This window comes from Streptomyces sp. NPDC090021 (assembly GCF_044748225.1).
GTDB lineage: Bacteria > Actinomycetota > Actinomycetes > Streptomycetales > Streptomycetaceae > Streptomyces.
Genome location: NZ_JBIVFO010000020.1, coordinates 1 through 113,221 on the forward strand (window position 1 = coordinate 1; position 113,221 = coordinate 113,221).

The following is a 113,221-nucleotide window of genomic DNA, read 5'->3' on the forward strand; positions in this document are numbered from 1 at the left end:
CTCGGACACGGCTCCGACGAACGTGGTCTTGCCCACGCCGAAGCCGCCCGCCACCACGATCTTCGCGGAGGTGGTGGAGCGGGGAGCCGCTCCGCTAGATGTTCCGAAGGCCACTGAGCACCCTTTCGAGCAGTGTTACATCTGGCGTGCCGCCGGCCTCTCCGTTGCCCGGCTGGTGGATGGCCACCATGCCGGCCTCCGCCAGGTCGGCGACGAGGATGCGCGCCACACCGAGCGGCATGGACAGCAGCGCGGAGACCTCGGCGACCGACTTGACCTCGCGGCACAGGGTGCAGATGCGCTGGTGCTCGGGGAGCAGGCCGGACAGGTGCATCGGATCGGCGGTGGTGCTGACCAGCGCCTCGATGGCGAGCTGGTAGCGGGGCCGGGTCCGGCCGCCGGTCATCGCGTAGGGACGCACCAACGGCTGATCGCCTTCCGAGTACGAATCTCCGTACGCATCGGGGTAGGCGGGGGGCGGGGTCATGGATCCTCCGGGCTGGACAGCAGTGGTCAGCGTGCCGTCTGACGGGGCGGCCGGTGGGGGGAGCGGTATGACGGCCTGGCGGTGGTACTGGATTCCGGGGCGGGGCCCCGGTCTCCCGGCCGGTAGTACCGTCCGGCCGGGAGAGGGGAAGTCAGCCGAGCAGGCTTCCCTGCAGTTCGGCGCGCAGGTCCGGAGTGAGGACACTGCCCGCGCGATCCACCAGAAGAGCCATCTCGTAGCCCACGAGGCCGATGTCGCACTCCGGGTGCGCCAGTACGGCCAGCGAGGATCCGTCGGAGACGGACATGAGGAACAGGAATCCCCGGTCCATCTCGACCACGGTCTGGTTGACGGCGCCACCCTCGAAGATGCGGGAGGCACCGGCGGTCAGCGAGGTCAGTCCGGAGGCCACGGCCGCCAGCTGATCGGCGCGGTCGCGGGGGAATCCGTCGGACATCGCCAGAAGGAGGCCGTCGGCGGAGACCACCACCGTGTGCGACACCCCGGGGGTGTTGTCCACGAAGTTGGTGATCAACCAGTTCAGGTTCTGTGCCGCCTGGCTCATCGAACTCAACTAACGCTCCTGCTGGTAAGTGGGGTCGATGTGGTAACTGCCGGTCGTCTGGCTGTTGTTGCCAGCCTGACGGCCCTGCTGGATACCGCGTCGGAGGTTGGTCAGACGGCCGCGGACGTCGTCCGGCGCCCGGGAGACCTGCGGACCCGCCTGCGCCTCGGCCTGCTGCTGCGCGGTGCCGGCCACGAGGTTCGCCCGTGGGACCCGGCGGGGCAGCCCCGAGGTCGTGATTCCGCCGGCGGCGGGCTGGCGCACGCGCTCGGCCTGCCGCATCAGCTCGTCGTTCGGCGAGGACTTCCAGCTGACGGTCGGCATCGCGCCGGTCGCCGTCTGGGAGGACTCGGCCGCCGGCTCCTGGCCGCGCTGCGGCAGCTGCTGCTGCGGTGCGGAGGCCGACGGAGCGGACTGCTGCGGCTGCTGGGGTACGGCCGGGACCTGCGCGGGGGGCTGCTGCCCCTCCTCGCGGAACCAGTTCGACTCCAGCGTGTCGAAGATCGGGCTGCGGGCGTCGCCGGTGCTCTGGGCCGGGGGCAGGGCCTCCGGCCGGTGCGCCTGCGGCAGCCGCGGCGCCTCGGGCCGCGCGGGCGGTACGGGTGCGTACTCGCCGCCCTGCTGCGGGGCCTGCGGCTGGCGGCCGAACCCGCCCACACCGGGGCCGCCCGGCCGCTGGGGCTGGTAGCCCGGGCGCTCGAACTGGCCGGTGGAGGACGGGTCGACGGGGCTCCGTACGTCCGGACGCTCGAACTGGCCGGTGGTGCTGCCCATGCCGTCGCCCTGGGGCATCGGCGCGTTGAAGTCCGGGCGCGCGAACTCGGCCGTCGAGCCGGGGCCCGAGAGCTCGTCGTGGCCACGGGCCTGGTCGGAACCCCAGCTGGTGGTCTGCGGGCCCGGCAGCTCCGCACGGGCGTCGGCGGCGCCACCGCGCGGCGGCAGCTGCGGCCGCTGACCGCCCGGGGCCGCAGCTCCGGGACCGGGCTGCTGGGCCTGCTGCTGCTGGGGCTGCTGCGGCTGGGCCTGCTGCGGACGCTCGAAGCCGCTGCCCTGCTGGAAGGCGGAAGCACCGGAGGGCGCCGGACGGCCCTGGGAGCCGCTGCCGAAGCCGACGCTGGGCACCGGACCGCGGGTCGGCAGCGGCGCACCGGAGCCGAAGGCACCCTGGCCCTGGCCGGCGGTGGTCGGACCGCCCTGCTGGGGACGGGCCCCGGGAGCACCGGGACCGCCCTGCGGCCGTCCGCCCTGCGGACGCTGGCCGGCACCGTCGCGGCCGGGGAGCGCGGCACGCTGACCGCCGCCGACCTGACCGCGCTGCGGGCCCTGGCTCACGGAGGGGCGTCCGCCCGGACCGGGCACGGAGGCCTGGGCACCGGAGCCGCCCTGGGCGCCGCCCTGGCCGCCCTGGCCCGGCGTCGGGCCCGGCTTCTTGCCGCCCTGGGCGACGTCCACCGGGAGCATGACCAGGGCCGTCGTACCACCCGAGTCGGAGGGGCGCAGCTGGATGCGGATGCCGTGTCGCAGGGACAGGCGGCCGACCACGAACAGACCCATGCGCCGGGAGACGGAGACGTCCACGGTGGGCGGCGACGCGAGTCGCTCGTTGATCGCGGCGAGGTCCTCGGGGGACAGACCGATACCGGTGTCGTGGATCTCGACGAGCACGCGGCCGTCGGGCAGGGCGTGGCCGGTGACCTTGACCTTGGTCTGCGGGGAGGAGAACGAGGTGGCGTTCTCCAGCAGCTCTGCGAGCACGTGCACGAGGTCGTTGACGACGCGGCCGGCGACGTCGGTGCCGGGCACCGAGGCCAGCTCGACGCGCTCGTACTGCTCCACCTCGGACGCGGCGGCGCGCAGGACGTCGACCAGCGGGACGGGGCGGGTCCACCGGCGGCCCGGCTCCTCGCCCGCGAGGACGAGGAGGTTTTCGCCGTTACGGCGCATGCGGGTCGCGAGGTGGTCGAGCTTGAAGAGGGAGGACAGCTGGTCCGGGTCGGCCTCGCGTGACTCCAGTTCGGAGATGAGCGAGAGCTGACGCTGGATGAGGCCCTGCGAGCGGCGCGAGAGGTTGGTGAACATCGCGTTGACGTTGCCCCGCAGGAGGGCCTGCTCGGCGGCGAGGCGGACGGCCTCGCGGTGCACGTCGTCGAAGGCCGCGGCCACCTGGCCGATCTCGTCGCGGGTGTGCAGACCGACCGACTCCACGGACGTGTCCACGTCCTGCGGGTCGGATTCGGACAGCTGCTTGACGAGCTCGGGCAGACGGTCCTGGGCGACACGCGTCGCGGTGTCCTGCAGGCGGCGCAGTGAGCGGATCATCGAGCGGGCCATGACGAAGGCGCCGACGAGGGAGACACCGAGGACGAGGAGGATCAGGGCACCGTTGATGATGGCGTCCTGCTGGGCCTCGTTCTTCAGCTCACGGGCCTTCTGCTCCATCTCCTCGAGCAGGGTCAGCTCGATGACCTTCATCGCCTGGAGCTTGGTGCCGTCCGCGTCGTACCAGTCCAGCCAGGACCGGTTCTTCTCACGGAGGAAGGCGTCCTGGCTGGCCAGCACGCGGCGTGCGTAGTGGTCGGCGCCGGAGATCTCGGAGTTGCTGTCGCCAAGGCCCGCGAGGAGTTCCTCGGTGCGGCCCTGGTAGACGAGCTCGAAGGTGGTCTTCGACTGCTGCTCGCCCTTCTGCGCGGAGAGGGCGTAGAGGCGGTCGTTCTCCTCCAGCTTGCCCTGCTTGTCCGAGGTCTCGGGCAGCGAGGCGGCGATGATCGCACGCTGGATGGATGCGTATTCCTTGGCGGCGGAGAACGCGGCCAGGGCACGCGTACGCTTGATCATCTCCGGGTTGGAGGTGGCCTGCGCCATGTCCTGGGAGAGCGAGAGCAGCGAGACGATCATCGCGTTGTACTCGCTGACGGTCTGCTGGGCGCCGTTGACGTACGCCTTGTCGCGGATCGTTTTGAGGTTCGCGACCTGACGGCCGATCTGCAGCACGTTGTTGCGGATCGACTTGAGGGTGTCGTCCCTCTCGCCCGTGCTCTCGATCCTGTCGGTCGCGGCGGCGAAGGCTTCGACGGCGGTGTCGGTCTGCACGCGGGCACCGTCGACGCTGCTGTTGCTCTTGCCCTTGGAGAGCGAGAGCGGACCCGCGGAGAGGTCGCGCTCCTCCTGGAGCATGGCGGCCAGGTTGGTGGCCTGCCGCGTCATCGTCGTCAGCAGCTGCATGTGCTCGAGCTGCGCGATGTCATTGAGCGAGTCGTTGATACGGAAGCCACCGAGCGTGGTGGCGGCGACGACCGGCAGGGTCAGCAGCGACACGAGTCGCGTGCTGATGCGCCAGTTCTGCATGGCGAGGCGGGAGCCGGGCCCACTGGGGGCCTTCGGTATCGCCGCGTCCTGCTCGGCCGGCCCGGCCTTGTCCTTGGACTTGGCCTTCAGGCTCTTCACGCGGCCCTTCGCCTTCACCGCTGCGGAAGCGTCGGGGCTCACGCCTTCGACAGCCGGCCCGCGGTTCTGGGCGTGCTGGGGCGAGGAGCCACGGTCGGTCCCGCCGCGCGGGTCCTGCTCCGCCGCAGCGTCCCCACGGCCCTGGCGGGCCTGGGGAGACCCCTTGTCATCCCTCTTGAATCGTCCCTGCACTAGCGTCGCAACCTCTGGACCAGGCGTCCCGCCGGGCGACCGGCGGAACGGTGTCGAGTCGTGGGGCACTTTCGGCCCCATGGTGGTCGTCGGTGACCGGCGCGTGTCCCTTTCTCTCCGCCGCTCGGCGCTGAGTCGCGCCACCTGCGCGCCGGACTGAGTCCCGCGGCGGTCCCGCGAATTCCAGCACAGTGGCGGATCTCCAACAAGGTGCGCGTGTCGGCCCGGAGAGTCGGTCACGGCTCGTAATGGACGCACTACGCGATGTGCGACCACATTCGGTTGAAATCGGACTTACGTCATCCAAACAACGCGGCTGGCAAGGTGTCCCAGTCGCGATGATCAGGAGCGGAATGGCGCATTCAGTGGCGCAATGTCCGTTTCGGTGGGCGTGATCGACTGTCCATTTTGGAATTAATGTCCGGTCGCGGGTGAGGAAACTCACATAGCCGTGGCCATTACTTCCCGGTTCGCCAGGGGATTCAGATGTTTAGCCTTGCCCCTTGAAGGGTTGGGCCAGGGCTGGTGCCCGCGCCGGCCGACATCCACAGATCGAACCGAGGACCCCGAACTCCGATGAAGACGACGATGTTCCGCAACATAGCCAACCCCCGCCGCACCACCCTCGCGCACCTCAAGGACGCCGAGGAGCTGCAGGCGGCCCCGGCCACTCCGGAGCACGCCGTCGAGCTGCCGACGCAGACCGCCAACCCCCGGCGCACGGTCCTGATGGACGCGCCGGTCGCTGCCGCCGCGCAGTAAGCCGCCCCGCACGGAACGTGAAGCGCCGCTGCCCGCCGCGTTAGCCTGGGGACCGCAGACTCCAGCCAGCGGAAATACAGAGGGGCAGACGCAACACGTGCGCATCGCCAGGTTCTCGATCGACGGCAATGTCGCGTTCGGCGCGGTCGAGGGCGACGCCGCCCCCGGCAACGAAGCGTCGCTCGTGCTCGACATCATCAAGGGCATCCCGTTCGCGGACTTCGAGCTCTCGGGCACGAAGGTCCCGCTGAGCAAGGTCCGCCTGCTGCCGCCCGTGCTCCCGAACAAGGTCGTGGCCATCGGCCGCAACTACGCGGAGCACGCGGCGGAGCTCGGCAACGCCATCTTTGACGATCAAGGCCGTCCGGACGCCCCCATCACCTTCTTCAAGCCGTCCACCTCCGTGGTCGGCCCGGGTGACCCGATCACCTACCCCTCCTTCTCCCAGGACCTCCACCACGAGGCGGAACTCGCCGTGGTCATCGGCCGCATGTGCCGAGAGGTCCCCAGGGAGCGCGTCAAGGACGTCATCCTCGGCTACACCTGCGCCAACGACGTCACGGCGCGCGACGTGCAGCAGCGCGAGAAGCAGTGGGCCCGGGCCAAGGGCTTCGACAGCTCCTGCCCCCTCGGCCCCTGGATCGAGACCGACCTGGACCCGGGTGACCTGGCCATCCAGTGCACCGTCAACGGCCGGCAGCGCCAGCTCGGCCGCACCAGCGACATGGTCCGCTCCATCGAGGACCTGGTCGTCCACATCACCGAGGCCATGACGCTGCTCCCCGGCGACGTCATCCTCACGGGGACCCCGGCCGGAGTCGGCCCCCTCAACGTCGGCGACGAGGTCGCCGTCACCATCGAAGGCATCGGCACTCTCACCAACAAGGTGATCAAGCGTGGTTAACGGACCTGTCCGCGTACGTTTCTGTCCCTCCCCGACCGGCAACCCCCACGTGGGTCTGGTCCGCACCGCCCTGTTCAACTGGGCGTTCGCGCGCCACCACGGCGGCACGTTCGTCTTCCGTATCGAGGACACCGACGCGGCCCGCGACTCCGAGGAGTCCTACGACCAGCTGCTCGACTCGCTGCGGTGGCTCGGTTTCACCTGGGACGAGGGACCGGAGGTCGGCGGTCCGCACGCGCCGTACCGCCAGTCCGAGCGCATGGACATCTACGCGGACGTCGCGAAGAAGCTGCTCGACGGCGGCTACGCGTACCACTGCTACTGCACCACCGAGGAGCTCGACGCGCGCCGGGCCGCAGCCCGCGCGGCCGGCCGGCCCTCCGGCTACGACGGCCACTGCCGCGAGCTCACCACCGTGCAGATCGAGGCCTACCAGGGCGAGCACCGGCCCGCGATCGTCCGCTTCCGGATGCCCGACGAGCCCATCACCTTCACCGACCTGGTCCGCGGCGAGCTGACCTTCACCCCGGAGAACGTGCCGGACTTCGGCATCGTCCGGGCCAACGGCGCCCCGCTCTACACCCTGGTCAACCCGGTGGACGACGCGCTGATGGAGATCACGCACGTCCTGCGCGGCGAGGACCTGCTCTCCTCCACCCCCCGCCAGATCGCCCTCTACAAGGCGCTGATCGAGCTGGGCGTCGCCAAGGGCACCCCCGCCTTCGGCCACCTGCCGTACGTGATGGGCGAGGGCAACAAGAAGCTCTCCAAGCGTGACCCCGAGGCCTCGCTCAACCTGTACCGCGAGCGCGGCTTCCTCCCCGAGGGCCTGCTGAACTACCTCTCGCTCCTCGGCTGGTCCTTCTCCAAGGACCAGGACGTCTTCTCCATCGAGCAGATGGTCGAGAAGTTCGACATCGACGGCGTGAACGCCAACCCGGCGCGCTTCGACCTGAAGAAGGCCGAGTCGATCAACGGCGACCACATCCGCCTGCTCGACCCGAAGGTGTTCGCGGACCGCTGCGCCCCGTGGCTGCAGGCCCCGCACGCCAACTGGGAGCCGGAGGACTTCGACACCGAGGCCTGGGAGCGCATCGCGCCGTACGCCCAGACGCGCGTGGGGGTCCTGTCGGAGATCACCGCCAACGTGGACTTCCTGTTCCGCAAGGAGCCCGCCTTGGACCAGGCCTCCTGGGACAAGGCGATGAAGGGTGAGCCGGCGGCCCTGCTGACCACCGCCCGCGAGAAGCTGGCCGACGCCGACTGGTCGGACCCCGAGTCCCTCAAGCAGGCCGTCCTGACCGCCGGCGAGGCCCACGGCCTCAAGCTCGGCAAGGCCCAGGCCCCGGTCCGGGTGGCCGTCACGGGCCGCACGGTCGGCCTGCCGCTCTTCGAGTCGCTGGAGATCCTGGGCAAGGAGCGCTCGCTGTCCCGCATCGACGCGGCCCTGGCCAAGCTGGCCGGCTGATCCGCAGCAGCACCGTCACGTCCCGCAGGGGGCGGCGCCCGCACCCGGGCCGCCGCCCCCTGCGGCGTTGCCGCGGGGGCGTTGCCCCGGGCGGGTCCGCGGGGCCGTTCGCACGTGTCGCCGGCTCCGGTGACGGACTTCCTGATCGTGCCCACCTCGCAGGTGCCCGCGGCGTAGGCTCGGGCACATGCCGATCCGCGCTGTGCTGTGGGACATCGACGACACCCTCTTCGACTACACGGGGGCCGACGCGGCCGGTCTCACGGCCCAGCTGGCGGCGGCCCGGCTCGCGGGGCGGTACGGGACCCCCGTGCAGGCGCTCGCGCGCTGGCGGGAGATCACAGACCGCCACTGGGCGCGCTTCGCCGCCGGTGTGGGCACCTTCCAGGGGCAGCGGCAGGAGCGGGTGCGGGAGTTCCTCGACGAGCCCGGCATGACCGCGGCCGAGGCCGACGCGTGGTTCGACCAGTACGTGGAGCACTACAAGGCCGCCTGGACCCTCTTCCCCGACGTCGTGCCGGCGCTCGACGCCCTGGCCGCCGACTACCGGCACGGCGTGCTCTCCAACTCCTCCACGGCCAACCAGGACCCCAAGCTGCGCCGGCTCGGGCTGCGCGAGCGCTTCGAGGTGCTGGTCTGCGCCGTCGAGCTCGGCGTCAGCAAGCCCGAGGCGAAGGCGTTCCTCGCCGCGTGCGAGGCGCTCGGACTGCCGCCGGAGGATGTGGCGTACGTGGGGGACCAGCCCGAGATCGACGCGCGCGGGGCCCGCGACGCCGGGCTGCTGGCCGTCTGGATCGACCGGGACGGCCGCAGAGGGCCCGGCCCCGAGGGGGCGCACCGGATCGAAGGCCTTGACCGGCTGCCCGGGCTGCTGGCACGGGATACCCGTTTTGGAGCACGGTCAGGCATCCGGTAATGTTCTTTCTGCGCCGCCGGAGCGGGCCGAAAGGCCGGACGGAGGCGCCACTCGAAAGAAAATCCCCCAAGGGGTTGACTTTCGGTGGGGTATAGTGTAATTGGCAACACGAGGGTTTCTGGTTCCCTTATTCTAGGTTCGAGTCCTGGTACCCCAGCGCAGTGCAGCAGTAACGCAGTGCTTAGCCCCCGTTGTGTAGCGGCCTAGCACGCCGCCCTCTCAAGGCGGTAGCGCCGGTTCGAATCCGGTCGGGGGTACAGATCCTTCCCGCAAGATCTCCTTTGGGTAGCTCCCGGACGTCTTGATGCAGGATCGCTAGGGCCCCCGTTGTGTAGCGGCCTAGCACGCCGCCCTCTCAAGGCGGTAGCGCCGGTTCGAATCCGGTCGGGGGTACTGGTCTGGTATAGACCACATTGGGCTATGGTGTAATTGGCAACACGAAGGTTTCTGGTTCCTTTGTTCTAGGTTCGAGTCCTGGTAGCCCAGCGCAGTACAAGCAAGCCCCCGTTGTGTAGCGGCCTAGCACGCCGCCCTCTCAAGGCGGTAGCGCCGGTTCGAATCCGGTCGGGGGTACGCACAGGAGAGGCCCTCCGCGTTCATCGCGGAGGGCCTCTTCGCTGTCCGCCGGTTCCTGCCGACGCGCCAGACAAGTGCGGGCCCGGAAGCGCGTGTTCGGACGTGTGCGGCGTCGTACGCGCCCCCGGGCCCGGAGGTGAGCAGGGGTGGGGTCGGGGCGTCAGCCGGAGCGGCGCAGCGCCTCCGTGAGGCGGGCGGCCGCATCGATGACCGCCTGGGCGTGCATCCGGCCGGGGTGGCGGGTCAGGCGTTCGATCGGCCCGGAGACCGACACGGAGGCCACCACGCGGTTCGACGGCCCGCGTACCGGCGCCGAGACGGACGCCACGCCCGGCTCCCGCTCGCCGATCGACTGCGCCCAGCCGCGGCGCCGTACGCCCGAGAGCGCCGTCGCCGTGAAACGCGCGCCCTGCAGGCCGCGGTGGAGCCGCTCGGGCTCCTCCCAGGCCATCAGGATCTGCGCGGCCGAGCCGGCCTTCATCGGCAGGGTCGAGCCCACCGGGACGGTGTCCCGCAGGCCCGACAGCCGTTCCGCCGCCGCCACGCAGATGCGCATGTCTCCCTGACGGCGGTAGAGCTGCGCGCTCTCGCCCGTCACGTCACGGAGGTGGGTGAGTACCGGTCCCGCCGTGGCCAGCAGGCGGTCCTCGCCGGCCGCGGCGGCGAGTTCCGCCAGCCGCGGACCGAGGATGAACCGGCCCTGCATGTCCCTCGCCACCATCCGGTGGTGTTCCAGTGCCACGGCAAGGCGATGTGCCGTGGGTCGTGCGAGCCCTGTCGCCGCGACCAGCCCGGCGAGGGTGGCCGGACCGGACTCCAGTGCGCTCAATACCAGAGCTGCCTTGTCGAGAACGCCGACGCCGCTAGAGTTGTCCATGAAACGATATTCGCGTCTCACACTGTGAAACGCAAGTTCAATTTTTCCAAGAACCAGCGAGTCTGTATGTGCGGGTCCACGAACCACTGGGTCCGAGCCGTCGTCCGGGACGTGGGGTACGGGCGTCTGGCGCACGAATCTCTATGAAGCGCCGGCACAACCCGCCGGCCGGAGGGAAAGCGATGGGTAGGACACTCGCGGAGAAGGTCTGGGACGACCATGTCGTCCGGCGCGCCGAAGGCGAGCCCGACCTCCTCTTCATCGATCTGCACCTGCTGCACGAGGTGACCAGCCCGCAGGCCTTCGACGGACTGCGCCAGGCCGGCCGCAAGGTCCGACGCCTCGACCTCACCATCGCGACCGAGGACCACAACACCCCCACCCTCGACATCGACAAGCCGATCGCGGACCCGGTCTCCCGGGCGCAGCTGGAGACGCTGCGCGCGAACTGCGCCGAGTTCGGTGTCCGCCTGCACTCGCTGGGCGACGTGGAACAGGGTGTGGTCCACGTCGTGGGACCGCAGCTGGGCCTGACCCAGCCCGGCACCACCGTGGTCTGCGGCGACTCGCACACCTCCACGCACGGCGCCTTCGGCGCGCTGGCCTTCGGCATCGGCACGAGCCAGGTCGAACACGTGCTGGCCACCCAGACGCTGCCGCTGGCCCGCCCGAAGACGATGGCGATCACCGTCACCGGCGCGCTGGCCGAGGGGGTCACCGCCAAGGACCTGATCCTGGCGATCATCGCGAAGATCGGCACCGGCGGCGGCCAGGGCTACATCCTGGAGTACCGCGGCGAGGCCATCGAGAAGCTCTCGATGGAAGCCCGCATGACCATCTGCAACATGTCGATCGAGGCCGGCGCCCGCGCGGGCATGATCGCCCCCGACCGGACCACCTTCGACTACCTGCAGGGCCGCGACCACGCCCCCGTGGGCGAGGACTGGGACGCGGCGGTCGCGTACTGGAAGACCCTGCGCACCGACGAGGACGCGGTCTTCGACGCGGAGGTCGTCATCGACGGCGCCGCGCTCTCCCCGTTCGTCACCTGGGGCACCAACCCCGGCCAGGGCGCGCCGCTGTCGGCCAACGTCCCCGACCCGGCTTCGTACGAGGACGCTTCGGAGCGCCTCGCGGCCGAAAAGGCCCTGGAGTACATGGGGTTGACCGCCGGGCAGCCGCTGCGCGACATCAGGGTCGACACCGTCTTCGTAGGTTCCTGCACCAACGGCCGCATCGAGGACCTGCGCGCCGTCGCCGGGATCATCGAGGGCCGCAAAGTCGCCGACGGCGTACGGATGCTGGTCGTACCGGGCTCGGTCCGCGTCGCCCTCCAGGCGGTGGAAGAGGGCCTGGACAAGGTCTTCAAGGAGGCCGGCGCCGAGTGGCGGCACGCGGGCTGTTCGATGTGCCTGGGCATGAACCCGGACCAACTGGCGCCCGGTGAGCGCTCCGCGTCCACCTCCAACCGCAACTTCGAGGGCCGGCAGGGCAAGGGCGGGCGTACGCACCTGGTCTCCCCGCAGGTGGCCGCCGCCACCGCCGTGCTGGGCCATCTGGCCTCGCCCGCCGACCTGTCCGCCGCCGACGCGACCGCCGGAGTCTGAACCATGGAAGCCTTCACCGTCCACACCGGCCGGGCCGTCCCGCTGCGCCGCAGCAATGTCGACACCGACCAGATCATCCCGGCCCACTGGCTCAAGAAGATCACCCGCGACGGCTTCGAGGACGGACTCTTCGAGGCCTGGCGCAAGGACCCGGAGTTCGTCACGAACCGCCCGGAGCGCGCCGGCGCGACCGTGCTCGTCGCCGGCCCCGACTTCGGCACCGGCTCCTCCCGTGAGCACGCCGTCTGGGCCCTGCAGAACTTCGGCTTCAAGACGGTCATCTCCTCCCGCTTCGCCGACATCTTCCGCGGGAACTCGCTGAAGAACGGTCTGCTGACCGTCGTGCTCCCGCAGGAGACCGTCGACCGGCTGTGGGAGCTGACGGAGGCCGACCCCGCCGCCGAGATCACGGTCGACCTGGTCGACCGCCAGGTGAGCGCGGAAGGCATCGTGGCCGAGTTCGAACTCGACGACAACGCCCGCTGGCGTCTGCTGGAAGGCCTGGACGACATCTCGCTCACCCTTCAGAACGAAGCGGACATCGCCACCTACGAAAGCGCCCGTCCGGCCTTCAAGCCGCGCACCATTCAGGCCTGATTCCTGCCTGATCAGCGGTTATTCACCTCCGGGTGATCACAACGACAACGCTGTGCCCCCCGCCCTCCGGCGGGGGGCACAGCCGTTTGTTGAGGCCCCGTGAGGCGACAACTCGCCCCAGATGGCACAATCTGTGCATGGAACGCGACAGTCAACTCGAGCTCTACGAGTTCGTCGCGGACCGGCTGAAAGAAGCACACACACGGGTGCGCTCACTGCAAGTCCCGGAGGGCGTAAGGATGGCGCTGTCCCGGAAGCTGTTGGTCGTCACGGCCGCGGCGAAGCATGATCTCGCCGATGCGGCAAGGCGCCTGGACAGGTTGATGAAGGACCTCGACGAGGGTCGATTCCCTGAAGGCGACTGATGCGAAGGAACTCCGTAACCGCCTCCGGCGTTGCGGCACTAGGGTGATTAGCCCGTTTCGTGTTTGATTTGCGGTATATATCCGCCTAACGTGCGAAATAAGCTTGAACACATTCGTTCTGGCGAAGTCTCCGAAGGGGAAGACGTGAACAAGGCGCAGCTCGTAGAAGCGATTGCCGACAAGCTGGGCGGCCGCCAGCAGGCCGCGGACGCTGTCGACGCGGTACTGGACGCCATCGTCCGCGCTACCGTCGCGGGCGACCGGGTCTCGGTCACGGGCTTCGGCTCGTTCGAGAAGGTCGACCGTCCGGCCCGTTACGCCCGCAACCCGCAGACGGGTGAGCGCGTCCGGGTCAAGAAGACCTCGGTGCCCCGATTCCGTGCCGGCCAGGGCTTCAAGGACCTGGTCAGCGGCACCAAGAAGCTGCCCAAGGGCGGCGAGGTGTCGGTGAAGAAGGCTCCGAAGGGCAGCCTCACCGGCGGTGCCTCCGCGACGGTCAAGAAGGCCGCGGCGAAGAAGGCCACCACCGCGAAGAAGGCCGCTGCGAAGACCACGGTCGCAAAGAAGGCCGCCGCGAAGAAGACCACGGCGACCGCCAAGAAGACCGCCGTGAAGAGCACCGCCACGGCGAAGAAGACCACCGCCGCCGCCAAGAAGGCCACCACCGCGAAGAAGACCACGGCCGCGGCGAAGAAGACCACCGCAGCCGCGAAGAAGACCGCCCCGGCGGCGAAGAAGACCACCGCAGCGACGAAGGCGCCGGCCAAGAAGACGGCGACCCGCAAGGCCACCGCGAAGAAGACCACCGCCCGCAAGAAGTAGGGGCACGAGTCACACACGCCGGGCCGGCTTCCCTCCGCTGGGGAAGCCGGCCCGCGGTGCGTTGCGGGGCCCGCCGGCCGCCCCGTGGACGTCCCGGCGGACCGGTTCAGAAGGTCTGGAGCGTGATCAGGGTGATCCGCAGGTCCGCGCCCCTGCCGTCCGTCTCGATCCGGACCCGCTGCCCGGGCCGCAGCAGTCGCAGGCCGCCCGCGTCGAACGCCGGGGCCTCGAAGGGCACCGGGGTGCCGTCGTCCAGCAGCACACTGCCGCTGCGGGTCTGGGAGTCGTACGTGTACGCGGTCGCCTGCATGCCCGCACTGTATCGGGCCGTGTGGCGCCCCACGCCGAGAGCGAGCGCCGTACGCAGGTCCGCCGCCGTGTCCACGTCGCGGCGCACGCTGTCCACGTCCGCCAGTGCGATTTCCACCGCCCCCGAGGCGGAATGCCTGGCCCGCGACGCACCCCCGAAGGAAGGGGCCAATTCCACGCCGGGCGCGGCGGAAAGCAGGGTCGTACCGATTCCGGCCGCATCCGCCAGAAATGCCCGCGGAAATGCCGACGCGTTTTCGAGCACGCGTAGCAATTCGTAGGGCCGCAGCGCCGGCAGGTCCGCGTTCATCGCCGCGACCGGGGCGGCGGGCCGGGCCCGACGGGCCGCCCGCGCGCCGTGCGCCAGTGCCGCGTTGAGTCCGGCCAAGGGGGCGTCCGGGACGATCCGCGCCCCCAGCCCGGCCAGTTCCGCACCGGCCGCGGCGTCGTCCGTGACGACCACCACATCCGAGACCGCGGTGCAGGCCAGCGCCCCCGCGACGGTGTCCAGGGCGAAAGCCAGGGCCAATCCCGGACGTGAGGCCCCCACGGCCGCGGCGAGACGGCTCTTGGCCACCGACAGGGGCTTCAGCGGGACCACCAGGCTCCAGACGGCGTTCGTGACGGACCCCTTCCCTCCGGTACGCTCCGGCCCCTCCCCGGGCCAAGGCCGGGTCATGACCCGGTCATGTGTCGGCCCATTGTCGCCCCCGCCGGGCAGCCCGGGGGTCCGGCGGGGTGAGCGGGGCGTACGGTGTTCTCGACAGAGACCGGGCCCGGGGTGACACTTGTCCGGCCGACGACGAGGTGCCCCGGCCGCGACCGGTCCTAGAGGAAGGTGTCCGAGTGTCCCGCCGCAGAATCGGCTTCTGGTACCGCCTGGCGGCGGTCATCGCAAAACCGCCGCTGGTAGTGCTCTTCAAGCGGGACTGGCGGGGAATGGAGCACATTCCGGCCGAGGGCGGCTTTATCACCGCCGTCAATCACAACTCGTATCTGGACCCGCTCTCCTACGCGCACTTCCAGTACAACACCGGCCGGGCGCCCCGATTGCTGGCCAAGGCCGCCCTCTTCAAGGTCCCCTTTGTCGGGTCGATCCTCCGCGGCAGCGGGCAGATCCCCGTCTACCGGGAGAGCACCAACGCCCTGGACGCATTCCGGGCCGCCGTCGATGCCATCGGGCGCGGCGAATGCGTCGCCTTTTACCCCGAGGGCACCCTGACCCGGGATCCCGACATGTGGCCGATGGCCGGCAAGACCGGCGTCGCCCGGGTGGCGCTGATCACCAGGGCGCCCGTCATTCCGGTGGCCCAGTGGGGCGCGAACCTCGCCATGCCGCCGTACGCCAAGGAGAACAAGGTCCGGCTCTTTCCGCGCAAGACCCTCCAGGTGCTCGCCGGACCGCCCGTGGACCTCTCGGCCTACTACGACCGGGAACCCACCCCGGAGGTCCTCAAGGAGGCCACCGAGGCCATCATGGCGGCCGTCACCCGGCTCCTGGAGGAGGTGCGGGGGGAGACGGCGCCCGAGCAGCCGTACGACCATCGCAACGCCAGGGCGGAACAGCGGCGCAAGGCCGCAGGGGAGGGCAAGAAGTGACACGTCCCATGAAGGCGACCGTCTTCGGAACAGGCTCCTGGGGCACGGCCTTCGCGATCGTGCTCGCCGACGCCGGCTGCGAGGTCACCCTGTGGGGCCGCCGCAGCGAGGTCGTCGACGCCATCAACACCGGCCGGACCAACCCGGACTACTTCCCCGACGTCGAACTCCCCGCGAACATCCGGGCCACGGGCGACCCGGCCGAGGCAGCCGCGGGCGCCGACTTCACCGTCCTGGCCGTCCCCTCGCAGACCCTGCGCGACAACCTCGCCGTCTGGGCCCCGCTGCTGGCCCCCGACACGGTGCTCGTCTCCCTGATGAAGGGCATCGAACTCGGCACCGCCAAGCGGATGAGCGAGGTCATCGAAGAGGTCGCCAAGATCCCCGCCGAGCGGATCGCCGTCGTCACCGGCCCCAATCTGGCCGCCGAGATCGCCGCCCGCCAGCCCGCGGCCTCCGTCGTCGCCTGCGTGGACGAGGCCGTCGCCCAGCGCCTCCAGGCCGCCTGCCACACCGCGTACTTCCGCCCGTACACCAGCACCGACGTCATCGGCTGCGAACTCGGCGGCGCTGTCAAGAACGTCATCGGCCTCGCCGTCGGCATCGCGGACGGCATGGGCCTCGGCGACAACACCAAGGGCTCGCTCATCACCCGCGGACTCGCCGAAGCGACCCGTCTGGGCGTGGCCATGGGCGCCGACCCGCTCACCTTCTCCGGCCTCGCGGGCCTCGGCGACCTGGTCGCCACCTGCTCCTCGCCGCTCTCCCGGAACCACACCTTCGGCACCAACCTCGGCCGCGGCATGACCCTGGAGGAGACCATCGCGGTCACCAGGCAGACCGCCGAAGGAGTCAAGTCCTGCCAGTCGGTGGCCGATCTGGCGAGCCGCCACGGGGTGGACATGCCGATCACCGAGACGGTGGTGGACATCGTCCACCACGGCAAGCCGACCCTGGTGGCCCTGAAGGAACTGATGGGCCGCAGCGCCAAACCGGAACGTCGCTGACTCCGATCCGGACGCATGAGCGGGTACGCTCATGCCGATATGAGCAGCGAGAACCTCCCCCAGACCCCTGAGCAGCAGGGCCGCAAGCCCCGCGTGGCCGTCGTGTTCGGCGGCCGCAGCTCGGAACACGCCATCTCGGTCGTCACGGCGGGCGCCGTCCTGCGCTCCATCGACCGGTCCAAGTACGAGGTGCTGCCCATCGGCATCACCACGGACGGCCGGTGGGCGCTGACCGCCGACGAGCCCTCGCGGATGGCCATCGCAGACCGCAGGCTCCCGAGTGTCGAGGAGCTCGCCGAGTCCGAGGACGGCGCCGTCGTGCTCTCGGTCGACCCGGCCAGCCGCCAGGTCGTCTACACCGAGCCGGGCGCCGTCCCGAAGGCTCTGGGCGAGGTCGACGTCGTCTTCCCCGTGCTGCACGGCCCCTACGGCGAGGACGGCACCCTCCAGGGCCTCCTGGAGCTCGCCGGCATCCCGTACGTCGGTTCGGGCGTCCTCGCCTCGGCCGTCGGGCAGGACAAGGACTACATGAAGCGGGTGTTCACCTCCTTCGGGCTGAGCGTCGGCCCGTACGTGACCATCCGCCCCCGTGAGTGGGAGGCCGACCGGGACGCCGCCACGGCCCGGATCCTGGACTTCGCCGCCGAGCACGGCTGGCCGCTCTTCGTGAAGCCCGCCCGGGCCGGCTCCTCGATCGGCATCACCAAGGTCGACGACGCCTCCGGCCTGGAGGCCGCCGTCAAGGAGGCCCGCCGCCACGACCCGAAGATCATCGTGGAGGCGCTGCTGCGCGGCCGCGAGATCGAGTGCGGCGTCCTGGAGTTCGAGGACGGGCCGCGGGCCAGCGTGCCCGCCGAGATCCCGCCGGTGTCCAGCCACGACTTCTACGACTTCGAGGCGAAGTACATCGACTCCGCCTCCGGGATCGTGCCCGCCCCGCTCACCCCGGAGCAGACCGCCGAGGTGCGGCGGCTCGCGATCGAGGCCTTCGAGGCCGCGTCCTGCGAGGGCCTCGTGCGCGCCGACTTCTTCCTCACCGAGGACGGCGAGTTCGTCATCAACGAGATCAACACGATGCCCGGTTTCACGCCGATCTCGATGTACCCGCTGATGTGGGAGAAGACCGGCATCGCCTACCCGGAGCTGGTGGACCGCCTGATCCAGGCGGCCCTGCGCCGCTCCACCGGACTGCGCTAGCAGCAGGCAGAGCCGCCGCCCGCCGGCCGCCCCGCACGGGGGCGGCCGGCGGGCGGCGGTGTGCCGGAGCTCAGTAGGAGGCGATGCCCACGGGCACGGTCGCGGCGATCGCCGCGGACAGACCGACGAGCAAGCCCGCGTCCGTGGCATGCTCCTTGTCGACCCGGACCTCCGTGTAGGCCAGCCGCATCCCGGTGGTGAAACGGAATCCGCCGTCGTCACGCTTCTCCAGCAGCCAGGCCACGCCGTTCACCTCGACGCCCCCCTGCTTCGGATCCAGTATCTCGGGGGGCCTGGGGACACCGCACCGCAGTACGATCGCCGAGCCGCCCCACGAGGCGGTCAGGTCGGACTCCGGTTCGGTCCGGGTCCGTGCCAGGCCGGCCACCGTATCCGGGAGTTCCTCGTGCAGCGCCGCACAGAACCCCGCGACACGGCCCGGCGGCGCGGGCGGCGGTTCCACCCGGGCCTCGGAACCGCCCGGGGAGCATCCCGCCAGGGCGGCGGGCACGGCCAGGGCGACGGGCACGGCCAGGACACGGAGGGGCCGGTGGTGGAGGGACATCACCGGCCAAGAGTAGACGGGGGCTACAGATGGACCACCGGGCAGGTCAGGGTGCGGGTGATCCCCTCCACCTGCTGGACCTTGGCGACGACCATGCGGCCGAGCTCGTCCACGGTGTCGGCCTGGGCGCGCACGATCACGTCGTACGGACCTGTCACGTCCTCGGCCTGGATCACCCCCGGGATCTGGCCGATGGACTCGGCGACGAACGACGCCTTGCCCACCTCGGTCTGGATGAGGATGTACGCCTGTACCACAAAACCTCCAGGGCGGCCACGAGGATCATTTCCCCTAACCTTCGGGTGAACCCCACACGATGGACGGGGCCGGGGGAAGAAGGGACGCCACGGTACCGCGTCGCCGTGCGCCACGGGGAGACCCGGGGGCCCGGCGCCACGCACAGCGGGGCGTACGGAGAGCAGAAGTTGACGTATCTGTTGACGGTACCCAGAGCTGTGACGGCTCGCGACCGCAAGCGGACTGGGCAAGAAGGGGCACAGCGATGAAGGGCACTGTCGGCGAGCTGGGGGAGTTCGGGCTGATCAGGGAGCTCACCTCACGACTCACCACCACCCCGGCGGTCCGGCTCGGACCCGGCGACGACGCGGCGGTCGTCTCGGCCCCCGACCGGCGGGTCGTGGCGAGCACCGACATCCTGCTGGAGGGCCGGCACTTCCGGCGCGACTGGTCCACGGCCTACGACGTCGGACGCAAGGCCGCCGCGCAGAACCTGGCGGACATCGCGGCCATGGGGGCGGTGCCGACCGCGCTGCTGCTCGGCCTCGTCGTGCCCGCCGAACTCCCGGTGACCTGGCCCACCGAGCTGATGGACGGCATCCGCGACGAGTGCCAGGTCGCCGGCGCGGCCGTGGTCGGCGGGGACGTGGTCCGCGGGGACACCATCACCGTCTCCATCACCGCCCTCGGCGACCTGCGCAACCACGAGCCGGTCCTGCGTTCCGGAGCCCAGCCCGGAGACGTCGTCGCCGTCACCGGCTGGCTCGGCTGGTCCGCGGCCGGCTTCGCCGTGCTCTCGCGCGGCTTCCGCTCCCCGCGGGCGTTCGTGGAGGCCCACCGGCGCCCCGAGCCGCCGTACCACGCCGGCCCCGCGGCCGCCGGCCTCGGCGCCAGCGCCATGACCGACGTCAGCGACGGCCTGATCGCGGACCTCGGGCACATCGCCGAGGCCAGCAAGGTCCGCATCGACCTGCGCTCGGCCGCCGTCGACATTCCGACCCAGATGCACGACATCGGGCAGGCCGTCGGCGTGGACCCGCTCCAGTGGGTGCTCACCGGGGGAGAGGACCACGCGATCGTCGCCACCTTCCCGCCCGACGTGAAGCTCCCCGCCCGCTGGAAGGTCATCGGCGAGGTGCTCAACCGCTCCGCGCTGCCCCAGGTGACCGTGGACGGAGCGCCCTGGACCAGCACCGGAGGCTGGGACCACTTCGGGGCCGAGCCGGCCCCCCAGGACGGCACGCTGTGAACACGGCACCGCCGCTGTGCCTGACCGTCGCCGGATCCGACTCCGGCGGCGGCGCGGGCATCCAGGCCGACCTCAAGACCATGCTGGCCCTCGGCGTGCACGGCATGAGCGTGGTGACCGCCGTGACCGCCCAGAACTCCCTCGGAGTACGGGGAGTCTGGGAGCTGCCCGCCGAGGCCGTCACGGCCCAGTACCGGGCCGTCGTGGACGACATCGGCGTGCACGCCGTGAAGACCGGCATGCTCTCCTCCGCCGCACTGGTGGAGACCGTGGCCGCGCTGCTGGCCGACACCGCGGCCCCGGCCGTCGTGGACCCCGTCGGCGTCTCCAAGCACGGGGACGCGCTGCTCGCCGCCTCGGCGCTGGACGCCGTACGCGGCGAACTGCTGCCGCGGGCCACCGTGGCCACGCCCAACCTCGACGAGGTCGCCCAGCTCACCGGCATCGCCGTGGAGTCCGAGGACGGCATGCGGCGGGCCGCCGACGCGATCCTCGGCCACGGCCCCCGCTGGGCGCTCATCAAGGGCGGGCACCTCGCGGCGCACGGCGGCGAGGCCGTCGACCTGCTCACCGACGGCACCGAGGAACTCTGGCTGCGCGCCCCGCGCCACTCCAACCGGCACACCCACGGCACCGGCTGCACCCTCGCCAGCGCGATCGCGGCGGGACTGGCCAAGGGCCTGGCCGTCCCGGAGGCCGTCACGGCCGCCAAGGAGTACGTGACGGGCGGCATCGCCGCCGGCTTCGCACTCGGCGGGGGCATCGGCCCGGTGGATCACGCCTGGCGGCTGCGCTGACCCCGCCCGGAGCACCGGGAGCCCGGCCGCCGGGACCCCCCGGACAAGGCAAAAGGCCGGTCCACCAGAGGTGGACCGGCCTTCTTGGCAACCGGAAGGGGCTGCGCTACGACGGGCGTCAGCGCGAGACCTTGCCGGCCTTGATGCACGAGGTGCAGGCGTTGAGGCGCTTCGGCGTCCCATTGACCACGGCACGGACGCGCTGGATGTTCGGGTTCCAGCGACGCGAGGTGCGGCGGTGCGAGTGGGAGATGTTGTTGCCGAAGCTCGGCCCCTTGGCGCAAACGTCGCAGTTGGCAGCCACAGGTCACTCCAAAGACTTCAGATGCAATTACAGTGAATCCGGCGCACCGGACCAGAGGTCTGAAGTGGTTTGCCGGGGAGAAGACCCGACTCTCATCGGGCAACCGGAGCAGCATACAACGACTGCGCCCGTCCAAGAAAACTACCATGGCGGCCGACGACCCCGCCCCGCGGTCCGGACCCCGGGAGTGCGGTCCTTCGTTACCCTGCGGTGAACCCTGGCCTGCACAAGGAGGAACGCCCGGTGCCGCACGAGCCGCAGCCGCAGCCCGCCGACGAGCTCGACGCCGAGGCCGTGCGCACCTGGAGCTCACTCGCCCTGGCCGCGCTGGGCCGGGCCCGCGAGGACATCGACGCGATCAACGTCTACCCGGTCGCCGACGCGGACACCGGCACCAACCTCTACCTCACCGCCGAGTCGGCCGACCGGGCCCTGGCCGAGGCCTTCGACAGCGCCGCCCACGCCGCGGGGACCCCCGAACCCACCTCGCTGTCCGAGGCCGTACGGGCCTGGGCGCACGGCGCGCTCGTCGGCGCCCGCGGGAACTCCGGCACCATCCTCGCCCAGCTGCTGCGCGGAGTGGCCGACGTGCTCGGCGCCGAGCACGAGGGCCGCCGGCCCGGCCCCGGCGGGCTGCTGGCCCACGCCCTCACCCGGGCCGCGGAGGAGGCGTACGCGGCCGTCGCACACCCGGTGGAGGGCACCATGCTCACCGTCGCGGGCGCCGCCGCGCGGGCCGGTGAAGCGGCCTCGGCGGCCGCCGGCACCGCGGCGGACGTGGCCCGTGCGGCCTACGACGGCGCCCGCGCGGCACTCGCCGACACCCCCGGGCAGCTCGCCGTGCTGGGCCGGGCCGGGGTGGTCGACGCCGGCGGCTGCGGGCTGGTCGCCGTCCTCGGCGCCCTCTGGCAGACGCTGTCCGGCCAGGAGCCGGCCGCCGAACCGCTCGCGGGGGCCGGCCGGACGGCGCCGCCCCCACCGAGGCCGGCCGACCCCTGCGAGCAGGGCGAGGACGGGCCCGCGTACGAGGTGATCTACCTGCTGGAGGCCTCGGAGGCGGCGGTCGCGGAACTGCGCAGGACCCTCGACGGACTCGGCGACTCCCTGGTCGTGGTCGGCGGCGACGGACTGTGGAACGTCCACGTCCACGTCGACGACCCCGGCGCGGCCGTGGAGGCGGGCGTGGTCGCCGGGCGGCCGTACCGGATACGGATCACTCACTTCGGCGACGAGCGCCGGCGGGGCCGCGCCGAGCGCGCCCAGCGGGCCGTGGTCGCCGTCGTCCCCGGCGAGGGACTGGCCGGCCTGTGCACCGAGGCCGGCGCGACCACCGTGCTCGTGCGCCCCGGAGAGGTCCCGGCCACCGCCGAACTCCTCGACGCCGTCCGCCGCGCCCACGCCCGCGAGGTGGTGCTCCTGCCCGGCGGGGCCGAACTGCGCGCGGCGGCGGCCGCGGCCGCCGAGCAGGCCCGCGCCGAGGGCGTGCGCACGGCCGTGATCCCCACCCGCTCCGCGGTCCAGGGCCTGGCCGCGCTCGCCGTGCACGACCCGGACGGCAGCTTCGACGAGGACGTGGTGGCCATGACCGCCGCCGCCGGTGCCACCCGGTACGGGGAACTGGCCGTCGCCGAACGCCAGTCCTTCACCTCGGCCGGCATCTGCCAGGCCGGCGACGTGCTTGGCCTCATCGACGGCGACGTCGCCGTGATCGGCGCGGGCCTGGCCGAGACCGCCGAGGCCGTGCTGGACCGGATGCTGGGCTCCGGCGGCGAACTCGTCACCCTGGTCCTCGGACCGGAGGTGCCGGACGGCGTCGCCGAACGCCTTGAGGCGTACGTGCAGTCCGGCCACCTGGCCGTGGACACCGTCACCTACCACGGCGGCCGGTACTCGGCGCCGCTCCTCATCGGGGTGGAATAGCGGCCTTGTCGGCGGCATGGTGTGCAATGGAACACGTGCCCGCGCTCGACGAAGACCTCAAGAAGACGCTCGGACCCGCCACCGCCAAGGTGCTGGCCGAGCAGCTCGGCCTGCACACGGCCCTGGACCTGCTCCACCACTACCCGAGGCGGTACGCCGAGCGCGGCGAGCTGACCTCGCTGGCCGACCTCGCCGACCAGATCGACGAGCACGTGACCGTCGTGGCGCAGGTCGCCGACGCCCGCGTCCTGACCTTCAACGGAGGCCGCGGCAAGCGGCTGGAGGTCACCATCACCGACGGCAGCGGCCGGCTCCAGCTGGTCTTCTTCGGAGCCGGGGTCCACAAGCCCCACAAGGAACTGCTGCCCGGCAGCCGCGCGATGTTCGCGGGCAAGGTCTCCAGGTTCAACCACAAACTCCAGCTCGCGCACCCCGCGTACGAGCCGCTCGGCGCGCAGGCATCCGACCGGGACGCCGCCACCGCCTTCGCGAACCAGCTGATCCCGATCTACCCGGCCTGCGCGAAGCTGGAGTCCTGGAAGATCGCCAAGTGCGTGGACGCGGTGCTGCCCAGCGCACCGGCGGCCGTGGACCCGCTGCCGGCCGCCCTGCGCGAGGGCCGCGGACTGGTCCCGCTCACCGAGGCCCTGCTGAAGATCCACCGGCCCGCCACCAAGGCCGACATCGAGGACGCCCGCCAACGCCTGAAGTGGGACGAGGCCTTCGTCCTCCAGGTCGCCCTGGCCCGCCGCCGCCACGCCGACGCCCAGCTCCCGGCGGTCCCGCGCCGCCCCGCCCCGGACGGCCTGCTCGACGCCTTCGACGCCAAGCTCCCCTTCACCCTCACCGGGGGCCAGCAGAAGGTCTCCAAGGAGATCTTCGACGACCTCGCCACCAGCCACCCCATGCACCGCCTCCTCCAGGGCGAGGTCGGAAGCGGAAAGACCCTGGTGGCCCTGCGGGCGATGCTGGCCGTGGTGGACTCCGGCGGGCAGGCGGCGATGCTCGCGCCCACCGAGGTGCTCGCCCAGCAGCACCACCGCTCCGTCGTGGAGATGATGGGCGAACTGGCCGAGGGCGGCCTGCTCGGAGGCTCCGACCAGGGCACCAAGGTCGTGCTGCTCACCGGGTCGATGGGGATGCCCGCCCGCCGCCAGGCCCTGCTCGACCTGGTCACCGGGGAGGCCGGGATCGTCATCGGCACGCACGCCCTGATCGAGGACAAGGTGCAGTTCCACGACCTCGGCCTGGTCGTCGTGGACGAACAGCACCGCTTCGGCGTGGAACAGCGCGACGCGCTCCGGTCCAAGGGCAAGCAGCCCCCGCACCTGCTGGTGATGACCGCCACCCCGATCCCGCGCACCGTGGCCATGACCGTCTTCGGCGACCTGGAGACCTCCGTCCTCGACCAGCTGCCCGCCGGGCGCTCGCCGATCGCCACCCACGTGGTGCCGGCCAAGGACAAGCCGCACTTCCTCGCCCGGGCCTGGGAGCGGGTCCGCGAGGAGGTGGAGAAGGGCCACCAGGCGTATGTGGTCTGCCCGCGCATCGGCGACGGGGAGGACGAGCCCAAGAACGGCAAGAAGAAGGCCGCCGCCGCGGACGACCCCGACAAGCGGCCCCCGCTCGCCGTCCTGGAAGTGGCCGAGCAGCTCGCGCGCGGCCCGCTCGCCGGGCTGAGCGTCGAGGTGCTGCACGGCCGGATGGACCCGGCCGACAAGGACGACGTCATGCGGCGCTTCACCGCGGGCGAGGTCAAGGTGCTGGTCGCCACCACCGTCATCGAGGTCGGTGTGAACGTCCCGAACTCCACCGTCATGGTGATCATGGACGCGGACCGGTTCGGCGTCTCCCAGCTCCATCAGCTGCGCGGCCGCGTCGGCCGGGGCTCCGCCCCCGGCCTGTGCCTGCTGGTCAGCGAGATGCACGAGGCGAGCGCCGCCCGCGCCCGGCTGGCGGCCGTCGCCGCCACCCTCGACGGCTTCGAGCTCTCCCGGATCGACCTGGAACAGCGCCGCGAGGGCGACGTCCTGGGCCAGGCCCAGTCGGGGGTGCGCTCCTCGCTGCGCGTGCTCGCCGTCATCGAGGACGAGGAGGTCATCGCCCAGGCCCGGGAGGAGGCCACCCGGGTGGTCGCCGAGGACCCGGCACTGGAGCACCTCCCGGGCCTGCGGACCGCCCTGGAGGCCCTGCTCGACACCGAGCGCGAGCAGTACCTGGAGAAGGGCTGACGGGTACGACCTATCGTTGGAGTGCCGCGGCGGACCGCCGCGCGCCCCTGCCGCCGTACCGAAGGACCCCAGATGACCCGCGTGATCGCCGGCAGCGCCGGCGGGCGACGGCTGGCCGTGCCCCCCGGCACCGGCACCCGCCCGACCTCGGACCGGATGCGCGAAGGCCTCTTCTCCACCTGGGAGTCGCTGCACGGGGTCGAGGGCGCCCGGGTGCTCGACCTGTACGGCGGTTCCGGCGCCGTCGGCCTGGAGGCCCTCTCCCGGGGCGCGGACCACGCCCTCCTGGTCGAGGCGGACCCCAAGGCCGCCAAGGCGATCAGGGACAACATCAGGACGCTGGGCCTGCCCGGCGCCGAGTTCCGGGCCGGCCGGGCCGAGCAGATCGTGGCCGCCCGCGCGGGCGGGGAGCCGTACGACGTCGTCTTCCTGGACCCGCCGTACGCCCTGGACAGCGCCGACCTGTGCGAGATCCTCCTCACACTCCGGTCCAATGGCTGGATCACGGACGACGCGCTCGTCACCGTGGAGCGCAGCACCAGGAGCGGTGCCTTCCCGTGGCCCGAGGGCTTCGAGCCGCTCCGGTCGCGGAAGTACGGCGAGGGCACCCTGTGGTACGGCCGCGCCGCCAACACCTGCGAAGACTCATGAACGAGGGAGTTCAGTTGCGCCGCGCCGTCTGTCCGGGGTCCTTCGACCCCATCCACAACGGACACCTCGACATCATCGGACGCGCCTCCAGGCTGTACGACGTCGTGCACGTGGCCGTCGGGATCAACGAGTCGAAGCAGGGCCTGTTCACCGTCGAGGAACGGATCGAGCTGATCCGCGAGGCCACGGCCGACTACGGCAACGTCCGGGTCGAGTCCTTCCGCGGACTGCTCGTCGACTTCTGCAAGCAGCGGGACATCCCGGCCATCGTCAAGGGCCTGCGCGCGGTCAGCGACTTCGACTACGAGCTCCAGATGGCCCAGATGAACCTGGGCCTGTCGGGCGTCGAGACGCTGTTCGTCCCGACCATCCCCACCTACAGCTTCCTGTCCTCCTCGCTGGTCAAGGAGGTCGCGGCCTGGGGCGGAGACGTCGCCCACCTGCTGCCGGCGCACGTCCACGCGGCACTCCTGGAGCGGCTGCGCGACCGCTGACCGCCTGACGGCCCGTCAGGCGGTGTCGGGGGCCCGCCCGGTGGCCTTACAGTCGACCCGTCCGTCTCAGGAACCGCCCGAGGCCGAGAGAGTGCGAGCCCCCATGGACGTGCAGAAGAAGCTCGACGAGATCGTCGCGGCCGTAGGCGGCGCCCGCTCCATGCCCATGTCGGCCTCCTGCGTGATCAACCGCGCCGAGCTGCTCGCCCAGCTGGAAGAGGTCCGCCAGGCGCTCCCCGGCTCCCTCGCGCAGGCGCAGGAGCTCCTCGGCGGCCGCGAGCAGATGGTCGAGGACGCCCGCCGGGAGGCGGAGCGGATCATCGACGCCGCGCACGGCCAGCGCGGTTCGCTGATCGCCGAGACCGAGATCGCGCGGCGCTCCCAGGCCGAGGCGGACCGGATCCTGGAGGAGGCCCGCCGGGAGGCCGAACAGATCCGGGCCGAGGCCGACGACTACGTCGACAGCAAGCTCGCGAACTTCGAGGTCGTGCTGACCAAGACGATCGGCTCGGTGGACCGGGGCCGGGAGAAGCTGCTGGGCCGCGGCCCGGGCCTGGACGAGGACGGCTACCCGGACGCGGACGCCCCCGAGCGCAGCCACGACCCCGAGACGCAGCGGCAGCAGGCGGACGCCTACGTGGACACCAAGCTCGCCACCTTCGAGGCGGTGCTCTCCAAGACCCTTGAGGCCGTGGGCCGGGGCCGCCAGAAACTGCTCGGCCGGGTCCCGACGGACGAGCTGGGCGTGCTCATGGCGGCCCAGGACGCGGCGGGCCGGCCCTCTCGCTCGGCGAGCGACTCGGACTTCCTGGCGGGCCTCGCGGAACCGGATCCCGCGCACGTGCAGGCGCCGGTCCCGGCCGGGCCGGAGCCCGTGTACGACGCGTACGGCTACCAGCAGCCCGCCGCCCAGCAGCCGGCCCCGTACGGCTACCAGGACCCGTACGGGGGCTACCAGCAGCAGCCGGACCCGTACTCCGGTGCGGACACCGGCTCCGCCGGAGCGGGGTACGCCGCGCACTACGAAGCGCAGCAGCCCGACCCGTACGCGGCCTACCAGCAGCCGCAGCAGCCGCAGCAGGGCCAGCACCAGCAGGACCGGCAGCCCTCGCTCGACGAGACCAGCTTCTTCGACACGAGCATGATCAACCTCGACCAGCTGCGCCAGTACGAACAGGGTCGCTAGGGCCGGATTGGGCGCAGAGCGAAGCGCCGGGTATCCTGGCTCTTCGGTCGCGCGTATGCGCCGCGATCCGTGCTGCCCTTCAGTGGCGGAATCTTTGATCTTCAGCGATCTGTGAAAGCAGGAACGGCCCTGAACACCCGCCTCGACCACCGCAACCCCCTCGTGTTCGACACGCACGAGCTGGGTCGGCGTCCTGGTGCCATGCAGCGGCTGTCCCGCGAGATCGACGCACCGGCGGACCTCGGTCTGGCCGGCGTGATCGGAGTGCCGGAAGGCGCCCCGGTGAAGCTCAGCCTCCGCCTTGAGTCGGTCATGGAAGGGGTGCTTGTCACAGGCACCGTCCGTGCATCGGCGGCGGGGGAGTGCGTAAGGTGTCTGGAGGCCGTCGAGCGTGAGCTCAAGGCGGACTTCCAGGAGATGTTCTCGTACCCTGACGCCGACGACCGGGGCCGCGCAAAGGCGGAGCCGGCCGACGACGCCGAGGACGACGAGGACACGCTCTTCCTCGAGGACGGATTGTTCGACCTCGAACCCGTGCTGCGCGATGCGGTGGTGCTCGCACTGCCGATGCAGCCGGTGTGCCGGGAGGACTGTCTGGGACTGTGCCCCGAGTGCGGGGTCGGCCTCAACGACGACCCGGACCACCACCACGACGCCGTCGACATCCGTTGGGCGGCTTTGCAGGAACTCGTCGTGACCGATCAGGACGACGAGAAGGACAACATGAGCGGCACTGCATCTGACGACGTTCAGAGCGCCGCCGAGAAGCAGGAGAAGTAGCCGTGGCTGTTCCGAAGCGGAAGATGTCGCGCAGCAACACGCGCCACCGCCGGTCGCAGTGGAAGGCTGCGGTCCCCACCCTGGTTTCGTGTGAGCGTTGCCAGGAGCCGAAGCTCCAGCACATCGCGTGCCCGAGCTGCGGCACCTACAACAAGCGCCAGGTCCTCGAGGTCTGAGCGGCTGGTGAGAGGCGCAATGTCTGAGCTGTCCAACGCTGAGAAGCAGGCAGACAGTAACAACGCGGCCTCGTCCCACACGCTTCTGGAAGGGCGGCTCGGGTACCGACTCGAGTCCGCCCTTCTGGTGCGTGCGCTGACCCACCGCTCGTACGCGTACGAGAACGGCGGTCTGCCCACCAACGAACGCCTGGAGTTCCTCGGGGACTCCGTGCTGGGCCTGGTGGTCACGGACACGCTGTACACGACCCACCCGGACCTCCCCGAAGGCCAGCTGGCCAAGCTTCGGGCCGCGGTGGTCAACTCGCGTGCACTGGCGGAGGTCGGGCGCGGCCTCGACCTGGGCTCCTTCATCCGGCTCGGCCGGGGCGAAGAGGGCACGGGCGGCCGGGACAAGGCCTCCATCCTCGCCGACACCCTTGAGGCGGTCATCGGCGCGGTCTACCTCGACCAGGGCCTCGACGCGGCCTCGGAGCTGGTCCACCGGCTCTTCGACCCGCTCATCGAGAAGTCCTCGAACCTCGGGGCCGGCCTGGACTGGAAGACCAGTCTCCAGGAGCTCACGGCGGCCGAAGGTCTTGGCGTACCGGAATACCTGGTCACCGAGACCGGTCCGGACCACGAGAAGACCTTCACTGCTGCCGCCCGCGTCGGTGGTGTCTCGTACGGCACCGGCACCGGCCGCAGCAAGAAGGAAGCGGAACAGCAGGCCGCTGAGTCCGCGTGGCGCGGGATCCGCGCCGCGGCGGACGAGCGGACCGCGGCGGCTGCGGCCGCCGCTCCGGCGCAGGCCCCGGCTTCGGCCGAGGCTGCGGACGGCGGGGTGCCGACGCCCGCCGATCCGGCTCCGGACGCCTGACCTTCCTTCGCGTACACCATCGCCCGCCCCCGCACCGCAGGGGCGGGCGTTGTCGTCTCCGGGCGGCCGGTACGCTCACGGCAGCGTCCGATCCGCACCCGACGGAGGTAATCCCGTGCCCGAGCTGCCCGAAGTCGAAGTCGTACGGCGGGGGCTGGAGCGCTGGGTGGCTGGACGGACCGTCGGGGCCGTGGAGGTCCTGCACCCGCGTGCGGTGCGGCGTCATCCGGGCGGCGGGGCCGACTTCGCGGCGCGGCTGCGGGGCGAGACCCTCGGGGTGCCGCAGCGGCGCGGGAAGTACCTGTGGCTGCCCCTGGCGGGGCGGGACCTGTCGGTGCTCGGGCACCTGGGCATGAGCGGGCAGTTGCTCGTGCAGCCCGAGGGCGCCGCCGACGAGAAGCACCTGCGGATCCGGGTGCGCTTCGAGGACGAGGCCGGGACGGAGCTGCGCTTCGTGGACCAGCGGACCTTCGGCGGGCTCTCGCTGCACGAGACCGTCGCCGACAGCGCCGAGGGCCTGCCCGACGTCATCGCGCACATCGCGCGCGACCCCCTGGATCCGCTGTTCGACGAGACGGCCTACCACCTCGCGCTGCGTGCCAAGCGGACCACCGTCAAGCGGGCGCTGCTCGACCAGTCCCTGATCAGCGGGGTTGGCAACATCTACGCCGACGAGGCGCTGTGGCGCGCCAGGCTGCACTACGAGCGCCCGACGGCCAACCTCACGCGCCCCCGGAGTGCGGAACTCCTCGGCCATGTCCGGGACGTCATGAACGCGGCCCTCGCCGTGGGCGGCACGAGTTTCGACAGCCTGTACGTCAACGTCAACGGGGAGTCGGGGTACTTCGATCGTTCGCTCGACGCCTACGGGCGCGAGGACGAGCCCTGCCGGCGCTGCGGCACCCCGGTGCGCCGCCGGCCGTGGATGAACAGGTCGAGCTACTTCTGCCCGCGCTGTCAGCGGCCGCCGCGCGTTTCGTCGTAGCTCTCCCGGGCGGCCAGGACCGCCGGCATGTTCCCCTCCAGGTGGTGGATCAGGGCGAGGAGCCGGTCCGCGACCTCGGTGCCGAGGGAGGTCAGTTCGTAGTCGACGCGCGGCGGGTTGGTCGGCTGCGCCTCACGGTTGACTATGCCGTCGCGCTCCAGCGCGTGCAGCGTCTGGGAGAGCATCTTCTCGCTCACGCCCTCCACCCGGCGGCGCAGTTCGTTGAACCGGCACGGGCCCTCGCGCAGCGCGCCCACGGTGAGGCTGCCCCAGCGGCCGGTGACGTGCTCCAGCGTCTCGCGGGACGGGCAGGCGCGGGCGAAGACGTCGAAGGGCAGCTCGGACTCGTTGGCTTCGGCGCAGGCGGGGGTCTCCATGGAGAAAGCGTACTCCCAGGCAGCGCTAACCCGCAGCTTGCGCTTTCGGAAAGTTAGTGTTTCTCTTTTTCTCGTCGCCGCACGCCCCGTGCCGCGACGGGAGCCTTCCCGAGGGAGAGATCAGCCTTGTCCGGTATCACGCACACCCCCGTCGTCTCGATCGCCTACCACTCCGGCTACGGCCACACCGCCGTGCTCGCGGAGGCGGTCCGCAGCGGCGCCGTGGACGCCGGGGCGACGGTCCACCTGATCAAGGTCGACGAGATCGACGACGCGCAGTGGGAGCTGCTCGACGCCTCCGACGCGATCGTCTTCGGTTCCCCGACGTACATGGGCACCGCCTCGGGCGCCTTCCACGTCTTCGCCGAGGCGTCCTCCAAGCGCTGGTTCGGCGACGCCTGGCAGGACAAGATCGCGGCCGGCTTCACCAACTCCGCCTCGAAGAGCGGCGACAAGCTGCACACGCTGCAGTTCTTCCAGATCCTGGCCGCGCAGCACGGTATGAACTGGGTCAACCTCGGCCTGAAGCCGGGCTGGAACTCCAGCACGGCCTCCGAGAACGACCTCAACCGCCTGGGCTTCTTCTCCGGCGCGGCCGCCCAGTCCAACTCCGACGAGGGCGCGGAGGCGGTCCACAAGGCCGACACGGCGACGGCTGAGCACCTGGGACGCCGCGTGGCCGAGCACACCCGCGTCGTCGTCGCGGGCCGCGCGACCCTGGCGGCAGCGGCCGTCTGACGTCCCGCGCCTGCCGACCGGCGACGCCCGGCGCAACAGGAGAAGGGGCCGGGTCCCGCGACCCGGCCCCTTCCGGGCGTTCGACGCCGCGGCCGGTAGCCCGGCCCGTGGCGGGGTGTGTCAGAAGCCGAAGTCCTGGGTCCACCAGGGGCCGCCGGCGGCGAAGTGCGCGCCGACACCCAGGGTGCGGAACTCGCAGTTGAGGATGTTGGCCTTGTGACCCGGGCTGTTCATCCAGGCCTTCATCACGGCATCGGCGTCGCCCTGGCCGCGGGCGATGTTCTCGCCGCCGAGGCCCGAGAGGCCGGCCTGGGCGGCGCGGTCCCAGGGGGTGTTCCCGTCGGGGTCGTCGTGGCCGAAGAAGCCGCGGGTGGCCATGTCCTTGCTGAAGGCGCCGGCCAGTGCGGCCAGCGGCGGGTTGGCGCGGACCGGCCCGCAGCCCGCCTGGGCGCGCTCCTGGTTCACCAGGGCGACCACGGCGTCCTCCTCGGCGGAATGCCCGTCCAGGCTCGGCCGGGTCGCGGTGGCGGTGGGGGTCGGCGCCGGGGCCGGCTCGGTGGGTGCGGGGGCCTGGGTCTTCTTCGGTATCTCGGGGGAGGGGGCCGGCACGGCCGGGGTCTTGCGGACGGTGCTCGGCGCCTTCGGCGGCGTGGCGCTGGGCGACGCCTTCGGCGCCTCGGACGCGGAGGGGGTCGGCGAGGCCGACGGCGTGGGGGAGGCTGACGGAGTGGGGGAGGCCGACGGGGACGGGGAGACCGGCGGCGTCGCCGGGGCGGTGGGCGCGCCGGTCGTCGCGGGGGCGTCGCCCGACAGGCTCGCGAGGCCGCCCTGCCGCTGGAGCAGCGGGTCGGGGGTGGGGGTGGCCTGGGCGGCGGCCTTCGTGGCGGTGGCGTTCACGGTCGTGTCCGTGCCGCTCACCCCCACATAGGGGAAGGAGCCGCCGACCGGGACCATGCCGGTGGTGACGGCGGCGGTGCCGAGGGCGACGGCGACCGAGACTCCGAGCAGGCCGGTGCGCAGGGCGGTGCCGTGCGTGCCGCCGCGGCGCGGCGGGGCGGGGAGCCGGTGACGTCCCATCGGTGTCGTGCCTTCCTGACCGGAGCAAGATCATCCCTTACCCACCCAAATGGGTGAGTTCGTTGGTGCGCGACTGTACGCCATGGGGGCCCGGGGGCGATGTGACCGGAAAGTGGCCGCCCGGATAGCGTTCGCGCATGAACGAAGATGTCCGTCTGACCGCCTGGGTGCGCGGCCGTGTGCAGGGAGTGGGCTTCCGCTGGTTCACCAGGGAGAACGCCCTGGAGATCGGCGGAGTGGTCGGCTTCGCGCTCAACCTCGACGACGGGCGGGTGCAGGTGGTCGCCGAAGGTCAACGTGAGAATTGCCACCGCCTGCTCGACTGGCTGCGGTCCGCCGACACGCCCGGCCGGGTGGACGGGGTGACGGAGATCTGGGGGACACCGCGCGGCGGCTACGACGGATTCGGGATGCGGTGAGCGATCGGCTGATCATGAACTCATCACATCTCTGATCGTCCGGACCCGGTCGGAACTGGGCATTCGTCGCCGACGCGTTGCCGCGGCGGGCGATCCGTGGAAGGCTCGGAGATGAGGATGATCTCCACGCCCCTTGCGGGGCCCGGGCTGCCCGCCGATACGGGGCGTGATCGTGTTGACCGTCAAACTTTTTGGTGAGACGCTGGAAGCCCCGCGCACCTGAGCTGTTTGGCAGTGCTGGCAGTAGTAAGCGCAGTGACTGACAGTCGCTGCCGGACATCCGCGGGTGCGATTCCCTCACGACCCACACCGCTTCGGTCGGTCACTCAGTGTGGAGGACCATCCATCATGGCAAAGGCGCTTCTCGGTTACGTCGGCGGTTCCGACCCGCGACTCCTCGCCGAGATGCGACGGCTTCAGCAGCGCGTCCAGGACCTTGAGTCCGAGCTCGTACGGATTCAGTCCGAAAATGACGCGCTGAACGCGGCCGCCGCTCAGCACGACGGAGACTCGCTGCTGGACAGCATCGACATCGACGTACCCCAGGCGGAGCCTGCGCTCACCTGATCCGCGCTCACTCGTCGCTCGAATCCAGCCCCGCATGATCTGCAAGGGACGCTCCGGCGTCCCTTCTTTCTTTGGACTCCGCATCAGGGACCACAGGGCCGGGTGGGGGGCCTGATGCCTTTGACGTCGATCGTGCCCCGCACCTTCGTGGGGGAAACCGAACGTGAAAGGTAGAGTCCGGCGGCGTGCACCTCAAGTCCCTGACCCTGCGTGGCTTCAAATCCTTCGCCTCCGCCACCACCCTGCGCTTCGAACCCGGCATCACCTGCGTCGTGGGTCCGAACGGCTCGGGCAAGTCGAACGTCGTCGACGCGCTGTCCTGGGTCATGGGCGAACAGGGGGCCAAGTCCCTGCGCGGCGGGAAGATGGAGGACGTCATCTTCGCCGGGACCACCGGACGTCCGCCGCTCGGGCGCGCCGAGGTCTCCCTGACGATCGACAACTCCGACGGCGCGCTGCCCATCGACTACGCCGAAGTCACCATCACCCGGATCATGTTCCGCGGCGGCAGCAGCGAGTACCAGATCAACGGTGACACCTGCCGCCTGCTCGACATCCAGGAGCTGCTCTCCGACTCCGGCATCGGCCGCGAGATGCACGTCATCGTCGGGCAGGGCCAGCTGGACTCCGTCCTGCACGCCGACCCCATGGGCCGCCGCGCCTTCATCGAGGAGGCGGCCGGCGTACTGAAGCACCGCAAGCGCAAGGAGAAGGCGCTGCGGAAGCTCGACGCGATGCAGGCCAACCTCGCCCGTGTGCAGGACCTGGGCGACGAACTGCGCCGGCAGCTCAAGCCCCTGGGCCGGCAGGCCGCGGTCGCCCGCCGGGCCGCAGTGATCCAGGCCGACCTGCGCGACGCGCGGCTGCGCCTGCTCGCCGACGACCTGGTCGCCCTGCGGCGCGCGCTCGACGCGGAGATCGCGGACGAGGCCGCGCTGAAGGAGCGCAAGGAGGCCGCCGAGGCCCGGCTCGCCGCGGCGCTGCGGCGCGAGGCCGAGCTGGAGGAGGCCGTACGGGAACTCACGCCGAGGCTCCGGCGGGCGCAGCAGAGCTGGTACGACCTGTCGCAGCTCGCCGAGCGGGTGCGGGGCACCGCCTCGCTCGCGGACGCGCGGGTCAGGAGCGCGACCGCTCCCGTCGAGGAGGAGCGCAGGGGCCGCGATCCCGAGGACATGGAACGGGAGGCGGAGCGGATCCGTGAACAGGAGGCCGAGCTGACGGCCGCCCTGGAAGCGGCCTCCCGCGCCCTGGAGGACACCACCGGGCACCGCGCGGAGCTGGAGCGGGAACTGGCCGAGGAGGAACGCCGGCTGCGGGACGCCGCGCGGGCCATCGCCGACCGGCGCGAGGGGCTGGCCCGGCTGACCGGGCGGCTCGGCGCGGCCCGCTCCCGCGCGGGGGCGGCCCAGGCGGAGATCGACCGGCTCGCGCTGGCGCGGGACGAGGCGCAGAGCCGGGCCGAGGCGGCGCAGGCCGAGTACGAGGCGCTGGCGGAGGAGGTCGGCGGGCTCGACGACCCGTCGGCGGAGACGGACCACGAGGCCGCGCGCGCGGAGCTGAAGGAGGCCGAGGCCGGGCTGAGCGCCGCGCGGGAGGCGCTGGCGGCGGCGGAGCGCTCGCGGGCGGCGGTGTCGGCCCGCCGGGACGCGCTCGCGCTGGGGCTGCGCCGCAAGGACGGTACGGGGACGCTGCTGGCGGCCCGCGAGCGGCTGGCCGGAGTGCTCGGGCCGGCGGCGGAGCGGCTGTCGGTGACCCCGGGGTACGAAGCGGCGGTGGCCGCGGCACTGGGCTCGGCGGCGGACGCGCTGGCGGTGTCCTCCCCGTCGGCGGCGGCCGGGGCGATCCGCCACCTGCGCGAAGCCGACGCGGGCCGCGCCACGCTCCTGATCGCCCCGCCGACCGCCCTCCCGGGCGGGGGCGCGGGTGTGCCGGCGTCCCTGCCGGGTCAGGGCTCCGGGCCGGTGGCTGCTCCGGCCCGGCCGGGCGGGACGGCGGCGCCGGGGCCGGATGCCGCTCCTGAGGGGCAGGCCGCCGCCGGACCGGCCGCGCCGGCCCTCCTCCCGGACGGGGGCGCGGACGGGGGCGCGGCCGCGGGCCGTCCGGCGGTGCCGGTGCAGGGGGCCGGGCCTGCGCCCGCGGCCTCCGGGACCGCAGTGCCGGAGCAGGGCCTCGGCACCGGAGCCGCTCCGGCGGACGAGGCCCGGCCCGGTCCGGGTGCCGGGCCGGTGCCTGCGGCTGTGGCCGCGCCCGGCCCTGCCGGCTTTCCGGGGCAGGAGCTGCCGGGCGGGAGCCCGGGGCCGCTGCGGGTGACCGCCGCGGACACCGCGCTCGGCGGTCCGGCCCGGGACGACGGTCCGGCACCGGTGGAGGCCCACGCGGCCCCCGTTCCGGCCGGTGCGGGACGGCCCGTACCCGTTGTGGCCCTGGTGGGCGGGGACGAGGAGGTGCGGCGGGCGCTGGCCTGGGTGCTGCGCGACCACGTCGTCGTCGGCACCCTCGACGAGGCCGAGGAGCTCGTCGCGCAGAGCCCCGGCACTGTGGCCGTGACCGCCCTGGGCGACATCCTCGGCGCGCACCTCGCGCACGGCGGGTCGACCGGCGCGCCCAGCCTGATCGAGGTGCGGGCCGCCGTCGACGAGGCCGCGGCGGAGCTGACCCGGTTGGCCGCGCGGTGCGAGGAACTGGCCGCCGCGCAGGCCGGCGCGCAGACCCGACGGCAGGACGCGGCCGCCCTGGTCGAGGAGCTCGCCGAGCGGCGGCGTGCCGCGGAACAGGCCCGGGCCGGGGTCGCCCAGCAGCTCGGACGGCTCGCCGGGCAGGCCAAGGGCGCCGTCGGCGAGGCCGAGCGGGGAGCCGCCGCCGCGGCCAGGGCCCAGGACGCCCTGGAACGGGCGCTGGCCGAGGTCGAGGAGTGCGCGGAGCGGCTCGCCGTCGCCGAGGAGATGCCCGTGGAGGAAGAGCCGGACAGCTCCCGCCGGGACCGGCTCGCGGCCGACGGGGCCAACGCCCGCCAGACCGAGATGGAGGCCCGGCTCCAGCTGCGGACCCACGAGGAGCGGGTCAAGGGGCTGGCCGGGCGGGCCGATTCCCTCGACCGGGCGGCCCGTGCGGAGCGGGAGGCCCGGGCCCGCGCCGAACGCCGCCGGGCACGACGGCGCCACGAGGCGGACGTGGCCCGTGCGGTCGCCGACGGGGCCCGCCAGCTCCTCGCCCATGCGGAGGTCTCCCTCCACCGGGCCGACGAGGAGCGCAGCCTGGCCGAACGGGCCAAGGGGCTGCGCGAGCGCGAGCTGACCGACGCACGCAACACGGGCCGCGACCTGAAGGGCGAGCTCGACAAGCTCACCGACTCCGTCCACCGGGGCGAGGTGCTCGGCGCCGAGCAGCGCCTGCGCATCGAGGCCCTGGAGGCCAGGGCGCTGGAGGAGTTCGGCATGGAGCCGCTCGCGCTCGTCGCCGAGTACGGCCCGGACCAGCCGGTTCCGCCGTCCCCGCCGGCCGACGGCGAGGAGCTGCCGCAGGACCCCGACCACCCGCGCAACCGGCCCGGCCCCTTCGTCCGTGCGCAACAGGAGAAGCGGTTCAAGGCGGCCGAACGGGCGTACCAGCAGCTCGGCAAGGTCAATCCGCTGGCCCTGGAGGAGTTCGCGGCGCTGGAGGAGCGCCACAAGTTCCTCAGCGAGCAGCTGGAGGACCTCCGTAAGACACGGGCTGATCTCCTTCAAGTGGTGAAGGAGGTCGACGAGCGCGTCGAGCAGGTCTTCACCGAGGCCTACCGGGACACCGCCCGAGAATTCGAGGGGGTGTTCTCACGCCTGTTCCCGGGCGGCGAGGGCAGGTTGGTGCTGACCGACCCGGACAACATGCTGACCACCGGGGTGGATGTGGAGGCCCGCCCCCCGGGCAAGAAGGTCAAGCGCCTGTCGCTGCTCTCCGGCGGCGAGCGCTCCCTGACGGCCGTGGCCATGCTGGTGTCGATCTTCAAGGCGCGCCCCAGCCCGTTCTACGTGATGGACGAGGTCGAGGCCGCGCTCGACGACACCAACCTGCAGCGGCTCATCCGGATCATGGAGGAACTCCAGGAGAGCTCACAGCTGATCGTGATCACCCACCAGAAGCGGACGATGGAGGTCGCCGACGCGCTCTACGGCGTCTCCATGCAGGGCGACGGAGTCTCCAAGGTCATCAGTCAGCGGCTGCGCTGACCGACCACCACTTCAATAAGTGAAGTCATCGGGTGGGCTCTGCGCTTCATGGGAAGTTCATCCCGGGTATTGACTTCAAAAACTGAACGCATAGGCTCGCTCCGCTGTCCCCCGCCTTCGGGTGGTGCCCGATCTTGAACTGTGCGCCACTGTGAGGACGGACGAAACCCCACGGAGCACACCTTGACCAGCAGCACTGCGCAGACCCCGGCGTCCGGCGGCGGATCCTCGCCCCAGCCCGACCACCTCGGCCACGTCATCTTCATCACGGCGGCCGCTGCCATGGGCGGCTTCCTGTTCGGGTACGACAGCTCCGTCATCAACGGCGCCGTCGTCGCGATCCGCGACCGCTTCGACGTCGGCTCGGAGGCGCTCGCCCAGGTGATCGCCGCCGCGCTGATCGGCTGCGCCATCGGCGCCGCCACCGCGGGCCGGCTCGCCGACCGGATCGGGCGAATCCGCTGCATGCAGATCGCGGCCGTCCTCTTCACCGCCAGCGCCATCGGTTCCGCCCTGCCCTTCGCCCTCTGGGACCTCGCCATGTGGCGCGTGATCGGCGGCTTCGGCATCGGCATGGCCTCCGTCATCGGCCCCGCCTACATCGCCGAGGTCTCCCCGCCCGCCTACCGCGGCCGCCTCGCCTCCTTCCAGCAGGCCGCCATCGTCATCGGCATCGCCGTCTCCCAGCTCGTCAACTGGGGCATCCTCAACCTCGCCGACGGCGACCAGCGCGGCGAGATCGGCGGCCTGGAGGCCTGGCAGTGGATGCTGGGGATCATGGTTGTCCCGGCCGTGCTCTACGGCCTGCTGTCCTTCGTCATCCCGGAGTCCCCGCGCTTCCTGGTCTCCGTCGGCCGCACCGACGAGGCCAGGAAGGTGCTGGCCGAGGTCGAGGGCTCCAAGGTCGATCTGGACGGGCGCCTGCGCGAGATCGAGCACGCGATGCACTCCGAGACCAAGTCCACCCTCAAGGACCTGCTCGGTGGCCGCTTCGGCTTCCTGCCCATCGTCTGGGTCGGCATCGGCCTCTCGCTCTTCCAGCAGCTCGTCGGCATCAATGTGATCTTCTACTACAGCTCCTCGCTGTGGCAGTCCGTCGGCATCGACCCGACCAGTTCGTTCCTCTACTCCTTCACCACGTCGATCATCAACATCGTCGGCACGGTGATCGCGATGATCTTCGTCGACCGGATCGGCCGCAAGCCGCTGGCCCTCATCGGCTCGGCGGGCATGGCCCTCTCCCTCGGCCTGCTCGCGTGGGCGTTCTCCTTCACGACCGGCACCGGCGACGACATCACCCTGCCCGACGCCCAGGCCACGGTGGCCCTGGTCGCCGCGCACTCCTTCGTGCTCTTCTTCGCCCTGTCCTGGGGCGTGGTGGTCTGGGTCCTGCTCGGCGAGATGTTCCCCAACCGCATCCGTGCCGCGGCGCTCGGCGTCGCCGCCTCGGCCCAGTGGGTCGCCAACTGGGTCATCACCGTCTCGTTCCCGTCCCTGTCGGACTGGAACCTGTCCGGTGCCTACGTGATCTACACCGTCTTCGCACTGCTCTCGATCCCGTTCGTCCTCAAGTGGGTGCCGGAGACCAAGGGCAAGGCGCTGGAGGAGATGGGGTAACCATCCCCGCCACCACCCCGTCTCCTCGGTACTGCCCCGGCTCAGCCCCTGAGCCGGGGCAGTACCTGTTCGCACAGCAGGTGCAGGCTGCGCCAGCCCTCGTCCAGCGGCAGCCCGCCGCACAGCGGGTGCAGCACCAGGTTCCCCGCCTCGCCCGCGCCCCGGCCGTACGCGACCGCCTCGTCCGGGGTCAGCACCCGGTAGACGCCCTCCGCGCGCAGCTCCGCCACCGAGCGCGCCGCCGACCGTACGGCGCTGCGGATCTCCTTGGACTGCCACGACGCGTACATGCCCGCCTCGTGCAGGAAGTGCTCCCCGTACTCGGCCCACACCCGGTCCGGGTCCTCGGCGATGTGCAGCAGCGGGGTCTCGGCCGCCGGCATCATGCAGAAGCCCTCCGTGCCGTACTCCGCCAGCCGCGCCGTGTAGTACGCCTCCAGCTCCGGCAGGTGTGCGCTGGGGAAGAAGGGCAGCCCGAGCCGGGCGGCGCGCCGCGCGGCCGCCTGCGAACTGCCGCCCACCAGCAGTAGCGGGTGCGGCCGGGTGAAGGGAGCCGGGGTGACCCGTACCGTGCGCCCGCGGAACTCGAAGGGTTCGCCGGTCCACGCCCGCAGCAGGGTCTCCAGCAGCTCGTCCTGGAGCCGGCCGCGCCGGCCCCACTCCACACCGTGCTGCTCGTACTCCTCGGGCCGGTAGCCGATGCCCGCGACGGTGACCAGGCGTCCGCCGCTCAGCAGGTCGAGGACGGCGATGTCCTCCGCGGCCCTCAGCGGGTCGTACAGCGGGCCGATGATCGCCGAGACGGTGACGGCGATCCGGCGGGTCGCGCCGAAGACCGCGCCCGCGAAGGCGAAGGGGGAGGGCAGCCAGTTGTTCTCCGTGCCGTGGTGCTCCTCGGTCTGGACGGTGTCGATCCCGCGGTCGTCCGCGTAGCGGGCCATCTCCAGCGCGGCCCTGTAGCGGGCGGAGAGGGACTCGGGCGTGCCGTTCGGGTCCACGAGGTTGAACCGGGCCACGGTGATGGGCATGGAGACGTTTCCCTTCGCCGGATGGGTCGGACTGGCGAAGGGGGACGCTAGCTGACGCAGCGTCAGTTGGACAGGGTTCCGGCGAGCTCGGGCTCCTGCTCCGGCCCACGGGCCGGACCGGTGGGCGCCGTCCGCGGCAACACGGCGTACAGCGCGCCGGAGGTCACGATCCCGGCCACCCAGCCGAGGCCGTTCTGCCCGATCCAGGTGTCGGCGAGCGGCCCGCCGAACCAGTCCACCTCGGTGAAGAGCAGCCCCACGACCAGCGCGGTCGCCCACGCCGTCATGGCCTGCCAGGCGAAGCCGCCCCGGTACCAGTAGGCGCTGGTCCGCGTGGTGTCCAGGAGCGCCGGCCCGTCGTACGTCGTGCGGCGCAGCATGTCCACGCCGAAGACGCCGATCCAGGCGGAGAAGGCCACGGCCAGCAGGGTCAGGAAGGAGATGAAGGAGCCGAAGAAGCTGGTCGCGACCACCATCAGCAGGAAGCCGAAGACCAGGCTGATGACGGCGTTGACGCTGACCGCCCAGGCGCGCGGGACCTTGATGCCGAGGGTCTGCGCGGTGAAGCCGGCCGAGTACATGGACATCGAGTTGATCAGCAGCATGCCGACGAGCGCGATCAGCAGGTACGGGACCGCGAGCCAGGTGGGCAGCAGCTCACCGATGAAGGAGACCGGATCCTGGGCGGTGGCCAGGTCCGGGGTGCCCACGGCCATGACCGCGCCCATCAGGACCATCGGGAGCACGACGATGCCGGCGCCGCCGATCGTCGCGCCGACCATGCCCTTCGAGGAGGCGGTGCGCGGCAGGTAGCGGGTGAAGTCGGGGCCCGAGGGCACCCAGCTGATGCCGCCGGCCGCGATGGTGCCGATGCCCGCGATCATCATCGCCGTGGAGCCCGCCGGCTTGCCGAAGACGTCCGCCCAGTCCGTCGTGAGGAGCAGGTAGCCGAGGACGAGCACGCTGAAGGCGCCGAAGAGGTACGTCGACCACGTCGAGCACACCCGCAGGGCGCCGATGCCGAGGCCCGAGACCACGAAGGTGCAGCCCACGAAGAACAGCAGGGTCACCACGATGAGGGTGGTGTTGCTCTGGATCCCGAAGAGCAGGTCGAGCACGGTCAGCACGGCATAGGCGCCGCTGACCGCGTTGATGGTCTCCCAGCCCCAGCGGGCCACCCAGATCAGCGCACCCGGGAAGAGGTTGCCGCGCTGCCCGAACACCGCCCGCGAGAGGGCCATGCCGGGAGCCCCGCCGCGCTTGCCCGCGATCGATATCAGGCCGACGATCCCGTACGAGACCACCGGCGCGGCCACGGCGACGACGAGCACCTGCCAGATGTTCAGCCTGTTGAAGATCACCAGCCCTGCGCCCATGGTCAGCAGCAGCACGCTGATATTGGCGGCGACCCAGGTGGGGACCAGCTCGCGGACTCTGCCGCCGCGCTCGTCGTCCGGGACGGGCTCCAGACCGCGGGTCTCCATCGCGGTTTCGGTTCCGCCGTCGGCGGGCTCGGCAGGCATGCGGCTGCTCCCTGGGAGGTGTGAGGGGAAGTCGCTCATCATCATAGATTTGCTGCTAAAACCACAAACAGGGGCTTACGCCCTGGTCCGAGCGCCCGGGTTCCCGGCTCCCAGGCGGCCGTGGCCGATACTGGGGGGGTTATGGACATCCTCATCCTTGCTGTAGTCATCGCCCTGGTCGCGGTCGGCGTGATCAGCGGGCTCGTGGTCAGCAGCCGCAAGAAGAAGCAGCTGCCGCCCCCGGCACCGCCGAGCACGCCGACCATCACTGCCCCGCCTGCCGAGCCGCAGGTGGGGGAGGACGCCGTAGAGACGGCGGAAGAGCCGCGCCGCACGATCGAGGAGGTCGGACTCCCGGAGGCCGAGGCCCCCGTCGAAGCGCCGGCCGCCGAGCCGGAGGCCCCGGCCGCGCCCGCGATCGAGGTGCCCGAGCCCACCGCCGGCCGCCTGGTCCGGCTGCGCGCCCGCCTCGCCCGGTCGCAGAACTCGCTCGGCAAGGGGCTGCTCACGCTCCTCTCGCGCGAGCACCTCGACGAGGACACGTGGGAGGAGATCGAGGAGACCCTCCTCGTCGCCGACGTCGGTGTCGCGCCCACCCAGGAGCTCGTCGAGCGGCTCCGCGAGCGGGTCAAGGTCCTCGGCACCCGTACCCCGGCGGACCTGCGCACCCTGCTCAAGGAAGAGCTGCTGACGCTCCTCGGCACCGACTTCGACCGCGCCGTGAAGACGGAGAGCGGCGAGGACACCCCGGGCGTGATCATGGTCGTCGGTGTCAACGGCACCGGTAAGACCACCACCACCGGCAAGCTGGCCCGGGTGCTCGTCGCCGACGGCCGCAGCGTGGTCCTCGGCGCGGCCGACACCTTCCGCGCCGCCGCCGCCGACCAGCTGCAGACCTGGGGCGAGCGCGTCGGCGCCCGTACCGTGCGCGGCCCCGAGGGCGGCGACCCGGCCTCGATCGCCTACGACGCGGTCAAGGAGGGCATCGCCGAGGGCGCCGACGTCGTGCTCATCGACACCGCCGGCCGCCTCCACACCAAGACCGGCCTGATGGACGAGCTCGGCAAGGTCAAGCGCGTCGTCGAGAAGCACGGCCCGCTGGACGAGATCCTGCTGGTCCTGGACGCCACCACCGGGCAGAACGGCCTGACCCAGGCGCGGGTCTTCGCCGAGGTCGTGGACATCACCGGCATCGTGCTGACCAAGCTCGACGGCACGGCCAAGGGCGGCATCGTCGTCGCCGTCCAGCGCGAACTGGGCGTCCCGGTCAAGCTCGTCGGCCTCGGTGAGGGCGCGGACGACCTGGCCCCGTTCGAGCCCGAGGCGTTCGTGGACGCCCTGATCGGCGACTGAGCGCGGCCTCCCGCACGCACCGGTGCCCCCGCCTTCCGTGAGGAACGCGGGGGCACCGGTGCGTACGGGGCCCTCAGCGGCGGAACCGGTGGCAGATGTACGCCAGGGTGCCCAGCAGCAGCCGGGCCTGCGGCGGGCTCCCGGCGCAGTCGAGCGCGGGCGGCCGCAGCCAGCCGGCCCGGCCGAGGCCGGACCGGTCGGAGGGCGGGGCCGTCACGAAGGCCCCCGGGCCCAGGGCGCGCAGGTCCAGGTCGGCGTCGTCCCAGCCCATCCGGTACAGCAGCTGCGGCAGCTCCGCCGCCGCCCCGGGGGCCACGAAGAACTGCGCCCGGCCGTCCGCGGTGACGATGACCGGGCCGAGCGGCAGGCCCATCCGCTCCAGCCGTACCAGGGCCCGCCGCCCGGCCTCCTCCGACACCTCGATGACGTCGAAGGCGCGGCCCACCGGCAGCAGGATCGCGGCGCCCGGGCAGTCGGCCCAGGCCTCGGTGACCTCGTCGAGGGTGGCGCCGGCCGGGACCGTCGGGGCGAAGGGCAGGGGGTGCGCTCCGGGCGCGGCGCACCGGCCGTCCCCGCAGGAGCAGCCGCGGGAGGGCGCCGCGGCACGCGCCCCGGGGACCACGTCCCAGCCCCACAAACCCGTGTACTCCGCCACCGCCGTGCACTCCGACGTCCGGCTGCGGCGCCGGGTACCGGAACGGAACTCCTTGGTGCTGCGGCTGCTGCCGATCGTGAAGCCCATGCCCATGCCCATGCCCCCTCCAACGGGTCGGACGCGCCGGTGGTTACGACGCCTGTGGTGAGGACGTCAGAGTGCCTGCCGCCGGCGCTGCGCGACGGTCCGCCGCGCGGTCGCCGGGGGAGTGCCCGCCGCACCCGCCCGGCGCACTCCTCGCCGCGCGCGCCCCGAGCGCACTCCAGTCCAACCGGTCCGTTTCGCCTTCGTGTCAAGTGAATCGCGCCTGGCCGGTGGCGAGTTCATTCGAAGGGGTGGCGAATGGTGGCGTTTCCGCGAACGACCTCGCCGGAGGGGTGATCGTAGGATTACTTTCGGTGCACGAACCCCGAGGCGGGCCCGTGCGTGGTTATGCCGGAGGCAATGCGTGAAGGACCCGTGAAGGTCCGTGGAGACGCTCGTCGTCCCGGCCAGGGTTTCGTAAGGAAGAGGCTGAGCGGATGGGGGCGTTCCAGTGAGCGGCAACGGCGCAAGCGGAACGATCGAGGATGCTGCTGCGCGGAACGACCAGCTGACCTCGTGGTTCGTACGCAGCGGCTGGTCGAAGGGCGAGCTCGCCCGGCAGGTCAACCGCAGGGCCCGGCAGATGGGCGCCCACCACATCAGCACGGACACCTCCCGGGTGCGCCGCTGGCTGGACGGCGAACAGCCGCGCGAGCCCGTCCCGCGCATCCTGTCCGAACTGTTCTCCGAGCGCTTCGGCTCCGTCGTCGCCATCGAACAGCTCGGCCTGCGCACCGCCCACCAGACCCCCTCCGTCTCCGGGGTGGACCTCCCGTGGGCGGGCCCGCAGACCGTCGAACTGCTCGGCGAGTTCTCCCGCAGCGACCTGATGCTGGCGCGCCGCGGCTTCCTCGGGACCTCCCTCGCACTCTCCGCCGGCCCCGCCCTCATCGAGCCCATGCAGCGCTGGCTCGTCCCGGCCCCGGCCGCCGACCCGGGACCGCGCGGGGCGGGGCCGACGGGGGCCCTCGGCGGCCACCGGCCGCCCAGGCTCTCCGAACCGGAACTCGACCTCCTCGACGCCACCACGGTGATGTTCCGCCAGTGGGACGCCCAGTGCGGCGGCGGCCTACGCCGCAAGGCCGTCGTGGGCCAGCTCCACGAGGTCACCGACCTGCTCCAGGAGAACCACCCCGCCCCCGTCATGAAGCGCCTCTTCAAGGTCGCGGCGGAGCTCGCCGAGCTGGCCGGCTGGATGAGCTACGACATCGGCCTGCACCCCACCGCGCAGAAGTACTTCGTCCTCGCCCTGCACGCGGCCAAGGAGGCCGGGGACAAGCCCCTGGGCTCGTACATCCTCTCGAACATGAGCCGCCAGATGATCCACCTGGGCCGGCCCGAGGACGCCCTCGAACTCATCCACCTCGCGCAGTACGGCAGCCGCGACTGCGCCGGCCCGCGCACCCAGGCCATGCTGTATGCGATGGAGGCCCGCGCCTACGCCAACATGGGCCAGCCCAGCCGCTGCAAGCGGGCCGTGCGGATGGCCGAGGACACCTTCTCCGACGTGGGCTTCGCGGACGAGCCGGAGCCCGACTGGATCCGCTTCTTCTCCGAGGCCGAGCTGAACGGCGAGAACTCCCACTCCTACCGGGACCTGGCCTATGTCGCCGGGCGCAGCCCCATGTACGCCTCCCTCGCCGAACCGGTCATGGAACGGGCCGTCGAGCTCTTCGAGAAGGACCAGGAGCACCAGCGCTCCTACGCCCTCAACCTCATCGGCATGGCCACCGTCCACCTGCTCCAGCGCGAGCCCGAGCAGGCCGCGACCCTCGTCGACCGGGCCCTCGACGTGGCGGGAAGGGTGCGCTCCGAACGGGTGAACACCCGCCTGCGCAAGACCGTCGACAGTGCCGCCCGTGAATACGGCGACGTCGCCGAGGTGGTCCGGCTCACCGACCATCTCGCCTCACGGCTCCCCGAAGCCGCGGAGGCCGTCTGACGGCCCGAGCGGCCGCCCCCAGACCCCGGCCGCGGCAGTCACCCCGTGAAGCCCGATCAGGCTCCCCCAGCCAGGACATCCGGGTCACTGCCGCGGCCGGGCTTCTCTTTTGCGGCTAAACCGCCGCCGCTCTCGCGGAGGTGGCCGGCCGCCGTCGTGGTCCCTCAACGCCTGGTTGCGGTCGTTCATGGCCCCGTAACACTGCAGACCTCTTCGTCATCGGAGCGAAACACCGAGCGGCGCCGCCGGAAACCGGCCTGCGCGAATCTCATGGCCAATAACCGGCCAGTTCCTTCTGCCGCCGCTCAGGTTTTCACGATCGCCCGCACGCGAACGTACCGACGACGAGGAGACGCCGATGGCATCAGCCATCACGACCCTCGCTGCAGACGCCCCGACGCTGTCTGCCGCGAACACCGGGTTCATGCTCATCTGCTCCGCCCTGGTCATGCTGATGACCCCGGGACTCGCCTTCTTCTACGGAGGCATGGTCCGCGTCAAGAGCAGCCTCAACATGCTGATGATGAGCTTCATCAGCCTAGGGATCGTCACGATCCTCTGGGTCCTCTACGGCTTCAGCCTCGCCTTCGGCACCGACTCAGGCTCCCTCATCGGCTGGAACTCCGACTACGTGGGCCTCAGCGGCATCGGGATCACCGAGCTCTGGGACGGCTACACCATCCCGGTCTACGTCTTCGCCGTCTTCCAGCTGATGTTCGCCGTCATCACCCCGGCCCTGATCAGCGGCGCCCTCGCCGACCGCGTGAAGTTCAGCGCCTGGATCCTCTTCACCGCCCTCTGGGTCACCGTCGTCTACTTCCCCGTCGCCCACTGGGTCTGGGGCGCCGGCGGCTGGCTCTTCGAGATGGGCGTCATCGACTTCGCCGGCGGCACCGCCGTCCACATCAACGCGGGCGCCGCCGCCCTCGGCGTCATCCTCGTCATCGGCAAGCGGGTCGGCTTCAAGAAGGACCCCATGCGCCCGCACAGCCTCCCCCTCGTGATGCTGGGCGCCGGTCTCCTCTGGTTCGGCTGGTTCGGCTTCAACGCCGGCTCCTGGCTCGGCAACGACGACGGCGTCGGCGCGGTCATGTTCGTCAACACCCAGATCGCCACCGCCGCCGCCATGCTCGCCTGGCTCGCCTACGAGAAGCTGCGCCACGGCTCCTTCACCACCCTCGGCGCCGCCTCCGGCGCGGTCGCCGGCCTGGTCGCCATCACCCCCGCGGGCGGCGCGGTCAGCCCGCTCGGCGCGATCGCCGTCGGCGCGATCGCCGGTCTGCTGTGCGCCATGGCCGTGGGCCTGAAGTACAAGTTCGGCTACGACGACTCCCTCGACGTCGTCGGCGTCCACCTCGTCGGCGGTGTCGTCGGCTCCCTGCTCGTGGGCCTCTTCGCCACCGGCGGGGTCCAGTCCGACGTCGCCGGCCTCTTCTACGGCGGCGGCCTGGAGCAGCTCGGCAAGCAGGCGATCGGCGTCTTCTCCGTCCTCGCCTACTCTCTGGTGGCATCCGCGGTGCTCGCCCTCCTCCTCGACAAGACCATCGGGATGCGGGTCCCCGAGGACGACGAGGTCGCCGGCATCGACCAGATCGAGCACGCCGAGACCGCCTACGACTTCAGCGGAGCCGGTGGCGGAGCCGCCGCGCGGAGCACCGCCGCCCCCACCCCCTCCGCCGCGAGCAAGAAGGTTGACGCATGAAGCTGATCACCGCGATCGTCAAGCCGCACAAGCTGGACGAGATCAAGGAAGCACTCCAGACCTTCGGAGTGCAGGGCCTCACGGTCAGCGAGGCCAGCGGCTACGGCCGCCAGCGCGGCCACACCGAGGTCTACCGGGGCGCCGAGTACCAGGTCGACCTCGTCCCCAAGATCCGCATCGAGGTGCTGGTCGAGGACTCCGACGCCGAAGAGCTCATCCGGGTCGTCGTCAGCGCGGCGTCCACCGGCAAGATCGGCGACGGCAAGGTGTGGAGCGTCCCCGTGGACTCGGTCGTCCGGGTCCGCACCGGCGAGCGCGGCGCGGACGCGCTGTAGGACCTGTCCGGTCGGTCGGGCCGGACAAGCGAGCGGGGTCTGGCGCGTGCGCTCGCAAGGCGGAGGAGGGAATCGACGCGGAGCGTCGGTGACCGACGACAACGCGGCGAGCGTGCGCGCCAGGGCACGCGAGCCCGGCCTGACCGACCGGACAGGTCCTAACCGAGGGGAGTTCCCGGGTGACGAGTGTCGAGAACACCACAGACCACACGGCCGACTCGGGACCCAGCGGATACGCCGCGGCCCGGCTGCGACTCCTGCAGGAGGAGTCGCGGTCCGGGCCCTCGCGGCGTTCCGCCCTGGCCGGGCTGACCGACCAATGGCTCAGCGCCCTGTTCAACACCGCCGCACGGGAGACGGGCGTCCGAGGCGCCACCCTCGTGGCCGTCGGCGGTTACGGCAGGGCCGAACTCTCCCCACGCAGCGACCTCGACCTCGTACTGCTGCACGACGGCAAGGCCGAGCCCGCGGCGCTCGGCGCCCTGGCCGACCGCCTCTGGTACCCGGTCTGGGACCTCGGCGTCGCCCTCGACCACTCGGTGCGCACCCCCGGCGAGGCCCGCCGGACGGCCGCCGAGGACCTGAAGGCGCACCTGGGCCTGCTGGACGCACGCACGGTCGCGGGCGACGCCGGCCTCCTCGCGGGCCTGCGGACCGCCGTCCTGGCCGACTGGCGCAACCAGGCCCCGAAACGCCTCCCCGAGCTGCACTCCCTGTGCCGCGAGCGCGCCGAGCGGGCCGGGGAACTCCGCTTCCTGCTCGAACCCGACCTCAAGGAGGCACGCGGCGGGCTCCGGGACGTCACCGCGCTGCGGGCCGTCGCCGCCTCCTGGCTCGCCGACGCCCCGCGCGAAGGCCTCGCCGAGGCCCGGCGGCGGCTCCTGGACGCGCGCGACGCCCTCCACCTGGTCACCGGCCGGGCCACCGACCGGCTCTCGCTGCAGGAACAGGACCAGGTCGCGGCGCAGCTCGGGCTGCTCGACGCCGACGCACTGCTGCGCGAGGTCTACGAGGCCGCCCGCGTGGTCGCGTACGCCGGCGACGTGACCTGGCGGGAGGTCGGACGGGTGCTGCGGGCCCGCGCCGCCCGGCCCCGGCTGCGCGGGCTGCTGGGCGGCCGCGGCGCCACCGCCGCGGCCCGGGCACCCCTGGCCGAAGGCGTGGTGGAGTCCGACGGGGAGGCCGTCCTGGCCCTGGCCGCCCGCCCGGACCGCGACGCCGTACTGGCCCTGCGGCTGGCCGCGGCGGCCGCGCAGGCAGGGCTCCCCGTGTCACCGCACGCCGTACGCCGGCTCGCGCAGCAGGGGAAGGCCCTGCCGGTGCCCTGGCCGGCCGAGGCCCGGGAACAACTGCTCACGCTCCTGGGCGCGGGCGAGCCGACCGTGGTCGTGTGGGAGGCCATGGAGGCGGAAGGACTGATCACCCGGCTGCTCCCCGACTGGGAGCGGGTGCGCTGCCGCCCGCAGCGCAACCCCGTCCACACCTGGACCGTGGACCGCCACCTCATCGAGACGGCGGTGCGGGCCGCGGCCCTCACCCGCCGGGTCGGCCGCCCCGACCTGCTGCTGATGGCCGCGCTCCTGCACGACATCGGCAAGGGCTGGCCGGGCGACCACTCGGTGGCCGGGGAGACCATCGCCCGGGACGTCGCCGCACGGGTCGGCTTCGACGCCGCGGACGCCGCCGTACTGGGCGCGCTCGTACGGCACCACCTGCTGCTGATCGACACCGCGACCCGGCGGGACCTGGACGACCCGGCCACCGTCCGCTCGGTCGCCGAGGCCGTCGGATCGGTGGGCACGCTGGAGATACTGCACGCCCTGACCGAGGCGGACGCCCTGGCCACCGGGCCGGCCGCCTGGAGCGCCTGGCGCGGCTCGCTCGTCGCCGACCTCGTCGCCCGCGTCGCCGCCGTGCTGCGCGGCGCCGCCCCCGCCGAGCGGGAGGCGGAGATCCCGAGCGCCGAGCAGGAACGCCTGGCGGTGGAGGCCCTGCGCACCCGGGAGCCGGTCGTGGCCCTCCACACCCGCCAGGAGGAGGACGCGGTCGGCGTGGAACTCGTGGTGGCGGTGCCCGACCAGCCGGGGGTCCTGCCCGCGGCGGCCGGGGTGCTGGCCCTGCACCGGCTCACCGTACGGGCGGCGGACCTGCGCTCCGTGGAGCTCCCGGACCGCCTCGGCGAGGTCCTCGTGCTGCGGTGGCGGGTGGCCGCCGAGTACGGGGCGCTGCCCGAGGCCGCCCGGCTGCGCACCGATCTGGTGCGCGCCCTGGACGGCTCGCTGGACGTCCCGGCCAGGCTGGCCGACCGCGAGGCGGCCTACCCGCGCCGCCGCGGGGTCGTCCCGCCGCCGCCCCGGGTCACCGTCGTGCCCGACGTCTCCTCGCTGGCCACGGTGCTGGAGGTGCGGGCACCCGACGCCGTCGGCCTGCTGCACCGGATCGGCCGGGCCCTGGAGACCGCGGGCGTCAGGGTGCGCAGCGCCCACGTCTCCACGCTGGGTGCCAACGCGGTGGACACGCTGTACGTGACCACCGCGGAGGGCAAACCCCTGGATGCCGCCGAGGCGGCCGCCCTGGCGGCCACGGTGGAGTCGGCCCTGTCGTAGCCGGGTGCGGCGCCGCTGCGCGGGGCTCCGCCCCGGACCCCGCGCAGCGGCGGAACCGTACAGGGAGCGGGCAGGTCCCCGGACGGGGGAAGGGCCCGATACCCTGGGGGACGACCACAACGCCCCCGACCCGAGGAATCGCGACCACCGTGTTCGATACGCTCTCCGACCGCTTGGCGAATACCTTCAAGGGCCTGCGCGGCAAAGGCCGGCTGTCCGAGGCTGACATCGACGCAGCGGCCCGGGAAATCCGTATCGCCCTCCTCGAGGCCGACGTCGCCCTCCCCGTCGTCCGCTCCTTCATCGCGAACGTCAAGGAACGCGCGCGCGGCGAAGAGGTCAGCAAGGCCCTGAACCCGGGCCAGCAGGTCCTGAAGATCGTCAACGACGAGCTCATCACCATCCTCGGCGGCGAGACCCGGCGGCTGCGCCTCGCCAAGACCGCCCCCACCGTGATCATGCTCGCAGGTCTCCAGGGTGCCGGTAAGACCACCCTCGCCGGAAAGCTCGGTCTCTGGCTGAAGGGGCAGGGCCACACCCCGCTCCTCGTCGCGTGCGACCTCCAGCGCCCGAACGCCGTCAACCAGCTCTCCGTCGTCGCCGACCGCGCGGGCGTGGCCTTCTACGGTCCCCAGCCGGGCAACGGCGTCGGCGACCCGGTCCAGGTCGCGAAGGACTCCGTCGAGTACGCGCGCACCAAGCAGTTCGACGTCGTCATCGTCGACACCGCCGGCCGCCTCGGCATCGACGCCGAGCTGATGCAGCAGGCCGCGGACATCCGCGACGCCGTCAGCCCGGACGAGATCCTCTTCGTCGTCGACGCCATGATCGGCCAGGACGCGGTCAACACCGCCGAGGCCTTCCGTGACGGCGTCGGCTTCGACGGCGTGGTGCTCTCCAAGCTCGACGGCGACGCCCGCGGTGGTGCCGCGCTCTCCATCGCGCACGTCACCGGCAAGCAGATCATGTTCGCCTCGAACGGCGAGAAGCTCGACGACTTCGACGCCTTCCACCCCGACCGCATGGCGGGCCGGATCCTCGACATGGGTGACATGCTCACCCTCATCGAGCAGGCCGAGAAGACCTTCTCGCAGGCCGAGGCCGAGAAGATGGCGGCCAAGCTTGCCAAGGGCCCCAAGGAATTCACGCTCGACGACTTCCTCGCCCAGATGGAGCAGGTCCGCAAGATGGGCTCCATCTCCAAGCTGCTCGGCATGCTGCCCGGCATGGGGCAGATCAAGGACCAGATCAACAACATCGACGAGCGCGACGTCGACCGCACCGCCGCGATCATCAAGTCGATGACCCCGGCGGAGCGCCAGGACCCGACGATCATCAACGGCTCGCGCCGCGCCCGTATCGCCAAGGGTTCCGGTACCGAGGTCAGCGCCGTCAAGTCGCTGGTCGAGCGGTTCTTCGACGCCCGCAAGATGATGTCCCGCATGGCCCAGGGCGGCGGCATGCCCGGCATGCCCGGCATCCCCGGGATGGGCGGCGGCCCCGGCCGGCAGAAGAAGCAGGTCAAGCAGGCCAAGGGCAAGCGCAAGAGCGGCAACCCGATGAAGCGCAAGCAGGAGGAGGCCGCAGCGGCCGCCCGCCGCGAGCAGGGCCCGCAGACGGTCGACCCGGCGGCCGCGTCCAACCCGTTCGGCCTCCCGGCCGGCGGCCAGGGCGGTCAGGACTTCGACCTGCCGGACGAGTTCAAGAAGTTCATGAAGTAGCGGGCGGACGAGCCACGACGACGAGGGGCCCCGACCGGGGCACGGGCACCGGCCCGGACGGTCGGGGCCCCTCGTCGCGTGGCCGTACGGCGGCGGTTACGGCACCCGGGCGATCACGTACCGGAAGATGTTCGGCAGCCACACGGTGCCGTCGGGTCGCTCGAAGGGGTGAAGCGCCTCGGCGAGCTCCTTCTCCGCCAGCGAGGCATCGGACGCGCCGTCGTACAGCCCGGTCGACAGCAGCCCCCGCACCGCGCTGTCCACGTCCGCGTAGCCGAAGGGGCAGAACACCCGCCCCGACCCGTCCGGCCGCAGCCCGGCGCGCTCCACGACGGCGTCCAGATCCCGGGGCACGGGCCCGCCGCCCAGCACCGTCGGCACCGTGCAGCGCTCCGCGGGACCCCAGTCGGCGAGCACCACGGCGCCGCCGCGTCTGACGGCCGGCAGGGCCGCGGCCAGGGCCTCCGGGGCGGGCGAGAAGGCCAGCAGGGCGTCGTACGGGCGGGCCGCCGGGGACGCCGCCGGCGGCTGCGCCAGCACCTCCAGCAGTCGCTCACGGGCCAGCGCCCGCCGGGCCGGATCCGCCTCCACGCCGGTGGCCGCGGCTCCCCGCCCGGCCGCCAGCAGCAGGGCCAGGCCGGCCCCGCAGTCGAGGCCCAGCAGCCGGTCCCCCGGCCCGACCTCCAGCCGGTCGTAGACCGCCTCGTACAGCGGTACCAGCATCCGTTCCTGGATTTCCGCCCAGTCCCGGGCGACGAGCGTCGCGGTCGGCGTCGGTGTCATCGAATGAGCGCTCCTGATTCCGTGTCGCCCCCCAGCCCCCGTTGCCAGAGAACTCCCCATTCGCCCCCGCGTCCAGAGGAGCGCGGCACCCGATTCACGCATCCTGTGCCGGGCGCCGTACGATTCGCGGCATGGCAAAGGCACCCGTTCTCACCCCGCAGGCGGAGGATTTCCCCCGCTGGTACCAGGATCTGATCAACAAGGCCGAGCTGGCCGACAACGGTCCGGTCCGCGGCACCATGGTCATCCGACCGTACGGCTACGGCCTGTGGGAGCGGATGCAGCAGGAGATGGACGCCCGCATCAAGGACCAGGGCGCCCAGAACGCGTACTTCCCCCTCTTCATCCCGCAGTCGTACCTGACGAGGGAAGCCGAGCACGTCGAGGGCTTCGCCCCCGAGCTGGCGGTCGTCACGCACGGCGGCGGCAAGGAGCTGGAGGAGCCGGTCGTCGTCCGGCCCACGTCCGAGACGATCATCAACGACTACTTCTCCAAGTGGGTCCAGAGCTACCGCGACCTGCCCCTGCTGATCAACCAGTGGGCCAACGTGGTCCGCTGGGAGATGCGCCCCCGCGTCTTCCTCCGCACGAGCGAGTTCCTCTGGCAGGAGGGCCACACGGCCCACGCCACCTACGAGGACGCCCGCGACTACGCCGCCCGCATCCACCGTGACGTCTACGGCGACTTCATGACGAACGTGCTCGGCATCGACGTCGTGCTCGGCCGCAAGACCGCCAAGGAGCGCTTCGCCGGCGCCATCAACACCCTCACCCTGGAGGGCATGATGGGTGACGGCAAGGCCCTGCAGATGGGCACCAGCCACGAGCTCGGCACCAACTTCGCCCAGGCCTTCAACACGCAGTACCTGTCGAAGGAGGGCAAGCAGGAGCTGGTCTGGCAGACCTCGTGGGGCGTCTCGACCCGCATGGTCGGCGGTCTGATCATGTCCCACGGCGACGACAACGGACTGCGCGTCCCGCCGCGCCTCGCCCACGTCCAGGTCGTCGTCATGGCGATCAAGGGTGACGAGGCCGTCGCCAAGGTCCGCGAGCTGGGCGACCGGCTGAAGGCCGCCGGCATCCGCGTCCAGGTCGACGACCGGGTCGACACCCCCTTCGGCCGCCGCGCCGTGGACTGGGAGCTCAAGGGCGTTCCGGTCCGCATCGAGATCGGTCCCCGCGACCTGGAGGCCGGAACCGCGATGCTGGCCCGCCGGATCCCGGGCGGGAAGACCCCGGTCCAGATCGACGCGCTCGTCGACCTGCTGCCCAAGGTGCTGGACGAGGACCAGGCGCAGCTGCTGCGCGAGTCCCGCGAGCGCCGCGAGTCCCGTACGTCCGACGTCGCGACCATCGAGGAGGCCGCCGAGGCCGCCGTCGCCGGCGGCTGGGCGCGGATCCCGTGGGCCGACCTCGGCCCGGAGGGCGAGGCGAAGCTGGCCGAGCAGGCCGTCTCCGTGCGCTGCCTGGTGGCCGAGGACGGGTCCGTCCCGGACGCCGACGACGCTCCCGGTACCCTCGCGATCGTGGCGCGCTCGTACTGATCTCGCCGTCGGAGCCCTCCGGGTCCCGGCGTGCGGCGGGTGCCGCGCGCCGGGGCCGGGGCTTTTTGGTCGACATTACGCACCGACTCCTCCTGAGTTCGGCGCACCCGTCCTCGTCGGGACGCATCAGACTGAACTGACTGGTACGTGCAAAAAATTTGGAATGGCCCGGAATCGGAACACCCGGGCACCTCGGCTCGTTGTCACGACGTGAGCACGACACCACCTGTTCTCGCCGCAGAGCTGGCGCAGGCGTGGGCCGACATTCAGCGGTACCACCCCGAGCTGCCTGACCTTGCCGCGCCCGAGTCCCTGATCGGAGAGTCCTCGTCCGCCTGTGGCGCCGAGCTCTCCTTCGAGCGACTGCTGCACGAGGCAGTCCACGGCATCGCGGCCGCCCGCGGTGTCCGCGACACCTCCCGCGCAGGCCGCTACCACAACCGAAGATTCCTCGCGATCGCCGAGGAGATGGGGCTGGACCACTCCGACGAGCCGCACGCGAGCAGCGGCTTCTCGCTGGTCACGCTCAATCCGGAGGCGAAGCGGCGCTACCGGCCCACCATGGAGCGGCTGCAGCGCGCGCTCAAGGCGCACACGGCCGCCACCGCCGCCGACACCAAGCGCAGCTTCCGGGGGCCCGCCGCGCGGCACGGTTCCTCGGGCGGCGGCGTGCGCGTCAAGGCGGTCTGCGACTGCGGGCGCAACGTACGGGTCGTCCCCTCCGTGCTCGCCCAGGCCCCGATCGTGTGCGGCGGCTGCATGAAGCCCTTCCGCATCCCCGAAGTCGCCATCGCGGCGGCCTCCTGACCGCCCTCCCGCCCGCCGACGGGACCACCGTCCCGCGGCGCGGAGGCCGCCGGGCCCACGCCCCCACCGGGGCGGCCGCCGCCGGCGCACGCGTGCCAGACGTGAGCGGGCCGCCGGCGGCAGTCCGTCCTGCCCACCCGGCCGAACGCGCCGCAGGCGTATGGCACAATGGCTAGCTGTACTCGACAGTCGCACAGGACCCCTCTCTCCTCCGGCTGACGCGTCCATCGGGCACCCGAGTACCGCAACCCCACGTGGCATCTCATGTGCCCTACCACGTCAAGTTCAGGAGACACCACTCCAGTGGCAGTCAAGATCAAGCTCAAGCGCCTCGGTAAGATCCGCTCTCCCCACTACCGCATCGTCGTCGCCGACGCCCGCACCCGCCGGGACGGCCGCGCGATCGAGGAGATCGGCATCTACCAGCCGACCTACAACCCGTCGCGCATCGAGGTCAACGGCGAGCGCGCCCAGTACTGGCTCTCCGTCGGCGCCCAGCCGACCGAGGCCGTTCTCGCCATCCTGAAGCTCACCGGTGACTGGCAGGCGCACAAGGGCCTCCCGGCCCCCGCGCCGCTGCTGCAGCCGGCCACGAAGGAAGACAAGCGTCGCTCCTTCGACGAGTTCGCCAAGGCCCTTGAGGGCATCGGCGAGGGCAAGGGCGAGGCCATCACGCAGAAGAAGAAGGCCGACAAGAAGGCGGACGAGGCCGAGGCCGCCGCCGAGTCGACCGAGGCCTGAGCATGCTCGAGGAGGCTCTTGAGCACCTCGTAAAGGGCATTGTGGACAACCCCGACGAAGTGCAGGTCGCCTCGCGCAACCTGCGCCGCGGGCAGGTGCTCGAGGTCCGGGTCCACCCCGACGACCTCGGCAAGGTGATCGGCCGCAACGGCCGCACCGCACGTGCCCTGCGTACCGTCGTGGGCGCCATCGGCGGCCGGGGGATCCGCGTCGACCTCGTCGACGTGGACCAGGTCCGCTGAGCAGTTGAATCACCGGCACGGGCCGGGGAGGGCACACGTGCCCGCCCCGGCCCGTCGTCGTCTGAACAGGAGAGGCACAGACAGTGGAGCTGGTAGTCGCGCGGATCGGCCGCGCCCACGGCATCAAGGGTGAGGTCACCGTCGAGGTGCGCACGGACGAGCCGGAACTGCGGCTCAGCCCCGGTGCCGTGCTGCGCACCGAACCGGCTTCGGCGGGCCCGCTGACCATCGAGACGGGCCGGGTGCACAGCGGCCGGCTGATGCTGCGCTTCGCGGGCGTCAAGGACCGCACGGCCGCGGAGTCGCTCCGCAACACCCTCCTCATCGCCGACGTGGACCCGGCGGAGCTGCCCGAGGAGGAGGACGAGTACTACGACCACCAGCTGATGGACCTGGACGTGGTGCTCGAAGACGGCACCGAGATCGGCCGGATCACCGAGATCTCGCACCTGCCCTCGCAGGACCTGTTCATCGTCGAGCGCCCCGACGGCACCGAGGTGATGATCCCCTTCGTCGAGGAGATCGTCGCCGAGATCGACCTGGAGGAGCAGCGCTGCGTCATCACCCCGCCGCCCGGGCTGATCGACGACCGCGCCGAGATCGCCTCCGCCCGTGACGCCGAGGCCGCGAGCTCCGAGGACGACGCCTGATGCGGCTCGACGTCGTCACGATCTTCCCCGAGTACCTGGAACCGCTGAACGTCTCCCTCGTCGGCAAGGCCCGCGCCCGCGGTCAGCTCGACGTGCACGTCCACGACCTGCGGAACTGGACCCACGACCGGCACAACACGGTCGACGACACCCCGTACGGCGGCGGCCCCGGCATGGTCATGAAGACCGGACCGTGGGGCGAGGCGCTGGACGAGACGCTCGCCGACGGTTACGAGGCGGGCGCGCACGGCCCGGTCATGGTGGTGCCCACGCCCAGCGGCCGTCCGTTCACCCAGGAACTCGCCGTGGAGCTCTCCGAGCGGCCGTGGCTGATCTTCACGCCCGCCCGCTACGAGGGCATCGACCGCCGGGTCATGGACGAGTACGCCACGCGGATGCCGGTGTACGAGGTCTCCATCGGTGACTATGTCCTGGCCGGCGGCGAGGCGGCCGTTCTGGTCGTCACCGAGGCCGTGGCGCGGCTGCTGCCCGGAGTGCTCGGCAACGCCGAGTCCCACCGGGACGACTCCTTCGCCCCCGGCGAGATGGCGAACCTGCTGGAGGGGCCCGTCTACACCAAGCCGCCCGTGTGGCGTGGCCGGGACATCCCCGACGTCCTGCTCAGCGGCCACCACGGCAGGATCGCCCGCTGGCGCCGGGACGAGGCCTTCCGCAGGACCGCGAGCAACCGCCCCGACCTGATCGAGCGCTGTGAGGCCTCCGGCTTCGACAAGAAGGACCGCGAGATCCTCTCCATCCTGGGCTGGCAGCCGTCGCCGGACGGCCGATTTTGGCGCAGGCCGCAGGCCGTGGAAGAATAGGCGGCTGCTGTGTGCTCGCCGGACGCCCCTGCCACAGGGGGACCGTCGGCCGCCGAGTGGCACGGCTCCCGAATTCTCTACGGAAACCCGCACTGGCGACCTGTGGCGTCATGCGAAGAAAGCAGACGAAGAACATGTCTCACCTGCTCGATGGCGTCAACGCCGCCGCGCTCCGCTCGGACGTCCCGGCCTTCCGCCCGGGTGACACGATCAACGTGCACGTCCGCGTGATCGAGGGCAACCGCTCCCGTATCCAGCAGTTCAAGGGTGTCGTCATCCGCCGCCAGGGCTCCGGTGTCTCCGAGACCTTCACCGTTCGCAAGGTCTCCTTCAGCGTCGGCGTGGAGCGTACCTTCCCGGTCCACTCCCCGATCTTCGAGAAGATCGAGCTCGTCACCCGCGGTGACGTCCGCCGTGCGAAGCTGTACTACCTCCGTGAGCTCCGCGGCAAGGCCGCGAAGATCAAGGAGAAGCGCGACAAGTAAGGTCGCCACCGGTGTCCGGGGACGGCCGGATAGGCTCGCCCCCGATGGACACCGAAGCACCTCACACGCAGCGCGGTCACTCTTCCCCCCGAGAGGGGGAGGGGTGGCCGCGTTCTGCGTTCTCCCGGACGACCGACGGGGCCGGGCCCGGACGGAGGCAGCCGACCTGGCGCCGGGCCGGAGCGCTCGGCGTGATCTGCGCGGTTTTCCTGCTGCTGCTCAGCAATTTCGTCGTACAGCCCTTCCTGATCCCGAGCCGTTCCATGGAGCCCACGCTCCGGGTCGGGGACCGGGTACTGGTCAACAAACTGGCGTACCGTTTCGGCGATCAGCCGGGCCGCGGGGACGTCGTGGTCTTCGACGGCACGGGTTCCTTCGTGCGGGAGCGGCCGGACGGCAGCCCGGTCGGCGCCCTGGTGCGCGGCGCCGCCTCGGCGCTGGGGCTCGCGGAGCCCTCCGACACCGACTTCGTGAAACGGGTGGTGGGCGTGGGTGGTGACGACGTGGTCTGCTGCGACGCGGGCGGCCGGGTCTCGGTCAACGGCGTTCCGCTGGACGAGCCGTACCTGCACCCCGGGGACGCGCCCTCGACGGTGCCCTTCCGCATCGTCGTGCCGCTGGGGACCCTGTGGGTGATGGGCGATCATCGTTCCCAGTCCCGGGACTCACGGGACCACCTCGGAGAACCGGGCGGGGGGATGGTTCCGGTGGAGAAGGTGATCGGGCGGGCCGACTGGATCGGCTGGCCGGTTTCGCGCTGGGGTGCCGTCGGCGGCGGCCATGGGTAGCCGCGGACGGCCGAGGGGCCGACGGGAGCGGGAACCGGAGCCGAGCGGACGATCGAGGGCCAGACGGGAACGCGAGCCGGAACCGGATTTCGGGGGTACGCCGCGGGACCGGTGGGAGCCCGAGCCCGAACCGGATTTCCGGGGTACGCCGCAGGACCGGTGGGAGCCCGAGTCGGAACGGGACTTCCGGGGTACGCCGCAGGACCGGTGGGAGCCCGAACCCGAACCGGACCTGCGCGGCAGGGCCCGGGGCCGGCGGGAGCCCGAACCGGCCGCGGCGGAGGGGGGCCGGGCCCATCGGCGCCGGCTCGCCCGGAAGCTCCGGCGGCGCCGCCGTACGCGCCGGGCCGGAGAGCTGCCCCTGCTCGTGGTGGTGGCGCTGTGCATAGCCCTGCTCCTCAAGACCTTCCTGGTGCAGGCCTTCTTCATTCCGTCGGGCTCGATGGAGCAGACCATCCGGATCGGCGACCGGGTCCTCGTGGACAAGCTGACCCCGTGGTTCGGCTCCACGATCGAGCGCGGCGACATCGTCGTGTTCAAGGACCCCGGCGGCTGGCTCAAGGGCGAGGCGGCCCGGCCCCCCAAGGACCCGATCGTGGTCAAGCAGATCAAGCAGGCCCTGACCTTCATCGGTCTGCTGCCCTCGGCCGACGAACAGGACCTGATCAAGCGCGTCATCGGCGTCGGCGGGGACACCGTCAAGTGCTGCGACGCCCGGGGCCGGGTCACCGTCAACGGCTCGCCGCTCGACGAGCCGTACGTCAACCCGGGCAACACCCCCTCCGACATCCCTTTCGAGGTGGAGGTGCCGGCCGGGAGGCTCTTCGTGATGGGTGACCACCGAGCGAATTCGGCCGATTCCCGCTTCCACCTCGACGAGGCCTTCGAGGGCACGATCGACGAAAAAGGCGTCGTGGGGGAGGCCGTGGTGATCGCTTGGCCGTTCGGGCACTGGACCCGTCTGGAGCAGCCCGCGACCTTCCGCATGGTGCCCGATCAGGCACGCCGCGAAGGACGCGGCCGGAGACGACGCCGGACGGGCACACCGTTCGCATAGTGTGTCCTCGGTCTCCCGAGCCTTAGGGAACTCCCGCTCGTTAAGGGAGGGGAGGGCCCGTGTCCGGTCCGGCGCGGGCGGTGATCGTGAGTGAGGAGTGGATGTGGGGGACGTGGCGGTAGGCGCACGGTCCGGACGCGACGAGGGCGAGGAGCGGCCGGACGACGCCGTCGCGCGAAAGGCCGAGGAGGACGGCGCTCTGGAGAAGCCGCACCGTTCCTTCTGGAAGGAGTTGCCGCTCCTCATCGGCATCGCCCTGCTGCTGGCCCTGCTGATCAAGACCTTCCTGGTCCAGGCGTTCTCGATCCCCTCCAACTCGATGCAGGACACCCTGCAGCGCGGGGACCGGGTGCTGGTCGACAAGCTCACCCCGTGGTTCGGCTCCGAGCCGGAGCGCGGCGAGGTCGTGGTCTTCCACGACCCGGCGGACTGGCTCTCGGGCGAGCCCACGCCGGAGCCGAACCTCGCGCAGCAGATCCTCAGCAAAATCGGCCTGATGCCGGACGCCTCCGAGAAGGACCTGATCAAGCGGACCATCGCCATCGGCGGTGACACGGTCGAGTGCAAGAAGGGCGGACCGGTCGTCGTCAACGGCAAGCCGCTCGACGAGCCGTACATCTACCCGGGCAACACCCCGTGCGACGACGCCCCGTTCGGCCCGCTCAAGGTGCCCCAGGGCAAGATCTGGGTGATGGGCGACCACCGGCAGAACTCCCAGGACTCCCGCTACCACATGCAGGACTCCACCGGGGGCTTCGTGCCGGTCGACAAGGTCGTCGGGCGGGCCGTCGTGATCGCGTGGCCGGTCACCCGCTGGTCCACCCTGCCGGTCCCGGACACCTACGACCAGCCGGGCATCGGCAACCAGGCCGCGGCAACCGCGCTCGGTCTCGGGGCCGCCGGACTGGCGCCGGTCGGGCTCGGGCCGGCCGCGCTGGGGCTCACCGGAGCGGTCCCGCTCGTGATGTGGCGCCGCCGGAGGCTGACCAGCGGCCGTACCGACGGGTAGGGTGCCGCCCAGGTCGACGATCCCGATGTGGGGGCGCTGGAATGGGCGGAACTGAAGCGATACGCAGTGGCAAGGATGGCCGCGGCGGTCTCGGCAACGTGTTGTCGGGGATCGTCGTGGCCATCGGCTTTGCGCTCTTCCTCGGCGGCTTCGTGTGGGGGGCGTTCGTCTACCGGCCCTACACGGTCCCGACCGACTCGATGATGCCGACGGTGCGGCCCGGCGACCGGGTACTCGCCCAGCGCATCGACGGCGGTGAGGTGCGCCGTGGGGACGTCGTCATCTTTACTGATTCCATGTGGAGCGATTCGCCCATGGTCAAGCGGGTCGTCGGCGTCGGCGGCGACACCGTCAGGTGCTGTGGAGCGGGCGGCGAGCTGACCGTGAACGGCACACCGCTGGACGAGCCCTACGCCGACACCAGTCGGCCGGACTCGGGCCTGGCCATGCCGCCCGGGCAGGCCCCGCCCCCCGGGACCCCCTTCGAGGTGACGGTCCCCGAGGAGAACCTCTTCCTGCTGGGCGACCGCCGTGCCGCCTCGCTGGACTCACGGGCCCACCTCCAGGAGGCCGGGCAGGGCACCGTGCCCCGGTCGGCCGTCAGCGCCCGCGTCGACGCGCTGGTCCGGCCGTCCGTGACGATGCTGGAGCGGCCGGGGACGTACGCGGCCCTGCCCGGCGGGATCTCGGGGCACGGGCCGCTGCGGCTCCAGATGGCGGCCGTGGTCGCCGGAGCCGCCCTGGTGGTGCTGGGGTCCGCGTACGGGCCCCTCGTACGGATCCTGGGCCGCGGGCGACGGGAGCGGGCCGGTGTCTCCTGAACCGGCGGGCGGGCACGGCCCGCGGCAGGTGTCCCGGGTCATCCTGCTGGACCCGGCGGACCGGATCCTGCTCCTGCACGGCTTCGAACCGGCCGACCCCTCGGACGACTGGTGGTTCACCCCCGGCGGCGGGCTGGAGGGGGCGGAGACCCGCGAGCAGGCCGCACTGCGCGAGCTGGCGGAGGAGACCGGGATCACCGAGGTGGAGCTGGGCCCCGTGCTCTGGCACCGCTTCTGCTCCTTCCCCTTCGACGGCCGGCGCTGGGAGCAGGACGAGTGGTACTTCCTGGCCCGGACCAGCCGGACCACGACCTGGATGGGCGGTCTGACCGAGCTGGAACGGCGCAGCGTCACCGGAGCCAGGTGGTGGACCTCCGAGGAACTTCTCACGGCACGTGAGACGGTGTACCCGACCAGACTCGCCGAGCTGCTCCGCACGCTGCTCGACGACGGTCCTCCGGGTGCGCCGGTGGTCCTGGCCCCGGAAATCGTCTAGGGGCGCACGGCGCTGGCGCACAATAGGGGGACGCACGGCTGAAGGGGAACATGCCATGAGTGCCGAGGACCTCGAAAAGTACGAGACCGAGATGGAGCTGAAGCTCTATCGGGAGTACCGCGACGTCGTCGGGCTGTTCAAGTACGTGATCGAGACCGAACGTCGTTTCTACCTCACCAACGACTACGAGATGCAGGTGCACTCGGTCCAGGGCGAGGTGTTCTTCGAGGTCTCCATGGCCGACGCCTGGGTCTGGGACATGTACCGGCCGGCCCGCTTCGTGAAGCAGGTACGGGTGCTGACCTTCAAGGACGTGAACATCGAGGAGCTCAACAAGAGCGACCTCGAACTGCCCGGGAGCTGAGCCGCCTCACCCGGGAGGGTGACGGGTCTGTCCACAGCGGCCGGGTTGTCCACCAAGATCCACACGGTGGGCGGGGACGCGGGACCGTCGGTGCCGGAGGTGGTGCCGGATGGACGCGAAGAGCGTGGCACGGCAGGCATTGGGGCGGTACGGCGAGGAGCTCGCGGCACGACGGCTGACCGAGGCCGGGATGACCGTCATCGCGCGGAACTGGCGGTGCCGCGCCGGGGAGATCGACATCGTCGCGCGCGACGGGGACGCCCTCGTCGTGTGCGAGGTCAAGACACGGCGCGCGGGTGACTTCGAGCATCCGATGGCGGCGGTGCGGGCCGCGAAGGCGGACCGGCTGCGGCGGCTCGCCGGGCGCTGGCTCGCCGACCACGGCGGACCGCCGCCGGGCGGGGTCCGCATCGACCTCGTCGGCGTCCTGCTGCCGCGGCGCGGCGCGCCGCTGGTGGAACACGTCAGGGGGGTGGCCTGATGGGGTTCGCGCGAGCCTGCTCCGTGGCCCTGGTCGGCGTCGAAGGCGTGGTGGTCGAGGTCCAGGCCGACCTGGAGCCCGGGGTCGCGGCCTTCACGCTGGTGGGGCTGCCGGACAAGACCCTCGTCGAGAGCCGGGACCGGGTGCGCGCGGCCGTGGTGAACTCCGGAGCGGCCTGGCCGCAGAAGAAGCTCACGGTCGGGCTGAGTCCGGCGTCCGTGCCGAAGGCCGGCGCCGGCTTCGATCTGGCCGTCGCGATCGCGGTGCTCGGTGCCGCCGAGGTGGTCGATCCGGCGGTCATCGCCGATCTCGTGCTGATCGGCGAGCTGGGGCTGGACGGGCGGGTGCGTCCGGTCCGGGGGATCCTGCCGGCCGTCCTCGCCGCGGCGGAGGCCGGCCACCGTCAGGTGGTCGTGCCGCAGCAGTGCGCCGCCGAGGCCGCGCTCGTGCCGGACGTCTCGGTGCTCGGCGTACGCAGCCTGCGCCAGTTGATCGCCGTCCTGACCGACGGGGCGGTGCCGGAGGAGGAACCGCCGGACCCGCCGGGCCGCCCGGACCCGATACTGGCCGGACTGCTCGTGCCCGGAGCGGGCCTGGGCAGCGGTCTCGCCCCGGCACGTCCCGGCGGGGACTGCGCCGACTTCCCGGACCTCGCCGATGTGACGGGGCAGCACACGGCGCGCCGCGCCCTCGAAGTGGCGGCCGCCGGCGGACACCACCTGTTCCTGAGCGGACCGCCGGGCGCGGGCAAGACGATGCTGGCCGAGCGGCTGCCCTGGATCCTGCCGCCGCTCACCCGGCAGGACTCCGTGGAGGTCACCGCCGTCCACTCGGTCGCGGGAATCCTGCCGCCCGGCGAACCGCTGGTCTCCCGGCCCCCGTACTGCGCCCCGCACCACTCGGCGACCATGCAGTCCCTGGTGGGCGGCGGAACAGGGGTGCCCCGGCCCGGAGCGGTCTCCCTGGCCCATCGGGGCATTCTCTTCCTGGACGAGGCCGCCGAGTTCCACAGCCGGGCGCTGGACGCGCTGCGCCAGCCCCTCGAATCGGGGCACGTGGTGATCGCCCGCGCCGCCGGAGTGGTGCGGCTGCCCGCCAGGTTCCTGATGGTGCTCGCGGCGAATCCCTGCCCCTGCGGGCGCCACACCCTGCACGGGTCGGGATGCGAATGCCCGCCCTCGGTGATCCGGCGTTACCAGGCCCGGCTGTCGGGGCCGTTGCTCGACCGGGTGGACCTGAGGGTGGAGGTCGAGCCCGTGTCCCGCGGGGACTTGCTGGGGCAGGGCGGCCGGGGGGAGACCACCGCGGTGGTCGCCGACCGGGTGTGCGCGGCCCGGGAGCGGGCCGCGAGCCGGTTCGCGGGCACCCCGTGGCGGCTCAACTCGGAGCTCCCGGGCCAGGAGTTGAGGACCCGTTGGCAGGCGGCCCCGGGCGCTCTGGCGCAGGCCGAGCGAGAACTGGAGCGGGGACTGCTGACGGCGCGCGGCCTGGACCGGGTCCTGCGGGTCGCCTGGACCGTCGCCGACCTGCGGGGGCGGGACCGGCCCGAGGCGCTGGACGTGGCCGTGGCGTTGGAGCTGCGGACGGGTATCGCCCGTGGGGCCGTCTCGATGACGGGGGCCGGGGCATGACCGGTACGGGGGAGGAGGAGCTGCTGGCGCGGGCGGCGCTGACCCGGGTGCTGGAGCCGGGGGACGTGCACGGCGGGCGCTGGCTCCGGGAGCACGGCGCCACAGGGCTGCTGAGGCTGCTGGCCGACCCGGAGGCGCCATGGCTGCCGTCGCCCGGGGTGGGGCCCGAGCGGCTCGCCGCCTACCGCAGACGGGCGGAGCTGGCCGACCCCCGGCGGGACCTGGAGCTCGCGGCCGCCGCGGGAGGCCGGTTCGTGCACCCCGGTTCGCCGGAGTGGCCGACGCAACTGGACGACCTCGGCGACGAACGGCCCGTCGGGCTGTGGCTGCGGGGGCGGCCGAACCTGCGCACCTGGGCGCTGCGTTCGGTCGCCGTGGTCGGGGCCCGGGCCTGCACCCCGTACGGCGCGCACATGGCGCAGACCCTGGCCGCCGGGCTCGCCGAGCGGGGCTGGGTCGTGGTCTCCGGCGCCGCCTTCGGCATCGACGGCGCCGCGCACCGCGGGGCCCTCGCCCCCGGCGGCGCGACCGCGGCGGTGCTCGCCTGCGGGGTGGACGTCGCCTATCCCCGGGGACACGCCGGACTGCTCGGCCGGATCGCCGGTCAGGGACTGGTCCTCGGGGAGTTGCCGCCCGGCAGCCATCCCACGCGCAGCCGGTTCGTCCTGCGCAACCGGGTCATCGCGGCCCTCACCCGCGGCACCGTCGTGGTGGAGGCCGCCCACCGCAGCGGTTCCCTGGTGACCGCCCGGCGGGCCCAGCGGCTCGGGCGGTTCACGATGGGCGTCCCGGGGCCCGCCACCAGCGGGCTCTCGGCCGGCGTGCACGAACTGCTGAGGGGCGAGGCGGTGCTGGTCACCGATGCCGCGGAGGTGGTCGAACTCGTCGGCTCCATCGGGGAGCTGGCGCCCGAGCGGCGTGGCCCGGTGCTCGCCCGCGACCTCCTGGACCCGGAGACCGGCCGCGTGCTCGAAGCCCTCCCGGCCGGCCGCCCGGCCACCGCGGCCGAGGTGGCACTCGTCGCGGGCACCGGCACCGATGAAGTCATCGGCAGACTGTACGAACTTCACTCTCTGGGGTTCGTCGAACGGCAGGGCGACGGCTGGCAGTTGGGCGGAGATACGGCTGGAGACGGCAGGCAAACCCGCTCCGCCCGGCGAGGCGGTCATTGACCTGGGGACTTCCGGTGAAAGAGTGAAACCGATGAGAGACGCGGTCCTCCCGGTGGCAGTCGCCGGGACCGTGCGCCAGGCGCCGGTCCCGGGTCGCCCGCGCGAGCCGGGGCGCCCCTCGGCCCCCGCGCCATCCCGTACTCTTCGCGCACCGCGACACTTCCGTCACGCTACGCTCCCAAGGAATCCGGCTCCGGCAAAGGCGACGCATGCCCCAGCACACCTCAGGGTCCGACCGCGCTGCGGTGCCCCCCGCTGCCCGCGGCAGCGTGCGGTCCACCGCGCCCTCGTCCCTGGAGGTGCTGTGGCGCTCGTACAAGGACTCGGGTGACGAACGGCTGCGGGAGCAGCTGATCCTGCACTACTCACCCCTGGTGAAGTACGTGGCCGGCCGCGTCAGCGTGGGCCTGCCGCCCAACGTGGAGCAGGCCGACTTCGTCTCCTCCGGGGTTTTCGGGCTCATCGACGCGATCGAGAAGTTCGACATCGACCGGTCGATCAAGTTCGAGACCTACGCGATCACCAGGATCCGCGGCGCGATGATCGACGAACTGCGGGCGCTGGACTGGATCCCCCGCTCGGTCCGGCAGAAGGCGCGGGCCGTGGAGCGGGCCTACGCCACGCTGGAGGCCCAGCTGCGGCGCACCCCGACGGAGACCGAGGTCGCCGGGGAGATGGGGATCGGTGTGGAGGACCTCCACACCGTCTTCAGCCAGTTGTCACTCGCGAACGTGGTCGCCCTGGAGGAGCTGCTGCACGTCGGCGGGGATGGCGGCGACCGCCTCTCGCTGATGGACACGCTGGAGGACACCGCCGCCGACGACCCGGTGGAGGTGGCGGAGGACCGCGAACTGCGGCGGCTGCTGGCGCGGGCCATCAACACGCTGCCCGAGCGGGAGAAGACCGTGGTCACCCTCTACTACTACGAGGGCCTCACCCTGGCCGAGATCGGCAACGTGCTGGGCGTCACCGAGAGCCGGGTCAGCCAGATCCACACCAAGTCCGTGCTGCAACTGCGCGCAAAATTGGCAGATGTCGGGCGGTGAGCTTGCGGTCCCTCCGTAGAGTGGACGTGTGCCCAGGATTCGAGCGGCCTCCGTGGCCGAGCACCGGTCGATGCAGCGCGGCGCCCTGTTGGACGCCGCACGCTCCCTGCTGTCCGAAGGCGGGACGGAAGCGCTGACCTTCCCCGCCCTGGCGGAGCGGACCGGACTCGCCCGGTCCTCCGTGTACGAGTACTTCCGCTCCCGCGCGGCCGTGGTCGAAGAGCTGTGCGCCGTGGACTTCCCCGTGTGGGCCGCCGAGATCGAGGGGGCGATGGAGCGGGCCGATTCGCCCGAGGCGAAGGTCGAGGCCTACGTGCGCAGCCAGCTGGGCCTGGTGGGCGACCGTCGGCACCGGGCGGTCGTGGCGATCTCGGCCGGCGAGCTGGACGCGGGAGCGCGCGAGAAGATCCGCGCCGCGCACGGCGGGCTGATCGAGATGATCGTCGAGGCCCTGGCCGCCCTCGGGCAGGAGCAGCCGAGGCTGGCCGCGATGCTGCTCCAGGGGGTCGTGGACGCCGCCGTGCGCCGCATCGAGCTCGGTGCGGCGGAGGATCCCGAGGTCATCACGGAGACGGCCCTGGCCATCGCGCTGCGGGGTGTCCGGGGCTGAGCCCCGCTTCCCCTGCGGCCTCCGCCGTCCCGCCGCGGGCTCCGGCCGGGCCGGGATCCGGCAGCAGGCGCGGGGTGGGCCGCGCCAGCAGCGTCAGCGGGTTCAGGTACGCCTCGCCCGACAGCAGGCCCCAGTGCAGGCAGGGCCCCGGGCAGTGGGACCCCTCCGTGAGCACCGCCACCACCTGGCCCGCCGAGACCTCCTCGCCCTCCGCGACCAGCGGCCGGACCGGTTCGTAGGTCGTGCGCAGGCCGTTCGGCAGGGCGAGGGAGAGGACTCCGCGGCCCGCGACCTGCCCGGCGTGATGGACCCGGCCGGCGGCGACCGCCCGTAGCTCCGCACCCACCGGGGCGGCCAGGTCCACCCCGCGGTGGCCGGCCGCGTACGGCGTCGGCGGCGGATCCCACCAGCGCGTCACCGACAGCGGCGCGGGGAGCGGGCGGACCGCGGGGAGAGTCGGCGGGGCGGGGAGGGCCGGCGGGGCGGGGAGGGTCGCCCGGGACAGCGCCAGCAGCAGGCTGAGCAGCAGTGTCGTCATGCACCGAAGCGTCCCGCGCACCCCTGCGGCAGCGGGCCGGCCTGTGGACGGATGCGGCGCTGTGGACAACGGCGTCACCCGGCATACCGCCGGGTCCCGTACACTTCTTGTGGCGATCCGGGTCACCGGGTCGACTTCGCACGCCCCGGCACCAGCCCGAAACGGCCAGGTGACAGCGTCTCTCGGTCCCCTTCAAGGGGGCAGGGCGCGGTGGGGCGTCAGGAACCAAACCGAGAAACCAAGGAGATGGCCATGGCCGTCGTCACGATGCGGGAGCTGCTGGAAAGCGGCGTCCACTTCGGTCACCAGACCCGCCGCTGGAACCCGAAGATGAAGCGCTTCATCTTCACGGAGCGCAACGGCATCTACATCATCGACCTGCTGCAGTCGCTGTCGTACATCGACCGCGCCTACGAGTTCGTGAAGGAGACCGTCGCGCACGGTGGCTCCATCATGTTCGTCGGTACCAAGAAGCAGGCCCAGGAGGCCATCGCCGAGCAGGCGACGCGCGTCGGCATGCCGTACGTCAACCAGCGCTGGCTGGGTGGCATGCTCACCAACTTCTCCACCGTCTACAAGCGCCTCCAGCGTCTGAAGGAGCTTGAGGCGATCGACTTCGAGGACGTCGCCGCCTCGGGTCTCACCAAGAAGGAGCTCCTGGTCCTCTCCCGCGAGAAGGCCAAGCTGGAGAAGACCCTCGGTGGTATCCGCGAGATGTCGAAGGTTCCCAGCGCCGTCTGGATCGTCGACACCAAGAAGGAGCACATCGCCGTCGGTGAGGCGCGCAAGCTCCACATCCCGGTCGTCGCGATCCTCGACACCAACTGCGACCCCGACGAGGTCGACTACAAGATCCCGGGCAACGACGACGCGATCCGTTCCGTCACCCTGCTCACCCGCGTGATCGCCGACGCCGTCGCCGAGGGCCTCATCGCCCGCTCCGGCGCTGCGACCGGTGACTCGAAGCCGGGCGAGAAGGCCGCCGCCGAGCCGCTCGCCGAGTGGGAGCGCGACCTGCTCGAGGGTGACAAGAAGGCCGACGAGGCCGCCCCGGCCGCCACCGAGGCGCCCGCCGCCGAGGCCCCCGCCGCCGAGGCCCCCGCCGCCGAGGCCCCGGCCGCCGAGCAGGCCTGACCCACTGAGAGCGCCCGGTGTTCACGCGCCGGGCACTCGCAGCACGGACGATGACGGCGGGGGAGCCGCGCCTGGGGCGCGGCGCCTCCGCCGTTCACCCGTAGATCTACGACTTCGAGAGAGAATCACAGACTCATGGCGAACTACACCGCCGCTGACGTCAAGAAGCTCCGCGAGCTCACCGGCGCCGGCATGCTGGACTGCAAGAACGCGCTCGTGGACGCCGACGGTGACGTCGAGAAGGCCCAGGAAGCCCTCCGCATCAAGGGCCAGAAGGGCGTCGCCAAGCGCGAGGGCCGTTCTGCCGAGAACGGTGCCGTCGTCTCCCTCATCGCCGACGACAACACCTCCGGTGTCATCGTCGAGCTGAAGTGCGAGACCGACTTCGTCGCCAAGGGCGACAAGTTCCTGGCCGTCGCCAACGAGCTGGCCGCGCACGTCGCCGCCACCTCCCCGGCCGACATCGAGGCGCTGCTCGCGTCCGAGATCAAGCCCGGTCAGACCGTCACCGCCTTCGTCGACGAGGCCAACGCCAACCTCGGCGAGAAGATCGTCCTGGACCGCTTCGCGCAGTTCACCGGCGGCTACGTGACCGCGTACATGCACCGCACGATGCCCGACCTGCCGTTCCAGATCGGCGTCCTGGTCGAGCTCGACAAGGAGAACGCCGAGGTCGCCCGCGGTGTCGCGCAGCACATCGCCGCGTTCGCCCCGCAGTGGCTGTCCGCCGAGGACGTCCCGGCCGAGAAGGTCGAGTCCGAGCGCCGCATCGCCGAAGAGGTCACCCGCGCGGAGGGCAAGCCCGAGGCTGCCATCGCGAAGATCGTCGAGGGTCGTGTCAACGGCTTCTTCAAGGACGCCACGCTGCTCGGCCAGGCCTACGCCCTGGACAACAAGAAGTCCGTCCAGAAGGTTCTGGACGAGGCCGGTGTCACCCTGAAGCGCTTCACCCGCATCAAGGTCGGCATCTGAGTCCGTCCGTACGCGACGGACACCGGACCCCGGTAGGGTCTGAGGCAGTCGTCCGCGCTCGCGCGAGGCGACCGCAGATCTGACGAGGAGGCCATTGCCGTAGAGGGAACCGCAAGGACCCACCGGCAATGGCCTTCTTCGTATGTGCACGAGGAGATCTCCATGAATCAGGGCGTGGACCCCCACACCGCATCCGACGACAAGAGCGACCAGTTCAAGAAGGGCCGCCGCTTCATGCTGAAGCTGTCGGGCGAGGCCTTCTCCGGCGGCGGAGGACTGGGCGTCGACCCCGACGTCGTCCACGCCATCGCGCGAGAGATCGCCGCGGTGGTCCGCGACGGCGCGGAGATCGCCGTCGTGATCGGCGGCGGCAACTTCTTCCGAGGCGCCGAGCTCCAGCAGCGCGGCATGGACCGGGCACGGTCCGACTACATGGGCATGCTCGGCACGGTCATGAACTGCCTCGCCCTCCAGGACTTCCTGGAGAAGGAGGGCATCGACTCCCGCGTGCAGACGGCCATCACCATGGGCCAGGTCGCGGAGCCGTACATCCCGCTGCGCGCCGTGCGCCACCTGGAGAAGGGCCGCGTCGTCATCTTCGGCGCCGGCATGGGCATGCCCTACTTCTCCACCGACACCACGGCCGCCCAGCGTGCCCTGGAGATCGACGCCGAGGCCCTCCTCATGGGCAAGAACGGTGTCGACGGGGTCTACGACTCCGACCCGAAGAAGAACCCGGACGCGGTGAAGTTCGACGCGCTGGAGTACGGCGAGGTGCTCTCGCGCGACCTCAAGGTCGCCGACGCCACGGCGATCACCCTCTGCCGTGACAACAAGCTGCCGATCCTCGTCTTCGAGCTGCTCGCCGAGGGCAATATCGCCCGCGCCGTCAAGGGTGAGAAGATCGGCACGCTCGTCAGCGACGAAGAGACCCGGGCCTGAGCAGTTCGCTGCCGGTCCGGGCGGCCCGGACCGGCCCGCCCGCCCGCCTGAACCATCCATTCAAGACATGCAGGAGCACGTGGTGATCGAAGAAATCCTCCTCGAGGCCGAGGAGAAGATGGAGAAGGCCGTCGTCGTCGCGAAGGAGGACTTCGCCGCGATCCGCACCGGCCGTGCGCACCCGGCGATGTTCAACAAGATCGTCGCCGACTACTACGGCGCCATCACGCCCATCAACCAGCTCGCCTCCTTCGCGGTCCCCGAGCCGCGCATGGCCATCGTGACGCCGTTCGACGCGTCCGCGCTGCGCAACATCGAGCAGGCCATCCGCGACTCCGACCTCGGTGTCAACCCGAGCAACGACGGCCGCATCATCCGTGTGACCTTCCCCGAGCTGACCGGGGAGCGCCGCAAGGAGTACATCAAGGTCGCCAAGAACAAGGCCGAGGACTCCAAGGTCTCCATCCGCTCCGTCCGCCGCAAGGCCAAGGACGCCCTCGACAAGCTCGTCAAGGACAAGGAGGCGGGCGAGGACGAGGTGCGTCGCGCGGAGAAGGAGCTCGACGACACCACCGCGAAGTACGTCGCGCAGGTGGACGAGCTCCTCAAGCACAAGGAAGCCGAGCTCCTCGAAGTCTGATGAACGACTCTTCCTGGCAGCCGGAGCCGGTTCCGGCGGGTCCCGCATACGATGCGCAGGTGGGCCCGCACACTCGGCCCATGCCCATCGTGCCCGATGCCGCCGGCCGTGACTTCGACGACCGGGAAGCACGCGATCGGGGGGCCGCCCCGCACGGCGGCTCCCCCTTCCGCGCCGATACGCCGCCGCAGGAGCCCATGCCCAGCCCCCCGCCTCCGCATGCCGAGCACCCGCAGGACTCCTCCCCCCCGCCGCAGAAGAAGCGCGCGGGGCGGGACCTGCGCGCCGCGATAGGGGTGGGCGTAGGCCTCGGCGCGGTGATCTTCGCCTCTCTCCTGATCGTCAAGGCGGTCTTCGTCGGCGTCGTCGTCGTGGCGGTCGTCGTCGGCCTGTGGGAGCTCACCTCCCGGCTGCAGGAGAAGAAGGGCATCAAGGCCCCTCTGGTCCCGCTCGCGGTCGGTGGCGCGGCCATGGTCGTCGCCGGATACGTCCGGGGGGCCGAGGGCGCCTGGGTGGCCATGGCACTGACCGTGCTGGCCGTCCTGGTGTGGCGGATGACCGAGCCCCCCGAGGACTACCTCAAGGACGTCACGGCGGGTGCCTTCGCGGCGTTCTACGTGCCCTTCCTGGCCACCTTCGTCGCGATGCTGCTCACCGCCGACGACGGGCCGCAGCGTGTGATCACCTTCCTGCTCCTGACCGTGGTCAGTGACACCGGGGCCTACGCGGTGGGCTGGCGCTTCGGGAAGACCAAGCTCGCGCCGCGCATCAGCCCCGGCAAGACCCGCGAGGGCCTCTTCGGCGCGGTGGCCTTCGCCATGGCCGCCGGCGCGCTCTGCATGGAGTTCCTGATCGACGGCGGAGCCTGGTGGCAGGGCCTGCTGCTCGGCCTCGCGGTCGCGGTCAGCGCCACCCTGGGCGACCTGGGCGAGTCGATGATCAAGCGGGACCTGGGCATCAAGGACATGGGCACCCTGCTGCCGGGCCACGGCGGCATCATGGACCGGCTGGACTCGCTGCTGCCCACCGCCCCGGTGGTGTGGCTGCTGCTGGCGGCCTTCGTCGGCACCGGCTGACCGGTCCCGGTCGGGTTATCCTGGAGGGCGCGCCGCGCGTACGCGGCGCGCCCTTTCCGTCCAGCGGCTTCAGCCGCGGACCGGCCCTGCACGCGCGGGGTGACCCCCACCTCGTCGTACTGAGGAGTACCGCATGGCCCCCCGTCCCGCTCCGGGTGAGCTCACCTTCGTCGCTCCCCGCGGGGCCAAGAAGCCGCCCCGGCACCTCGCGGACATGACCCCGGCCGAGCGCCGCGAAGCGGTCGCCGCGATCGGTGAGAAGCCCTTCCGGGCCAAGCAGCTCTCCCAGCACTACTTCGCCCGCTACGCGCACGACCCGGCCGAGTGGACCGACATCCCGGCGGGCTCCCGGACCAAGCTCCAGCAGGAGCTCCTCCCGGACCTGATGAACGTCATCCGGCACATCAGCTGCGACGACGACACCACCCGCAAGACCCTGTGGAAGCTGCACGACGGCACGCTCGTCGAGTCCGTCCTGATGCGCTACCCCGACCGGGTCACCATGTGCATCTCCTCGCAGGCCGGCTGCGGCATGAACTGCCCGTTCTGCGCCACCGGCCAGGCGGGCCTGGACCGCAACCTCTCCACCGCCGAGATCGTGCACCAGATCGTCGACGGCATGCGCGCCCTGCGCGACGGCGAGGTCCCCGGCGGCCCCGCCCGGCTGTCGAACATCGTCTTCATGGGCATGGGCGAACCGCTGGCCAACTACAACCGCGTCGTCGGCGCCATCCGCCGGCTCACCGACCCGGAGCCCGACGGCCTGGGCCTGTCCCAGCGCGGCATCACCGTCTCCACCGTCGGCCTGGTCCCGGCCATGCTGCGGTTCGCCGACGAGGGCTTCAAGTGCCGTCTCGCCGTCTCGCTGCACGCGCCGGACGACGAGCTGCGCGACACCCTGGTCCCGGTGAACACCCGCTGGAAGGTCCGCGAGGTCCTCGACGCGGCCTGGGAGTACGCCGAGAAGTCCAGCCGGCGGATCTCGATCGAGTACGCCCTGATCCGTGACATCAACGACCAGGCCTGGCGCGGCGACCTCCTGGGCCGGCTGCTCAAGGGCAAGCGCGTCCACGTCAACCTGATCCCGCTGAACCCGACGCCCGGCTCGAAGTGGACCGCCTCGCGGCCCGAGGACGAGAAGGCCTTCGTCGAGGCGATCGCCCGCCACGGTGTGCCCGTGACCGTGCGTGACACCCGCGGTCAGGAGATCGACGGCGCGTGCGGCCAGCTCGCAGCCTCGGAGCGCTAGCCTCCGCTTCCGGCCGGCCCCATTCGGCCACGGGGTACCCTGTGGCCGAACCAATTGCATATTCCGACAGGGGAGCGCCACAGCGCTGAGAGTGCGGTATCCGTCATCCGCAGACCCTCTGAACCTCGCCCCGGTCATTCGGGGTAGGAAGTTCGGTCACCACTCAAGCTGTTGCGCCCTGCCCGGCGTCCGCTCGCACAGAGCGCCGGTCAGGGCCGCGTCTTCTCCTGGTCATCCCAGGAGGAATTCACCAGTGAGCACCACCAGGAAGATCGCGGGCGCCGCGCTCGCGGCCGCGCTGGGCGTCACCACGCTCAGCGCCTGTGGCGGCGGCGACGCCAAGGACAAGCCCGCCGGCACGAGCGACGCCCCGAAGTCCAAGACCGTCACGCTCGTCTCCCACGACTCCTTCAACGTGACCGAAGCGGTCCTCAAGGAGTTCGAGCAGCAGAGCGGCTACACCGTCAAGGTGCTGAAGTCCGGTGACGCGGGCGCCGCCCTGAACCAGGAGATCCTCACCAAGGGCTCCCCGCGCGGCGACGTCTTCTTCGGCGTGGACAACACCCTGCTCTCGCGCGCCCTCGACAACGGCATCTTCACCCCCTACGAGGCCAAGGGCCTGGGCGGGGTGAAGCCCGAGTACGTGCTCGACAAGGAGCACCGGGTCACCCCGGTCGACTCCGGCGACATCTGCGTCAACTACGACAAGGCCTACTTCGCCGACAAGAAGATCGCCCCGCCGCAGACGCTGGACGACCTGGTCAAGCCCGAGTACAAGAACCTGCTGGTCGTCGAGAACGCCGCGACCTCCTCTCCCGGCCTCGGCTTCATGCTCGCCTCCGTCGGCAAGTACGGCGAGGAGGGGTGGAAGGACTACTGGACCAAGCTGAAGGCCAACGGCGTCGAGGTCGTCGACGGCTGGGAGCAGGCCTACAACGAGCGGTTCTCCGGCTCCGCGGGCGGCAAGAAGGCCAAGGGCGACCGCCCGCTGGTCGTCTCCTACGCCTCCAGCCCGCCGGTCGAGGTCCTCTACGGCGAGCCGCAGCCGGCCGAGGCCCCCACGGGCGTCTCCACCGGCACCTGCTTCCGCCAGGTCGAGTTCGCGGGCCTGCTGAAGGGCGCGAAGAACGAGGAGGGCGGCAAGGCCCTCGTGGACTTCATGATCAGCAAGAAGTTCCAGGAGGACATGCCGCTCCAGATGTTCGTGAACCCCGTGGTCAAGGACGCCGCGCTGCCGGAGCTGTTCACCCAGCACGGTGTGGTGGTCGAGAAGCCCGAGAACGTCGCTCCGGAGACCATCGCCGAGAACCGTGAGCAGTGGGTCAAGGCATGGACCGCGCTCGTCGTGAAGTAAGCGGTACGAAGGACCCGGGCGCGGCGCCGCACGACGCCGCCCCGGTCCCCGGACCGGGGCGGACACCCGGACAGGGCGAGAGCGGGCGCGCCACCGCCGTCCGCCTCGCCCTGATGGCCGTCCCCCTGGCCTTCTTCGGGCTGTTCTTCGCCTACCCCGTCACCGCGATCGTCGGCCGCGGCCTCAAGACCGACACCGGCTGGCAGTTCGGCCGGTTCGGTGAGGTCCTGGCCCGGCCCGACATCGCCGACGTGCTGTGGTTCACCACCTGGCAGGCGCTCGCCTCCACCGTGCTCACCCTGCTGATCGCACTCCCCGGCGCGTACGTCTTCGCGCGCTTCGAGTTCCCCGGCAAGCAGCTGCTGCGGGCGGTCGTGACCGTCCCCTTCGTGCTCCCGACCGTCGTCGTGGGCACCGCCTTCCTCGCCCTGCTCGGGCGCGGCGGACTGCTGGACGAAACGGCGGGCATCCGCCTCGACACCACCGTCTGGGCGATCCTGCTGGCCCACGTCTTCTTCAACTACGCCGTCATCGTCCGCACGGTCGGCGGGCTGTGGGCCCAGCTCGACCCGCGCCAGGAGGAAGCCGCGCGGGTGCTGGGCGCCGACCGGTTCGCCGCCTGGCGGCGGGTGACGCTGCCCGCCCTGGCCCCGGCGGTGGCCGCGGCCTCCCTGATGGTGTTCCTCTTCACCTTCAGCTCCTTCGGCGTTGTCCTGATCCTGGGCGGACCGGCCTACTCCACCCTGGAGGTGGAGGTCTACCGGCAGACCGCGCAGCTTTTGGACCTGTCGACGGCCGCCGTGCTGACGATGGTGCAGTTCGCCGCGATCGGCGCGATCCTCGCCCTGCACGCCTGGACCGTGCGCCGGCGCGAGACCGCGCTGCGCCTGGTCGACCCGGGCCGCACCGCCCACCGGCCGCGCGGCTGGGCGCAGCGCACCCTGCTGGGCGCGGTGCTGCTCACCGTCGGGCTGCTGATCGTGGCGCCGCTGGCCGTGCTCGTCGAGCGGTCCTTCGACGCCCCCGGCGGCTACGGCCTCGGCTTCTACCGGGCCCTGCAGGACACCGGCGCCGGCGGCGGGACCTTCCTGGTGCCACCGGTCGAGGCGATCTGGAACTCCCTGCAGTACGCGCTCGCCGCCACCGCGATCGCCCTGTTCATCGGGGGACTCGCGGCCGCGGCGCTGACCCGGCGCGGGGGCCGCTTCGTCCGCGGCTTCGACGCGATGCTGATGCTCCCGCTGGGCGTGTCCGCCGTGACGGTCGGTTTCGGCTTCCTGATCACCCTGGACGAGCCGCCGCTGGACCTGCGGACCTCGTGGATCCTGGTGCCGCTGGCCCAGGCCCTGGTGGGCGTGCCCTTCGTCGTACGGACCATGCTGCCGGTCCTGCGCGCGGTGGACGGGCGGCTGCGCGAGGCCGCCGCCGTGCTCGGCGCGTCACCGCTGCGCGCCTGGCGGGAGGTGGACCTGCCGTTGGTGCGGCGGGCGCTGCTGATCGCGGCCGGGTTCGCCTTCGCCGTTTCGCTGGGCGAGTTCGGCGCGACCGTCTTCATCGCGCGGCCCGACCGGCCGACCCTGCCGGTGGCCGTGGCGCGGCTGCTGGGGCGGGCCGGCGAGCTGAACTACGGGCAGGCGATGGCCCTGAGCACGATCCTGATGCTGGTGTGCGCGGTGTCCCTGCTGCTGCTGGAGCGACTGCGACCCGACAAGACCTCCGGGGAGTTCTGATGACGCTGCTTCAGCTGGAAGGGGTGTCGGTCCGCTTCGGCGAGCGCGCGGTCGTCGACTCCGTGGACCTGGCGGTGGCCGAGCACGAGACCGTCTGCGTCCTGGGTCCGAGCGGCAGCGGCAAGTCCACACTGCTGCGGGTCGTCGCAGGGCTCCAGCAGGTGTCCGCAGGACGGGTGCTCCTGGACGGGGCCGACCAGGCCGCCGTCCCCGTGCACCGGCGGGGCGTGGGCCTGATGTTCCAGGACCACCAGCTCTTCCCGCACCGTGACGTCGGCGCGAACGTCTCCTTCGGACTCCGGATGCGCGGTGGCGGCCGCGGCCGGGGGAGCCGATCGTACGCCGACCGGGTCGCCGAGCTCCTCGAACTGGTCGGGCTCCCCGGTGCGCAGGGCCGCGCCGTCGCCTCCCTGTCCGGGGGTGAGCAGCAGCGGGTGGCGCTGGCCCGGGCACTGGCGCCGTCGCCGCGGCTGCTGATGCTCGACGAACCGCTCGGACAGCTGGACCGCGGGCTGCGGGAGCGGCTCGTCGTCGAACTGCGGGGGCTGTTCTCGCGGCTGGGGACCACCGTCCTGGCCGTCACGCACGACCAGGGTGAGGCCTTCGCGCTGGCCGACCGGGTCGTGGTGATGCGGGACGGCCGGATCGCGCAGGCCGGGACCCCGCTGGAGGTGTGGCAGCGGCCCGCCTCGGAGTTCGTGGCGCGCTTCCTCGGCTTCGAGAACGTGGTCCCGGCGACCGTGGCGGGCGCGGTCGCCGCGACCGCCTGGGGCAGGATCCCGGTCCCCGCCGGTTCCGCCGAGGGGAAGCAGCGGCTGCTGGTCCGCCCGGCGGGAGTGGTGCTCCACGAGGCCGGCCTGCGGTGCGAGGTGGTGTCCCGGACCTTCCGCGGCACGCACGTCGCCCTGATTCTGCGGCCGGAGAGCGGCCCGGTACTGGAGGCCGAGTGCGGCCTGGCGGGGGCTCCGGCCGTCGGCGACGACGTCGCCGTGACCTTCACCCCCGCCGAGGTCGTGGTCCTGCCGCCGCAGGAGTGTCCTTAGGCAGCCTTCGGCAGTACGCCGTCGCAGGCGATCGGCAGGTGCCGGGGGCCGCGCAGCACCGCGTTCTGACGGTACGGCGGCGGGTCCTGAAGCAGTCGCGGGTTCACCAGCCGGCGGGCCAGCTCGCTCAGCGCGAGCTGAGCCTCCAGCCGGGCCAGCGGCGCGCCGAAGCAGCTGTGGATGCCGCTGCCGAGCCCGAGGTGCTGGATGTCCTTGCGGTCCGGGTCGAAGCGGTCCGGGTTCTCGAACCGCTTCGGGTCACGGTTCCCGGAGGCCAGGACCAGCCACAGGGAGGCGCCCTTGGGGATGGTGACCCCCGCGACCTCGATGTCGGACAGCGTGGTGCGCTGCGGCAGCAGCTGCACGGGCGGCTCGTAGCGCAGCAGCTCCTCCACGATCGGGACGGACAGGCCGGGCTCCTCCCGCAGCCGCTGCAGGACGTCCGGGTGGCGCAGCAGGGTCAGCATGCCGTTGGTGATGAGGTTGACCGTGGTCTCGTGGCCCGCGATCAGCAGCAGCGCGGAGGTGCTGAGCGCCTCCATCGTGGTCATCGCCCCGTCCGGGCCGTCCGCGGTGGCCAGCTGGGACAGCATGTCGTCACCGGGGTTCTTGCGCCGTTCCTCGATCAGCCCGGCCAGGTACATGCCCAGCTCCATGCGGGCGTCCGTGGCGCCCCTTCCGCGCTGGGTGGGGTCCTGGTCCGGGTCGGGGTCCAGGCTGGCGGCGAGGGCCTCCGCCCAGACGTGGAAGCGCGGCTCGTCCTCGTGGGGCACCCCGAGCAGCCGGCAGATCACCGTGACCGGGAACGGGTACGCGAACTGGTCGACGAGGTCGACGCGGTCGAGGTCGCCGGAGGTGGCGATGCCGTCGATGAGCCCGTTGACGAGTCCGTGGAGCTCGTCGCGCATGTCGTACACCCGGTGCGGGGCGTGCGGCGGCCCGAACGGCCGGTTCGTCATGCGCCGCAGACGGTCGTGGTCCGGCGGGTCCAGCTTGAGGAACGAGGCCGGCAGGGCCGTCCCCTCGTCGCCGGCCGACTCGCCCAGCGGATCGTCGCCGGTCGCCTTCAGGTTGCGCGAGTCGGAGCTGATCCGGGGGTCGTGCAGCAGGCTGTGGATCTCGTAGTACGTGCTCACGACGTACGGGCCGGTCCCGTCGTGGGACACCGGGGTCTTGCGGAGCTCCTCGTACAGCGGGTACGGATTGGCCCGGTTCGCGTAGTCGATGATCTCCCGCAGGAGCGCTTGAGTCATGACGGGTCCTCGTGATCCTCGGGGGCGGTCGCGGCGCGGTCAGCGCCCGGGGGTGAAGGTCATCTTCCGGTCGGCCGGCGAGTAGCCGCTGAGGGTGATGGTCGGCCCGTGGGTCGGCACCGAGGGGTCGGGGAAGTCCGCCGGCACGGGCTTGATCCCCTCCGGCCTGCGGTCCACCGTGGAGTACGGCGGCGGGAAGGGCGCGGTGCTCTCGATCTGGTGCTCGTAGAACGGCAGCCAGCGGCAGTTGTCGAAGGTCACCGCCGCGATCACCCGTCCCTGGTAGCCGTAGACGGCCGCGAACCGGCGCTCGGACAGCGAGCCCTGCGTGACGAGGATCTCGGTCCCCATCGGCGGCACACCGACGGACTTGATGTTCACCCCGAACTGCGAGGACCAGAAGGCCGGCACCCACAGGTGGGGGCGGCGGTCCGCGCTCTCGCTGAGCATGTTGTGCGCCGCGGTGTCGGCCTGCGCGACGGCGTTGCCCCAGTGCTCCAGGGACAGGAACTGGTAGCCGAACAGGGCGTGCGGGGAGCGGGCCACGTCACCCGCCACGAAGATGTCGTCGGTGACGATGCCCCGGACGTCGAAGGCCCGGCAGCCCGCGTCGCAGGCGATCCCGCGGGGCCCCGCACCCAGTCCGGAGCCGGCGAGCCACTCGGTGTTGCGCTGCGCGCCGAGGGAGACGACCACCACGTCGGCCTCCACGCTGGAGCCGTCGGAGAGGTGGGCGGCACGGACCCGGCCGGCCGGATCGCCCTCCAGGGCGGTGACCATGACGCCGGTGCGCAGGTCGACCTCGTGCTCCCGGTGCATCTCGGCCGCGACCCGGCCGATCACCGCGCCGAGCGCGCCGACCAGCGGGGCCTCGCCCCGTTCGGCGACGGTCACGTTCAGGCCGCGTTCCCGGCAGGCGGAGGCGATCTCGGACCCGGTGAACCCGGCTCCGATGACGAGCACCCGGCGGGGACCGGCGGCGAGGGCGCGTTGCAGTCCTTCGCCGTCGTCGCGGGTGCGCAGCACGAAGACCCCTTCGAGCTCGGCCTCCTCCGGGTTGGGCCAGGGCCGGGCGCGGGTGCCGGTGGCGATCAGCAGCCGGTCGTACCCGACCTCCTCGCCGTCACCGAGCCGGACCGTGCGGGCCGCCATGTCCAGGCCCGTCGCGGGGACCCCGAGGCGCCAGTCGGCGTCGATCGCCCGGCGGCGGGGGAGCGCCGTGTGGTCCGCCACCGCGTTGCCGAGGAGGACCTGCTTGGACAGCGGGGGCCGGTCGTAGGGCTCGTAGGGCTCGTCGCCGATCATCGTCAGCGAACCGGTGAACCCCTTGTCGCGCATGGTCTCGGCGGCCCGCAGACCCGCGAGGGAAGCACCGACGACGACGATGCGACCTTCGCGCTTGAGCTGCTCCAGGGCCCCGTCGCGGGTGCGTTCAGCGGTCACCGGGTGCCTCCGGAACCGGCCCCGGCCCCGGCCGTGGCGCCCTGGGACACAGCGTCCGCCATGTCCTCGTCGGAGAGTTCGAGGAGGATCGCGCCGACGGGGCAGGCGGCCACGGCACGGACGACGTTCTCGCGCTGCTCGGCGGCCGGCTCGGGGTTGTAGAGGAGCGACTCGTCGCCGTGCATGGCGAAGACGTCGGGAGCGAGGAAGGCGCACTGGGCGTATCCCTGGCAGCGGTTGAGGTCGACGACAAGCCTCATGGCGGATCTGCCCTTTCCCTCGGCTGTTGATCCCCGTCGCCCCCCGGGTACCCCCGGTTCCTCCCCTGTCCACCAGCATGCGCGCGCTGCCCGGAGGCCGCCTGCCGGAGCACGGACCACCAGGTCAGGAGTGGTTCAGGGCGGGCCTGGGCGGTCCGTGCGCACCGCCCTGCGCCGGACCCGCAGGATGTAGAGGCTGATCACCAGGGCCCATGCCGGGAACAGCAGCTCGGACCAGGGCACGCCGGCGCCCACCAGGATCAGGATCAGGCCGACGACGGTGCCCAGCATGGCCAGCGGCCGCGGGAAGACGCCGAGCGTCCGCCCGATCATCGAGGTCGTGAGGACGAAGACCGCGGCCATGCGCATCGCGTACGTCGCGAGGAGTGTGTAGGCGTAGTGACGCCCGAAGTCGGAGGGCGACTCCTCGTTCAGCACGGTGCCGGCCGCCGCGGCCGCGGCGAACAGCGTGGCCACGAAGACGAAGCCGCTGCCGAGGAACACGGTGGCGATGAACCGGTCCTCGGCCTCGCCGGTGTGCGCGCGCAGGGCGCCCATGAACCAGAGGAAGAAGATCCCGGCGAACGGCACGATCTCCAGGGCCAGCCGGACCGCCCACCGGCGGTTCTGGTCGATGGTCGCGTCGGCTGCGCCACCGGCCGGAACGGAGATCCGTATCAGGACGATCGCCGCACCGAGCAGCAGCGCGAAGGCGACTCCGGCCATACCGGCGGCGCGGGGTGTCTTCAGCCGATCGGTTCTGGGCTCCATGGGCCCTCGCTCTCTCCCCCGGTCCAGCAAGCGACAGCGGTCGCCGCGTCACCAGCGGGGGACGGCCGACCGGGTGAGGGGGCCGGGGACCCTCCCGCGTCCCCGCCCCCCGTTCCCGCCCGGCCGGGCCGTCAGCCGACCGGCTCCGGTACCGGCGCGGGTGCCTCCTCCTCCGCGCCCTCGTGCTTGCCGTACCAGGCGACCGCCACGGCGCCGGTCACCGCCATGACGAAACCGACGACCGCCAGCCAGGCCAGGCCCGGGCGCGACGCGTCGCCGAGCCAGAGCACACCGATCGCGCCGGGGAGCACCGTCTCGCCGACGACGAGGGCCGCGGTGGCCCCGTTCACCGAGCCGATCTGCAGGGCGACGGTGTGCAGGTACATGCCGCCGAAGCCGGCCAGCAGGATGGCGTAGAGGGCCGGGTCGGTGAGCAGGGTGCCGAGGTCGAACGGGTCGACGCCGTTCAGGATCCGCACGCCCACGCCGAGCGCGCCGAAGCCCAGACCGGACAGCAGACCCGCCAGGATCGCCGCCCCGCCGCCGAGGAGGCGCACGGCCACGGTGCCGCCGACCATCAGCAGCGCGGTGATCCCCAGCAGCCACCAGTGCGTGGACATCGGCGCGTGGTGGCCTCCCTCGTGGCCGGCCGCCGTCGCCAGCAGGACGAGCGCGGTGCAGACGACACCGATGGAGGCCCATTCCTTACGGGTCAGCCGGATGCCGAGCATCTTCACGCTCAGCACGGCCGTGATCACCAGGTTGGCGCTGATGACCGTCTGGGAGAGGAAGAGCGGAAGGAGGCGGGCGGCCAGGGCACCGAGCCCGAAGCCGACGAAGTCCAGGATCGTGCCGACGATGAACTCCCACGTCATCGCCGCCTTCGCGGTGGACGACAGGTTGGGGCCGCCGTGGGCGGTCACCCCCGCCGCCGCCGGGGACATCCGGGCGGCGCGGCGCGATCCGACGGCTTGCAGCACGGATCCCGTGCCGTAGCAGATGGACGCCGCGACAGCGGTCAGCAGGCCTATGAGCACCGATGGCTCCGTTCACGTCTGGCAGGTTGTGCGGTACCTCTGCCAGACGTGGGAATCGGCCCGGAAGTTGCCTGCGGAGCTCAGCTCATCGAAGCGAGCGCGCCGGGGACCTCGTCCACCGAGTCGACGAGTGCGATCCGCGACTCCATCGCCCGGCCCCGGGCCAGCGCCCGCAGCAGCGGCCAGGCCGGCAGGTGCTCGGTCCAGTGGGTGCGGCCGACCAGGACCATCGGCGCGAGTTCGCCCCGGGAGCCGTAGTAGTTGGGCGTCGCGTTGTCGAATATCTCCTGGACGGTGCCGGCCGCGCCGGGCAGGAACACCACGCCCGCGGTGGACCGGGCCAGGAGCACGTCCTCCCGGGTGGCGTTGGCGAAGTACTTGGCGATGTGCGCGGCGAAGGCGTTCGGCGGTTCGTGACCGTAGAACCAGGTGGGGATGCCCACGGAGTCACCGCCGCCGGGCCAGCGGTCCCGTACGGCGAAGGCCGCGCGCGCCCAGTCGGACACCGACGGCTCGAAGGACGGGGCCTTGGCCAGCAGTTCCAGGGCCCCGGCGAGGGCCTTGTCGGGGGCGGGCGCCAGGTGGGCGCCGAGGTTGGCGGCCTCCATCGCACCGGGGCCGCCGCCCGTGGCCACGGTCAGCCCGGACCGGGTCAGGGCCCGGCCGAGTTCCGCCGCACGGCGGTAGTCCGCACTGTCCCGGGACAGGGCGTGGCCGCCCATCACGCCCACCACGCGGGCTGTGGCGAGGTGCTCGTCGAGGGCGTCGGAGATCGCGTCGTCGTGGACGGAGCGCAGCACCGAGGAGAAGACGTCGCGGTCGGCCCCGGTCTCCCGGAACCAGGCGTACGTCTCCGCGTCCGGGGTGGCCTCGTAGCCGCCGGACAGCCCCTCGAAGAGCTCCTCCGGCGTGTAGAGCCGCCCCCGGTACGGGTTGAAGGGCAGGTCGGGGACGGGCGGGAGGACCAGCGCGCCGTCCGCTCGCACCTTCGCCGAGGCGTCCGGCTCCATCGCGCAGCCCAGGAAGACGGCCGCCGAGGTGTCGGCGGCCAGCAGGGCGAAGGTCCGCTCCAGCAGGTTGACCGACTGGATCCGGTAGCCGCTGAGCGAGCCGCGCGCCACGACCTGGTCGAATTCGGCGAGCGTCTCGATCTCGATGTCTGCGTTGACCATTCGGCCCACCCTAAGGGCTGGACACCTCAGCGGGTCAGCGCCAGCGACGTCAGCTGTGCCACACCCCAGCTGAGGGGTACGCACACGGCCACGAGCGCGGTGGCCCGCAGACCCGCCGCCGTACGCAGGACCTTTGCGGGAGCGGCCAGATCGCGCATCGCCTCGCGGCCGGCGGCCCCGGTGCGGCGGCTCTCCACCGCGGATGTGAGAAGGGTCGCGGTGGCGCACAGGGCCACGAGGGCGGCGGCCGGCCAGGCCAGCGGACCGAGCGGTACGTGCAGCCCGCCCCGGTCCCGCAGGGCCAGGGCGGTCAGCGCCCCCGCGGCGACGGAGCACAGCACGCCCAGCGACGGCCCGATCCGGGAGGCCTGCTCCTGCAGGGACCGTCCGGCCAGCAGCCGCAGGGCGCCCGGACGTACGGCCTGTACGAGGGTCCCGCAGGCGTAGGCCAGGCCCGGTCCGGCGAGGGCGAGCCCGACGGCGGTCAGCGTCCAGCCGGCGAGGACCCCGCCGCCCCGGCCGGCGTAGGCCTCGGTGGCGAGCCCGCAGGCGGTCAGCGCGATCCCCCAGGGCAGGGCGGCCTGCGGAGCCAGCGGCCGGTGCGGCCGCAGCGCGAGGACGGTGGCGGCCGACGCCGTCAGCGGTACGAGCGCCAGCAGGGTCAGGGCGGCCGCCACGGGCAGCGGCTGCTCGGCGTGGAGCAGCCGGGCGCCGGAGCCGTCGAACGGCAGACCGGAGAGGTCCCCGCGCAGGTGGAGGAAGACGGCCAGGGCCAGGGCGCTGCCCAGGGTGCAGGCGACGGCCGTGGAGATCGCGGCGACCAGGGCCAGGCGGACGGGTCCCAGCCCTGCGGCGTCCAGCCCCTCGCGGGGGCGGGTCGCGGGGTCGGCGCGGGCGACGGCGACGGCGAAGTGGACCGTCGCGGCCAGCGGGACCAGCGCCCACAGCAGGCGAGGGAACGATCCGGCGGGCCGGGCCACGGCTCCGGCGAGTACGTACAGCAGCAGGAACCCGGTCCCGGCCGAGGCGGCGGCGACGAGCAGCCGCCGCATCTGGACGAGGGGCCGGGAGCCGCGGCCTAGGCGGAGAGCGAGCACGCGGCCTGGCCCTCCGGGGTGTCGGGGAGCGGGGAGGCGGCGCCGGTCCCCGCGAGCCGGCCGTCGAGCAGGGTCAGGCGGCGGTCCGCGACGGCCGCGGTGTCCTCGTCGTCGGTGGCCAGCAGCACGGTGATCTCGTGGGAGCGGGCCGCGGTGGTCAGCGTCCGCAGCAGCAGGGCCCGGTCGGCCCGGTGCAACGGGGCCGTGGGCTCGTCGGCGTAGATCACCGAGGGGACGGTGACCAGGGCCCGGGCCAGGGCGACGCGCTGGCACTCGGCGCGGGTGAGGGCAGCGGGGCGCTTGCGGGCGAAGGAGCCGATGTCGAGGCGGTCGAGCCATTCGCAGGCTGCGTGCTTGGCGGTGCGGTGGGAGGCGCCGGCGAGCAGCAGCGGCAGTGCGGCGTTCTCCCAGGCCTTCAGCTCGGGCAGCAGCTGCGGTTCGGGGCCGATCCAGCCGAAGCGGTCTCGGCGCAGCCTCTCGCGGGAGAGGTCGCCCATCGTGTGCACGGGGACGCTGTTGAACCAGACCTCGCCCTCGGTGGGGCGCAGCTGTCCGGACAGGCAGCGGAGCAGAGTGGTCTTGCCGCTGCCGCGGGGCCCGGTCAGGGCCAGGATCTCGCCCTGGCGGACTCCGAGGGAGACGTCGACGAGGGCGGGGGCACCTCCCCCAGACTTCGTCCGGGGGGACCCCCTGTGGGCGTAGTGAAGGGACCGCGCCCAGAGCACGTCGTTGTCCGGCGGGGCATTCTCCGGTGGGGCCACCATGGCGTACACCTCCGTCCGAGGGAACGAAACGGAGCCCTTCCGGTCACTGGCGCCGCACTGAGATGTAAAGAGATGAACCGCTTGGATGCCGACAGCACACGGCCCGGACCCCCGCGTTCTCACTCGAACGGAGGATCCGGGCCGTATGTTCGGACGATTGCAGCCTCGGACTATTTACAGCCCGGTCACAGCTTGGTCCACGCCTCGGTGAGCACCGTGCGCAGGATGCCCTCGATCTCGTCGAAGGTGCCCTGGTCCGCGGTCAGCGGCGGCGCGAGCTGGATGACCGGGTCACCGCGGTCGTCGGCCCGGCAGTACAGGCCGTTCTCGAAGAGCGCCTTGGAGAGGAAGCCGTAGAGCACGCGCTCGGTCTCCTCGTCCGTGAAGGACTCCTTGGTGACCTTGTCCTTGACGAGCTCGATGCCGTAGAAGTAGCCGTTGCCGCGGACGTCGCCGACGATCGGCAGGTCGTGGAGCTTCTGCAGCGTCTGGAGGAAGGCGCTCTCGTTGTCCAGCACGTGCTGGTTGAGGCCTTCCTTGTCGAAGATGTCGAGGTTGGCCAGGGCCACCGCGGAGGACACGGGGTGTCCGCCGAAGGTGTAGCCGTGCAGGAAGGTGTTGTCGCCCTTGTAGAAGGGCTCCGCGATGCGGTCCGAGACGATGCAGGCGCCGATCGGGGAGTAGCCCGAGGTCATGCCCTTGGCGCAGGTGATCATGTCCGGCACGTAGCCGAACTTGTCACAGGCGAACATCGTGCCGAGGCGGCCGAAGGCGCAGATCGTCTCGTCGGAGACGAGGAGCACGTCGTACTCGTCGCAGATCTCGCGGACCCGCTGGAAGTAGCCGGGCGGCGGCGGGAAGCAGCCACCGGCGTTCTGCACGGGCTCCAGGAAGACGGCGGCGACGGTGTCGGCGCCCTCGAAGAGGATCTGCTGCTCGATCTGGTCGGCGCACCAGCGGCCGAAGGCCTCGGGGTCGTCGCCGTAGATCGGGGCGCGGTAGATGTTGGTGTTCGGCACCTTGTGCGCGCCGGGCACCAGCGGCTCGAAGGGAGCCTTGAGGGCGGGCAGGCCCGTGATGGACAGGGCGCCCTGCGGGGTGCCGTGGTAGGCGACCGCACGCGAGATGACCTTGTACTTCGTGGGCTTGCCCTGCAGCTTGTAGAACTGCTTGGCGAGCTTCCAGGCGGTCTCGACGGCCTCGCCGCCGCCGGTGGTGAAGAAGACCTTGTTCAGGTCGCCCGGGGCGTAGTTCGCCAGGCGCTCGGCGAGCTCCACGGCCATCGGGTGGGCGTAGGACCAGACGGGGAAGAAGGCCAGCTCCTGCGCCTGCTTGTAGGCGACCTCGGCCAGCTCCTTGCGGCCGTGACCGGCGTTGACCACGAACAGGCCGGCGAGACCGTCGAGGTAGCGCTTGCCCTTGTCGTCGAAGATGTAGGTGCCCTCACCACGGACGATGGTGGGGACGGGGGAGTTCTCGTAGGACGACATGCGGGTGAAGTGCATCCACAAGTGGTCGTACGCGGTCTTGGAGAGGTCCTGGGTCACGGTTATCGGGTTCCCCACATGTAGGTCTGCTTCTTCAGCTTCAGGTAAACGAAGCTTTCGGTAGATCGCACGCCGGGGAGCGTGCGGATCTTCTTGTTGATCGTTTCCAGCAGGTGGTCGTCGTCCTCGCAGACGATCTCCACCATCAGGTCGAAGGAGCCGGCGGTCATCACCACGTACTCGCACTCGGCCATCGCGGTCAGTGCGTCCGCCACCGGGTCGAGGTCGCCCTCGACGTTGATGCCGACCATGGCCTGACGCCGCAGGCCCACGGTGAGCGGGTCGGTGACGGCGACGATCTGCATGACGCCCTGGTCGAGCAGCTTCTGCACGCGTTGGCGCACAGCCGCCTCCGACAGGCCGACGGCCTTGCCGATCGATGCATAGGGACGGCGACCGTCCTCCTGCAGTTGCTCGATGATCGCCAGGGACACAGCATCGACCGAAGGGGACGGTTGTCTGTTCCTGGAATCTGCGCTTCGACTGACCACGAGCCCACTGTGCACGAGGAGTCGTCTGTTCCGCAAGACGGAATCAATGAAATCCGTTGTCTGGCGACTCGGATCTCACTGATTTCGTAGTTGGTGCCCTTCGGGCCTGTCGAAAGCCTCTGCCGAGGGGCTAGGCTTGGTATTCGTCTCAATCGTTGGACATGTGATCAGGAGTGTGGCTGTAGTGACCACCGAACTGCGTCGTCTGCGCAACTACATCGGCGGGGAGTTCAAGGACGCCGCCGACGGGCGCACCACCGAGGTGGTCAACCCGGCCACCGGCGAGGTGTACGCGACGGCCCCGCTCTCGGGCCAGGCCGATGTCGACGCCGCCATGGCCGCCGCCGCGGCCGCGTTCCCGGGCTGGCGCGACACCACCCCCGCCGAGCGCCAGAAGGCGCTGCTGAAGATCGCGGACGCCTTCGAGGCGCGCGCGGACGAACTCGTCGCCGCCGAGTCGGAGAACACCGGCAAGCCGCTGGGCCTCACGGCCAGCGAGGAGCTGCCGCCGATGGTGGACCAGATCCGCTTCTTCGCGGGTGCCGCGCGTCTGCTCGAAGGCCGCTCGGCCGGTGAGTACATGGACGGGATGACCTCGATCATCCGTCGCGAGCCGGTCGGCGTCTGTGCCCAGGTCGCGCCGTGGAACTACCCCATGATGATGGCCGTGTGGAAGTTCGCTCCGGCCATCGCGGCGGGCAACACCGTCGTGCTCAAGCCCTCCGACACCACCCCGGCCTCCACCGTCCTGATGGCGGAGATCATCGACTCGGTCCTGCCCAAGGGCGTCTTCAACGTCGTCTGCGGCGACCGTGAGACCGGCAAGGCCATGGTCGAGCACTCCACCCCGGCGATGGCCTCCATCACCGGCTCGGTGCGCGCGGGCATGCAGGTCGCCGAGAGCGCCTCGAAGGACGTCAAGCGCGTCCACCTGGAGCTCGGCGGCAAGGCCCCGGTCGTCGTCTTCGAGGACGCCGACATCCCGAAGGCCGTCGAGGACATCGCGGTCGCCGGCTACTTCAACGCGGGCCAGGACTGCACCGCCGCCACCCGGGTGCTCGTGCACGAGTCGATCCACGACGAGTTCGTGGCCGCGCTCGCCAAGGCCGCCGCCGACACGAAGACCGGCGCGCCGGACGACGAGGACGTGCTGTACGGTCCGCTGAACAACCCCAACCAGCTGGGGCAGGTCGCGGGCTTCATCGAGCGGCTCCCCGCCCACGCCAAGGTCGAGGCGGGCGGCCACCGGGTCGGCGAGAAGGGCTACTTCTACGCCCCGACCGTGGTCTCCGGCCTCAAGCAGGACGACGAGATCATCCAGAACGAGGTCTTCGGCCCCGTCATCACCGTCCAGTCCTTCACGGACGAGTCCCAGGCCCTGGAGTACGCGAACGGCGTGGAGTTCGCCCTCGCCTCCTCCGTCTGGACCAAGGACCACGGCCGCGCGATGCGGATGTCCAAGAACCTCGACTTCGGCTGTGTGTGGATCAACACCCACATCCCGCTCGTCGCCGAGATGCCGCACGGCGGCTTCAAGAAGTCCGGCTACGGCAAGGACCTCTCCGCCTACGGCTTCGAGGACTACACGCGCATCAAGCACGTGATGACCTCGCTCGACGGCTGATCGGTCGCATCGATCACCGCAGGGCTCCGAGGGGGCGGGCAGTAGACAACATGTCTATTGCCCGCCCCTTCTGCGTTCGCCGAGGCTGTGGCCATGCCTCAACTCGCCTTCTCCCGCCGTGCCGCGCTCGCCGGACTCGGTGCCGCGGGCCTGTCGGCCGCCCTCGCCGGATGCGGCGTTCCCCCCGCCTTCGTCCCCGAGGAGGGCCGGGTGGGCCCCGACCGTTCGGACCGCGACCGCACCGTCGCCTTCTCCAACTGGCCGCTCTACATCGACACCGACGAGGAGGACGAGGAGCGCCGCCCGACGCTGGAGGCCTTCTCCGAGCGGACCGGCATCGAGGTCCGCTACACCGAGGAGATCAACGACAACGACGAGTTCTTCGGCAAGGTCAGCCCGGCCCTGATGAACCGCCAGGAGACCGGCCAGGACCTGATCGTGGTCAGCGACTGGATGGCCGCGCGCTTCGTCCATCTGGGCTGGGCCCAGAAGATGGACCGCTCCGCGCAGCCCAACGTCGCCGGCCACCTCGACCCGCAGCTGCGTTCCCCCGCCTTCGACGAGGGCCGGCTGCACACCGTGCCCTGGCAGTCCGGGATCACCGGCATCGCCTACAACCGCAGGGCCCTGGGCCGGGAGCTCAGGTCCGTCCGGGACCTGTGGCACCCCGACCTGGCGGGCAGGGTCACGCTCTTCTCCGGGCTCGACGAATCCTTCGCCCTGCTGATGCAGGGCAACGGGGTCGACGTCACGCGCTGGACCGAATCCGACTTCCACCGGGTGTGCGACCACGTGGAGCGCCTGGTGAGGAAGAAGCACATCCGCCGCTTCACCGGCAACGACTACACCTCCGATCTCAGCAAGGGCGACGTCCTCGCCTGCCAGGCCTACTCCGGTGACGCCATCCAGCTCCAGGCCGACAACCCGGACATCGAGTTCGTGGTCCCCGAGGAAGGGGGCGAACTGTGGGCCGAGAGCCTGCTCGTCCCCAACCTGGCCCGGCACAAGGCCAATGCCGAGGCCCTCGTCGACCACTACTACGACCCGGAGGTGGCCGCGCAGCTCGCCGCCTCCGTCAACTACGTCTGTCCCGTCCCCGCCGCCCGGGAGGTCCTGGCGGGCTCCGACGACAAGGAGACCGCCGAACTCGCCGGGAATCCGCTGATCTTCCCCGACGACGCCATGCGGCGGCGGCTCGCCGTGGCCCGGGACATCTCCTCGGCCGAGCGACGGACCCTCGCCAGACGGTGGAACGCCGTCGTCGGCCTCTGATCACGGCCCGGACACGGAATTGAACACGTTCAGTCATTTGGCTGAACGTGTTCAGAAATCGGCGTAGGCTTCCTTCCATGAGCGAGAGAAACGCCCTTGAGCGGCGGATCCGTGCCTGGTTGATCCTCTTCGTCGTATGCCTGGTACTCAGCGGCCTCACGGCCTTCCCGCTGGTCAGCGAACTCCGCTGGTCCAACGCCCTCATCGACAACGCATGGCTGCGACGCGTGGGCGACGGGCTGGACCGGGCCGATGCCGAATACCCCTTCCTCCTGTACGGCACCGACTGGCTCGCCTTCGCCCACCTCGTGATAGCCGTCTTCTTCTACGGCGTGTACCGCGACCCCGTCCGGAACATCTGGATCGTCGAAGCCGGCATGATCGCCTGCGCCGGGGTGGTCCCCCTGGCACTGATCTGCGGCCCCATCCGCGGCATCCCCTTCTGGTGGAGCGTCATCGACATCTCGTTCGGCGTCTTCGGGGTGATCCCCCTGCTGATCCTGCGCCGCATGATCAAACGGCTGGAGACCGAGACCGCCGCTGCTTCGTGAACGCCGCCATGACGATGCCGGGGGCCCGGGCCCCGCGCAGCCGCCGGACCGGACGGCCCGGCGCGGGTGTCACCGGCCGAACTCGGCCCGTACGGCCGTCAGCGCGTCCACCCGGTTCGTGGTGATCGCGTCGGCCCCCGCCGCGATGAGGCCCTTCATCGTCCGCCTGGTGTCGGCGGTCCACGCCGACACCAGCAGGCCGTCGCGGTGCAGCGCGTCCACCAGCTCCCGGCTCACCAGCCCGAAGCGGTAGTTGAGCCAGCGGGGTGCCACCGCGTCGATCAGCACCCGCCGGGGCGGTGACAGCGTGGTCCAGGTCAGCGCGATCTCCGCGCCGGGGTCGACCGCGCGCAGTGCCAGCATCGAGCCCGGTCCCGCGCAGTAGAACGTGCGCTCGCGGGCACCGCACTCCCGGACCAGGCCCACGACGGTGCGGACCGCCTCGGGCGTGGCACCCGGGAGGTCGAGCATCAGCCGGCCGTCCCCGGCCGTCACCAGCGCCTCCCGCAACGTCGGAACGGCGCCGTGCGTCAGCTCCTTGAGCTGTGCGGCCGAGACCTCGTCGAGCCGCACGTCGTGGTTCCACAGCCGCTGGAGCGACTCGTCGTGCAGGAGGACCGGCACCCCGTCACGGGTCAGCCGCACGTCGACCTCGACCGCGTCCGCCCCGCGGGCGAAGGCGGAGCGGATCGAGGGCAGGGTGTTCTCACGGACACGGTAGGGATCGCCGCGGTGGCCGACGGCTGTCAGGGTGCGCATGGCCCCATTCTCGGGGGGACTTCAGCGCGCGAGCCATTGCTCGGTGTACGTGTCGATCTCCGCGTTGAGCTTCGCCTTGCCGTCCGGGTCCAGGAAGGAGGCCTCGACGGCGTTCTTGGCGAGCCGGGCGAGCCCGCGCTCGTCGAGGTCGAGGAGGCGGGCGGCCACCGCGTACTCGTTGTTGAGGTCGGAGCCGAACATCGGTGGGTCGTCGCTGTTGATGGTGACGAGCACGCCCGCCGCGACCATCTCCTTGACCGGGTGCCGGTCGAGGTCGGTCACCGCGCGGGTGGCGATGTTCGAGGTCGGGCAGACCTCCAGCGCGATGCGGTGTTCGGCGAGGTACGCGAGCAGCTCCGGGTCCTGGACGGAGCTCGTGCCGTGGCCGATGCGCTCGGCGCCCAGCTCGCGGATGGCGTCCCAGACGGTCTCCGGACCCGTGGTCTCGCCCGCGTGCGGGACGCTGCGCAGGCCGGCGGCCCGGGCGGCGTCGAAGTACGGCTTGAACTGCGGGCGCGGGACGCCGATCTCGGGTCCGCCCAGGCCGAAGGAGACCAGGCCCTCGGGGCGCAGGTCGACGGCGAGCCGCGCGGTCTCGGCGGCGGCCTCCAGCCCGGCCTCGCCGGGGATGTCGAAGCACCAGCGCAGGATGACGCCGAGTTCCTGCTCGGCGGCCTTGCGGGCGTCCTCGATGGCCTCCATGAAGGCCTTCTCGTCGATGCCGCGGCGGGTGGAGGAGTACGGCGTGATGGTCAGCTCGGCGTAGCGGATGTTCTGCCGGGCCATGTCACGGGCGACCTCGAAGGTCAGCAGCCGCACGTCCTCGGGGGTGCGGACGAGGTCGACGACCGACAGGTAGACCTCGATGAAGTGGGCGAAGTCGGTGAAGGTGAAGTAGTCGGCGAGGGCCTCGGGGTCCGTGGGGACCTTGGAGTCGGGGTGCCGGGCCGCGAGCTCGGCCACGATGCGCGGGGAGGCGGAGCCGACGTGGTGGACGTGGAGTTCGGCCTTCGGCAGCCCCGCGATGAAGGGGTGCAGGTCGGTCATGGGGAGTGCCTCCGGATGACGGGGTGCGGGTGGGTCGGCCTCATCGTAGGCACGGCCGTGACGGTCGGTGGCAGCGCTTAGCATGGCTGTACGAGAGAGGGGGGCTCCGTAATGACCGACAGCAGTCCCGAGCCGCGGGACCCGTGGGCGCCGCCGGAGCGGCCGGCGGTGGACCTGGGCAAAACACAGGGGGCGACGCGCGGCACGCCGGGCGTGGCGGGTCCGGCGTCCGTGCACGACCAGCCGACGCTCGCCGGCATGCCGGGCGACCAGGCGACTCCCGCCGCCCCGACAGGGCCCGCGCCCGACGGCGGGCCGGGTGCCGCCACGCCCGCGCCGCACGCGCCGCCCACGCCCGTACCCGGACCGGCCTCCGCGGCGTACGGCTATCCGACGGCGCAGCCCGGCTACGGGTATCCGGGCGATGCCGGGTACCCCGGGTACCCCGCCCAGCAGGGGTACCCGTTCCCCGGCGCGTACCCGCCGTACGGGCGGCAGCCCAGCAACGGCTTCGGCGTCACCTCGCTCGTCCTCGGCATCCTCGCCGTGGTCGGCTGCATCACCAGCTTCATAGCGGTCGCCCTCGGAATCGGCGCCGTCGTCTTCGGCGCCCTGGGCAAGGGCAAGGCCAACCGCGGCGAGGCCGACAACGGCGGGATGGCCCTGGCCGGCATCATCCTGGGCGCGATCGGTATCGTGCTGGGGCTGTTGATGCTGGTCGCCATGTTCGCCCCGTTCCTCGACGGGGAATGGGACGACAGCCCGCGCTACGAGAGCCCGTATTCGGACTCACGGCTTCACGAACGAGTCTGAAGCCATGGCCAGTCGGCGTTCCGGCCGGCCTCGATGAGCGACACCATCCGGAACGCCGCGTCCGTGAGCCCGCCGAAGGTGTGCCGGTGCGCGGTGCCGGAGGGTGCGTGCCCCACCCGGTAGCCGGCCAGGTTCCAGGTGTACACGGGCACCTCGGACGGCACGAGCTCCGCCGGATCCCCGGTGCGGCCGTAGGGCGCGGCCTGCTCGTCCGTCACGATCAACACCCGGTCGTGGTCCCGGTAGTGCTTCTTCACGGCCTGGGCCGTGCAGGTGCCCCCGAGGTGCCCGAACCGTTCGAGCACCTTCAGCACGGACTCGCCCCGGGCGTGGGGGACCGCCTCACTGGTTGTGCCGAACTGCACGAGGTCGGCCCGCTCCGCCCGCAGCGCCAGCGCCGCCCCGAAGACGGCCGCGGCGTCGGCCCGGTTGAGCCGGGAGCGGTCCGACAGCGGGGACCACATCGATCCGGAGCGGTCGACGAGGACCAGCGTGCGGCCGGGCAGCGCCGGTACGTTCGCCAGCGAGTGGCCGAGCGCCCGCTCCAGCGGGTACGCCCAGCGCAGCGAGGGCGCGTGCTGGTACGCGGCCAGGTAGCGGAAGGGGAACTGCCGGGACCGGGCGACGGCCTCCGGATCGGAGATCTTCGCCGCGACCTGTGCGGCCACCGCGTCCGAGATCCCGGCCTCGTCGAAGTTGCGCAGGTTGCGCAGCAGCGCCATCGCCCCCATGGACGGGATGACCGCCTCCCAGGCGGCCGCGTCCAGCGGCCCCTGCAGCCAGCCGGCCAGCGCCTCCCAGGTCATGCCCGCCGCCGCGAGCCGCTCCGCGCCGTCCGGGGCGAGCACCACACCGCGCCGGTCGGGGACCGGCAGCTCCATCAGAGCCCGGTGCGCCGCGAGGGTGCGGTTGCCCGCGGGGACCTGCGCGCTCTGCGGGTTGTGCCTGCGGTCCAGGGCGTAGCGGAACAGCTCGCCCTGCCAGGGCCGGTCCGGGTCGGGGGAGGCGTGCACGAGGTTGAGGACGTCACCGAAGCGGTAGGCCTTGGAGTCGGTGTCGTACTTCAGCAGCGAGGTGCCGCAATAGAGCCGGCGCACGGCGTCGGCGATCCCGCGCTTGACGGGCTTGGGTACGTTCCGCCCGTACGTGGCCGTCCAGTAGGCGAGCAGCTCACCGGGCTCGTCCGCGCGCCGCAGTACGGAGTCCACGACCTGTCGGTTGGACGGTCCGTCGGTGCCGGTGCCGGTGCCGGTGCCGGTGTCGGTGGCGCCCGCGTCGAGCCTGGCCCTCACGTACTCCGCGGCGCCGACGAGCGAGGCGGTGCGCATGTTCGCCTCCTGGCGCAGCCAGCCCAGCAGACCGGCCGTCCACGCGGGATCCTGCACGGCGAGGGTGCGCACGAGCGCGGCGAAGCGGTCGTCGCGCGCCTGACCGCTCTCGTACGCGGTGCGCTGCGTCACGAAGTTGGCGACGGCGAGCAGGAAGAGTTCGGAGCGTGGATCACGCAGGTGACCCGGACCGCCCTGGGCGGTGCGGGCGCGTCCGGTGGAGCGAACCGGCGAAGTGGGCGCGGCGGGCGCGGACTTGAGCACACGCAGGTTGAAACGAGCCATGTGAATCCCCCCGAATTCGTTGGAAGCGGGGGAGGCGTTGCGTGAGGGAGGCCCGAGATCGGAAGTCGGCGGCGGACTTTTATGCCCGGCGAGCTGCCGGCTGCTCCACCGGCCCGTTCCCCTGCGGGTGACGAGCCGGGTGGGATTCGAACCCACGACCTCCGGGTTCCCAGAAGTAACCGTCGCCTGCGCACCGGGCTTCCCCCACGCGGGCCTCCCGAGATCAAGGTGGCGGCGGCCTGGGATTCTCTGCAAGAGAAGGAGCCGCAGCCTGCGCACCGGGAGGTGCGTGACGTAGGTGTCCAGAGAACAAGGCCGGCGAAACCACATGGTGCTCTGCCAACTGAGCTACACCGGCCCGAAGCCGGTGACGGGACTCGAACCCGCGGCCGCCCGAATAGGAATCGAAGTAGGTCTCGCCTTCGCACCTGGACGAGGAACACGGTAGACGGCCCTCCTCCGGCTCCGCCAGCCGATTACGCCCGGCTCGGACCGTCGTCGTCGGCAGCGCCGCCGCCGCGCAGTCGCTCCCGGGCCTCCATCAGGGCGAAGCCCAGCAGGTTCAGCCCGCGCCAGCGCGCCGGGTCCAGGGCACGCTCGTCGTCGGCCGCCAGCCCGATGCCCCAGATCCGGTCCAGCGGGCTCGCCTCCACCAGCACCCGCTCCCCGGTGCCCAGCAGATAGGACCGCAGCGCCGGGTCCGAGCCGAACTTGTGCACGCTGCCCTCCACGACCAGGGCGAAGCGCTCCCGCTCCCACGTCGCGTCGTCGAAGCCGCGCACGAGCCGGCCGATCTTCTTCGCCTCGGCCGGGCTCTTCGCCGCCACCGCGGCGCGCTCGGCCTCCGGGTCGGCGAACAGCCGGGCCTTCCCGGCCATCATCCAGTGCTCGGCCGTCGCATAACGGACCTCACCGACAGTGAAGGCGGAGGGCCACCACTGGCTCAGGCAGCTCGGCCCGAGCCTGCCGTCGGGCTGCGGCCGGTGCCCCCAGAACGGCAGGTACTTCACCCGCTCACCACGGCTGACCTGCTTGATCAGGTCGTCGATCATCTCCATGCATGCGAGTCTGGCACCCGCCACTGACACTTCGTACGGGATTTTCGGCGTGCCTCGACATATGGTCGACCGATTCCGTCGCGTAATCAAAAGGCAACAACGGAATCACTTGGCCGAGGGCATCACCTCTGCCAGGATCGGCACTCAATTCGAGCTGTAGCTCGAACTGTAGCTACGGAGAGCGTGAGAGCGTGATGGGCAACCGCTTCCAGGTCAAGGACCGCTTCGCAGAGGGCGCGCAGTACATCGACGGACAGCTCCGGGCGGGAACCTCCGGACGGTCACACACCGTGGTCGACCCGGCCACCGGCGAGGAGGTCCTGACCTACGAGCTGGCGGGCACCGCGGACGTCGACGAGGCCGTCGCGGCCGCCCAGCGCGCCTTCCCCGCCTGGTCCGGTGCCACCCCCGGTGAGCGTTCGGACGCCCTGCACCGGCTGGCCGCCGTGCTGGCCGAGCAGGCCGAGGACTTCGCGTACGCCGAGTCGCTCCAGTGCGGCAAGCCGATCAAGCTGTCCACGGAGTTCGACGTACCGGGCACCATCGACAACACCGCCTTCTTCGCGGGCGCGGCCCGGCACCTGCAGGGGCAGGCCGCCGCCGAGTACTCGGGCGACCACACCTCGTACGTGCGCCGTGAGGCCATCGGGGTCGTCGGCTCCATCGCCCCCTGGAACTACCCGCTCCAGATGGCCGCCTGGAAGATCCTCCCGGCGATCGCGGCGGGCAACACCATCGTGCTCAAGCCCGCCGAGCTCACCCCGCTGACCTCCCTGATGTTCGCCCAGGCGGCCAAGGAGGCGGGCCTGCCCGACGGCGTGATCAACATCGTCACCGGCGCCGGCCGCGACGCCGGGGAGCACCTCGTGGGCCACCCCGACGTGGTGATGACCTCCTTCACCGGCTCCACCGCCGTCGGCAGGCGGGTCGCGGAGATCGCCACCGCCACCGTCAAGCGCCTGCACCTGGAGCTCGGCGGCAAGGCCCCCTTCCTCGTTTTCGACGACGCCGACCTGGAGGCCGCCGCGCACGGCGCCGTCGCCGCCTCCCTGATCAACACCGGCCAGGACTGCACCGCCGCGACCCGCGCCTACGTACAGCGTCCCCTGCACGACGCCTTCGTCGCCCGGGTCGCCGCGCTGATGGAGACCGTCCGCCTCGGCGACCCGTTCGCGCCCGGCACCGACCTCGGCCCGCTGGTCTCGCACGCCCAGCGCGACCGTGTCGCCGGCTTCGTCGAGCGCGCCCGCGGCTACGCCACCGTCGTCACCGGCGGCGAGGCCCCGGGCGGCGAACTCGCCGACGGGGCGTACTACCGGCCCACCCTGATCAGCGGCGCCGCCCAGGACAGCGAGGTGGTCCAGTCGGAGATCTTCGGCCCCGTCCTCGTGGTGCTGCCCTTCGACAGCGACGACGAGGGCATCGCGCTGGCCAACGACACCCCGTACGGGCTCGCCGCCTCCGCCTGGAGCCGCGACCTCTACCGGGCGAACCGTGCCACCCGCGAGATCAAGGCGGGCTGCGTGTGGGTCAACGACCACATCCCGATCATCAGCGAGATGCCCCACGGGGGCTACAAGGCGAGCGGCTTCGGGAAGGACATGTCCGCCTACTCCTTCGAGGAGTACACGCAGATCAAGCACGTGATGTACGACAACACCGCGGTGGCCGCGAAGGACTGGCACCGCACGATCTTCGGGGACAGATAGCCGACCACCGCCCGACCAGCGGTACACCTCCCGAAAGGCCACAGCGCATGGAGCAGTTCGAGCCCGGCCGCCTCTCCGCGGCGCAATTCGCCGCGATGCGGCGCAGCCTCACCAGCGGGCGCGGCGCCCTCACCCGCCGCTCGCTGCTGCGCGCCTCCGGAGTCGGAGCGCTCACCCTCGGAGGCCTGTCCACCCTCGCCGGGTGCGGCATCCCTCCCGCCAAGCGGGAGGGCGGCACGGCCGCGGCCTCCGACGACCACTCGGACCGGGAGAAGGAGATCAACTTCTCCAACTGGACCGAGTACATGGACACCAGTGAGGACGAGAAGTCCCGTCCCACGCTGGAGGAGTTCACCAAGCGGACCGGGATCAAGGTCAAGTACACCGAGGACATCAACGACAACGTCGAGTTCTTCGGCAAGGTCAAACCGCAGCTCGCGGCCGGCCAGGACACCGGCCGCGACCTGATCGTCGTCACCGACTGGCTCGCCGCGCGCATCATCCGCCTCGGCTGGGCACAGAAGCTCGACCCCTCGCACCTGCCGCACGCCTACGCCAACCTCTCCCCGCAGTTCCGCAGCCCCGACTGGGACCCGGGCCGCGCGTACAGCTACCCCTGGACCGGCATATCCACCGTCATCGCCTACAACGAGAAGGCGACGGAGGGCAGGAAGGTCGACTCCGTCACCCAGATGCTCGACGACCCCTCCCTCAAGGGCCGGGTCGGCTTCCTGACGGAGATGCGCGACAGCGTCGGCATGACCATGCTCGACCAGGGCAAGAACCCCGCCTCCTTCACGGACGCCGACTTCGACGAGGCGATCGGCCGGCTCCAGAAGGGCGTGGACAAGCGCCAGATCCGGCGTTTCACGGGCAACGACTACACCTCCGACCTCGACAAGGGCGACCTCGCCGCCTGTCTCGCCTGGGCGGGCGACATCATCCAGCTCCAGGCCGGCAACCCGGACATCAAGTTCGCGATCCCCGCCGCCGGCTACATCACCTCCAGCGACAACCTGCTGGTGCCCGCCAAGGCGCGGCACAAGGCCAACGCGGAACGGCTCATCGACTACTACTACGAGCTCCCGGTCGCCGCGCAGCTCGCCGCCTACATCAGCTACGTCTGCCCCGTCGAGGGCGTGGGCGAGGAGCTCGGGAAGATCGATCCCGAGCTCGCGGAGAACACCCTGATCGTCCCGGACAAGGCGATGACCGCCAAGTCCCACGCCTTCCGCTCCCTCACCAGCGAGGAAGAGACGGCGTACGAGGAGAAGTTCGCCAAGCTCATCGGAGCCTGACGCCGGCCCGACGCGCCGGCGGCCACCCCGCGGCGGCCTTCCCCCCTTGACCTCTTCGCCCACCCAACCCCGGGACCCCTCCATGACTGACAAGACCGAAGGCGGCGACGTCCGCCTCTCCGGGATCAGCAAGCACTACGGCACCTTCACCGCCGTGCACCCGCTGGACCTCACCGTCCCCCAGGGCTCCTTCTTCGCCCTGCTCGGCGCCTCCGGCTGCGGCAAGACCACCACCCTGCGCATGATCGCGGGACTGGAGGAGCCCTCCACCGGCACGGTCCACCTCGGCGACCGGGAGGTCACCCACCTGCCGCCGTACAAGCGCCCGGTCAACACGGTCTTCCAGAGCTACGCGCTCTTCCCGCACCTGAGCATCTTCGAGAACATCGCCTTCGGGCTGCGCCGCCGGGGCATCAAGTCGGTCAAGAAGCAGGTCGACGAGATGCTGGAGCTGGTCCAGCTCGGCCAGTTCGCCCAGCGCAAGCCGCACCAGCTCTCCGGTGGCCAGCAGCAGCGCGTCGCCGTCGCCCGCGCCCTGATCAACCACCCCCAGGTGCTGCTCCTCGACGAGCCCCTCGGCGCCCTCGACCTCAAGCTGCGCCGCCAGATGCAGCTGGAGCTCAAGCGGATCCAGACGGAGGTCGGCATCACCTTCGTGCACGTCACGCACGACCAGGAGGAGGCCATGACCATGGCCGACACGGTCGCCGTGATGAACGGTGGCCGCGTCGAGCAGCTGGGCGCCCCCGCCGAGCTCTACGAGAACCCGCGGACCACCTTCGTCGCCAACTTCCTCGGCACCTCCAACCTTATCGAGGCCTCCGTGGAGTCCGCCGGCTCCGATGTCGTCGTCTCGGCCTCCGGCACCACCCTGCGGCTGCCCGCCGCCCGGTGCTCGACCACGCCCCGGACGGGCGGGAAGCTGCTCGTCGGCGTCCGCCCGGAGAAGCTGTCCCTGGTCCCGGCCGAGGAGGAGCAGGCCGTCGCGACCGGCCGCAACAAGATCACCGGTCGCATAGCCGCCTCCTCCTTCATCGGGGTCTCCACCCAGTTCGTGGTCGACAGCCCGGTCTGCCCCGAGCTGGAGGTCTACGTCCAGAACATCGAGCGCGACGCCCGCCTGGTCCCGGGCGCCGAGGTGGTCCTGCACTGGAACCCGGAGCACACCTTCGGCCTCGACGCCGACCAGTCCATGCTGGCGGGGACGACGGGCGACGCGGGCATCGAGACCGTCGAGGAGAGCGCGTGACCGCCACCGCCGCGCCGCCCCAGGCGCCCGCCCCCGCCGGACCCCCCGTCCACCGGCCGTCGACGCGCAAGCGGCTCGTCCCGTACTGGCTGCTGCTCCCCGGCATCCTGTGGCTGCTGGTCTTCTTCGTCCTGCCGATGGTCTACCAGGCCTCCACCTCGGTGCAGACCGGCTCCCTCGAAGAGGGCTACGAGGTCACCTGGCACTTCCGGACCTACTGGGACGCCTTCACCGAGTACCTGCCGCAGTTCCTGCGCTCCCTGCTCTACGCCGGCACCGCCACCGCGCTGTGCCTGCTGCTCGGGTACCCGCTGGCGTACCTGATCGCCTTCCGGGCGGGCCGCTGGCGCAACCTGCTGCTGGTCCTGGTCATCGCGCCGTTCTTCACCAGCTTCCTGATCCGCACGCTGGCCTGGAAGACGATCCTGGCCGACGGCGGCCCGGTGGTCGCCGGCCTCAACGCCGTCGGCTTCCTCGACGTCACCAGCTGGCTCGGCATGACCGAGGGGGACCGGGTCCTGGCCACGCCGCTCGCGGTCGTCTGCGGCCTGACGTACAACTTCCTCCCCTTCATGATCCTGCCGCTGTACTCCTCGCTGGAGCGCATCGACACCCGCCTCCACGAGGCGGCCGGGGACCTGTACGCCCGCCCCTCCACGGTCTTCCGGAAGGTCACCTTCCCGCTCTCCATGCCGGGCGTGGTCTCCGGGACCCTGCTCACCTTCATCCCGGCGAGCGGGGACTACGTGAACGCCGAACTGCTCGGCTCCACGGACACCCGGATGATCGGCAACGTCATCCAGTCGCAGTACCTGCGGATCCTCGACTACCCGACGGCGGCCGCGCTGTCCTTCATTCTCATGGCCATCGTGCTGATCATGGTCACCATCTACATCCGCCGAGCGGGGACGGAGGACCTGGTCTGATGCGCACACCCCTCACCTGGCTGCGACGCAACCTGGTCGTGATCGCCGGCATCGGCACGCTGGCGTACATGATCCTGCCGAACGTCGTCGTCACCGTCTTCTCCTTCAACAACCCCTCCGGGCGCTTCAACTACGCCTGGCAGGAGTTCTCGCTCGACGCGTGGAAGGACCCCTGCGGCGTCGCCGACATGTGCGGGTCTCTCGGGCTCTCGCTCCAGATCGCCCTGTGGTCCACGCTCGTGGCGACCGCCCTCGGTACCGCCGTGGCCTTCGCGCTGGTGCGCTACCGGTTCAGGGCGCGCGGCGCGGTCAACTCGCTGATCTTCCTGCCCATGGCCATGCCGGAGATCGTGATGGCGGCCTCGCTGCTGGCGCTCTTCCTCAACATGGGCATCCGGCTGGGCTTCTGGACGATCCTGATCGCCCACATCATGTTCTGCCTCAGCTTCGTCGTCGCCGCGGTCAAGGCCCGCGTCCTGTCCATGGACCCGCGGCTGGAGGAGGCCGCCCGGGACCTCTACGCGGGCCCGGTGCAGACCTTCGTACGGGTGACCCTGCCCATCGCGGCACCGGGCATCGCGGCGGGTGCGCTGCTCTCCTTCGCGCTCTCGTTCGACGACTTCATCATCACCAACTTCAACTCGGGCAACACCGTCACCTTCCCCATGTTCGTGTGGGGATCGGCCCAGCGCGGTACGCCCGTGCAGATCAACGTCATCGGCACGGCGATGTTCGTCATCGCGGTGCTGGTGGTCCTCGCCGGCCAGACGGTCGGCAACCGCCGCAAGAAGGCACAACCGAAGTAGTTCCGTAGTCCCGTAGGGAGTTGGAAGACATGGCCCCAGTCGCCATGCGTAGTGTTGCGAAATCCCTTTCCGAAGCGAAGCCGGTCTCGTACTGGCTGGACGACCCCGGCAAGCCCGCCCCGCAGCCGGCGCTCACCTCGGACGAGCGCTGCGACCTGCTGGTCGTCGGCGGCGGCTACAGCGGCCTGTGGACCGCGCTGCTCGCCAAGGAGCGCGACCCCGAGCGGGACGTCGTCCTGATCGAGAGCAAGGAGGCGGGCTGGGCCGCCTCCGGCCGCAACGGCGGCTTCTGCGCGGCATCCCTCACCCACGGCCTGGGCAACGGGCTCGCCCGCTGGCCCGGCGAGCTGGCGAAGCTGGAGGAGCTCGGCGCCCGCAACCTGGACGCGATCGAGGAGGCCGTCGCCCGCTACGGCATCGACTGCGACTTCGAGCGGACCGGCGAGATCGACGTCGCCACCGAACCGCACCAGGTCGAGGAGCTGCGCGAACTCCACGAGGAGGCCAAGCGGCTGGGCCTGGCCGGCGGCTCCGAATGGCTCGACGGCGACGCCGTGCGCGCCGAGGTCGACTCCCCGACCTTCCTCGCCGGGCTGTGGGACCGCGACGGCGTCGCCATGCTCAACCCGGCGAAGCTGGCGTGGGGGCTGAAGCAGGCGTGCCTGGACCTCGGGGTGCGGATCTACGAGAACACCCGCGGCCTGAAGCTGGCCCCGGCGGGGCGCGGGATGACCGTGCAGACGCCCTACGGCACGATCCTCGCCCGCCGCGTGGCCCTGGGCACCAACATCTTCCCGTCGCTGGTCCGGCGGATCCGCCCGTTCACCGTCCCGGTCTACGACTACGCGCTGATGAGCGAGCCGCTGGACGAGGCGCAGCTGGCCTCGATCGGCTGGAAGCGGCGGCAGGGCCTGGGCGACAGCGCCAACCAGTTCCACTACTTCCGGATCACCAGGGACAACCGGATCCTGTGGGGCGGCTACGACGCGATCTACCCCTACCGCGGCAAACTCGACTCCGAGTACGACCACCGCCCCGAGACCTACCTCCGGCTCGCGGAGCACTTCTTCACCGCCTTCCCGCAGCTGGAGGGGCTGAGGTTCAGCCACGCGTGGGGCGGCGCGATCGACACCTGCTCGCGCTTCTCCGCCTTCTTCGGCACCGCGCACTCGGGCAAGGTGGCGTACGCGGCCGGGTACACCGGCCTCGGCGTGGGGGCCACCCGCTTCGGCGCGGACGTGATGCTGGACCTGCTCGACGGGCTCTCGACCGAGCGCACCCGGCTGGAGATGGTGAGGTCCAAGCCGATGCCGTTCCCGCCCGAGCCGTTCGCCTGGACCGGGATCGCGCTCACCAAGTGGTCCCTGGCCCGCGCCGACGCGCGGGGCGGGCACCGGAACCTGTGGCTCAGGACGCTGGACAGGTTCGGCCTCGGCTTCGACAGCTGAACCACTCGCGTGCACCACTCGCGTGCCCCGGCGCGCACCTCCCCCTTCGCCGTGTGACCTGATTCACCCGCGCGGGGTGGGGAAACCCGCGTCATGGCCGCGCCCGGCCCCGCTCTCTGCGGGTGAGAACACCTCACCCACAGGGAACGGAGGCCGGGCGATGACGACCCCGGGGGAAAAGGCCGCGGTGGACTGGCTGGTATCGGCGGCGCCCGATCCCGGTGCCTGCCGGACAGAATGGGAGCGCGACCCCCTCGGAGTCGCGCTGCTGCCCGCGGGACGGCTCTGGGACGTGCTGGTCCTGCCGGGGGAGCTGGGGCGGGCCACGCTCGACGTGCTGGAGCCGCTCACCGACCGGCCCGGCCCGGTGCTCGCCGACTTCGGCGCGTCGCGGCTGGGCTTCTTCGTGCCCCCGGGCACCGCCTCCCACTGGATCGGCACGGGCGTACGGGGGGCCGGCCGCGGAGCGTGGATCGTCGTCCCGTACCCGGGCCGGGCGACCGGGGGAGTGCGCTGGGAGGTGCTCCCGGACGGGGAGGGGACCCTCACGGACCCGGTCCTGCTGGAGCTCGCGATGCACGAGGCGGCCGCATGCGCGGCGGTGGGGAAGGTCCGGAGCCCTTGACCGGAGGATTGGTCTGGATCATCTTGGGCGCCGTTGTTCCCGTTCCGCCGGGCGTACTACGGCAGGACCGCCTGACCGCCAGCAGCAGCGGCGTGCACAGCAGCAGGCTGGCCAGCACGTCCAGCGGCCAGTGGAACCCCCGCAGCACCAGCCCGACGGCCGTCGCCCCCGTGAGCACGAGGGCGGCGGCCACCGGCCACCACCGGCCGAGGTGCGGCTGTACGAGCAGGGCCGCGCCCGCGTACGCCACGAAGGCCGTCGCGGTGTGGCCGGAGGGGAAATAGCCGGCGGCCCACGGCTCCAGGGGGCCGGGGCGGGCGGTCCACTCCTTCAACGGGACGACGAGGGCCGGCACCAAGGCCATGGCCAGCACCGCGGCGGCCGCGGCGCGGCGCTCGCCGCGGAGGGCGGCGTACCCGGCGGCGAGGAGCAGCACGGGTAGCGCGACCGGGACGTTGCCGAGGCCGGAGAGGGACTCGCTGACCGCGTCGGGGACGGTGCGCACAAGCGCGGCGCTCAGCCGGGCGTCCCAGGACAGCAACGGGCCCCGCACCAGGACCTGCCAGGCGATCAGGGCGAAGAGGAGCGCGCAGAGGGCGGAGGCGGCCCATGCGCCGAGAAGGGTGGCCGGCCGTCCCGGAACAGGGGGGATGGTTCCGGGACGGCCGCCCGGACCGGGTTGCCGCACGCCCCGGGGGGTTTGGGGCGGCCGGCCGTCCGATCGGCGAGGAGTGTGCGCGAACGCATGCCCAGTACGACGCTGGGGAAGCCCGGTACTGGTATCGCCCCCGGTTTCCCGGGAGCGGGCTGTTTCACTCATCTGCAGAAACCGTACGGCAGCGGAAGGGGGACCGACAGCAGGAACGCGCTCCCGCCATCGGCCCCCCACAGCTTCTTCACAGCGCCCGCCCGTTACCGTCGGTAGGCGGGGCTGCGCTGCGCTCGGACGTTCTAGACGTTCGAGCACGTGGTCGTCTCGACCGTGGCTCAGATGTCCGTGCCGATGGCCGCGAACGCGGCCTCGATCAGGTCCAGGCCCTCGTTCAGCAGGTCCTCGCCGATGACGAGCGGCGGGAGGAAGCGGAGCACGTTGCCGTAGGTGCCGCAGGTGAGGACGAGCAGGCCCTCGGCGTGGCAGGCCTTGGCGAGCGCGCCGGCCGCCTCCGGGAACGGGGTCTTGGAGACCGGGTCCTTGACCAGCTCGATCGCGATCATGGCGCCGCGGCCGCGGATGTCGCCGATGATGTCGTACTTCTCCTGCATGGCCGACAGGCGGGCCTTCATGACGGACTCGATCTTCTTCGCCTTGGCGTTGAGGTCGAGCTCCTTCATGGTCTCGATGGAGCCGAGCGCGCCGGCGCACGCCACCGGGTTGCCGCCGTAGGTGCCGCCCAGGCCGCCCGCGTGGGCGGAGTCCATGATCTCGGCACGGCCGGTCACGGCGGCGAGCGGCAGACCGCCCGCGATGCCCTTGGCGGTGGTGATCAGGTCCGGGACGATGCCCTCGTCCTCGCACGCGAACCACTGGCCGGTGCGGCAGAAGCCGGACTGGATCTCGTCGGCGACGAACACGATGCCGTTCTCGTTGGCGAACTTCACGATCGCCGGCAGGAAGCCCTTGGCCGGCTCGATGAAGCCGCCCTCGCCGAGGACCGGCTCGATGATGATCGCGGCGACGTTCTCGGCGCCGATCTGCTTGGTGATCTGGTCGATCGCCTGGGCGGCGGCCTCGGGGCCGCAGTTCTCGGCACCGGTGGGCCAGCGGTAGCCGTAGGCGACCGGGACGCGGTAGACCTCGGGGGCGAACGGACCGAAGCCGTGCTTGTACGGCATGTTCTTCGCGGTCAGCGCCATGGTGAGGTTCGTGCGGCCGTGGTAGCCGTGGTCGAAGACGACGACGGCCTGGCGCTTGGTGTACGAACGGGCGATCTTGACGGCGTTCTCGACGGCCTCGGCGCCGGAGTTGAACAGGGCCGACTTCTTGGCGTGGTCGCCCGGGGTCAGCTCGGCGAGGGCCTCGCAGACCTCGACGTAGCCCTCGTACGGGGTGACCATGAAGCAGGTGTGGGTGAAGTCGGCGAGCTGCGCGGAGGCGCGGCGCACGACGGCCTCGGCGGAGGCGCCGACCGAGGTCACGGCGATGCCGGAGCCGAAGTCGATCAGCTGGTTGCCGTCGACGTCCTCGATGATGCCGCCGCCCGCGCGGGCCGTGAAGACGGGCAGCACGGAGCCCACGCCACCGGCCACGGTCTGCAGGCGGCGCGCCTGCAGCTCCTGCGACTTGGGGCCGGGGATCGCGGTGACGATCTTGCGCTCCTGCGGGACAGCAGTCATAGAGGGCTCCTGGGGGGTGTTTTCGGACGCACTTGTGTCTTTGTCCGCAGGCTAGGCCCGCAAGCGGGGGTCCTGCATGCTCCGTTCGGTAGTGATCTCAGCGTGTCCTTGTCCGCGACGGCCATAGGAAGGACCCGGCGGGGCCCTGCGGACGCACGGCACACCGGAGTGCCGGTACGGGCCCACGGCGGACGTCGGCCAACTACATTGAGCGACGCAGCGCAGGAACGGGCAGGGGGCAGAGCTTTCATGGACACCGACGGCACGCACGAGACGCGCCCGTCCCACACCGGGCAGATTCCGAGACCGGCCACCCCGCCGAAGCCGTCCCACGCGCCGACGGCCGGGCCGACCCTCGGCGACTGGCTGCGTGTTCCACGCTCCTCCGACGGGCCGGGCGTATGGACGTACGGGCACGTGCCGCGGGGTGCCGAGGCGCCCGAGGTGACGCCCACCCGCCAACTGGTCAGCGGAGCCCTGATCTCCCTGCTGGCCGGCCTGCTGCTGTGGTCCCTGCTGTGGAACGGCTACCTGGGCGGGTTCTGGCTCTGGCCGATGTACATGTTCACGCCCGATTCCTGGGCACACAGCGGTTCCTACAAGACCGTATGGGTTGCCGGCATCTGGTACGCCATCGTCCTCGCCATCCTGGCCGTGGTCTTCGGACGACTCGGCCGTTGGCCGGAATTGGGCCGACTGGTCATCGGGCATCTGGGCCGATTCCTCGGTAAGGCCGGCGGACCGGCCGCTGTGGGTCCGGTACCGGCCGTGCCCGTCGCCGGGGGCGACGACGATCCGGCTCGGTGGCCGCAGTTGCGGGGGGCCGGTTTGGGGGACGTGGCCGACCGGCTGGAGGGGGAGGCCGGGGGCGGGCGGATGAACGACGTGGACTACGCCCGCATCCGGCGCGCCTGGGACTCCGTCCGCGTCGACCCCTCCCGCATGCGCGCCTTCGCCGACTCCGTCCGCGACAAGGGCGCCGGGGCCTGCGTGCACCCCTCCGGGGACCGGGACCTGCCCGTACGGGCCGCCCGGCACGACCTGCTGGCCCGGCAGGTGCTCCTCGGCACCGTCGAGGACGGCGTCCGCAACCCCTACGCCCGCCGCGGCACCTCCCTCGCGCTCGATCCCGACGTGCTCGGCACCTCCCTCCTCGCCGTCGGCCCCTCCGGCACCGGCAAGACGCAGCGCCTGGTCCGGCCCGTCGTGGAGTCCCTCGCCCTCCAGGCCCTCGCCGGGCAGGCCGCCGTCGTCGCCGTCGGCGCCGCCGGGGCCCAGCTCGGGCCGGACGCCGCCTACGACGTCGTCGTCCGCGTCGGCGACCCCGGCTCCGTCTACGACCTCGACCTCTACGGTGGGGCCACCGACCCCGACGAGGCCGCGACGCTGCTCGCCGAGGCATTCGTCGGAGACGTCCCCGGCATCGACGTACGACGGGCGGCGACCGCCCTCGCCCAGCTCCTCGGGCCGTTCCGGACGGCGTACGGCCGCTTCCCCGCCGTGCCCGAGCTGCGCGAGCTGCTCGACCAGGTCCCGGCCGCCTTCGACGCCCTGCGCCGCGAGCTCGCCGCCGACGGCGCCGCGCACCACGCGATGCTGCGCGAGCTCGACGCCCGCACCCGCCAGCACGGGGCGCACGGCGACCCCGGACCGGCCCTCGCCGACCGGGTGGCCCTGCTGGACCGGCCCGCTTTCGCCGGCTTCTTCGACACCACCGGCCAGGGCCGGCCCTTCTCGCTGCGCGCCCTGGAGCACCCGATCCGGGTCCGCGTCGACCTCCCCGAGCGGGGGCACGCCGACGCCTCCCGGATGCTGGCCCGGCTGCTGCTCGCCCAGTTCAACGCCGCCGCGGCCGCCCGCGCCGACCGTTCCCTCTTCGCCTTCCTCGCCTTCGACGACGCCTCGCACACCCTGACCCCGGAGACCGTGCGGGGCGTCCAGCGACTGCGCTCGGCGCACGCGGGCGTCCTGCTCACCCTGCGCACGCTGGACGACGTACCGGAGGCGCTGCGCACGCCGCTGCTCGGGGCGGTCGGCTGCCGGATGGCCTTCTCCGGGGTCACCACCTGGGACGGCAGGCGCTTCGCCGAGGCCTGGGGCACCGAGTGGGTGGAGACGCGCGACGTCACCCACCGCACCGTCTTCGCCGACCAGCCGCTGACCCGGGCGATCCACGCCTTCCGCAAGCTCGTCACCGGCAAGGCGGTCACCACCGACGCGGTGACCGTGCGGCAGGTGGAACGGGAGCGGTGGTCCGCCTCGGACCTGGCACACGCCGTGCCCCCCGGGCACGCCGTGCTCTCGCTCACCTCCGTGAAGGGGGAGCGGGCGGCCCCGCTGCTGGTCCGGCTGGCCGGAACGTCCTGAACCGCACCCCGGACCCGTACGAGGTGGCAGAATCGAGGGGAGTCGTTCGTACGACACGGCGAAATGCGTCGGCGGCTCCCCCCAATCTCCCGTCCCCGCCCCGCCCCTCCCCGTTCGGCTCCGATTCTCCCCTCCCGCTCCGAAGGCCCCTGGTAACCGATGCCGCTGACCCTCGCCTCACTCGTCCAGCACTCGGCGCTCAAGCTCAGCGTCCGGGCGGGCGAGAGCCGCCTGGACACCCCCGTGCGCTGGGCCCACGTCAGCGAGCTCGCCGATCCCGTCCCCTATATGGAGGGCGGGGAGCTGCTGCTGATCACCGCGATGAAGCTGGACGCCGACGACCCGCAGGAGATGCGGGCCTACGTACGCCGCCTCGCGGCGGCCGGAGTGGTCGGCATCGGCTTCGCGATCGGCGTCAACTACGAGGACGTCCCCGAGGCGCTGGTCGAGGCGGCGCGGACCGAGGACATGCCACTGCTGGAAGTGCCCCGCCGGACGCCCTTCCTCGCGATCAGCAAGGCCGTCTCGGCAGCGCTCGCGGCGGACCAGTACCGGGCGGTCACCGCCGGTTTCGAGGCCCAGCGCGAGCTGACGCGCGCCGCCCTCTCCGCCGACGGGCCCGCCGAACTGCTGGCGAAGCTCGCGGCGCACGTGCACGGCTGGGCCGCGCTCTACGACACCTCCGGCGCGGTCGTGGCGGCCGCACCCGACTGGGCCGCGCGGCGCGCCGCCCGGCTGACCCCCGACGTGGAGCGGCTGCGCGAGCGGCCGGCGCCGGCGAGCGCCGTGGTCGGAGGTTCCGAGGACCGCGTCGAGCTCCAGTCCCTGGGCACCGGACGCCGGGCGCGCGGCGCGCTCGCCGTCGGCACCGGCGCCCCGCTGGGCACCGCCGAGCGGTACGCCGTCCACTCGGCGGTGGCACTGCTGACGCTCACCACCGAGCGGTCGCGGTCGCTGCACGACGCCGAGTCCCGGCTGGGGGCGGCGGTGCTGCGGATGCTGCTGGCGGACGAACCGGACCACGCCCGGGCCGTGGCCGGCGACCTGTACGGGTCCCTGCTGGACGCGCCGTTCCGGCTGGTCGTGGCGGAGCCGGCGCTGGCGGGGACGGCGCAGCCCGAGGGGCTGGCGCTGCTGGCCGACGCGGTGGAGTCGGCGGCGGCCCGGACCGGCGAGGCGCTGCTGGTGGTCCCGGAGGCGGGACGGCTCGTGGTCCTCGCCTCCGACGCCGGATCGGCCGTACAGGCGTGCGCGGACCACGCGGAGGCCCTGGAGGCCCGGCGCGGCCGGGACGCGGCCGGCCCGGAGCCGGACGAACTGGTCATCGGGCTGTCCGCGCCCGCCGGCCCCGGCGGGGTCGCCGCAGCCCTCAAGCAGGCCGACCAGGCGCTCGCCGTGGCCCGCCGGCGCGGGCGCCCGATGGTGGAGCACGAGGACATGGCGGCGGGCTCGGTCCTGCCGCTGCTGGCCGACGACGCGGTACGGGCCTTCGCGGACGGCACCCTGCGGGCGCTGCGGGAGCACGACGCGACGGGACGCGGCGACCTGGTGGCCTCGCTGCAGGCCTGGCTCTCCCGGCACGGCCAGTGGGACGCGGCCGCGGCCGACCTCGGCGTGCACCGGCACACCCTGCGCTACCGCATGAAGCGGGTCGAGGAGATCCTCGGCCGCTCCCTGGAGGACCCGGACGTCCGCATGGAACTGTGGCTCGCCCTCAAGGCCACCTCCACTCCCGGCTAGGACGGCCCGGGCCGCCTCCACTCCCAGCGGGACAGGGCGTGTCCGCTCCCGGCCGGAACCTCTCCCGCGGGCGACAGTGACAAAGCGGCGCGACTCCGACGGCGCGTACTACACCCCGGATAAACGCCGAATCCCCCGCGGAGTCCTACGGTGGAGGGGTCAGGACCCACCGCACACTTCCGAAGGGCCGGGATTCGCATGACTTCCACCCACGCCTTCTGGCTCGCCGGCCGCCAGGCCACCGGCGAGGACAGCTTCGACGTCCACTCCCCGTGGGACGGCCGACTGGTCGGCACGGTCAGCGTGCCCACCGACGCGCAGGTCGAAGAGGCCGTGGCCGCGGCGTACGCCGTGACGGCGGAGTTCTCCGCGACCCCCGCCCACGTACGGGCCGCCGCCCTCGACCACGTGTCCAAGCGGCTCGTCGAGCGCACCGAGGAGATCGCCCAGCTGATCTCCGCCGAGAACGGCAAGCCCATCAAGTGGGCCCGCGGTGAGGTCGGCCGTGCGGTGTCCGTGTTCCGCTTCGCCGCGGAGGAGGCCCGTCGCTTCAACGGCGGCGAGGCCCAGCGCCTGGACACCGACGCCGGTGGCGTCGGCCGTCTCGCGCTGACCCGCCGCTTCGTCAAGGGCCCGGTCCTCGGCATCGCGCCGTTCAACTTCCCGCTGAACCTGTGCGCCCACAAGGTGGCCCCGGCCATCGCCGTCGGCGCGCCGATCATCCTCAAGCCGGCTCCGGCCACGCCGCTGTCCGGCCTGATCCTGGGCGAGCTGCTCGCCGAGACCGACCTCCCGGCCGGCTCCTGGTCGGTCCTGCCGGTCGCGAACGACAAGATGCCCGCCCTGGTCAAGGACGAGCGCCTCCCCGTCATCTCCTTCACCGGCTCCGACACCGTCGGCTACGCCATCCAGCAGTCGGTGCCCCACAAGCACTGCACCCTGGAGCTCGGCGGCAACGCCGCGGCCGTGGTCCTGGACGACTGGTCCTCCGACGCCGACCTCGACTGGGCCGCGACCCGCATCGCGACCTTCTCGAACTACCAGGCCGGCCAGTCCTGCATCTCCGTGCAGCGCGTGATCGCCGACGCCTCCGTCTACGACCGCCTCGTGGAGAAGGTCGTCGCGAAGGTCCAGGCCCAGGTCACCGGTGACCCGAACGAAGACGCCACCGACGTCGGCCCCCTCGTCTCCGAGGCCGCCGCCCAGCGCGTCGAGGCCTGGGTCGAGGAGGCCGTGTCCGCCGGCGCCAAGCTGCTCACCGGTGGCAAGCGCGAGGGTGCCTCGTACGAGCCCACCGTCCTCGCGAACGTCCCCGAGGGCGTCAAGCTCGCCACCGAGGAGGTCTTCGGCCCGGTCCTGACCCTGCTGCGGGTCGAGAACACCGACGAGGCCTTCGCCGCGGTGAACGACTCGAAGTTCGGTCTGCAGACCGGCGTCTTCACCCGCGACGTCCAGACCGCGTTCCGCGCACACCGCGAGCTTGAGGTCGGCGGCGTGATCATCGGCGACGCGCCGTCCTACCGCGCCGACCAGATGCCGTACGGCGGAGTCAAGCAGTCCGGTGTGGGCCGCGAGGGCGTCCGCTACGCGATGGACGACTACACGTACGAGCGGGTCCTGGTCCTGACCGGCCTCGACATCTGATCTCGTACGGCCATTGAGCCGACGGCCGGAGCCCACTGTGCGGGGGCTCCGGCCGTCCCCCTTTTCCGGGCCGGGTCCGGCCCGGGAGCGGCCCCCCGCGCCCGGTGATTCCCCCGACTGGTCCGTCCCGGCTTTTCCCACCGAGCCGGGCGGGGTACGACTCACAGGTAGCACCGGCCAGTAGGCCGGTGCACCGACTC

Annotated in this window: 104 protein-coding genes, 5 tRNA genes, 2 pseudogenes and 1 riboswitch; of the genes and pseudogenes, 79 read left to right on the forward strand and 32 right to left on the reverse strand. The window is 71.7% G+C overall.

Annotated features, from left to right (window positions below; all coding sequences use genetic code 11):
- The 4 genes and pseudogenes from ACIPXC_RS17720 to ACIPXC_RS17735 all read right to left on the reverse strand — a co-directional run.
- Positions 1-114 (reverse strand): annotated as a pseudogene (locus ACIPXC_RS17720) (ATP-binding protein); the annotation flags it as partial.
- Positions 95-487, reverse strand: coding sequence for a DUF742 domain-containing protein (locus tag ACIPXC_RS17725; protein WP_030037344.1), 393 nt, complete (start codon positions 485-487; stop codon positions 95-97). The gene ACIPXC_RS17725 and the pseudogene ACIPXC_RS17720, both read right to left, overlap by 20 nt.
- A 151-nt stretch (positions 488-638) precedes the next feature.
- Positions 639-1,052 (reverse strand): roadblock/LC7 domain-containing protein, encoded by a 414-nt coding sequence (locus ACIPXC_RS17730; RefSeq protein ID WP_030846990.1) that lies wholly within the window; start codon positions 1,050-1,052, stop codon positions 639-641.
- A 9-nt stretch (positions 1,053-1,061) separates the two neighbouring features.
- Positions 1,062-4,688 (reverse strand): nitrate- and nitrite sensing domain-containing protein, encoded by a 3,627-nt coding sequence (locus tag ACIPXC_RS17735; RefSeq protein WP_401618651.1) that lies wholly within the window; start codon positions 4,686-4,688, stop codon positions 1,062-1,064.
- 576 nt (positions 4,689-5,264) lie between these two features.
- Between ACIPXC_RS17735 and ACIPXC_RS17740 the strand changes: the two genes are divergently transcribed.
- From ACIPXC_RS17740 to ACIPXC_RS17780, 9 genes are all read left to right on the forward strand, one after another.
- Positions 5,265-5,450, forward strand: a complete 186-nt coding sequence (locus ACIPXC_RS17740; protein ID WP_401618653.1) for a hypothetical protein — start codon at positions 5,265-5,267, stop codon at positions 5,448-5,450.
- Between the two features lie 97 nt (positions 5,451-5,547).
- The gene (locus ACIPXC_RS17745) at positions 5,548-6,354 is read left to right on the forward strand and encodes a fumarylacetoacetate hydrolase family protein (protein ID WP_401618656.1); all 807 of its coding nucleotides are present in this window, start codon (positions 5,548-5,550) and stop codon (positions 6,352-6,354) included.
- Positions 6,347-7,822, forward strand: a complete 1,476-nt coding sequence (gene gltX, locus ACIPXC_RS17750; RefSeq protein ID WP_401618659.1) for a glutamate--tRNA ligase — start codon at positions 6,347-6,349, stop codon at positions 7,820-7,822. Before ACIPXC_RS17745 ends, gltX begins: the two co-directional genes overlap by 8 nt.
- Positions 7,823-8,009: 187 nt before the next feature.
- Positions 8,010-8,738: an HAD family hydrolase gene (locus tag ACIPXC_RS17755; protein WP_401618662.1), complete on the forward strand. Its 729-nt coding sequence runs from the start codon at positions 8,010-8,012 to the stop codon at positions 8,736-8,738.
- An 85-nt stretch (positions 8,739-8,823) separates the two neighbouring features.
- Positions 8,824-8,895 (forward strand) — tRNA-Gln (locus ACIPXC_RS17760).
- A gap of 27 nt (positions 8,896-8,922) precedes the next feature.
- Positions 8,923-8,995 (forward strand) — tRNA-Glu (locus tag ACIPXC_RS17765).
- Positions 8,996-9,058: 63 nt separating this feature from the next.
- Positions 9,059-9,131: transfer RNA gene (locus ACIPXC_RS17770), tRNA-Glu, on the forward strand.
- A gap of 21 nt (positions 9,132-9,152) precedes the next feature.
- Positions 9,153-9,224: transfer RNA gene (locus ACIPXC_RS17775), tRNA-Gln, on the forward strand.
- Between the two features lie 14 nt (positions 9,225-9,238).
- A tRNA-Glu gene (locus ACIPXC_RS17780) sits at positions 9,239-9,311 on the forward strand.
- Positions 9,312-9,474: 163 nt separating this feature from the next.
- Here ACIPXC_RS17780 and ndgR read toward each other — a convergent pair.
- The gene (ndgR, locus tag ACIPXC_RS17785) at positions 9,475-10,191 is read right to left on the reverse strand and encodes an IclR family transcriptional regulator NdgR (protein ID WP_007266782.1); all 717 of its coding nucleotides are present in this window, start codon (positions 10,189-10,191) and stop codon (positions 9,475-9,477) included.
- A 182-nt stretch (positions 10,192-10,373) separates the two neighbouring features.
- Here ndgR and leuC point away from each other — a divergent pair, with 182 nt between their 5' ends.
- From leuC to ACIPXC_RS17805, 4 genes are all read left to right on the forward strand, one after another.
- Entirely contained in the window at positions 10,374-11,798 is a 1,425-nt protein-coding gene (leuC, locus tag ACIPXC_RS17790; RefSeq protein ID WP_401618665.1) for a 3-isopropylmalate dehydratase large subunit, read from the forward strand.
- Between the two features lie 3 nt (positions 11,799-11,801).
- A complete protein-coding gene (gene leuD, locus ACIPXC_RS17795; protein WP_401618668.1) occupies positions 11,802-12,395 on the forward strand; it encodes a 3-isopropylmalate dehydratase small subunit in 594 nt (197 codons plus the stop codon).
- 137 nt (positions 12,396-12,532) lie between these two features.
- Positions 12,533-12,760: a hypothetical protein gene (locus tag ACIPXC_RS17800; RefSeq protein ID WP_401618670.1), complete on the forward strand. Its 228-nt coding sequence runs from the start codon at positions 12,533-12,535 to the stop codon at positions 12,758-12,760.
- Positions 12,761-12,904: 144 nt separating this feature from the next.
- On the forward strand, positions 12,905-13,582 hold the full coding sequence (locus ACIPXC_RS17805; RefSeq protein ID WP_401618673.1) for an HU family DNA-binding protein: 678 nt from the start codon (positions 12,905-12,907) through the stop codon (positions 13,580-13,582).
- Positions 13,583-13,892: 310 nt separating this feature from the next.
- Here the strand turns inward: ACIPXC_RS17805 and cofC are convergent.
- Positions 13,893-14,495 (reverse strand): annotated as a pseudogene (cofC, locus tag ACIPXC_RS17810) (2-phospho-L-lactate guanylyltransferase); the annotation flags it as partial.
- 242 nt (positions 14,496-14,737) lie between these two features.
- Here cofC and ACIPXC_RS17815 point away from each other — a divergent pair.
- Genes ACIPXC_RS17815 through ACIPXC_RS17825 form a run of 3 tightly spaced genes read left to right on the forward strand, consistent with a single transcriptional unit; the run spans position 14,738 to position 17,694 of the window.
- The gene (locus tag ACIPXC_RS17815) at positions 14,738-15,490 is read left to right on the forward strand and encodes a lysophospholipid acyltransferase family protein (protein WP_401618676.1); all 753 of its coding nucleotides are present in this window, start codon (positions 14,738-14,740) and stop codon (positions 15,488-15,490) included.
- On the forward strand, positions 15,487-16,497 hold the full coding sequence (locus tag ACIPXC_RS17820) for an NAD(P)H-dependent glycerol-3-phosphate dehydrogenase (protein WP_401618679.1): 1,011 nt from the start codon (positions 15,487-15,489) through the stop codon (positions 16,495-16,497). The genes ACIPXC_RS17815 and ACIPXC_RS17820 overlap by 4 nt, the downstream gene beginning before the upstream one ends.
- Positions 16,498-16,536: 39 nt before the next feature.
- The gene (locus ACIPXC_RS17825) at positions 16,537-17,694 is read left to right on the forward strand and encodes a D-alanine--D-alanine ligase family protein (RefSeq protein ID WP_401618681.1); all 1,158 of its coding nucleotides are present in this window, start codon (positions 16,537-16,539) and stop codon (positions 17,692-17,694) included.
- Positions 17,695-17,764: 70 nt separating this feature from the next.
- Here the strand turns inward: ACIPXC_RS17825 and ACIPXC_RS17830 are convergent, their stop codons facing one another.
- On the reverse strand, positions 17,765-18,259 hold the full coding sequence (locus ACIPXC_RS17830) for a DUF3515 domain-containing protein (protein WP_401618684.1): 495 nt from the start codon (positions 18,257-18,259) through the stop codon (positions 17,765-17,767).
- 23 nt (positions 18,260-18,282) lie between these two features.
- Positions 18,283-18,516: an Lrp/AsnC family transcriptional regulator gene (locus tag ACIPXC_RS17835; RefSeq protein WP_030028650.1), complete on the reverse strand. Its 234-nt coding sequence runs from the start codon at positions 18,514-18,516 to the stop codon at positions 18,283-18,285.
- Between the two features lie 245 nt (positions 18,517-18,761).
- Between ACIPXC_RS17835 and ACIPXC_RS17840 the strand changes: the two genes are divergently transcribed.
- Together ACIPXC_RS17840 and thiD are read left to right on the forward strand one after the other, a co-directional pair.
- Positions 18,762-19,745, forward strand: a complete 984-nt coding sequence (locus ACIPXC_RS17840; protein WP_401618687.1) for a thiamine-phosphate kinase — start codon at positions 18,762-18,764, stop codon at positions 19,743-19,745.
- Positions 19,742-20,542 (forward strand): bifunctional hydroxymethylpyrimidine kinase/phosphomethylpyrimidine kinase, encoded by an 801-nt coding sequence (thiD, locus tag ACIPXC_RS17845; protein ID WP_401618690.1) that lies wholly within the window; start codon positions 19,742-19,744, stop codon positions 20,540-20,542. Before ACIPXC_RS17840 ends, thiD begins: the two co-directional genes overlap by 4 nt.
- A 118-nt stretch (positions 20,543-20,660) precedes the next feature.
- On the opposite strand, the gene rpmB is transcribed toward thiD, so the two are convergent.
- Positions 20,661-20,846 carry a 50S ribosomal protein L28 gene (gene rpmB, locus ACIPXC_RS17850; protein ID WP_007266795.1) on the reverse strand — a complete coding sequence of 62 codons (186 nt, stop codon included), beginning with the start codon at positions 20,844-20,846 and terminating at the stop codon, positions 20,661-20,663.
- 243 nt (positions 20,847-21,089) lie between these two features.
- On the opposite strand from rpmB, the gene ACIPXC_RS17855 reads away from it, so the two are divergent.
- From ACIPXC_RS17855 to mutM, 9 genes are all read left to right on the forward strand, one after another.
- On the forward strand, positions 21,090-22,766 hold the full coding sequence (locus ACIPXC_RS17855) for a DAK2 domain-containing protein (protein ID WP_401618904.1): 1,677 nt from the start codon (positions 21,090-21,092) through the stop codon (positions 22,764-22,766).
- Positions 22,767-22,792: 26 nt separating this feature from the next.
- Positions 22,793-24,997, forward strand: a complete 2,205-nt coding sequence (gene recG, locus ACIPXC_RS17860) for an ATP-dependent DNA helicase RecG (RefSeq protein WP_401618693.1) — start codon at positions 22,793-22,795, stop codon at positions 24,995-24,997.
- A gap of 72 nt (positions 24,998-25,069) precedes the next feature.
- Positions 25,070-25,648 carry a 16S rRNA (guanine(966)-N(2))-methyltransferase RsmD gene (gene rsmD, locus ACIPXC_RS17865; protein WP_401618696.1) on the forward strand — a complete coding sequence of 193 codons (579 nt, stop codon included), beginning with the start codon at positions 25,070-25,072 and terminating at the stop codon, positions 25,646-25,648.
- A 14-nt stretch (positions 25,649-25,662) separates the two neighbouring features.
- Positions 25,663-26,142 carry a pantetheine-phosphate adenylyltransferase gene (gene coaD, locus ACIPXC_RS17870; protein WP_183068697.1) on the forward strand — a complete coding sequence of 160 codons (480 nt, stop codon included), beginning with the start codon at positions 25,663-25,665 and terminating at the stop codon, positions 26,140-26,142.
- 103 nt (positions 26,143-26,245) lie between these two features.
- Positions 26,246-27,328, forward strand: a complete 1,083-nt coding sequence (locus tag ACIPXC_RS17875) for a cell division initiation protein (RefSeq protein WP_401618699.1) — start codon at positions 26,246-26,248, stop codon at positions 27,326-27,328.
- Positions 27,329-27,457: 129 nt separating this feature from the next.
- The gene (locus ACIPXC_RS17880; protein WP_401618907.1) at positions 27,458-28,108 is read left to right on the forward strand and encodes a YceD family protein; all 651 of its coding nucleotides are present in this window, start codon (positions 27,458-27,460) and stop codon (positions 28,106-28,108) included.
- Positions 28,109-28,110: 2 nt separating this feature from the next.
- On the forward strand, positions 28,111-28,284 hold the full coding sequence (gene rpmF / locus ACIPXC_RS17885; protein WP_003965982.1) for a 50S ribosomal protein L32: 174 nt from the start codon (positions 28,111-28,113) through the stop codon (positions 28,282-28,284).
- 19 nt (positions 28,285-28,303) lie between these two features.
- Complete coding sequence (gene rnc, locus ACIPXC_RS17890) at positions 28,304-29,143, forward strand: ribonuclease III (protein WP_183068609.1); 840 nt, start codon at positions 28,304-28,306, stop codon at positions 29,141-29,143.
- A gap of 115 nt (positions 29,144-29,258) precedes the next feature.
- Positions 29,259-30,128, forward strand: a complete 870-nt coding sequence (mutM, locus tag ACIPXC_RS17895; protein WP_401618703.1) for a bifunctional DNA-formamidopyrimidine glycosylase/DNA-(apurinic or apyrimidinic site) lyase — start codon at positions 29,259-29,261, stop codon at positions 30,126-30,128.
- Here the strand turns inward: mutM and ACIPXC_RS17900 are convergent.
- A complete protein-coding gene (locus tag ACIPXC_RS17900; RefSeq protein ID WP_401618706.1) occupies positions 30,101-30,505 on the reverse strand; it encodes a winged helix-turn-helix transcriptional regulator in 405 nt (134 codons plus the stop codon). The genes mutM and ACIPXC_RS17900 overlap by 28 nt on opposite strands.
- Positions 30,506-30,631: 126 nt before the next feature.
- Here ACIPXC_RS17900 and ACIPXC_RS17905 point away from each other — a divergent pair, with 126 nt between their 5' ends.
- On the forward strand, positions 30,632-31,243 hold the full coding sequence (locus tag ACIPXC_RS17905) for a flavodoxin family protein (protein WP_401618708.1): 612 nt from the start codon (positions 30,632-30,634) through the stop codon (positions 31,241-31,243).
- Positions 31,244-31,363: 120 nt separating this feature from the next.
- On the opposite strand, the gene ACIPXC_RS17910 is transcribed toward ACIPXC_RS17905, so the two are convergent.
- On the reverse strand, positions 31,364-32,320 hold the full coding sequence (locus ACIPXC_RS17910) for a CAP domain-containing protein (RefSeq protein WP_401618711.1): 957 nt from the start codon (positions 32,318-32,320) through the stop codon (positions 31,364-31,366).
- 137 nt (positions 32,321-32,457) lie between these two features.
- On the opposite strand from ACIPXC_RS17910, the gene ACIPXC_RS17915 reads away from it, so the two are divergent.
- From ACIPXC_RS17915 to ACIPXC_RS17930, 4 genes are all read left to right on the forward strand, one after another.
- Entirely contained in the window at positions 32,458-32,739 is a 282-nt protein-coding gene (locus ACIPXC_RS17915) for an acylphosphatase (RefSeq protein WP_030708499.1), read from the forward strand.
- A 348-nt stretch (positions 32,740-33,087) separates the two neighbouring features.
- Positions 33,088-33,306 carry a hypothetical protein gene (locus ACIPXC_RS17920; RefSeq protein ID WP_030032603.1) on the forward strand — a complete coding sequence of 73 codons (219 nt, stop codon included), beginning with the start codon at positions 33,088-33,090 and terminating at the stop codon, positions 33,304-33,306.
- A gap of 185 nt (positions 33,307-33,491) precedes the next feature.
- Positions 33,492-37,511 carry an AAA family ATPase gene (locus ACIPXC_RS17925; protein WP_401618714.1) on the forward strand — a complete coding sequence of 1,340 codons (4,020 nt, stop codon included), beginning with the start codon at positions 33,492-33,494 and terminating at the stop codon, positions 37,509-37,511.
- A gap of 183 nt (positions 37,512-37,694) precedes the next feature.
- Positions 37,695-39,128 (forward strand): sugar porter family MFS transporter, encoded by a 1,434-nt coding sequence (locus ACIPXC_RS17930; protein WP_401618717.1) that lies wholly within the window; start codon positions 37,695-37,697, stop codon positions 39,126-39,128.
- 41 nt (positions 39,129-39,169) lie between these two features.
- On the opposite strand, the gene ACIPXC_RS17935 is transcribed toward ACIPXC_RS17930, so the two are convergent.
- Both ACIPXC_RS17935 and ACIPXC_RS17940 read right to left on the reverse strand, forming a co-directional pair.
- Positions 39,170-40,156: an LLM class flavin-dependent oxidoreductase gene (locus ACIPXC_RS17935; protein ID WP_401618720.1), complete on the reverse strand. Its 987-nt coding sequence runs from the start codon at positions 40,154-40,156 to the stop codon at positions 39,170-39,172.
- A gap of 62 nt (positions 40,157-40,218) precedes the next feature.
- Entirely contained in the window at positions 40,219-41,679 is a 1,461-nt protein-coding gene (locus ACIPXC_RS17940; protein ID WP_401618723.1) for a cytosine permease, read from the reverse strand.
- Positions 41,680-41,820: 141 nt separating this feature from the next.
- Between ACIPXC_RS17940 and ftsY the strand changes: the two genes are divergently transcribed.
- Positions 41,821-43,032: a signal recognition particle-docking protein FtsY gene (ftsY, locus tag ACIPXC_RS17945; RefSeq protein ID WP_401618725.1), complete on the forward strand. Its 1,212-nt coding sequence runs from the start codon at positions 41,821-41,823 to the stop codon at positions 43,030-43,032.
- 73 nt (positions 43,033-43,105) lie between these two features.
- Here ftsY and ACIPXC_RS17950 read toward each other — a convergent pair whose 3' ends face one another.
- Positions 43,106-43,774 carry a bifunctional DNA primase/polymerase gene (locus ACIPXC_RS17950; RefSeq protein WP_401618910.1) on the reverse strand — a complete coding sequence of 223 codons (669 nt, stop codon included), beginning with the start codon at positions 43,772-43,774 and terminating at the stop codon, positions 43,106-43,108.
- 448 nt (positions 43,775-44,222) lie between these two features.
- On the opposite strand from ACIPXC_RS17950, the gene ACIPXC_RS17955 reads away from it, so the two are divergent.
- The 5 genes from ACIPXC_RS17955 to ffh all read left to right on the forward strand — a co-directional run bounded on the left by ACIPXC_RS17955 (position 44,223) and on the right by ffh (position 52,077).
- A complete protein-coding gene (locus tag ACIPXC_RS17955; protein ID WP_401618728.1) occupies positions 44,223-45,713 on the forward strand; it encodes a hypothetical protein in 1,491 nt (496 codons plus the stop codon).
- A 358-nt stretch (positions 45,714-46,071) separates the two neighbouring features.
- Positions 46,072-47,415, forward strand: coding sequence for an ammonium transporter (locus tag ACIPXC_RS17960; RefSeq protein WP_401618731.1), 1,344 nt, complete (start codon positions 46,072-46,074; stop codon positions 47,413-47,415).
- Entirely contained in the window at positions 47,412-47,750 is a 339-nt protein-coding gene (locus ACIPXC_RS17965; RefSeq protein ID WP_030650922.1) for a P-II family nitrogen regulator, read from the forward strand. The genes ACIPXC_RS17960 and ACIPXC_RS17965 overlap by 4 nt, the downstream gene beginning before the upstream one ends.
- Positions 47,751-47,929: 179 nt before the next feature.
- Positions 47,930-50,356 (forward strand): [protein-PII] uridylyltransferase, encoded by a 2,427-nt coding sequence (locus ACIPXC_RS17970; RefSeq protein WP_401618733.1) that lies wholly within the window; start codon positions 47,930-47,932, stop codon positions 50,354-50,356.
- A 149-nt stretch (positions 50,357-50,505) separates the two neighbouring features.
- On the forward strand, positions 50,506-52,077 hold the full coding sequence (ffh, locus tag ACIPXC_RS17975; protein WP_401618736.1) for a signal recognition particle protein: 1,572 nt from the start codon (positions 50,506-50,508) through the stop codon (positions 52,075-52,077).
- A 96-nt stretch (positions 52,078-52,173) separates the two neighbouring features.
- On the opposite strand, the gene ACIPXC_RS17980 is transcribed toward ffh, so the two are convergent.
- Positions 52,174-52,860, reverse strand: a complete 687-nt coding sequence (locus ACIPXC_RS17980; RefSeq protein ID WP_401618739.1) for a methyltransferase type 11 — start codon at positions 52,858-52,860, stop codon at positions 52,174-52,176.
- A 131-nt stretch (positions 52,861-52,991) separates the two neighbouring features.
- Here ACIPXC_RS17980 and proS point away from each other — a divergent pair, with 131 nt between their 5' ends.
- The 18 genes from proS (at position 52,992) to ACIPXC_RS18070 (ending at position 67,625) form a co-directional block, all read left to right on the forward strand.
- A complete protein-coding gene (gene proS, locus ACIPXC_RS17985) occupies positions 52,992-54,404 on the forward strand; it encodes a proline--tRNA ligase (protein WP_401618742.1) in 1,413 nt (470 codons plus the stop codon).
- Between the two features lie 210 nt (positions 54,405-54,614).
- Positions 54,615-55,211: a hypothetical protein gene (locus tag ACIPXC_RS17990; protein ID WP_031148710.1), complete on the forward strand. Its 597-nt coding sequence runs from the start codon at positions 54,615-54,617 to the stop codon at positions 55,209-55,211.
- A 303-nt stretch (positions 55,212-55,514) separates the two neighbouring features.
- Positions 55,515-55,952, forward strand: coding sequence for a 30S ribosomal protein S16 (gene rpsP / locus ACIPXC_RS17995; RefSeq protein ID WP_030031059.1), 438 nt, complete (start codon positions 55,515-55,517; stop codon positions 55,950-55,952).
- 2 nt (positions 55,953-55,954) lie between these two features.
- Positions 55,955-56,194, forward strand: coding sequence for an RNA-binding protein (locus ACIPXC_RS18000; protein ID WP_030011889.1), 240 nt, complete (start codon positions 55,955-55,957; stop codon positions 56,192-56,194).
- 83 nt (positions 56,195-56,277) lie between these two features.
- On the forward strand, positions 56,278-56,844 hold the full coding sequence (gene rimM, locus ACIPXC_RS18005) for a ribosome maturation factor RimM (protein WP_401618745.1): 567 nt from the start codon (positions 56,278-56,280) through the stop codon (positions 56,842-56,844).
- Positions 56,844-57,665 (forward strand): tRNA (guanosine(37)-N1)-methyltransferase TrmD, encoded by an 822-nt coding sequence (gene trmD / locus ACIPXC_RS18010; protein ID WP_401618748.1) that lies wholly within the window; start codon positions 56,844-56,846, stop codon positions 57,663-57,665. The genes rimM and trmD overlap by 1 nt, the downstream gene beginning before the upstream one ends.
- Positions 57,666-57,799: 134 nt before the next feature.
- Positions 57,800-58,150, forward strand: a complete 351-nt coding sequence (gene rplS, locus ACIPXC_RS18015; protein WP_030031062.1) for a 50S ribosomal protein L19 — start codon at positions 57,800-57,802, stop codon at positions 58,148-58,150.
- Between the two features lie 44 nt (positions 58,151-58,194).
- Positions 58,195-58,938, forward strand: a complete 744-nt coding sequence (gene lepB, locus ACIPXC_RS18020) for a signal peptidase I (RefSeq protein ID WP_401618751.1) — start codon at positions 58,195-58,197, stop codon at positions 58,936-58,938.
- Between the two features lie 373 nt (positions 58,939-59,311).
- On the forward strand, positions 59,312-59,995 hold the full coding sequence (lepB, locus tag ACIPXC_RS18025; RefSeq protein WP_401618754.1) for a signal peptidase I: 684 nt from the start codon (positions 59,312-59,314) through the stop codon (positions 59,993-59,995).
- Positions 59,996-60,107: 112 nt separating this feature from the next.
- Complete coding sequence (gene lepB, locus ACIPXC_RS18030) at positions 60,108-61,004, forward strand: signal peptidase I (protein WP_401618756.1); 897 nt, start codon at positions 60,108-60,110, stop codon at positions 61,002-61,004.
- Positions 61,005-61,045: 41 nt separating this feature from the next.
- Complete coding sequence (gene lepB, locus ACIPXC_RS18035; protein WP_401618759.1) at positions 61,046-61,825, forward strand: signal peptidase I; 780 nt, start codon at positions 61,046-61,048, stop codon at positions 61,823-61,825.
- Entirely contained in the window at positions 61,815-62,321 is a 507-nt protein-coding gene (locus tag ACIPXC_RS18040) for an NUDIX hydrolase (protein ID WP_401618762.1), read from the forward strand. The genes lepB (ACIPXC_RS18035) and ACIPXC_RS18040 overlap by 11 nt, the downstream gene beginning before the upstream one ends.
- 55 nt (positions 62,322-62,376) lie before the next feature.
- Positions 62,377-62,685 (forward strand): DUF2469 domain-containing protein, encoded by a 309-nt coding sequence (locus tag ACIPXC_RS18045; RefSeq protein WP_005311352.1) that lies wholly within the window; start codon positions 62,377-62,379, stop codon positions 62,683-62,685.
- A 109-nt stretch (positions 62,686-62,794) separates the two neighbouring features.
- Complete coding sequence (locus tag ACIPXC_RS18050; protein ID WP_392575334.1) at positions 62,795-63,166, forward strand: YraN family protein; 372 nt, start codon at positions 62,795-62,797, stop codon at positions 63,164-63,166.
- Complete coding sequence (locus ACIPXC_RS18055; RefSeq protein WP_401618765.1) at positions 63,166-64,797, forward strand: YifB family Mg chelatase-like AAA ATPase; 1,632 nt, start codon at positions 63,166-63,168, stop codon at positions 64,795-64,797. The genes ACIPXC_RS18050 and ACIPXC_RS18055 overlap by 1 nt, the downstream gene beginning before the upstream one ends.
- Positions 64,794-65,969, forward strand: a complete 1,176-nt coding sequence (gene dprA, locus ACIPXC_RS18060) for a DNA-processing protein DprA (RefSeq protein ID WP_401618768.1) — start codon at positions 64,794-64,796, stop codon at positions 65,967-65,969. The genes ACIPXC_RS18055 and dprA overlap by 4 nt, the downstream gene beginning before the upstream one ends.
- A 209-nt stretch (positions 65,970-66,178) precedes the next feature.
- A complete protein-coding gene (whiG, locus tag ACIPXC_RS18065) occupies positions 66,179-67,015 on the forward strand; it encodes an RNA polymerase sigma factor WhiG (protein WP_401618771.1) in 837 nt (278 codons plus the stop codon).
- A 70-nt stretch (positions 67,016-67,085) separates the two neighbouring features.
- Entirely contained in the window at positions 67,086-67,625 is a 540-nt protein-coding gene (locus tag ACIPXC_RS18070) for a TetR/AcrR family transcriptional regulator (RefSeq protein ID WP_401618913.1), read from the forward strand.
- Here ACIPXC_RS18070 and ACIPXC_RS18075 read toward each other — a convergent pair.
- Positions 67,579-68,163, reverse strand: a complete 585-nt coding sequence (locus tag ACIPXC_RS18075) for a M23 family metallopeptidase (protein WP_401618773.1) — start codon at positions 68,161-68,163, stop codon at positions 67,579-67,581. The two genes, ACIPXC_RS18070 and ACIPXC_RS18075, sit on opposite strands and share 47 nt — an antisense overlap.
- A gap of 252 nt (positions 68,164-68,415) precedes the next feature.
- On the opposite strand from ACIPXC_RS18075, the gene rpsB reads away from it, so the two are divergent.
- The 9 genes from rpsB (at position 68,416) to ACIPXC_RS18120 (ending at position 78,303) form a co-directional block, all read left to right on the forward strand.
- The gene (rpsB, locus tag ACIPXC_RS18080; RefSeq protein ID WP_401618776.1) at positions 68,416-69,297 is read left to right on the forward strand and encodes a 30S ribosomal protein S2; all 882 of its coding nucleotides are present in this window, start codon (positions 68,416-68,418) and stop codon (positions 69,295-69,297) included.
- A gap of 135 nt (positions 69,298-69,432) precedes the next feature.
- Positions 69,433-70,269, forward strand: a complete 837-nt coding sequence (gene tsf, locus ACIPXC_RS18085) for a translation elongation factor Ts (protein ID WP_401618779.1) — start codon at positions 69,433-69,435, stop codon at positions 70,267-70,269.
- 162 nt (positions 70,270-70,431) lie between these two features.
- The gene (pyrH, locus tag ACIPXC_RS18090; protein ID WP_037928730.1) at positions 70,432-71,211 is read left to right on the forward strand and encodes a UMP kinase; all 780 of its coding nucleotides are present in this window, start codon (positions 70,432-70,434) and stop codon (positions 71,209-71,211) included.
- 82 nt (positions 71,212-71,293) lie between these two features.
- A complete protein-coding gene (gene frr / locus ACIPXC_RS18095; RefSeq protein WP_030028670.1) occupies positions 71,294-71,851 on the forward strand; it encodes a ribosome recycling factor in 558 nt (185 codons plus the stop codon).
- Complete coding sequence (locus tag ACIPXC_RS18100; RefSeq protein WP_401618783.1) at positions 71,851-72,927, forward strand: phosphatidate cytidylyltransferase; 1,077 nt, start codon at positions 71,851-71,853, stop codon at positions 72,925-72,927. The genes frr and ACIPXC_RS18100 overlap by 1 nt, the downstream gene beginning before the upstream one ends.
- Before the next feature lie 133 nt (positions 72,928-73,060).
- On the forward strand, positions 73,061-74,176 hold the full coding sequence (gene rlmN / locus ACIPXC_RS18105) for a 23S rRNA (adenine(2503)-C(2))-methyltransferase RlmN (protein ID WP_401618786.1): 1,116 nt from the start codon (positions 73,061-73,063) through the stop codon (positions 74,174-74,176).
- Between the two features lie 58 nt (positions 74,177-74,234).
- A riboswitch (TPP riboswitch) is annotated at positions 74,235-74,344 on the forward strand.
- Between the two features lie 85 nt (positions 74,345-74,429).
- Positions 74,430-75,530, forward strand: a complete 1,101-nt coding sequence (locus ACIPXC_RS18110; RefSeq protein WP_401618789.1) for a thiamine ABC transporter substrate binding subunit — start codon at positions 74,430-74,432, stop codon at positions 75,528-75,530.
- Between the two features lie 113 nt (positions 75,531-75,643).
- Complete coding sequence (locus tag ACIPXC_RS18115; protein WP_401618916.1) at positions 75,644-77,260, forward strand: ABC transporter permease; 1,617 nt, start codon at positions 75,644-75,646, stop codon at positions 77,258-77,260.
- Positions 77,260-78,303 carry an ABC transporter ATP-binding protein gene (locus ACIPXC_RS18120; protein WP_401618792.1) on the forward strand — a complete coding sequence of 348 codons (1,044 nt, stop codon included), beginning with the start codon at positions 77,260-77,262 and terminating at the stop codon, positions 78,301-78,303. The genes ACIPXC_RS18115 and ACIPXC_RS18120 overlap by 1 nt, the downstream gene beginning before the upstream one ends.
- Here the strand turns inward: ACIPXC_RS18120 and ACIPXC_RS18125 are convergent.
- The 10 genes from ACIPXC_RS18125 to ACIPXC_RS18170 form a co-directional block, all read right to left on the reverse strand.
- On the reverse strand, positions 78,300-79,556 hold the full coding sequence (locus ACIPXC_RS18125) for a cytochrome P450 (protein ID WP_401618795.1): 1,257 nt from the start codon (positions 79,554-79,556) through the stop codon (positions 78,300-78,302). The genes ACIPXC_RS18120 and ACIPXC_RS18125 overlap by 4 nt on opposite strands.
- A 39-nt stretch (positions 79,557-79,595) precedes the next feature.
- A complete protein-coding gene (locus tag ACIPXC_RS18130; RefSeq protein WP_401618798.1) occupies positions 79,596-80,999 on the reverse strand; it encodes an NAD(P)/FAD-dependent oxidoreductase in 1,404 nt (467 codons plus the stop codon).
- Positions 80,996-81,259: a ferredoxin gene (locus ACIPXC_RS18135; RefSeq protein WP_401618801.1), complete on the reverse strand. Its 264-nt coding sequence runs from the start codon at positions 81,257-81,259 to the stop codon at positions 80,996-80,998. Before ACIPXC_RS18135 ends, ACIPXC_RS18130 begins: the two co-directional genes overlap by 4 nt.
- A gap of 135 nt (positions 81,260-81,394) precedes the next feature.
- Positions 81,395-82,030: a hypothetical protein gene (locus tag ACIPXC_RS18140; RefSeq protein ID WP_401618804.1), complete on the reverse strand. Its 636-nt coding sequence runs from the start codon at positions 82,028-82,030 to the stop codon at positions 81,395-81,397.
- A 131-nt stretch (positions 82,031-82,161) separates the two neighbouring features.
- On the reverse strand, positions 82,162-83,067 hold the full coding sequence (locus tag ACIPXC_RS18145) for a hypothetical protein (RefSeq protein ID WP_401618806.1): 906 nt from the start codon (positions 83,065-83,067) through the stop codon (positions 82,162-82,164).
- Positions 83,068-83,147: 80 nt separating this feature from the next.
- The gene (locus ACIPXC_RS18150) at positions 83,148-84,239 is read right to left on the reverse strand and encodes an LOG family protein (RefSeq protein WP_401618809.1); all 1,092 of its coding nucleotides are present in this window, start codon (positions 84,237-84,239) and stop codon (positions 83,148-83,150) included.
- Between the two features lie 26 nt (positions 84,240-84,265).
- Positions 84,266-85,336, reverse strand: a complete 1,071-nt coding sequence (locus tag ACIPXC_RS18155; protein ID WP_401618812.1) for a hypothetical protein — start codon at positions 85,334-85,336, stop codon at positions 84,266-84,268.
- Positions 85,318-86,100, reverse strand: coding sequence for an ABC transporter ATP-binding protein (locus ACIPXC_RS18160; protein WP_401618815.1), 783 nt, complete (start codon positions 86,098-86,100; stop codon positions 85,318-85,320). The genes ACIPXC_RS18155 and ACIPXC_RS18160 overlap by 19 nt, the downstream gene beginning before the upstream one ends.
- Positions 86,101-86,285: 185 nt before the next feature.
- The gene (locus ACIPXC_RS18165; RefSeq protein WP_392575351.1) at positions 86,286-87,665 is read right to left on the reverse strand and encodes an aspartate aminotransferase family protein; all 1,380 of its coding nucleotides are present in this window, start codon (positions 87,663-87,665) and stop codon (positions 86,286-86,288) included.
- On the reverse strand, positions 87,650-88,153 hold the full coding sequence (locus ACIPXC_RS18170) for an Lrp/AsnC family transcriptional regulator (protein WP_030651035.1): 504 nt from the start codon (positions 88,151-88,153) through the stop codon (positions 87,650-87,652). The genes ACIPXC_RS18165 and ACIPXC_RS18170 overlap by 16 nt, the downstream gene beginning before the upstream one ends.
- A 169-nt stretch (positions 88,154-88,322) precedes the next feature.
- On the opposite strand from ACIPXC_RS18170, the gene ACIPXC_RS18175 reads away from it, so the two are divergent.
- The 3 genes from ACIPXC_RS18175 (at position 88,323) to ACIPXC_RS18185 (ending at position 91,585) form a co-directional block, all read left to right on the forward strand.
- A complete protein-coding gene (locus ACIPXC_RS18175) occupies positions 88,323-89,762 on the forward strand; it encodes a gamma-aminobutyraldehyde dehydrogenase (protein WP_386463908.1) in 1,440 nt (479 codons plus the stop codon).
- 93 nt (positions 89,763-89,855) lie between these two features.
- Positions 89,856-91,034 (forward strand): spermidine/putrescine ABC transporter substrate-binding protein, encoded by a 1,179-nt coding sequence (locus ACIPXC_RS18180; protein WP_401618820.1) that lies wholly within the window; start codon positions 89,856-89,858, stop codon positions 91,032-91,034.
- Positions 91,035-91,111: 77 nt separating this feature from the next.
- A complete protein-coding gene (locus ACIPXC_RS18185) occupies positions 91,112-91,585 on the forward strand; it encodes a hypothetical protein (protein ID WP_401618823.1) in 474 nt (157 codons plus the stop codon).
- Positions 91,586-91,654: 69 nt separating this feature from the next.
- On the opposite strand, the gene ACIPXC_RS18190 is transcribed toward ACIPXC_RS18185, so the two are convergent.
- Together ACIPXC_RS18190 and ACIPXC_RS18195 are read right to left on the reverse strand one after the other, a co-directional pair.
- Complete coding sequence (locus tag ACIPXC_RS18190; protein WP_401618825.1) at positions 91,655-92,344, reverse strand: glycerophosphodiester phosphodiesterase; 690 nt, start codon at positions 92,342-92,344, stop codon at positions 91,655-91,657.
- 21 nt (positions 92,345-92,365) lie between these two features.
- Entirely contained in the window at positions 92,366-93,391 is a 1,026-nt protein-coding gene (locus ACIPXC_RS18195) for an adenosine deaminase (RefSeq protein ID WP_401618827.1), read from the reverse strand.
- Between the two features lie 111 nt (positions 93,392-93,502).
- On the opposite strand from ACIPXC_RS18195, the gene ACIPXC_RS18200 reads away from it, so the two are divergent.
- Positions 93,503-94,204: a DUF4190 domain-containing protein gene (locus ACIPXC_RS18200; RefSeq protein WP_401618829.1), complete on the forward strand. Its 702-nt coding sequence runs from the start codon at positions 93,503-93,505 to the stop codon at positions 94,202-94,204.
- Here the strand turns inward: ACIPXC_RS18200 and ACIPXC_RS18205 are convergent.
- Both ACIPXC_RS18205 and ACIPXC_RS18210 read right to left on the reverse strand, forming a co-directional pair.
- Positions 94,189-95,817 (reverse strand): TROVE domain-containing protein, encoded by a 1,629-nt coding sequence (locus ACIPXC_RS18205; protein ID WP_401618832.1) that lies wholly within the window; start codon positions 95,815-95,817, stop codon positions 94,189-94,191. The genes ACIPXC_RS18200 and ACIPXC_RS18205 overlap by 16 nt on opposite strands.
- Before the next feature lie 476 nt (positions 95,818-96,293).
- Positions 96,294-96,875, reverse strand: a complete 582-nt coding sequence (locus tag ACIPXC_RS18210; RefSeq protein WP_401618834.1) for an NADAR family protein — start codon at positions 96,873-96,875, stop codon at positions 96,294-96,296.
- A gap of 194 nt (positions 96,876-97,069) precedes the next feature.
- Between ACIPXC_RS18210 and ACIPXC_RS18215 the strand changes: the two genes are divergently transcribed.
- The 7 genes from ACIPXC_RS18215 (at position 97,070) to ACIPXC_RS18245 (ending at position 104,936) form a co-directional block, all read left to right on the forward strand.
- A complete protein-coding gene (locus tag ACIPXC_RS18215; RefSeq protein ID WP_401618919.1) occupies positions 97,070-98,584 on the forward strand; it encodes a gamma-aminobutyraldehyde dehydrogenase in 1,515 nt (504 codons plus the stop codon).
- A gap of 47 nt (positions 98,585-98,631) precedes the next feature.
- Positions 98,632-99,882 (forward strand): spermidine/putrescine ABC transporter substrate-binding protein, encoded by a 1,251-nt coding sequence (locus tag ACIPXC_RS18220; RefSeq protein WP_401618837.1) that lies wholly within the window; start codon positions 98,632-98,634, stop codon positions 99,880-99,882.
- 82 nt (positions 99,883-99,964) lie between these two features.
- Positions 99,965-101,131 carry an ABC transporter ATP-binding protein gene (locus ACIPXC_RS18225; RefSeq protein ID WP_401618840.1) on the forward strand — a complete coding sequence of 389 codons (1,167 nt, stop codon included), beginning with the start codon at positions 99,965-99,967 and terminating at the stop codon, positions 101,129-101,131.
- Complete coding sequence (locus ACIPXC_RS18230) at positions 101,128-102,057, forward strand: ABC transporter permease (RefSeq protein ID WP_401618843.1); 930 nt, start codon at positions 101,128-101,130, stop codon at positions 102,055-102,057. The genes ACIPXC_RS18225 and ACIPXC_RS18230 overlap by 4 nt, the downstream gene beginning before the upstream one ends.
- Positions 102,057-102,863: an ABC transporter permease gene (locus ACIPXC_RS18235; RefSeq protein WP_401618845.1), complete on the forward strand. Its 807-nt coding sequence runs from the start codon at positions 102,057-102,059 to the stop codon at positions 102,861-102,863. The genes ACIPXC_RS18230 and ACIPXC_RS18235 overlap by 1 nt, the downstream gene beginning before the upstream one ends.
- A 29-nt stretch (positions 102,864-102,892) precedes the next feature.
- Positions 102,893-104,311 carry an NAD(P)/FAD-dependent oxidoreductase gene (locus ACIPXC_RS18240; protein ID WP_401618848.1) on the forward strand — a complete coding sequence of 473 codons (1,419 nt, stop codon included), beginning with the start codon at positions 102,893-102,895 and terminating at the stop codon, positions 104,309-104,311.
- Positions 104,312-104,471: 160 nt separating this feature from the next.
- Positions 104,472-104,936, forward strand: a complete 465-nt coding sequence (locus ACIPXC_RS18245) for a hypothetical protein (RefSeq protein ID WP_401618850.1) — start codon at positions 104,472-104,474, stop codon at positions 104,934-104,936.
- On the opposite strand, the gene ACIPXC_RS18250 is transcribed toward ACIPXC_RS18245, so the two are convergent.
- Positions 104,857-105,624: a phosphatase PAP2 family protein gene (locus ACIPXC_RS18250; RefSeq protein WP_401618852.1), complete on the reverse strand. Its 768-nt coding sequence runs from the start codon at positions 105,622-105,624 to the stop codon at positions 104,857-104,859. The genes ACIPXC_RS18245 and ACIPXC_RS18250 overlap by 80 nt on opposite strands.
- 299 nt (positions 105,625-105,923) lie before the next feature.
- Complete coding sequence (gabT, locus tag ACIPXC_RS18255) at positions 105,924-107,270, reverse strand: 4-aminobutyrate--2-oxoglutarate transaminase (protein WP_401618855.1); 1,347 nt, start codon at positions 107,268-107,270, stop codon at positions 105,924-105,926.
- Positions 107,271-107,519: 249 nt separating this feature from the next.
- Between gabT and ACIPXC_RS18260 the strand changes: the two genes are divergently transcribed.
- The 3 genes from ACIPXC_RS18260 (at position 107,520) to ACIPXC_RS18270 (ending at position 113,021) form a co-directional block, all read left to right on the forward strand.
- Complete coding sequence (locus ACIPXC_RS18260) at positions 107,520-109,637, forward strand: ATP-binding protein (protein WP_401618858.1); 2,118 nt, start codon at positions 107,520-107,522, stop codon at positions 109,635-109,637.
- 159 nt (positions 109,638-109,796) lie between these two features.
- Positions 109,797-111,377: a PucR family transcriptional regulator gene (locus ACIPXC_RS18265; protein ID WP_401618861.1), complete on the forward strand. Its 1,581-nt coding sequence runs from the start codon at positions 109,797-109,799 to the stop codon at positions 111,375-111,377.
- Positions 111,378-111,575: 198 nt separating this feature from the next.
- The gene (locus tag ACIPXC_RS18270) at positions 111,576-113,021 is read left to right on the forward strand and encodes an aldehyde dehydrogenase family protein (protein ID WP_401618864.1); all 1,446 of its coding nucleotides are present in this window, start codon (positions 111,576-111,578) and stop codon (positions 113,019-113,021) included.
- Positions 113,022-113,221: the final 200 nt, after the last annotated feature.

Coding starts and splice junctions, on each gene's coding strand:
- ACIPXC_RS18070 (WP_401618913.1), top strand. CDS start 67,086: ATGCAGCGCGGCGCCCTGTTGGACGCCGCACGCTCCCTGCTGTCCGAA.
- ACIPXC_RS18185 (WP_401618823.1), top strand. CDS start 91,112: ATGAGCGAGAGAAACGCCCTTGAGCGGCGGATCCGTGCCTGGTTGATC.
- ACIPXC_RS18120 (WP_401618792.1), top strand. CDS start 77,260: ATGACGCTGCTTCAGCTGGAAGGGGTGTCGGTCCGCTTCGGCGAGCGC.
- ACIPXC_RS17800 (WP_401618670.1), top strand. CDS start 12,533: ATGGAACGCGACAGTCAACTCGAGCTCTACGAGTTCGTCGCGGACCGG.
- ACIPXC_RS18190 (WP_401618825.1), bottom strand. CDS start 92,344: ATGCGCACCCTGACAGCCGTCGGCCACCGCGGCGATCCCTACCGTGTC.
- ACIPXC_RS18140 (WP_401618804.1), bottom strand. CDS start 82,030: ATGGAGCCCAGAACCGATCGGCTGAAGACACCCCGCGCCGCCGGTATG.
- ACIPXC_RS18260 (WP_401618858.1), top strand. CDS start 107,520: ATGGACACCGACGGCACGCACGAGACGCGCCCGTCCCACACCGGGCAG.
- ACIPXC_RS18195 (WP_401618827.1), bottom strand. CDS start 93,391: ATGACCGACCTGCACCCCTTCATCGCGGGGCTGCCGAAGGCCGAACTC.
- ACIPXC_RS18135 (WP_401618801.1), bottom strand. CDS start 81,259: ATGAGGCTTGTCGTCGACCTCAACCGCTGCCAGGGATACGCCCAGTGC.
- leuD (WP_401618668.1), top strand. CDS start 11,802: ATGGAAGCCTTCACCGTCCACACCGGCCGGGCCGTCCCGCTGCGCCGC.
- ACIPXC_RS17900 (WP_401618706.1), bottom strand. CDS start 30,505: ATGGAGACCCCCGCCTGCGCCGAAGCCAACGAGTCCGAGCTGCCCTTC.
- rsmD (WP_401618696.1), top strand. CDS start 25,070: ATGACCCGCGTGATCGCCGGCAGCGCCGGCGGGCGACGGCTGGCCGTG.
- gabT (WP_401618855.1), bottom strand. CDS start 107,270: ATGACTGCTGTCCCGCAGGAGCGCAAGATCGTCACCGCGATCCCCGGC.
- ACIPXC_RS18100 (WP_401618783.1), top strand. CDS start 71,851: ATGAACGACTCTTCCTGGCAGCCGGAGCCGGTTCCGGCGGGTCCCGCA.
- ACIPXC_RS18180 (WP_401618820.1), top strand. CDS start 89,856: ATGCCTCAACTCGCCTTCTCCCGCCGTGCCGCGCTCGCCGGACTCGGT.
- rpsB (WP_401618776.1), top strand. CDS start 68,416: ATGGCCGTCGTCACGATGCGGGAGCTGCTGGAAAGCGGCGTCCACTTC.
- ACIPXC_RS17875 (WP_401618699.1), top strand. CDS start 26,246: ATGGACGTGCAGAAGAAGCTCGACGAGATCGTCGCGGCCGTAGGCGGC.
- ACIPXC_RS18045 (WP_005311352.1), top strand. CDS start 62,377: ATGAGTGCCGAGGACCTCGAAAAGTACGAGACCGAGATGGAGCTGAAG.
- ACIPXC_RS17740 (WP_401618653.1), top strand. CDS start 5,265: ATGAAGACGACGATGTTCCGCAACATAGCCAACCCCCGCCGCACCACC.
- ACIPXC_RS17910 (WP_401618711.1), bottom strand. CDS start 32,320: ATGGGACGTCACCGGCTCCCCGCCCCGCCGCGCCGCGGCGGCACGCAC.
- proS (WP_401618742.1), top strand. CDS start 52,992: ATGGCAAAGGCACCCGTTCTCACCCCGCAGGCGGAGGATTTCCCCCGC.
- rlmN (WP_401618786.1), top strand. CDS start 73,061: ATGGCCCCCCGTCCCGCTCCGGGTGAGCTCACCTTCGTCGCTCCCCGC.
- ACIPXC_RS18000 (WP_030011889.1), top strand. CDS start 55,955: ATGCTCGAGGAGGCTCTTGAGCACCTCGTAAAGGGCATTGTGGACAAC.
- ACIPXC_RS18225 (WP_401618840.1), top strand. CDS start 99,965: ATGACTGACAAGACCGAAGGCGGCGACGTCCGCCTCTCCGGGATCAGC.
- ACIPXC_RS17755 (WP_401618662.1), top strand. CDS start 8,010: ATGCCGATCCGCGCTGTGCTGTGGGACATCGACGACACCCTCTTCGAC.
- tsf (WP_401618779.1), top strand. CDS start 69,433: ATGGCGAACTACACCGCCGCTGACGTCAAGAAGCTCCGCGAGCTCACC.
- ACIPXC_RS18055 (WP_401618765.1), top strand. CDS start 63,166: ATGGGGTTCGCGCGAGCCTGCTCCGTGGCCCTGGTCGGCGTCGAAGGC.
- ACIPXC_RS17830 (WP_401618684.1), bottom strand. CDS start 18,259: ATGTCCCTCCACCACCGGCCCCTCCGTGTCCTGGCCGTGCCCGTCGCC.
- ACIPXC_RS17725 (WP_030037344.1), bottom strand. CDS start 487: ATGACCCCGCCCCCCGCCTACCCCGATGCGTACGGAGATTCGTACTCG.
- ndgR (WP_007266782.1), bottom strand. CDS start 10,191: ATGGACAACTCTAGCGGCGTCGGCGTTCTCGACAAGGCAGCTCTGGTA.
- whiG (WP_401618771.1), top strand. CDS start 66,179: ATGCCCCAGCACACCTCAGGGTCCGACCGCGCTGCGGTGCCCCCCGCT.
- ACIPXC_RS17980 (WP_401618739.1), bottom strand. CDS start 52,860: ATGACACCGACGCCGACCGCGACGCTCGTCGCCCGGGACTGGGCGGAA.
- leuC (WP_401618665.1), top strand. CDS start 10,374: ATGGGTAGGACACTCGCGGAGAAGGTCTGGGACGACCATGTCGTCCGG.
- ACIPXC_RS17935 (WP_401618720.1), bottom strand. CDS start 40,156: ATGCCCATCACCGTGGCCCGGTTCAACCTCGTGGACCCGAACGGCACG.
- ACIPXC_RS17920 (WP_030032603.1), top strand. CDS start 33,088: ATGGCAAAGGCGCTTCTCGGTTACGTCGGCGGTTCCGACCCGCGACTC.
- ACIPXC_RS18240 (WP_401618848.1), top strand. CDS start 102,893: ATGGCCCCAGTCGCCATGCGTAGTGTTGCGAAATCCCTTTCCGAAGCG.
- ACIPXC_RS18210 (WP_401618834.1), bottom strand. CDS start 96,875: ATGGAGATGATCGACGACCTGATCAAGCAGGTCAGCCGTGGTGAGCGG.
- ACIPXC_RS18265 (WP_401618861.1), top strand. CDS start 109,797: ATGCCGCTGACCCTCGCCTCACTCGTCCAGCACTCGGCGCTCAAGCTC.
- lepB (WP_401618751.1), top strand. CDS start 58,195: ATGGACACCGAAGCACCTCACACGCAGCGCGGTCACTCTTCCCCCCGA.
- ACIPXC_RS18220 (WP_401618837.1), top strand. CDS start 98,632: ATGGAGCAGTTCGAGCCCGGCCGCCTCTCCGCGGCGCAATTCGCCGCG.
- ACIPXC_RS18235 (WP_401618845.1), top strand. CDS start 102,057: ATGCGCACACCCCTCACCTGGCTGCGACGCAACCTGGTCGTGATCGCC.
- rnc (WP_183068609.1), top strand. CDS start 28,304: ATGTCTGAGCTGTCCAACGCTGAGAAGCAGGCAGACAGTAACAACGCG.
- recG (WP_401618693.1), top strand. CDS start 22,793: ATGGAACACGTGCCCGCGCTCGACGAAGACCTCAAGAAGACGCTCGGA.
- ACIPXC_RS18125 (WP_401618795.1), bottom strand. CDS start 79,556: ATGACTCAAGCGCTCCTGCGGGAGATCATCGACTACGCGAACCGGGCC.
- trmD (WP_401618748.1), top strand. CDS start 56,844: ATGCGGCTCGACGTCGTCACGATCTTCCCCGAGTACCTGGAACCGCTG.
- pyrH (WP_037928730.1), top strand. CDS start 70,432: ATGAATCAGGGCGTGGACCCCCACACCGCATCCGACGACAAGAGCGAC.
- ACIPXC_RS18075 (WP_401618773.1), bottom strand. CDS start 68,163: ATGACGACACTGCTGCTCAGCCTGCTGCTGGCGCTGTCCCGGGCGACC.
- ACIPXC_RS17950 (WP_401618910.1), bottom strand. CDS start 43,774: ATGGGCTTCACGATCGGCAGCAGCCGCAGCACCAAGGAGTTCCGTTCC.
- rplS (WP_030031062.1), top strand. CDS start 57,800: ATGTCTCACCTGCTCGATGGCGTCAACGCCGCCGCGCTCCGCTCGGAC.
- ACIPXC_RS17960 (WP_401618731.1), top strand. CDS start 46,072: ATGGCATCAGCCATCACGACCCTCGCTGCAGACGCCCCGACGCTGTCT.
- ACIPXC_RS18270 (WP_401618864.1), top strand. CDS start 111,576: ATGACTTCCACCCACGCCTTCTGGCTCGCCGGCCGCCAGGCCACCGGC.
- ACIPXC_RS17940 (WP_401618723.1), bottom strand. CDS start 41,679: ATGCCTGCCGAGCCCGCCGACGGCGGAACCGAAACCGCGATGGAGACC.
- ACIPXC_RS18150 (WP_401618809.1), bottom strand. CDS start 84,239: ATGGTCAACGCAGACATCGAGATCGAGACGCTCGCCGAATTCGACCAG.
- ACIPXC_RS18160 (WP_401618815.1), bottom strand. CDS start 86,100: ATGGTGGCCCCACCGGAGAATGCCCCGCCGGACAACGACGTGCTCTGG.
- ACIPXC_RS17825 (WP_401618681.1), top strand. CDS start 16,537: ATGAGCAGCGAGAACCTCCCCCAGACCCCTGAGCAGCAGGGCCGCAAG.
- ACIPXC_RS17965 (WP_030650922.1), top strand. CDS start 47,412: ATGAAGCTGATCACCGCGATCGTCAAGCCGCACAAGCTGGACGAGATC.
- ACIPXC_RS18050 (WP_392575334.1), top strand. CDS start 62,795: ATGGACGCGAAGAGCGTGGCACGGCAGGCATTGGGGCGGTACGGCGAG.
- ACIPXC_RS18115 (WP_401618916.1), top strand. CDS start 75,644: ATGGCCGTCCCCCTGGCCTTCTTCGGGCTGTTCTTCGCCTACCCCGTC.
- lepB (WP_401618759.1), top strand. CDS start 61,046: ATGGGCGGAACTGAAGCGATACGCAGTGGCAAGGATGGCCGCGGCGGT.
- ACIPXC_RS18200 (WP_401618829.1), top strand. CDS start 93,503: ATGACCGACAGCAGTCCCGAGCCGCGGGACCCGTGGGCGCCGCCGGAG.
- ACIPXC_RS18205 (WP_401618832.1), bottom strand. CDS start 95,817: ATGGCTCGTTTCAACCTGCGTGTGCTCAAGTCCGCGCCCGCCGCGCCC.
- dprA (WP_401618768.1), top strand. CDS start 64,794: ATGACCGGTACGGGGGAGGAGGAGCTGCTGGCGCGGGCGGCGCTGACC.
- ACIPXC_RS17730 (WP_030846990.1), bottom strand. CDS start 1,052: ATGAGCCAGGCGGCACAGAACCTGAACTGGTTGATCACCAACTTCGTG.
- ACIPXC_RS17840 (WP_401618687.1), top strand. CDS start 18,762: ATGAAGGGCACTGTCGGCGAGCTGGGGGAGTTCGGGCTGATCAGGGAG.
- ftsY (WP_401618725.1), top strand. CDS start 41,821: ATGGACATCCTCATCCTTGCTGTAGTCATCGCCCTGGTCGCGGTCGGC.
- ACIPXC_RS17915 (WP_030708499.1), top strand. CDS start 32,458: ATGAACGAAGATGTCCGTCTGACCGCCTGGGTGCGCGGCCGTGTGCAG.
- ACIPXC_RS18245 (WP_401618850.1), top strand. CDS start 104,472: ATGACGACCCCGGGGGAAAAGGCCGCGGTGGACTGGCTGGTATCGGCG.
- ACIPXC_RS18215 (WP_401618919.1), top strand. CDS start 97,070: ATGGGCAACCGCTTCCAGGTCAAGGACCGCTTCGCAGAGGGCGCGCAG.